The 115,343-nt window shown below is 28.9% G+C and carries 117 protein-coding genes, 6 tRNA genes and 1 pseudogene (2 of these 124 cut by a window edge); 29 read left to right on the forward strand and 95 right to left on the reverse strand.

Going from position 1 to position 115,343, the window contains the following annotated elements:
* From phoB to ACTTBI_RS02870, 10 genes are all read right to left on the reverse strand, one after another.
* Positions 1 to 158, reverse strand: partial view of a phosphate regulon transcriptional regulator PhoB gene (gene phoB, locus ACTTBI_RS02825; RefSeq protein WP_440652465.1) — the start only. It extends 523 nt beyond the left edge of the window; only the first 158 of its 681 coding nucleotides appear in the window; its start codon is at positions 156 to 158; the stop codon falls past the left edge of the window.
* Between the two features lie 2 nt (positions 159 to 160).
* Positions 161 to 853: a phosphate signaling complex protein PhoU gene (gene phoU, locus ACTTBI_RS02830; RefSeq protein ID WP_262589241.1), complete on the reverse strand. Its 693-nt coding sequence runs from the start codon at positions 851 to 853 to the stop codon at positions 161 to 163.
* Positions 854 to 856: 3 nt separating this feature from the next.
* Entirely contained in the window at positions 857 to 1,618 is a 762-nt protein-coding gene (gene pstB / locus ACTTBI_RS02835) for a phosphate ABC transporter ATP-binding protein PstB (RefSeq protein WP_440614405.1), read from the reverse strand.
* The gene (pstA, locus tag ACTTBI_RS02840) at positions 1,618 to 2,880 is read right to left on the reverse strand and encodes a phosphate ABC transporter permease PstA (RefSeq protein ID WP_440652466.1); all 1,263 of its coding nucleotides are present in this window, start codon (positions 2,878 to 2,880) and stop codon (positions 1,618 to 1,620) included. Before pstA ends, pstB begins: the two co-directional genes overlap by 1 nt.
* Complete coding sequence (gene pstC / locus ACTTBI_RS02845; RefSeq protein WP_440652467.1) at positions 2,873 to 4,276, reverse strand: phosphate ABC transporter permease subunit PstC; 1,404 nt, start codon at positions 4,274 to 4,276, stop codon at positions 2,873 to 2,875. Before pstC ends, pstA begins: the two co-directional genes overlap by 8 nt.
* Before the next feature lie 110 nt (positions 4,277 to 4,386).
* Positions 4,387 to 5,406, reverse strand: coding sequence for a substrate-binding domain-containing protein (locus ACTTBI_RS02850; RefSeq protein ID WP_440652468.1), 1,020 nt, complete (start codon positions 5,404 to 5,406; stop codon positions 4,387 to 4,389).
* A gap of 106 nt (positions 5,407 to 5,512) precedes the next feature.
* Positions 5,513 to 6,670 carry an ATP-binding protein gene (locus tag ACTTBI_RS02855; RefSeq protein ID WP_440652469.1) on the reverse strand — a complete coding sequence of 386 codons (1,158 nt, stop codon included), beginning with the start codon at positions 6,668 to 6,670 and terminating at the stop codon, positions 5,513 to 5,515.
* On the reverse strand, positions 6,670 to 7,875 hold the full coding sequence (locus tag ACTTBI_RS02860) for a sugar phosphate nucleotidyltransferase (protein WP_440652470.1): 1,206 nt from the start codon (positions 7,873 to 7,875) through the stop codon (positions 6,670 to 6,672). The genes ACTTBI_RS02855 and ACTTBI_RS02860 overlap by 1 nt, the downstream gene beginning before the upstream one ends.
* Positions 7,875 to 9,593: a dihydroxy-acid dehydratase gene (ilvD, locus tag ACTTBI_RS02865; protein ID WP_440618459.1), complete on the reverse strand. Its 1,719-nt coding sequence runs from the start codon at positions 9,591 to 9,593 to the stop codon at positions 7,875 to 7,877. Before ilvD ends, ACTTBI_RS02860 begins: the two co-directional genes overlap by 1 nt.
* Complete coding sequence (locus ACTTBI_RS02870) at positions 9,593 to 12,220, reverse strand: valine--tRNA ligase (RefSeq protein ID WP_440652471.1); 2,628 nt, start codon at positions 12,218 to 12,220, stop codon at positions 9,593 to 9,595. The genes ilvD and ACTTBI_RS02870 overlap by 1 nt, the downstream gene beginning before the upstream one ends.
* A 122-nt stretch (positions 12,221 to 12,342) precedes the next feature.
* Here ACTTBI_RS02870 and ACTTBI_RS02875 point away from each other — a divergent pair.
* Positions 12,343 to 12,416, forward strand: a tRNA-Cys gene (locus ACTTBI_RS02875).
* Positions 12,417 to 12,466: 50 nt separating this feature from the next.
* A tRNA-Asn gene (locus ACTTBI_RS02880) sits at positions 12,467 to 12,542 on the forward strand.
* A 65-nt stretch (positions 12,543 to 12,607) separates the two neighbouring features.
* Here ACTTBI_RS02880 and ACTTBI_RS02885 read toward each other — a convergent pair.
* The 10 genes and pseudogenes from ACTTBI_RS02885 to ACTTBI_RS02930 all read right to left on the reverse strand — a co-directional run bounded on the left by ACTTBI_RS02885 (position 12,608) and on the right by ACTTBI_RS02930 (position 23,733).
* A complete protein-coding gene (locus ACTTBI_RS02885) occupies positions 12,608 to 12,979 on the reverse strand; it encodes a helix-turn-helix domain-containing protein (protein WP_262589252.1) in 372 nt (123 codons plus the stop codon).
* A 150-nt stretch (positions 12,980 to 13,129) separates the two neighbouring features.
* A pseudogene (locus ACTTBI_RS02890) lies at positions 13,130 to 13,863 on the reverse strand (amino acid ABC transporter ATP-binding protein).
* Positions 13,864 to 13,865: 2 nt separating this feature from the next.
* A complete protein-coding gene (locus ACTTBI_RS02895; RefSeq protein WP_440652472.1) occupies positions 13,866 to 15,308 on the reverse strand; it encodes an amino acid ABC transporter permease in 1,443 nt (480 codons plus the stop codon).
* Positions 15,309 to 16,460: an amino acid ABC transporter permease gene (locus tag ACTTBI_RS02900; RefSeq protein WP_440652473.1), complete on the reverse strand. Its 1,152-nt coding sequence runs from the start codon at positions 16,458 to 16,460 to the stop codon at positions 15,309 to 15,311.
* 63 nt (positions 16,461 to 16,523) lie between these two features.
* Complete coding sequence (locus ACTTBI_RS02905) at positions 16,524 to 17,564, reverse strand: amino acid ABC transporter substrate-binding protein (protein ID WP_440618463.1); 1,041 nt, start codon at positions 17,562 to 17,564, stop codon at positions 16,524 to 16,526.
* Between the two features lie 124 nt (positions 17,565 to 17,688).
* A tRNA-Arg gene (locus ACTTBI_RS02910) sits at positions 17,689 to 17,765 on the reverse strand.
* Between the two features lie 29 nt (positions 17,766 to 17,794).
* Positions 17,795 to 18,964 carry a TrkH family potassium uptake protein gene (locus ACTTBI_RS02915; RefSeq protein ID WP_440652474.1) on the reverse strand — a complete coding sequence of 390 codons (1,170 nt, stop codon included), beginning with the start codon at positions 18,962 to 18,964 and terminating at the stop codon, positions 17,795 to 17,797.
* A gap of 238 nt (positions 18,965 to 19,202) precedes the next feature.
* Positions 19,203 to 20,594: a Trk system potassium transporter TrkA gene (gene trkA / locus ACTTBI_RS02920; RefSeq protein ID WP_440652475.1), complete on the reverse strand. Its 1,392-nt coding sequence runs from the start codon at positions 20,592 to 20,594 to the stop codon at positions 19,203 to 19,205.
* Positions 20,595 to 21,950, reverse strand: coding sequence for a sigma-54-dependent transcriptional regulator (locus ACTTBI_RS02925; protein WP_440652476.1), 1,356 nt, complete (start codon positions 21,948 to 21,950; stop codon positions 20,595 to 20,597).
* A 1-nt stretch (position 21,951) separates the two neighbouring features.
* Entirely contained in the window at positions 21,952 to 23,733 is a 1,782-nt protein-coding gene (locus ACTTBI_RS02930; RefSeq protein WP_440652477.1) for an ATP-binding protein, read from the reverse strand.
* A 22-nt stretch (positions 23,734 to 23,755) separates the two neighbouring features.
* Between ACTTBI_RS02930 and ispF the strand changes: the two genes are divergently transcribed.
* Genes ispF through ACTTBI_RS02945 form a run of 3 tightly spaced genes read left to right on the forward strand, consistent with a single transcriptional unit; the run spans position 23,756 to position 25,811 of the window.
* Positions 23,756 to 24,856 carry a 2-C-methyl-D-erythritol 2,4-cyclodiphosphate synthase gene (ispF, locus tag ACTTBI_RS02935; RefSeq protein WP_440652478.1) on the forward strand — a complete coding sequence of 367 codons (1,101 nt, stop codon included), beginning with the start codon at positions 23,756 to 23,758 and terminating at the stop codon, positions 24,854 to 24,856.
* Complete coding sequence (locus ACTTBI_RS02940) at positions 24,853 to 25,344, forward strand: phosphatidylglycerophosphatase A family protein (RefSeq protein WP_440652479.1); 492 nt, start codon at positions 24,853 to 24,855, stop codon at positions 25,342 to 25,344. The genes ispF and ACTTBI_RS02940 overlap by 4 nt, the downstream gene beginning before the upstream one ends.
* A complete protein-coding gene (locus ACTTBI_RS02945) occupies positions 25,344 to 25,811 on the forward strand; it encodes a CinA family protein (protein WP_440652480.1) in 468 nt (155 codons plus the stop codon). The genes ACTTBI_RS02940 and ACTTBI_RS02945 overlap by 1 nt, the downstream gene beginning before the upstream one ends.
* On the opposite strand, the gene ACTTBI_RS02950 is transcribed toward ACTTBI_RS02945, so the two are convergent.
* From ACTTBI_RS02950 to tpiA, 8 genes are read right to left on the reverse strand one after another with little or no spacing between them, the layout of a single operon-like run.
* Positions 25,808 to 26,245, reverse strand: coding sequence for a type II toxin-antitoxin system RatA family toxin (locus tag ACTTBI_RS02950; RefSeq protein ID WP_440652481.1), 438 nt, complete (start codon positions 26,243 to 26,245; stop codon positions 25,808 to 25,810). The genes ACTTBI_RS02945 and ACTTBI_RS02950 overlap by 4 nt on opposite strands.
* Positions 26,245 to 27,165, reverse strand: a complete 921-nt coding sequence (gene lipA, locus ACTTBI_RS02955; protein WP_440652482.1) for a lipoyl synthase — start codon at positions 27,163 to 27,165, stop codon at positions 26,245 to 26,247. The genes ACTTBI_RS02950 and lipA overlap by 1 nt, the downstream gene beginning before the upstream one ends.
* Positions 27,155 to 27,457, reverse strand: a complete 303-nt coding sequence (locus ACTTBI_RS02960; protein WP_440652483.1) for an FtsB family cell division protein — start codon at positions 27,455 to 27,457, stop codon at positions 27,155 to 27,157. Before ACTTBI_RS02960 ends, lipA begins: the two co-directional genes overlap by 11 nt.
* Entirely contained in the window at positions 27,457 to 28,713 is a 1,257-nt protein-coding gene (gene eno / locus ACTTBI_RS02965) for a phosphopyruvate hydratase (RefSeq protein WP_440652484.1), read from the reverse strand. Before eno ends, ACTTBI_RS02960 begins: the two co-directional genes overlap by 1 nt.
* Entirely contained in the window at positions 28,710 to 29,531 is an 822-nt protein-coding gene (kdsA, locus tag ACTTBI_RS02970) for a 3-deoxy-8-phosphooctulonate synthase (RefSeq protein WP_440652485.1), read from the reverse strand. Before kdsA ends, eno begins: the two co-directional genes overlap by 4 nt.
* Positions 29,528 to 31,144, reverse strand: coding sequence for a CTP synthase (locus ACTTBI_RS02975; protein ID WP_440652486.1), 1,617 nt, complete (start codon positions 31,142 to 31,144; stop codon positions 29,528 to 29,530). Before ACTTBI_RS02975 ends, kdsA begins: the two co-directional genes overlap by 4 nt.
* A gap of 44 nt (positions 31,145 to 31,188) precedes the next feature.
* A complete protein-coding gene (gene secG / locus ACTTBI_RS02980; RefSeq protein ID WP_440652487.1) occupies positions 31,189 to 31,488 on the reverse strand; it encodes a preprotein translocase subunit SecG in 300 nt (99 codons plus the stop codon).
* A 6-nt stretch (positions 31,489 to 31,494) separates the two neighbouring features.
* The gene (tpiA, locus tag ACTTBI_RS02985; RefSeq protein ID WP_440652488.1) at positions 31,495 to 32,235 is read right to left on the reverse strand and encodes a triose-phosphate isomerase; all 741 of its coding nucleotides are present in this window, start codon (positions 32,233 to 32,235) and stop codon (positions 31,495 to 31,497) included.
* Positions 32,236 to 32,289: 54 nt separating this feature from the next.
* Here tpiA and ACTTBI_RS02990 point away from each other — a divergent pair, with 54 nt between their 5' ends.
* The 7 genes from ACTTBI_RS02990 to gltX all read left to right on the forward strand — a co-directional run bounded on the left by ACTTBI_RS02990 (position 32,290) and on the right by gltX (position 39,702).
* The gene (locus ACTTBI_RS02990) at positions 32,290 to 33,711 is read left to right on the forward strand and encodes a SurA N-terminal domain-containing protein (protein WP_440652489.1); all 1,422 of its coding nucleotides are present in this window, start codon (positions 32,290 to 32,292) and stop codon (positions 33,709 to 33,711) included.
* Positions 33,708 to 35,168 (forward strand): anthranilate synthase component I, encoded by a 1,461-nt coding sequence (gene trpE, locus ACTTBI_RS02995; RefSeq protein ID WP_440652490.1) that lies wholly within the window; start codon positions 33,708 to 33,710, stop codon positions 35,166 to 35,168. Before ACTTBI_RS02990 ends, trpE begins: the two co-directional genes overlap by 4 nt.
* A complete protein-coding gene (locus ACTTBI_RS03000; RefSeq protein WP_440652491.1) occupies positions 35,168 to 35,734 on the forward strand; it encodes an anthranilate synthase component II in 567 nt (188 codons plus the stop codon). Before trpE ends, ACTTBI_RS03000 begins: the two co-directional genes overlap by 1 nt.
* 4 nt (positions 35,735 to 35,738) lie before the next feature.
* Entirely contained in the window at positions 35,739 to 36,731 is a 993-nt protein-coding gene (gene trpD, locus ACTTBI_RS03005; protein WP_440652492.1) for an anthranilate phosphoribosyltransferase, read from the forward strand.
* Positions 36,724 to 37,515: an indole-3-glycerol phosphate synthase TrpC gene (locus ACTTBI_RS03010; protein ID WP_440652493.1), complete on the forward strand. Its 792-nt coding sequence runs from the start codon at positions 36,724 to 36,726 to the stop codon at positions 37,513 to 37,515. Before trpD ends, ACTTBI_RS03010 begins: the two co-directional genes overlap by 8 nt.
* Before the next feature lie 89 nt (positions 37,516 to 37,604).
* On the forward strand, positions 37,605 to 38,282 hold the full coding sequence (gene lexA / locus ACTTBI_RS03015; RefSeq protein ID WP_440652494.1) for a transcriptional repressor LexA: 678 nt from the start codon (positions 37,605 to 37,607) through the stop codon (positions 38,280 to 38,282).
* Positions 38,283 to 38,304: 22 nt separating this feature from the next.
* Positions 38,305 to 39,702 carry a glutamate--tRNA ligase gene (gltX, locus tag ACTTBI_RS03020; protein ID WP_440652495.1) on the forward strand — a complete coding sequence of 466 codons (1,398 nt, stop codon included), beginning with the start codon at positions 38,305 to 38,307 and terminating at the stop codon, positions 39,700 to 39,702.
* Here the strand turns inward: gltX and lpxB are convergent.
* The 38 genes from lpxB to ACTTBI_RS03210 form a co-directional block, all read right to left on the reverse strand.
* On the reverse strand, positions 39,682 to 40,815 hold the full coding sequence (lpxB, locus tag ACTTBI_RS03025) for a lipid-A-disaccharide synthase (RefSeq protein WP_440652496.1): 1,134 nt from the start codon (positions 40,813 to 40,815) through the stop codon (positions 39,682 to 39,684). The two genes, gltX and lpxB, sit on opposite strands and share 21 nt — an antisense overlap.
* Entirely contained in the window at positions 40,812 to 41,597 is a 786-nt protein-coding gene (locus ACTTBI_RS03030) for an LpxI family protein (protein ID WP_440652497.1), read from the reverse strand. Before ACTTBI_RS03030 ends, lpxB begins: the two co-directional genes overlap by 4 nt.
* 1 nt (position 41,598) lies before the next feature.
* Entirely contained in the window at positions 41,599 to 42,381 is a 783-nt protein-coding gene (gene lpxA, locus ACTTBI_RS03035; RefSeq protein WP_440652498.1) for an acyl-ACP--UDP-N-acetylglucosamine O-acyltransferase, read from the reverse strand.
* Positions 42,378 to 43,358 carry a UDP-3-O-(3-hydroxymyristoyl)glucosamine N-acyltransferase gene (lpxD, locus tag ACTTBI_RS03040; protein ID WP_440652499.1) on the reverse strand — a complete coding sequence of 327 codons (981 nt, stop codon included), beginning with the start codon at positions 43,356 to 43,358 and terminating at the stop codon, positions 42,378 to 42,380. Before lpxD ends, lpxA begins: the two co-directional genes overlap by 4 nt.
* A 51-nt stretch (positions 43,359 to 43,409) precedes the next feature.
* Positions 43,410 to 43,856: a 3-hydroxyacyl-ACP dehydratase FabZ gene (gene fabZ / locus ACTTBI_RS03045; protein WP_440652500.1), complete on the reverse strand. Its 447-nt coding sequence runs from the start codon at positions 43,854 to 43,856 to the stop codon at positions 43,410 to 43,412.
* A gap of 4 nt (positions 43,857 to 43,860) precedes the next feature.
* Positions 43,861 to 44,373, reverse strand: coding sequence for an OmpH family outer membrane protein (locus ACTTBI_RS03050; RefSeq protein WP_440652501.1), 513 nt, complete (start codon positions 44,371 to 44,373; stop codon positions 43,861 to 43,863).
* Complete coding sequence (gene bamA / locus ACTTBI_RS03055; protein ID WP_440652502.1) at positions 44,373 to 46,568, reverse strand: outer membrane protein assembly factor BamA; 2,196 nt, start codon at positions 46,566 to 46,568, stop codon at positions 44,373 to 44,375. The genes ACTTBI_RS03050 and bamA overlap by 1 nt, the downstream gene beginning before the upstream one ends.
* A gap of 60 nt (positions 46,569 to 46,628) precedes the next feature.
* Complete coding sequence (locus ACTTBI_RS03060; RefSeq protein WP_440652503.1) at positions 46,629 to 47,789, reverse strand: 1-deoxy-D-xylulose-5-phosphate reductoisomerase; 1,161 nt, start codon at positions 47,787 to 47,789, stop codon at positions 46,629 to 46,631.
* On the reverse strand, positions 47,789 to 48,433 hold the full coding sequence (locus ACTTBI_RS03065; protein ID WP_440652504.1) for a phosphatidate cytidylyltransferase: 645 nt from the start codon (positions 48,431 to 48,433) through the stop codon (positions 47,789 to 47,791). The genes ACTTBI_RS03060 and ACTTBI_RS03065 overlap by 1 nt, the downstream gene beginning before the upstream one ends.
* Complete coding sequence (uppS, locus tag ACTTBI_RS03070) at positions 48,433 to 49,107, reverse strand: polyprenyl diphosphate synthase (RefSeq protein WP_440652505.1); 675 nt, start codon at positions 49,105 to 49,107, stop codon at positions 48,433 to 48,435. The genes ACTTBI_RS03065 and uppS overlap by 1 nt, the downstream gene beginning before the upstream one ends.
* The gene (frr, locus tag ACTTBI_RS03075) at positions 49,104 to 49,655 is read right to left on the reverse strand and encodes a ribosome recycling factor (RefSeq protein WP_440652506.1); all 552 of its coding nucleotides are present in this window, start codon (positions 49,653 to 49,655) and stop codon (positions 49,104 to 49,106) included. Before frr ends, uppS begins: the two co-directional genes overlap by 4 nt.
* Complete coding sequence (tsf, locus tag ACTTBI_RS03080) at positions 49,656 to 50,507, reverse strand: translation elongation factor Ts (RefSeq protein WP_440652507.1); 852 nt, start codon at positions 50,505 to 50,507, stop codon at positions 49,656 to 49,658. It lies immediately after the preceding gene.
* Between the two features lies 1 nt (position 50,508).
* Positions 50,509 to 51,327 carry a 30S ribosomal protein S2 gene (rpsB, locus tag ACTTBI_RS03085; protein WP_440652508.1) on the reverse strand — a complete coding sequence of 273 codons (819 nt, stop codon included), beginning with the start codon at positions 51,325 to 51,327 and terminating at the stop codon, positions 50,509 to 50,511.
* 129 nt (positions 51,328 to 51,456) lie between these two features.
* The gene (dnaE, locus tag ACTTBI_RS03090; RefSeq protein WP_440652509.1) at positions 51,457 to 54,873 is read right to left on the reverse strand and encodes a DNA polymerase III subunit alpha; all 3,417 of its coding nucleotides are present in this window, start codon (positions 54,871 to 54,873) and stop codon (positions 51,457 to 51,459) included.
* Entirely contained in the window at positions 54,866 to 55,543 is a 678-nt protein-coding gene (locus ACTTBI_RS03095) for an ABC transporter ATP-binding protein (RefSeq protein WP_440652510.1), read from the reverse strand. Before ACTTBI_RS03095 ends, dnaE begins: the two co-directional genes overlap by 8 nt.
* Positions 55,536 to 56,765: a lipoprotein-releasing ABC transporter permease subunit gene (locus ACTTBI_RS03100; RefSeq protein WP_440652511.1), complete on the reverse strand. Its 1,230-nt coding sequence runs from the start codon at positions 56,763 to 56,765 to the stop codon at positions 55,536 to 55,538. The genes ACTTBI_RS03095 and ACTTBI_RS03100 overlap by 8 nt, the downstream gene beginning before the upstream one ends.
* The gene (gene proS, locus ACTTBI_RS03105) at positions 56,762 to 58,096 is read right to left on the reverse strand and encodes a proline--tRNA ligase (protein ID WP_440652512.1); all 1,335 of its coding nucleotides are present in this window, start codon (positions 58,094 to 58,096) and stop codon (positions 56,762 to 56,764) included. Before proS ends, ACTTBI_RS03100 begins: the two co-directional genes overlap by 4 nt.
* 1 nt (position 58,097) lies before the next feature.
* Positions 58,098 to 58,343, reverse strand: coding sequence for a DUF1467 family protein (locus tag ACTTBI_RS03110; RefSeq protein ID WP_440652513.1), 246 nt, complete (start codon positions 58,341 to 58,343; stop codon positions 58,098 to 58,100).
* The gene (locus ACTTBI_RS03115) at positions 58,343 to 60,001 is read right to left on the reverse strand and encodes a ribonuclease J (RefSeq protein WP_440652514.1); all 1,659 of its coding nucleotides are present in this window, start codon (positions 59,999 to 60,001) and stop codon (positions 58,343 to 58,345) included. The genes ACTTBI_RS03110 and ACTTBI_RS03115 overlap by 1 nt, the downstream gene beginning before the upstream one ends.
* A gap of 1 nt (position 60,002) precedes the next feature.
* Positions 60,003 to 60,749: a type III pantothenate kinase gene (locus ACTTBI_RS03120; protein WP_440652515.1), complete on the reverse strand. Its 747-nt coding sequence runs from the start codon at positions 60,747 to 60,749 to the stop codon at positions 60,003 to 60,005.
* A gap of 5 nt (positions 60,750 to 60,754) precedes the next feature.
* Positions 60,755 to 61,291 carry a biotin--[acetyl-CoA-carboxylase] ligase gene (locus ACTTBI_RS03125; protein ID WP_440652516.1) on the reverse strand — a complete coding sequence of 179 codons (537 nt, stop codon included), beginning with the start codon at positions 61,289 to 61,291 and terminating at the stop codon, positions 60,755 to 60,757.
* Positions 61,291 to 62,709, reverse strand: coding sequence for an NADH-quinone oxidoreductase subunit NuoN (gene nuoN / locus ACTTBI_RS03130; RefSeq protein WP_440652517.1), 1,419 nt, complete (start codon positions 62,707 to 62,709; stop codon positions 61,291 to 61,293). Before nuoN ends, ACTTBI_RS03125 begins: the two co-directional genes overlap by 1 nt.
* Before the next feature lies 1 nt (position 62,710).
* A complete protein-coding gene (locus ACTTBI_RS03135) occupies positions 62,711 to 64,192 on the reverse strand; it encodes an NADH-quinone oxidoreductase subunit M (protein WP_440652518.1) in 1,482 nt (493 codons plus the stop codon).
* A complete protein-coding gene (gene nuoL / locus ACTTBI_RS03140; protein ID WP_440652519.1) occupies positions 64,192 to 66,105 on the reverse strand; it encodes an NADH-quinone oxidoreductase subunit L in 1,914 nt (637 codons plus the stop codon). The genes ACTTBI_RS03135 and nuoL overlap by 1 nt, the downstream gene beginning before the upstream one ends.
* A 2-nt stretch (positions 66,106 to 66,107) precedes the next feature.
* Positions 66,108 to 66,419: an NADH-quinone oxidoreductase subunit NuoK gene (gene nuoK, locus ACTTBI_RS03145; RefSeq protein ID WP_075506644.1), complete on the reverse strand. Its 312-nt coding sequence runs from the start codon at positions 66,417 to 66,419 to the stop codon at positions 66,108 to 66,110.
* A complete protein-coding gene (locus ACTTBI_RS03150) occupies positions 66,412 to 67,044 on the reverse strand; it encodes an NADH-quinone oxidoreductase subunit J (protein ID WP_440618509.1) in 633 nt (210 codons plus the stop codon). Before ACTTBI_RS03150 ends, nuoK begins: the two co-directional genes overlap by 8 nt.
* Complete coding sequence (gene nuoI / locus ACTTBI_RS03155) at positions 67,045 to 67,530, reverse strand: NADH-quinone oxidoreductase subunit NuoI (RefSeq protein ID WP_440652520.1); 486 nt, start codon at positions 67,528 to 67,530, stop codon at positions 67,045 to 67,047.
* A gap of 2 nt (positions 67,531 to 67,532) precedes the next feature.
* A complete protein-coding gene (gene nuoH, locus ACTTBI_RS03160; protein ID WP_262589304.1) occupies positions 67,533 to 68,531 on the reverse strand; it encodes an NADH-quinone oxidoreductase subunit NuoH in 999 nt (332 codons plus the stop codon).
* A 1-nt stretch (position 68,532) separates the two neighbouring features.
* A complete protein-coding gene (gene nuoG, locus ACTTBI_RS03165) occupies positions 68,533 to 70,563 on the reverse strand; it encodes an NADH-quinone oxidoreductase subunit NuoG (protein ID WP_440652521.1) in 2,031 nt (676 codons plus the stop codon).
* Positions 70,556 to 71,887 (reverse strand): NADH-quinone oxidoreductase subunit NuoF, encoded by a 1,332-nt coding sequence (gene nuoF / locus ACTTBI_RS03170; protein WP_440652522.1) that lies wholly within the window; start codon positions 71,885 to 71,887, stop codon positions 70,556 to 70,558. Before nuoF ends, nuoG begins: the two co-directional genes overlap by 8 nt.
* A complete protein-coding gene (gene nuoE / locus ACTTBI_RS03175) occupies positions 71,880 to 72,488 on the reverse strand; it encodes an NADH-quinone oxidoreductase subunit NuoE (protein ID WP_440652523.1) in 609 nt (202 codons plus the stop codon). Before nuoE ends, nuoF begins: the two co-directional genes overlap by 8 nt.
* Entirely contained in the window at positions 72,485 to 73,660 is a 1,176-nt protein-coding gene (locus tag ACTTBI_RS03180; RefSeq protein WP_218836792.1) for an NADH-quinone oxidoreductase subunit D, read from the reverse strand. Before ACTTBI_RS03180 ends, nuoE begins: the two co-directional genes overlap by 4 nt.
* Entirely contained in the window at positions 73,644 to 74,249 is a 606-nt protein-coding gene (locus ACTTBI_RS03185) for an NADH-quinone oxidoreductase subunit C (protein WP_075506636.1), read from the reverse strand. Before ACTTBI_RS03185 ends, ACTTBI_RS03180 begins: the two co-directional genes overlap by 17 nt.
* Before the next feature lie 2 nt (positions 74,250 to 74,251).
* Positions 74,252 to 74,767, reverse strand: coding sequence for a NuoB/complex I 20 kDa subunit family protein (locus ACTTBI_RS03190; protein ID WP_425321967.1), 516 nt, complete (start codon positions 74,765 to 74,767; stop codon positions 74,252 to 74,254).
* 10 nt (positions 74,768 to 74,777) lie between these two features.
* Entirely contained in the window at positions 74,778 to 75,146 is a 369-nt protein-coding gene (locus ACTTBI_RS03195) for an NADH-quinone oxidoreductase subunit A (RefSeq protein WP_075506634.1), read from the reverse strand.
* A gap of 88 nt (positions 75,147 to 75,234) precedes the next feature.
* Positions 75,235 to 75,311, reverse strand: a tRNA-Asp gene (locus ACTTBI_RS03200).
* 11 nt (positions 75,312 to 75,322) lie between these two features.
* Positions 75,323 to 75,398 (reverse strand) — tRNA-Val (locus ACTTBI_RS03205).
* A gap of 107 nt (positions 75,399 to 75,505) precedes the next feature.
* Positions 75,506 to 76,564 carry an NAD-dependent epimerase/dehydratase family protein gene (locus ACTTBI_RS03210; RefSeq protein WP_440652524.1) on the reverse strand — a complete coding sequence of 353 codons (1,059 nt, stop codon included), beginning with the start codon at positions 76,562 to 76,564 and terminating at the stop codon, positions 75,506 to 75,508.
* Positions 76,565 to 76,742: 178 nt separating this feature from the next.
* Between ACTTBI_RS03210 and ACTTBI_RS03215 the strand changes: the two genes are divergently transcribed.
* Entirely contained in the window at positions 76,743 to 77,450 is a 708-nt protein-coding gene (locus ACTTBI_RS03215) for a glycosyltransferase family 2 protein (protein ID WP_440652525.1), read from the forward strand.
* Between the two features lie 51 nt (positions 77,451 to 77,501).
* Here the strand turns inward: ACTTBI_RS03215 and ACTTBI_RS03220 are convergent, their stop codons facing one another.
* The 7 genes from ACTTBI_RS03220 to ACTTBI_RS03250 all read right to left on the reverse strand — a co-directional run bounded on the left by ACTTBI_RS03220 (position 77,502) and on the right by ACTTBI_RS03250 (position 86,174).
* On the reverse strand, positions 77,502 to 78,533 hold the full coding sequence (locus ACTTBI_RS03220) for an NAD-dependent epimerase/dehydratase family protein (RefSeq protein WP_440652526.1): 1,032 nt from the start codon (positions 78,531 to 78,533) through the stop codon (positions 77,502 to 77,504).
* A gap of 47 nt (positions 78,534 to 78,580) precedes the next feature.
* Positions 78,581 to 80,176, reverse strand: a complete 1,596-nt coding sequence (locus ACTTBI_RS03225; RefSeq protein WP_440652527.1) for a hypothetical protein — start codon at positions 80,174 to 80,176, stop codon at positions 78,581 to 78,583.
* Between the two features lie 10 nt (positions 80,177 to 80,186).
* Positions 80,187 to 82,565: an endopeptidase La gene (lon, locus tag ACTTBI_RS03230; RefSeq protein WP_440652528.1), complete on the reverse strand. Its 2,379-nt coding sequence runs from the start codon at positions 82,563 to 82,565 to the stop codon at positions 80,187 to 80,189.
* Between the two features lie 60 nt (positions 82,566 to 82,625).
* A complete protein-coding gene (gene clpX / locus ACTTBI_RS03235) occupies positions 82,626 to 83,894 on the reverse strand; it encodes an ATP-dependent Clp protease ATP-binding subunit ClpX (protein ID WP_075506632.1) in 1,269 nt (422 codons plus the stop codon).
* A gap of 89 nt (positions 83,895 to 83,983) precedes the next feature.
* Positions 83,984 to 84,595 carry an ATP-dependent Clp endopeptidase proteolytic subunit ClpP gene (gene clpP, locus ACTTBI_RS03240; protein WP_440652529.1) on the reverse strand — a complete coding sequence of 204 codons (612 nt, stop codon included), beginning with the start codon at positions 84,593 to 84,595 and terminating at the stop codon, positions 83,984 to 83,986.
* A 32-nt stretch (positions 84,596 to 84,627) separates the two neighbouring features.
* Positions 84,628 to 86,079 (reverse strand): trigger factor, encoded by a 1,452-nt coding sequence (gene tig, locus ACTTBI_RS03245; RefSeq protein ID WP_440652530.1) that lies wholly within the window; start codon positions 86,077 to 86,079, stop codon positions 84,628 to 84,630.
* Between the two features lie 10 nt (positions 86,080 to 86,089).
* A tRNA-Leu gene (locus ACTTBI_RS03250) sits at positions 86,090 to 86,174 on the reverse strand.
* 84 nt (positions 86,175 to 86,258) lie between these two features.
* Between ACTTBI_RS03250 and ACTTBI_RS03255 the strand changes: the two genes are divergently transcribed.
* Genes ACTTBI_RS03255 through ACTTBI_RS03265 form a run of 3 tightly spaced genes read left to right on the forward strand, consistent with a single transcriptional unit; the run spans position 86,259 to position 87,088 of the window.
* Positions 86,259 to 86,510, forward strand: a complete 252-nt coding sequence (locus ACTTBI_RS03255; RefSeq protein WP_075506630.1) for a DUF1289 domain-containing protein — start codon at positions 86,259 to 86,261, stop codon at positions 86,508 to 86,510.
* Positions 86,503 to 86,673: a hypothetical protein gene (locus tag ACTTBI_RS03260; protein ID WP_179850442.1), complete on the forward strand. Its 171-nt coding sequence runs from the start codon at positions 86,503 to 86,505 to the stop codon at positions 86,671 to 86,673. The genes ACTTBI_RS03255 and ACTTBI_RS03260 overlap by 8 nt, the downstream gene beginning before the upstream one ends.
* Complete coding sequence (locus ACTTBI_RS03265; protein WP_440652531.1) at positions 86,660 to 87,088, forward strand: hypothetical protein; 429 nt, start codon at positions 86,660 to 86,662, stop codon at positions 87,086 to 87,088. The genes ACTTBI_RS03260 and ACTTBI_RS03265 overlap by 14 nt, the downstream gene beginning before the upstream one ends.
* Here the strand turns inward: ACTTBI_RS03265 and ACTTBI_RS03270 are convergent.
* Entirely contained in the window at positions 87,085 to 87,222 is a 138-nt protein-coding gene (locus ACTTBI_RS03270; protein ID WP_179850441.1) for a hypothetical protein, read from the reverse strand. The genes ACTTBI_RS03265 and ACTTBI_RS03270 overlap by 4 nt on opposite strands.
* Positions 87,223 to 87,232: 10 nt before the next feature.
* Positions 87,233 to 87,790, reverse strand: a complete 558-nt coding sequence (locus tag ACTTBI_RS03275; RefSeq protein WP_440652532.1) for a histidine phosphatase family protein — start codon at positions 87,788 to 87,790, stop codon at positions 87,233 to 87,235.
* A 2-nt stretch (positions 87,791 to 87,792) separates the two neighbouring features.
* Here ACTTBI_RS03275 and ACTTBI_RS03280 point away from each other — a divergent pair, with 2 nt between their 5' ends.
* Entirely contained in the window at positions 87,793 to 88,473 is a 681-nt protein-coding gene (locus tag ACTTBI_RS03280) for a uracil-DNA glycosylase (RefSeq protein ID WP_440652533.1), read from the forward strand.
* Here ACTTBI_RS03280 and ACTTBI_RS03285 read toward each other — a convergent pair.
* Positions 88,466 to 88,882 carry a YbgC/FadM family acyl-CoA thioesterase gene (locus ACTTBI_RS03285; protein WP_440652534.1) on the reverse strand — a complete coding sequence of 139 codons (417 nt, stop codon included), beginning with the start codon at positions 88,880 to 88,882 and terminating at the stop codon, positions 88,466 to 88,468. The genes ACTTBI_RS03280 and ACTTBI_RS03285 overlap by 8 nt on opposite strands.
* A gap of 58 nt (positions 88,883 to 88,940) precedes the next feature.
* On the opposite strand from ACTTBI_RS03285, the gene ACTTBI_RS03290 reads away from it, so the two are divergent.
* Positions 88,941 to 89,081: a hypothetical protein gene (locus tag ACTTBI_RS03290; RefSeq protein WP_440648707.1), complete on the forward strand. Its 141-nt coding sequence runs from the start codon at positions 88,941 to 88,943 to the stop codon at positions 89,079 to 89,081.
* Here the strand turns inward: ACTTBI_RS03290 and ACTTBI_RS03295 are convergent, their stop codons facing one another.
* Complete coding sequence (locus ACTTBI_RS03295) at positions 89,082 to 89,732, reverse strand: DUF3047 domain-containing protein (protein ID WP_440652535.1); 651 nt, start codon at positions 89,730 to 89,732, stop codon at positions 89,082 to 89,084. It abuts the gene before it with no gap.
* Between the two features lie 75 nt (positions 89,733 to 89,807).
* Between ACTTBI_RS03295 and ACTTBI_RS03300 the strand changes: the two genes are divergently transcribed.
* Complete coding sequence (locus ACTTBI_RS03300; RefSeq protein ID WP_440634053.1) at positions 89,808 to 89,942, forward strand: hypothetical protein; 135 nt, start codon at positions 89,808 to 89,810, stop codon at positions 89,940 to 89,942.
* Here ACTTBI_RS03300 and ACTTBI_RS03305 read toward each other — a convergent pair.
* The 5 genes from ACTTBI_RS03305 to ACTTBI_RS03325 all read right to left on the reverse strand — a co-directional run bounded on the left by ACTTBI_RS03305 (position 89,926) and on the right by ACTTBI_RS03325 (position 95,530).
* The gene (locus tag ACTTBI_RS03305; protein WP_440652536.1) at positions 89,926 to 90,930 is read right to left on the reverse strand and encodes an alcohol dehydrogenase catalytic domain-containing protein; all 1,005 of its coding nucleotides are present in this window, start codon (positions 90,928 to 90,930) and stop codon (positions 89,926 to 89,928) included. The two genes, ACTTBI_RS03300 and ACTTBI_RS03305, sit on opposite strands and share 17 nt — an antisense overlap.
* 1 nt (position 90,931) lies before the next feature.
* On the reverse strand, positions 90,932 to 92,389 hold the full coding sequence (locus ACTTBI_RS03310; protein ID WP_440652537.1) for a cytosine permease: 1,458 nt from the start codon (positions 92,387 to 92,389) through the stop codon (positions 90,932 to 90,934).
* A gap of 25 nt (positions 92,390 to 92,414) precedes the next feature.
* Positions 92,415 to 93,749, reverse strand: a complete 1,335-nt coding sequence (locus ACTTBI_RS03315) for a TRAP transporter large permease (protein ID WP_440634050.1) — start codon at positions 93,747 to 93,749, stop codon at positions 92,415 to 92,417.
* Positions 93,749 to 94,363 carry a TRAP transporter small permease subunit gene (locus ACTTBI_RS03320; RefSeq protein ID WP_075506706.1) on the reverse strand — a complete coding sequence of 205 codons (615 nt, stop codon included), beginning with the start codon at positions 94,361 to 94,363 and terminating at the stop codon, positions 93,749 to 93,751. The genes ACTTBI_RS03315 and ACTTBI_RS03320 overlap by 1 nt, the downstream gene beginning before the upstream one ends.
* A gap of 72 nt (positions 94,364 to 94,435) precedes the next feature.
* Positions 94,436 to 95,530, reverse strand: a complete 1,095-nt coding sequence (locus ACTTBI_RS03325; protein ID WP_262589327.1) for a TRAP transporter substrate-binding protein — start codon at positions 95,528 to 95,530, stop codon at positions 94,436 to 94,438.
* 140 nt (positions 95,531 to 95,670) lie between these two features.
* Between ACTTBI_RS03325 and ACTTBI_RS03330 the strand changes: the two genes are divergently transcribed.
* Genes ACTTBI_RS03330 through ACTTBI_RS03345 form a run of 4 tightly spaced genes read left to right on the forward strand, consistent with a single transcriptional unit; the run spans position 95,671 to position 99,405 of the window.
* The gene (locus ACTTBI_RS03330; RefSeq protein ID WP_440652538.1) at positions 95,671 to 97,266 is read left to right on the forward strand and encodes a GMC family oxidoreductase; all 1,596 of its coding nucleotides are present in this window, start codon (positions 95,671 to 95,673) and stop codon (positions 97,264 to 97,266) included.
* The gene (locus tag ACTTBI_RS03335) at positions 97,266 to 97,859 is read left to right on the forward strand and encodes a TerC family protein (RefSeq protein WP_075506621.1); all 594 of its coding nucleotides are present in this window, start codon (positions 97,266 to 97,268) and stop codon (positions 97,857 to 97,859) included. The genes ACTTBI_RS03330 and ACTTBI_RS03335 overlap by 1 nt, the downstream gene beginning before the upstream one ends.
* The gene (locus ACTTBI_RS03340; RefSeq protein ID WP_440652539.1) at positions 97,859 to 98,617 is read left to right on the forward strand and encodes an SDR family NAD(P)-dependent oxidoreductase; all 759 of its coding nucleotides are present in this window, start codon (positions 97,859 to 97,861) and stop codon (positions 98,615 to 98,617) included. Before ACTTBI_RS03335 ends, ACTTBI_RS03340 begins: the two co-directional genes overlap by 1 nt.
* Complete coding sequence (locus ACTTBI_RS03345; RefSeq protein ID WP_440652540.1) at positions 98,602 to 99,405, forward strand: M23 family metallopeptidase; 804 nt, start codon at positions 98,602 to 98,604, stop codon at positions 99,403 to 99,405. Before ACTTBI_RS03340 ends, ACTTBI_RS03345 begins: the two co-directional genes overlap by 16 nt.
* Here the strand turns inward: ACTTBI_RS03345 and ACTTBI_RS03350 are convergent.
* Complete coding sequence (locus ACTTBI_RS03350) at positions 99,402 to 100,001, reverse strand: LysE family translocator (protein ID WP_440652541.1); 600 nt, start codon at positions 99,999 to 100,001, stop codon at positions 99,402 to 99,404. The genes ACTTBI_RS03345 and ACTTBI_RS03350 overlap by 4 nt on opposite strands.
* Positions 100,002 to 100,052: 51 nt before the next feature.
* Between ACTTBI_RS03350 and ACTTBI_RS03355 the strand changes: the two genes are divergently transcribed.
* The 3 genes from ACTTBI_RS03355 to ACTTBI_RS03365 are packed head-to-tail and all read left to right on the forward strand — an operon-like array spanning position 100,053 to position 102,643.
* On the forward strand, positions 100,053 to 100,913 hold the full coding sequence (locus tag ACTTBI_RS03355) for a DMT family transporter (RefSeq protein WP_440652542.1): 861 nt from the start codon (positions 100,053 to 100,055) through the stop codon (positions 100,911 to 100,913).
* A 13-nt stretch (positions 100,914 to 100,926) separates the two neighbouring features.
* Positions 100,927 to 101,703: a fumarylacetoacetate hydrolase gene (locus tag ACTTBI_RS03360; protein WP_440652543.1), complete on the forward strand. Its 777-nt coding sequence runs from the start codon at positions 100,927 to 100,929 to the stop codon at positions 101,701 to 101,703.
* Positions 101,704 to 101,761: 58 nt separating this feature from the next.
* Positions 101,762 to 102,643, forward strand: a complete 882-nt coding sequence (locus tag ACTTBI_RS03365; protein WP_440652544.1) for a DMT family transporter — start codon at positions 101,762 to 101,764, stop codon at positions 102,641 to 102,643.
* On the opposite strand, the gene ACTTBI_RS03370 is transcribed toward ACTTBI_RS03365, so the two are convergent.
* The gene (locus ACTTBI_RS03370; protein ID WP_440652545.1) at positions 102,640 to 103,944 is read right to left on the reverse strand and encodes an NAD(P)/FAD-dependent oxidoreductase; all 1,305 of its coding nucleotides are present in this window, start codon (positions 103,942 to 103,944) and stop codon (positions 102,640 to 102,642) included. The genes ACTTBI_RS03365 and ACTTBI_RS03370 overlap by 4 nt on opposite strands.
* Before the next feature lie 39 nt (positions 103,945 to 103,983).
* Complete coding sequence (xsc, locus tag ACTTBI_RS03375; protein WP_440652546.1) at positions 103,984 to 105,768, reverse strand: sulfoacetaldehyde acetyltransferase; 1,785 nt, start codon at positions 105,766 to 105,768, stop codon at positions 103,984 to 103,986.
* A gap of 116 nt (positions 105,769 to 105,884) precedes the next feature.
* On the opposite strand from xsc, the gene ACTTBI_RS03380 reads away from it, so the two are divergent.
* From ACTTBI_RS03380 to ACTTBI_RS03390, 3 genes are read left to right on the forward strand one after another with little or no spacing between them, the layout of a single operon-like run.
* On the forward strand, positions 105,885 to 106,169 hold the full coding sequence (locus ACTTBI_RS03380) for a UxaA family hydrolase (RefSeq protein ID WP_075506614.1): 285 nt from the start codon (positions 105,885 to 105,887) through the stop codon (positions 106,167 to 106,169).
* Between the two features lie 4 nt (positions 106,170 to 106,173).
* Entirely contained in the window at positions 106,174 to 107,340 is a 1,167-nt protein-coding gene (locus tag ACTTBI_RS03385; protein ID WP_440652547.1) for a UxaA family hydrolase, read from the forward strand.
* A gap of 16 nt (positions 107,341 to 107,356) precedes the next feature.
* On the forward strand, positions 107,357 to 108,430 hold the full coding sequence (locus tag ACTTBI_RS03390) for a YeiH family protein (RefSeq protein ID WP_440652548.1): 1,074 nt from the start codon (positions 107,357 to 107,359) through the stop codon (positions 108,428 to 108,430).
* Here the strand turns inward: ACTTBI_RS03390 and ACTTBI_RS03395 are convergent.
* The 10 genes from ACTTBI_RS03395 to ACTTBI_RS03440 all read right to left on the reverse strand — a co-directional run.
* Positions 108,427 to 109,506 carry a TSUP family transporter gene (locus ACTTBI_RS03395; RefSeq protein ID WP_440652549.1) on the reverse strand — a complete coding sequence of 360 codons (1,080 nt, stop codon included), beginning with the start codon at positions 109,504 to 109,506 and terminating at the stop codon, positions 108,427 to 108,429. The genes ACTTBI_RS03390 and ACTTBI_RS03395 overlap by 4 nt on opposite strands.
* Positions 109,507 to 109,534: 28 nt before the next feature.
* On the reverse strand, positions 109,535 to 109,669 hold the full coding sequence (locus ACTTBI_RS03400) for a hypothetical protein (protein WP_440652550.1): 135 nt from the start codon (positions 109,667 to 109,669) through the stop codon (positions 109,535 to 109,537).
* Positions 109,670 to 109,736: 67 nt separating this feature from the next.
* Positions 109,737 to 110,087, reverse strand: coding sequence for a hypothetical protein (locus ACTTBI_RS03405; protein ID WP_075506610.1), 351 nt, complete (start codon positions 110,085 to 110,087; stop codon positions 109,737 to 109,739).
* A 27-nt stretch (positions 110,088 to 110,114) separates the two neighbouring features.
* On the reverse strand, positions 110,115 to 111,974 hold the full coding sequence (gene aprA / locus ACTTBI_RS03410) for an adenylyl-sulfate reductase subunit alpha (RefSeq protein WP_262589350.1): 1,860 nt from the start codon (positions 111,972 to 111,974) through the stop codon (positions 110,115 to 110,117).
* Positions 111,974 to 112,444 (reverse strand): adenylyl-sulfate reductase subunit beta, encoded by a 471-nt coding sequence (gene aprB / locus ACTTBI_RS03415; protein WP_075506608.1) that lies wholly within the window; start codon positions 112,442 to 112,444, stop codon positions 111,974 to 111,976. Before aprB ends, aprA begins: the two co-directional genes overlap by 1 nt.
* A gap of 33 nt (positions 112,445 to 112,477) precedes the next feature.
* Positions 112,478 to 113,272 (reverse strand): adenylyl-sulfate reductase, encoded by a 795-nt coding sequence (locus tag ACTTBI_RS03420; RefSeq protein WP_440652551.1) that lies wholly within the window; start codon positions 113,270 to 113,272, stop codon positions 112,478 to 112,480.
* A gap of 98 nt (positions 113,273 to 113,370) precedes the next feature.
* Positions 113,371 to 113,769, reverse strand: coding sequence for an HIT family protein (locus tag ACTTBI_RS03425; RefSeq protein ID WP_440652552.1), 399 nt, complete (start codon positions 113,767 to 113,769; stop codon positions 113,371 to 113,373).
* Positions 113,770 to 113,771: 2 nt separating this feature from the next.
* Complete coding sequence (locus ACTTBI_RS03430) at positions 113,772 to 114,515, reverse strand: aminotransferase class IV (protein ID WP_440652553.1); 744 nt, start codon at positions 114,513 to 114,515, stop codon at positions 113,772 to 113,774.
* Complete coding sequence (locus tag ACTTBI_RS03435) at positions 114,475 to 115,035, reverse strand: aminodeoxychorismate/anthranilate synthase component II (protein ID WP_440652554.1); 561 nt, start codon at positions 115,033 to 115,035, stop codon at positions 114,475 to 114,477. Before ACTTBI_RS03435 ends, ACTTBI_RS03430 begins: the two co-directional genes overlap by 41 nt.
* On the reverse strand, positions 115,032 to 115,343 hold the 3' end of the coding sequence (locus tag ACTTBI_RS03440) for a chorismate-binding protein (protein ID WP_440652555.1). The gene runs 903 nt beyond the window's last position; 312 of the gene's 1,215 nt are visible here — the last part of the coding sequence; its start codon lies beyond the right edge, outside the window; its stop codon occupies positions 115,032 to 115,034. The genes ACTTBI_RS03435 and ACTTBI_RS03440 overlap by 4 nt, the downstream gene beginning before the upstream one ends.

Raw genomic sequence — 115,343 nt, forward strand, 5'->3', positions numbered from 1 at the left:
TCTAATAATAGTAGATCAGGTTGAAATTTTTTTAATTCTTTTAAACCATCATTACCATTTAATGAGGATGATACTATAAAACCGTTTTTTTCTAGATTATGTTGAACTAATTGAATTATTGAAGGTTCGTCTTCAATAATAAATATCCTACCATTCATTTTTATTGTTGAATAACTTTTCCTTTAGGTCTGCTACCTTTTAAGTATTCACCTTTAATTAAAAAACAAATTGTTTCAGCAATATTAGTTATATGATCTCCCGCTCTTTCAAGATTTTTTGTTGCAAAAATCAAATGGGTTGAGAAATCTAAATTTTTTTTATCTTTTGAAAGAAAATCAATGACACTTTCCATGGCTATATAAGTCAAATCATCAACTTGTTCATCTTTTTCCCATACCTCTTTAGCTTTGTCATAATTTTTATTTACATAACTATCTAGAACATCATTTAATTGTTTAATTACTAAGTCTCCTAATCTCTTTAAATTTCCTAATAACTCCTCAGGCAAATCTAATGGCAATGGTTTGACTTTTTTTGCATTACTTTTAGATAGATCACCTATTCTTTCCAAGTCCTGAGATATTTTTAAAGAACTAATTGTTTCTCTTAAATCAATAGCCATAGGTGCTCTTTTGACTAGTAGAGTCATAATCTGAGTATCAATTTTAGATCTAAATTTATTTATTTCTTCATCACTTTTAATAATTTTATCAATAGAGTCTTTATCAACTTTAATTACTGCATCCATAGAATCTACCATTTGAGACTCTGTCAAACTTCCCATTTTGATAACTGAGTCAATTAAGTATCTTAATTCTTCTTCATAAGATTTTACTGTATGCTCATTGCTCATAATTTATCCAAATCTACCTGTAATATAGTCTTGTGTCATTTTATTATCAGGATTTTTAAAAATTTTCTCTGTTTTACCTACTTCAATTAACTTACCTAGATGGAAAAAGCCTGTTTTTTGTGAAACTCTAACTGCTTGAGCCATTGAGTGTGTCACAATCACAATTGTATATGTTTTTTTAAGTTCATCGATTAATTCTTCAATTTTTGCTGTTGCTATAGGATCTAATGCTGAACAAGGTTCGTCCATCAATATAACTTCAGGATTTACAGAAATTGCTCTAGCGATACAAAGCCGTTGTTGTTGACCACCAGAAAGTCCTGTACCTGGCTCGTCAAGTCTATCCTTCACTTCTTCCCATAGAGCAGCTTTTCTTAGACTGCTCTCAACAATTTCATCTAACTCACTTTTGGTTTCACCCTTGCCATGAATTTTTGGACCGTATGAAATGTTATCATAAATACTTTTTGGAAATGGATTGGGTTTTTGAAAAACCATTCCCACTCTCTCCCTTAAAGATACAACATCTAAATTTTTGTCATTAATTTCAATACCATCAATTTCAATATTTCCAGTAACTTTACAGATATCAATTACATCGTTCATTCTATTCAGACATCGAATAAAAGTAGATTTTCCACAACCAGATGGACCAATTAAAGCTGTAACCTCTTTTTCATTTAAATCTAAATTAACATCAAACAACGCTTGCTTCTCACCGTAGTACACATTTAAATTCGTTGATTTAATTTTTACTTCGTTCATTAGTTCCATCTTTTCTCGAATTTCTGTCTTAAATATACCGCTAAGAAATTCATTACAATTAAAAAACTTAATAACATCATGATAGTAGCAGATGTTTTCTCTACAAATCCCCTTTCAGCAGACTCAGACCACAAATAAACTTGGACAGGCAGAGAGGCTGAAGGATCTATTGGTGTAGAGGGGATATCAACTACAAATGCAACCATACCAATTAAAATTAATGGAGCTGTTTCTCCTAAAGCTTGAGCTAATCCTATAATTGTTCCTGACAAAGTTCCAGGCAACGCTAAAGGAACAACATGATGAAATACAGATTGAAATTTAGAAGCGCCTACGGCTAAAGCACCCTCTCTAATAGATGGTGGAACAGCTTTTAAGGATGCTCTGCATGGAATAATAATTCTAGGCAGTGTCATTAAAGCTAGAGTTATTCCAGCAACTAATGGTGTAGATCTTGGTAATTGGATTGTTGCTAATAATATTTGTAAGGCTAATAAACCATAAACTATTGAAGGAACAGCTGCTAAATTATTGATATTAATTTCTATAAAATCAGTAATCTTATTTTTTGGAGCAAATTCCTCTAAATAAATTGAAGCCAACACTGCAACAGGAAAAGCTAACAATAAACAGATAATTATACTGTAAAAAGATCCAACTAAAGCACCACCAATACCAGCAAGTTCAGGATCACGAGAATCTCCATTTTTAAAAAAATAATTATTAAAATTCTTAATAATTTTTTTATTTTCAACCAATGTATCGTAAATAACTAATTGGAAATCAGATATTCTTCTTCTGTCTTCTGGTAAATCTCTTGGATAATTTCCTTTATGCAATTGATCAATATCATCTGATGCTGTTATCTCTATATTTAATGATTTTCCAATTAAATTGTTATTTTCTAAAAAAGCTCTTTTAATTTCAATCTCTGCATCTGTAGTGAATAAATCAATTAATTGATTTTCTTGATCTAAATCTTTAGCAGGGTAAACTTTTAATAAGCTCTCAATAGTAACATCATAGAAATCAGCATCTAAAATCTCATTCTCTGTATCTCCATTTTGTATTTCTAAAAGCTCTTGATCATAAAAAACTTCAACATTTATAGCTGTTTTCATGAATGCAGAACTACCTTTTGAAAAAATATTGTGAACCAAAATAATGACAAACAACAATGCTACAAAAATTGATGCTAGACCATAAAATCTAAATCTTTTTTCAGCATTATGTCTTTTTTTTAATCTTTGATCTTTAGTCATATTTCTCTCGGTATTTTTTAACTGCTCTTTGAGCAATATAGTTAAGAACAAGGGTTGCTATAAACAAAGTTAAACCCAAAGCAAAAGCAGATTGAGTTTTTGGACTATCAAACTCTTGGTCACCAACTAAAATCATTACAATCTGGGTGGTTATAGTTGTTGTGGACTCTAATGGGTTAATAGTTAAATTTGCTGCAAGACCAGCTGCCATAACAACAATCATTGTTTCACCAATTGCTCTTGATACGGCAAGTAAAACTGAGCCTATGATACCTGGCAATGCAGCAGGTATAACTACTTTTTTTATTGTTTCAGACTTTGTTGCACCTATTGCATAAGAACCATCTCTTAAAGATTGTGGTACAGAATTAATAACATCATCAGATAATGATGACACATAAGGGATGATCATAATACCCATAATCAATCCTGCTGCGAGAGCACTTTCTGAAGATACGGTTAATCCTAAACTTTCACCAATTTGTCTAAAAAAAGGACCAACTGTTAGTGCTGCAAAAAACCCATAAACAACTGTTGGAATACCAGCTAAGATTTCAATTATTGGTTTTGATATTCTTCTTATTTTTATTGAAGCGTATTCAGCCATATATATTCCAGAAAATAATCCAATTGGAACTGCGACTAACATAGCAATTAAAGCAATAAATGAAGTGCCTGCGATCAATGGAATAAATCCAAATGCATCTTTAAGTTCTTCATATTCAGCTGCTGTTATTGCAGATGCATCACTAACAAAAGCTCTCTGAGGACTCCAATTAGTCCCAAATAAATAATCAAAAATATTTATCACTGAGAAAAACTTTATACTTTCAAATAAAAGTGAAAAAATTATTCCTAAAGTGGTTAAAATTGCAATTAGAGATGAAGCAAACAATAATCCTTTTAAAATTTTTTCAACATCATCTCTTGCTTTGTTGTTATTTTTGATTTTTTTTAACGAATAAATTACTGAAGCAATGACAATAGTAAAAATTAATACTATTTTTGAATTAGTAAAAATATTAATAAATTTTGCATATGAAATTGCACTTTCTTTTAAAATAATATTTATATCTCCAAAAAAAGTACCTGCATAAATAGCTTTAATTTTTTCATAAACTAAATTTGCTTCATTCTTATCATTAAAAATAGCCCCCTTATTTGCAGCAGTTTCAATAATTATTGATTTAATAATTACTGGTTCGAACAATGTCCAGATAACCAGGAACACTAAAGAAGGTATCGAACACCATAATACCAGGTAGTATCCATAAAATTTTGGAAGTGCGTTTAATTTAATATTTTTGTTTATTGAGATACTTTTAGTTTTTGATTTACCGTAAAAAAATAAAGATAATGAAAATATTGATATTAAGAATATTAAGACGAAGTTCATTCGAAATGATGTCTATCTTCTAAATGTTACAGTTTTGTTACAAATTAAATTCTAGATTGAATAAAAAAAAGGCCAGATAAACTGGCCTTTTTTTGAAAATAAGATTTTAATTAATTAATACTTATTATGTTTAAATCTAATGCTGCAGTTCGAGTAACTTTGTACTTGTCAGATGCTAAAGGAACTAATCCAATTTTTCCCAAGTATCCTCTGTTACCCATAGCTTTTTTTGAAGTAAACTCTTTTAAGTATTCTTCAATACCTGGGACAACACCAATATGTGCTTTTTTAACGTAAAAGAATAATGGTCTAGCAATTGGGTATGAGTAATCTTGAATACCTTCTAGAGATGGTTGTACACCTTCAATAGAAGCTGCTTTTACCTTATCTTTATTTGCCACAAGGTAACTGTAACCAAAGAAACCATAAGCATCAGGGTTTGATGTTAATTTTTGTACAATGAGAGTGTCATTTTCACCAGCCTCAACTGCATAACCATCTTCTCTCATTTTTGCACATTCTTTTTTAGCTTTGTCACCAAATAAAGATTTTGCTGTTTTAGAGCAACCTTTACCCATCACTAATGAATTCCAAGCATCTCTCGTTCCTGACGTTGGGGGTGCAATTAAAATTTCAATTTTTTTGTTTGGAAGACTTGCATCAATATCACTCCATTTTTTATATGGATTTTCAACAAGTTTACCATCAACATCAACTTTAGCTGCTAAAGCTCTCCATAATTGCTCTTTTGTAAAGTTAGAGTCTGGAGCACTAACTGCATGTGCAAAAGAAATACCATCATTACCTACTACAATTTCAATAATTTCAGATACACCATTTTTTTCACATAATGCTTTTTCTTTTGGTTTAATCGCTCTTGATGCATTAGTTACATCTGGGTGGTTAACACCTACACCAGCGCAAAACAATTTCATTCCACCACCAGTACCTGTACTCTCAATAACTGGAGTCTTAAACTTCCCACTTTTGCCAAATTTTTCTGCAACCACTGTTGCGTAAGGATATACAGTCGAAGATCCTACAATTTTGATTTGATCTCTTGAGTAACTAGTTGTTGTAAAACTAAGTACTAAAAGAAATCCAAATATTACACTTATTACTTTTTTCATAATTCTCCTTTTTAGATTCATAATGCGAACTAAATAGATTTGATTCTTAAATATTTTATTAAAGGAAGGTTAAACTTTTGTTACAACCACTAACTTTTTAGTTGTATTATAGTGAGTTAAATTTGATATCTATAGTTGTCCCTTGATTTTCTACACTATTAATATCCATTTCAGCTCTATGTTGTGAAACTAAATGTTTAACAATTGCTAAACCAAGCCCAGTTCCTCCAACACTACGACTTTTGCTAGGATCTACTGTAAAAAATCTCTCTGTGATTCTATGCAAAGATTCTTTTGGTATACCTATTCCCTGATCTGCAATTGAAACAATATTAAGTTCACCGTCTTTTTTTGTGGAAATTGTAATTTCTTTGTCTTTGTCGCTATATTTAATTGAGTTATCGATAAGGTTTGTAAAAATTTCAATTAATTTATCTCTGTCACCAATTATTTTAAAATTTTCTATTTTATTAAATTTAATTTTAATATTATTTTTACTAATTATTTTTTCGTATGTTTTAATTACATAATCTAACAATTCTATTAAATCTATTTCATGAGTTGGTCTTATATGTTCTTGAAGCTCAATTTTTGATAACGATAATAAATCTCTAATTAAATTTTCCATTCTTTCTGATTGAGACATCATCACAGGTAATAAATTGGTCATTTCAGAATTATTTTTTAATTCTGAGTTATTATCAAAGGTCTCAAGGCCCATTTTAATTGACTGTAATGGTGTTCTAAGTTCATGTGAAACATTGGCTACAAAATCTGATTTTAGCTGCTGGAATTTATGGAATTCAGTTAAATCTCTAATTAATAAAACACATGTTTGTTCATCAAAAAAAATGTTATTGTGATCTAAATAAGCAGTTATATTTAATCTTTGAGTTGCTTGATTTCTAATTTCAATTTCCAAATCTGTAACATTTGTACCTTGAAAAGCTTTATCAATAGAATTTAAAAGATCTGGATTTCGTAAAAATCCACTTATATTTTCATTTAATTTTATTTGAAAAAGTTTATTCGAGGAATTATTGCTAAAAATTATTTTTTTACTTTTATCTAATATGATTACTGCTTCTGGAATATAATTTAGTAAATCATACAAATTGTTTCTGTAATCTTTGCTTTCAACAATTTTAACTGTTTGTTTTTCAGAGTTTTCTTCAACACTAATTCCAAACACTCTTTCTTTTTTTAAGAGAAAGAAAGTTAATAATCCAATTATTATTAATAAAATTATTGTTAACAAGTCCACTACTTTACTCTGCCATAAATATCTTGGTACCTAACTATATCCGTTTCTTTCAATATTGATCCAACTTGAGCTTCCATAATTTTAACTGGTTTTTGTCCAGGATTTTGCACTCTGTGAATGGCTTCTAATGGAATAAATATATGCTCTCCAGGTTTTTTAATAATCGTCTCTTTGTTTAGAGTTATTTTGGCATTACCTTGCGTGACTAACCAATGCTCAGCTCTATGATGATGTTTTTGCAAACTTAAAATGCCTTTTGGTTTTACATAAAGTTCTTTAATTAAAAATTCTTTACCCTCAAACAGGTTTGCGTATCTACCCCATGGCCTAAAATAAACATTTTTCTTCTTAATGTATTTGTTTTTATTTTTGTTATACATTTTTAAAATTTCTTTCCAGCTTCCAAGATCTGACCAAGGTAAATCTAGTTTGATTGCATTAATTTCTTTAGTTTTTTCAAGGATTGCGTAATCAAACGATTTAGCGGTTGCTTTTATAAATGAAGCTTTATTTAAATGATAAGTGTTTGATTTATATTTTGCCTTATTAACAGCTGTTACACAATTTCTGTATATTGTTGGGTTGTATTTTTTAAAGTTATTGATGATTGAATCTTTTCGAAGATAAAACATTCCTGAATTCCAATATCCATTTTTTCGAATGATTTCTTTTGCTTTTGCTTCTTTAGGTTTTTCAATAAATCTAGTTACTTTATTAATGTTACCTTTAATTTTTTTAGTTAAGAAATAACCGTAATCACTTGTTGGAGATTTTGGTTTAATACCAAATACAAAAATATTATTTTCATTAAGATTGGACTTATTTTTATTGATAGCTTTGTTAAAAATGCTCATTTTCTCAATCAAATGATCTGCTGTAAAAAACATTAGTGGCTGATTATCAGGAATATCTTTTATTAAAGCTGTACTTAAAATAGCAGGAGCTGTATTTCTTTTAGCTGGCTCAACAACAATTTTATATTTATTGATTTTGTATTTTCTTAGATGTTGTTTAACTTTGCTTAGATATTTTTTGTTTGTGCTTATAATGGGTGCATCATAAATTGATGCTTTTGTTCTCTCTAAGGTTTTTCCAAGTAAAGTCCAATCACCAAAATCAATAAATTGTTTTGCTTGATGATTTTTAGAATCTGGCCAAAGACGAGTACCAGCACCACCACATAAAATAACTGGTCTTATTTTCATTAAATCTCTGAGTAGTCTTTAACTTCCTTTTTCTTACCTGGATGTGTTGGCGCTCCTAGATACGCTGGTCCAACTGTTTGGGCATATTTCCACAAAGTTCCCGATCCAAAGTCAGATTTTTTAGCTTTCCATTTTCTTCTTCTTGATGCTAATTCTTTTTTAGAAAGTCTTACATTGATAGTTCCTTTTTTGGCATCAATATCAATGATATCTCCGTTCTTTAAAAGGCCTATAGGACCCCCTAGAGCGGCCTCAGGGCCTACGTGACCCACACAAAAGCCTCTTGTAGCACCAGAGAACCTTCCATCAGTTATAAGGGCTACTTTCTCCCCTTTTCCCTGACCGTAAATTGCACCAGTTGTCGATAACATTTCTCTCATACCGGGACCTCCAACTGGTCCTTCGTATCTAATAATAATTACATCCCCATCATTATACTTTCTGCTTTGAACGGCTTTCATAGCACTTTCTTCATTATCAAAGCATCTTGCTTTTCCAGTAAATTGTAATTTTTTAAGTCCTGCAACTTTAACAATTGCACCTTCTGGGGCTAAGTTTCCTTTTAACCCAACAACACCACCTGTTGGTGACAATGGATCTTTATAAGATCTCATTACTTTTTGTTTAGGATTAAATTTAATATTTTTTAAATTTTCTTTCATGGTTTTACCTGTAACAGTCATACAATCACCATGAATATATCCACCTTCGTATAAAGTTTTTAACAACATTGGTACACCACCTGCTAACCACATATCTTTAGCAACATATTTTCCACCAGGTTTTAAATCTGCAAGATAAGGTGTTCGTTTAAATATTTTTGCAACATCCATTAAATCAAATTTAATTCCTGCCTCATTAGCAATAGCTGGTAAATGAAGTCCTGCATTTGTAGATCCACCTGTTGCAGCAACAATGGTTGCAGCATTTTCTAAAGCTTTTCTAGTAACAATATCTCTCGGCTTAATTTTTTTCTGTAAAAGGTTCATAACCATTTTACCACTTTCTTTTGCGTACTTATCTCTTTCCTCGTAAGGAGCAGGCGTTCCTGCTGAATAAGGTAATGCTAAACCAATTGCTTCTGATACACATGCCATTGTATTGGCTGTGAACTGACCACCACAAGCGCCTGCACTTGGACAGGCAACTAATTCTAATTTTCTAAGTTCTGCTGCAGACATTTGGCCTGATGAATGTTTACCAACTGCTTCAAATACATCTACTACAGTTACATCTTTTCCTTTGTAAGTACCTGGAAGAATTGATCCTCCATAAATAAATACACTTGGTACATTAAGTCTAACCATTGACATCATTAAACCTGGCAAAGATTTATCACATCCTGCAATACCAACTAATGCATCATAACAATGTCCTCTAACAGTAAGTTCAGCAGAGTCTGCGATAACCTCTCTTGAGATTAATGAGGATTTCATTCCTTCATGACCCATTGCAATTCCATCTGTAACGGTAATTGTACAAAATTCTCTTGGTGTTCCACCATTTGCTCTGACGCCTTTTTTTACAGATTGTGCTTGTCTCATTAAAGCAATGTTACAAGGTGCTGCTTCATTCCAAGTTGAAACTACTCCAACAAAGGGCTTTGCTACATCTTTTTCAGTTTCACCCATTGCATAGTAAAAAGATCTATGTGGTGCTCTATCTGGTCCTAATGATGTATGTCTACTTGGAAGTTTCTTTTTATTAAATTTTGCCATTATATACCCTTTATAGTTACTGATATTTTCTCAATATCATTCTTTAAATTATTATAATTAGTTTTTTCTTGTTCAACAATCTCTTTTGGAGCACGGTCTACAAAACTTTTATTCTCTAATCTTTGAGATATTTTATTCATTTCCTGTTCTAATCTACTTTGTTTAGTTGTTAAGTTTTCTTTGATTAATTTTAAATCTACATCTTTATCAAAATAAATTTTGAATAAGTCACCTGAAACAACCATTGTTGCAGCAGGTTTTTCTAAATCATCATCAAGGATGTTATTTATTCTACCAAGTTTTTTTAGGATAACTTCATTCTTATTAATAAATTCTTTTTGATTGTCATTAATACCATTAACTGAAACATCAATAAATGATCCTGGGCTAACATTAAGCTCATTTTTAAAGGATCTAAGTTCTGAAATAATATTGATGATATTTTCTACCTGCTCAGTGTTATTATCTTTATTAACTACTCCTGTTACCCAATTTTTATGCATTAAAAAATCTCTACCATTCTTATCAAATTGGTCTTTTAGCCATATTTTCTCTGTTACAAACGGAATGAATGGGTGAAGTAAGATTAATATTTGTTTGAATACGTAAGATGATACTTTTTTAACCTCTGCTTTTGCATCATTATCATCTGAAAATAAGATAGTTTTAGATAACTCTAGATACCAATCACAATATGAGTGCCAAGCAAACTGATAAGCGTTTTTTGCAGCTTCATCAAATCTATAATCCTCAAGATTTTTTTGAATTTTATTCTTTGCTTCTATTAACTCTGAATATATCCACTTATTAATATTTACCTTTAAATTGGGTAAATCATCAATATCTTTAAAATCACATTCATTTGTTATTAAAAAGTTATTAGCGTTCCATAACTTATTTAAAAAATTTCTATAACCTTTAACTCTATCTTCCGATAATTTAACATCAGTTCCAGGTGAAGCCATTGAAAGTAAAGTAAATCTCAATGCATCAGCACTATATTTTTCAATTAAATCTAAAGGATCAATTACGTTTCCTTTTGATTTAGACATTTTCTGACCTTTCTCATCTCTTACAAGTGCGTGAACATAGATGTCTTTAAACGGTTCTTTATTTAAAAATTCTGTTCCAAACATAATCATTCTTGCAACCCAGAAAAAGATAATATCAAAACCAGTTACCAATACTGAAGTTGGATAAAATTTCTTTAAATAATCATCATCTTCTGGCCAGCCTAAAGTAGCAAAAGGCCATAAACCAGATGAAAACCAAGTATCCAAAACATCAGGATCTCTAATTAATTCTACTTCTTTTTTGTAAAATTCTTTTGCTTGTGATTTTGCTTCTTCTTCATTTATAGCTACAAAAATTTTATTATCAGGTCCGTACCATGCTGGTATTTGATGCCCCCACCACAATTGCCTTGAAATGCACCAAGGTTCAATATTGTTCATCCATTGAAAATATGTCTTTGACCAATTTTCAGGAAAGAAATTTGTTTTTTTTGAATTCACAACTTCTTTTGCTTTTACAGATAATTTGCCAGCATCAGCAAACCATTGCTCTGTAAGAAAAGGTTCAATTATAGAATTAGATCTATCTCCATATGGAACTTTATTTTTAATATTTTCTTCTTTTACAAAAAATTCTTTTTCTTTAAGTTCTTTTAAAATTCTTTTTCTAGCTTCAAATCTATCAAGACCTATATAACTCTCAGGAGCATTTTCATTTATCTTACCTTCTTCAGTAAAAATATTTATGATTTCAAGATTATTTCTTTGGCCAACATCATAATCATTAAAGTCATGTGCAGGAGTTATTTTTAATGCACCTGTACCCTGTTCAGGATCAGCATAATCATCTTCTATAATTTTAATTTTTCTACCAACAATTGGAATAGTTACTGTTTTACCAACGAATGATTTAAACCTTTCATCTTTTGGATTAACAGCTATAGCAGTATCACCTAACATTGTTTCAGGTCTTGTGGTTGCTATAGTTATAAATTCACTAGTTCCATCTATAGGATACTTAATATAGTAAATTTTTGAATTTACCTCTCTTTGATCTACCTCTAAATCTGAAATAGCTGTTTTAAGTACCGTGTCCCAGTTTACTAATTTCTTATCTTTGTAAATTAAATCTTTATTGTAAAGTTCTACAAAAACTTTAATAACTGATTTAGATAAGTTTTCATCCATTGTGAAAGCATTTCTTGACCAGTCACAAGAACAACCAAGTTTTTTTAATTGATTAATTATTATGTCGCCATATTGCTCTTTCCATTCCCAAACCTTTTCAATAAACTTGTCTCTACCAATCTCATTCTTATCTATCTTTTCAGAAGTGAGTTTTTTCTCTACTAAGGCTTGCGTTGCAATACCAGCGTGGTCAGTTCCTGGTTGCCATAAAGTTTCATAATTATTCATCCGATGATAACGAACTAATAAATCTTGAATAGAATTATTTAATGCGTGCCCCATATGAAGACTACCAGTTACATTTGGTGGAGGAATTACTATTGAAAATTTTTTAGAATTTTCTTTTGGTTTAAATAATTCGTTTTTTTCCCAATATGAATAAATCTTATTTTCAACTTCAGAATGGATATATTTATCGTTACTCATTGATTTTAAAGTTTATAATTTAATAATCTTATTTAACAATAATCAATTTGGATCGTTATTTAATAGACTAATATAAAAAATTTAATATAAAAAGGCCTGAAGCTATTCGTCTAAAACAAGAAGGCAACGTGGCGGAATGGTTACGCAGAGGATTGCAAATCCTTGTATCCCGGTTCGATTCCGGGCGTTGCCTCCAAAAAAAATCTTGTTTTAGTTTTAAAAAAAAGTAAGTTGTGATTTTTACATTCCTCGGTAGCTCAGTTGGTAGAGCAGTTGACTGTTAATCAATTGGTCGCAGGTTCGAGTCCTGCCCGAGGAGCCAAAAAAAATTAATCTTAAATATTTAAGAATAAACAAACAACCAAAGGGGTCTCATTTTGGTTATGATTAAACTGCTTTAGAAATGTTAGATCCTGAAATTTGTAGTGTTTTGTTAAATTTTAATTTTTGATCAGCATTAAGTTCTGAATAAACTTTTGCTAAAAAATTATAATTAACATTCATATGTCCTTCTTGCGATTTTTCTAAGTTAACTAAATATTCTGAAAAATCTTCAAAGAAATAATTTATTGGTACTTTTAAATAATTTGAAAGCTGAAGTAATCTTATTGAACTTACTCCATTAGTCCCTTTTTCATATTTTTGAATTTGTTGAAATGTTACGTTTATCGCTTTTGCTACTTTTGTTTGGGTTAAACCTAAAGCCAATCTTCTTAACTTAAGCTTGTTCCCTAAGTGTTTGTTGAAATTATCTTCCATTAAGACCCCTCTTAATTAAATTTTAAAAGTCTATTGAACAAATTTATTTCAACTACTGCAATAGAAAAATTTATTTATTTTTTTAAAAAAACCTTAAAAACTAAAAACCTGTCAAGCAATTGTTAAGATCAAAATGTATATATATATATTTTACAAGATTTGGCTTAGGAAAAGCTTAGTACGATCACTCTTTGGATTAGCAAAAAACTCTTTTGTATCAGCTTTCTCTACTATCATACCCTCATCCATAAAAATCATTTTATCTGCTACTTCTTTAGCAAAGCCCATCTCGTGTGTAACAACAATCATCGTCATACCTTGATTGGCTAAATCAACCATTACATCAAGAACTTCTTTAATCATTTCAGGATCAAGTGCAGATGTTGGCTCATCAAATAACATTATCTTTGGTTCCATGCATAGTGCTCTCGCAATTGCGACCCTTTGTTGCTGACCACCAGACAATTGACCTGGAAATTTCTGAGCCTGATCAAGAATTTGAACTCTTTCTAAATGTTTTAGTGCTAATTCCTCAGCTTCTTTTTTTGGCATTTTTTTACCCAAATAGGAGCAAGTGTGCAGTTATCTACAATAGATAAATGCGGGAATAAGTTAAATTGCTGAAATACCATTCCAACTTCAGCTCTAATTTGCTCAATATTTTTTGTATCTTCAGTTAAAGTATTACCATCAACAATGATATCTCCTTGTTGATGTTCTTCTAATCTGTTTATGCATCTAATTAATGTAGATTTACCAGATCCAGATGGACCACAAACTACAATTTTTTCTTTTGGTTTAACTTCTAAATTTATGTCTTTTAATACTTGGAAATCTCCAAACCATTTATTTACATTTTTAATTTGAATAATACTGTCAGACATAATTATCGCTCTGTTTTATATTTTTGTTCTAGATTATAGCTATACTTACTCATTGCATAACAAATAATCCAGAAAATTATTGCTGCAAACACATAGCCTTCCATTGCAAATCCTAACCATTCTGGATTAGTTTTTGCTAAATTTAACATTCCAACTATCTCTAATAATCCAACAACAAATATTAAAGGTGTATCTTTAACCAATGCTAGGAAAGTATTAGCAATACCTGGAATTACTAATTTAAGTGCTTGAGGTAAAATTACAAATATATGCATCTTCCAATATCCCATACCTAATGATTTTGCTGCCTCATACTGACCTCTAGGTAAAGCTTGTAAGCCTCCTCTTATAACTTCTGCAACATATGCGGCTTCAAATAAAGAAATTGCTATAATTGCTCTTACTAATTTATCTATGAAAAAATCTTCTGGTAAAAACATTGGAAACATTACAGCAGACATAAATAGAACTGTAATTAGTGGTACACCTCTCCAGAACTCAATAAATCCTACAGATATATATCTAATCAAAGGTAACTCAGATCTTCTACCAAGAGCGAAAGCCATCCCTATAGGAAAACAGAAAATTAAACAAAAGAATGAGATTATAAATGTTAGAGATAATCCTCCCCAAGCTCCGGTTTCAACCCAATTTAAACCATCAAGTTTACCAAGTTCGATTAGTTCTTCATAAAAAACAAAGTGCTTAAGAACTATATAGATTGTTAATGGTACAATTAAAAAATAATAAAATTTAAATCTACTAGGAATAAAAAATCCGAGAATAATTGAAATAACTGCAGCAATTATACCATAAGAAAAATCAAAAAATATTGGACCACCTGATATAAAAAAGAAAATAAATAAGAAAGCAATAAAAGGATAAATTACTACGTAGTATAAAGTTAAATACTTTTTAAATTTCTCTGTAGCAAAATATCCAACTGATCCAAGTAACGCTAAAGAAATAAAAGATAAATTTATTCTCCATTGTTCAGCATTTGGATACATTCCATACATAAATCTATTGAACCAAACTTTTATATAAGTCCAACAAGCACCTGTTCCTGAACAAACATCTTTACTATCTCCTGCAAAACTAGCATCAACAAAAAACCAACTTAGAATTGGTGGTGTTGCTTTAATTGTTACAAAAATAATTAATAATGAAAGAACGGCATTAAAACTATTAGTATTAATATTTTTGTTTAGACTATCTAAAAATTTGTACCCACTATGCTCAATTCTAATAAAGTGAAGACCTATAAATCCAATCACTAAAGGGATCACAAAACTTAACAAAGTTGGTAGGAAACTAGTGATGTTAACATTAAAAAATGAATTCAAAAAAACATCTAAAACACTAATAAAAAATAACAAAGAACCTAAATACAAAAATGTATTTAAATTTTCTTTTTCAGGTCTTAAAAAATTAATTTTTGACATTTATTTTTCCTTAATAGCAATTTTTTTATTATACCAATTCATCAGTATAGAAATTGATATGCTCAAACTTAAGTAAGTAAGCATAGTAATAGAAACGATCTCAATAGCCTTTCCTGTTTGCATTAATGCAGTGCCTGCAAACACTAAAACTAAATCTGGATAAGCAATTGCAGCTGCTAATGATGAATTTTTTGTTAAGTTCAAATATTGGTTAGTAGTTGGCGGTATAATAATTCTTAAAGCTTGAGGCATTACTACTAATTTTAACACTTGATTTGGATTTAAACCAATTGATGCAGCAGCTTCTTTTTGACCTTTTCCAACACCTTGAATTCCGGCTCTTACACATTCTGCAATAAAAGTTGCTGTATATAACGCTAAAGATAAAGTTAGTGCAATTAATTCAGGAGGTAAGCTTACGCCACCTTCATAAATGAATGATGTGGTTGCAAGCTGTTTTAATTTTGGAATTTCAAAAGATAAACTTACTCCACCTATAACAAAACTTAACAAAGGTAATATTAAAATTAATCCTAAAGATATCCTTAAAACTGGTAACTGTTTACCTTGAGTTTCTTGAACTTTTATTGCATGAATTCTGATTACAACTATCGCAATTATTGCTGCAACTATTGAATAAAAGAAAACATTAAAGTTTTCCCAAACAAAAGCTGGAACATAAAGGCCTTTAATGGTTAAAAAGAAGACACCAAACATTGCATCAGCATCTTGAGGTAACGGCAATGCTCTTAATGCAGCAAAATACCAAAAAAATATCTGTAAAAGTAATGGAATATTTCTAAAAAATTCTACATAGAATGCAGCAAATTTATTAATCAAATAATTTGGTGAAAGTCTTGCAACACCAACTATTACTCCAAGTATGGTTGCAAATATAATTCCAATAACAGAGACTAAGATAGTGTTTAATAATCCAACTAAATAAGCTCTGAAATAAGAATGAGATCCATCATATTCGATTAAAGAAAATTGAACATCAAATGAAGATTCTTGAGATAAAAAACCATATCCAAAATCAATACCTCTATTTTCCATATTGACTTGAGCGTTATAACTAAAAAAACCAAAAACTAATATGACTGCTAAAACTGTAACTAACTGAGGAACTATTTTTTGTAATTTGAAGTTCATTTAAGAGCTTATAAAAAAAAGGGCTAGAAAAATCTAGCCCTTTTTAATTAGTTAAATATGCAATTATCTTGCAGGTGGTACGTAAAGAATTCCACCTTTAGTCCATAATTCATTTGGACCTCTGTCTGGTAAAATTCCAGTGTCAGCTATATTTCTTTTGTAGCTTTCACCATAGTTACCAACTTGCTTGATAATTCTTAAGCTCCACTCATTGTCTAGACCAAAAGCAGCACCTAATTCACCTTCAGCACCAACTAATCTTTTAACAGCTGGATTGTCTGAAGATTTCATCATATCTGCATTAGCTGAAGTAATTCCATACTCCTCAGCTTCGATCATAGCATTTAAAGACCATCTAACGATATCTTCCCATACTGAGTCACCTTGTCTAACAACTGGTCCTAAAGGCTCTTTAGAAACAGTTTCAGGTAATACAATGTGATCATCTGGGTTAGTCATTTTAGTTCTTTGTGCAGCAAGACCAGATTTATCAGTAGTGTAAGTATCACATCTACCTGCATCATAAGCAGCTACGACTTCGTCAGCTTTTTCGAAAGCAACTGGCTCATAAGAAATTCCTTTAGAGTTAAAGAAGTCTCTCATGTTTAACTCAGTTGTTGTACCAATGTTTGTACAAGCTGAGATACCATTTTTGAATTGGCTTGTTGAAGTAATACCAGAACTTTTTCTAACCATGAAGCCTTGACCATCGTAGAAGTTTACTCCAACGAAAGTTAGTCCGATATCAGCATCTCTAGAAAGAGTCCAAGTTGTGTTTCTTGATAAGATATCAATCTCACCAGAAGTTAAAGCTGTAAATCTTTCTTTAGCACTTAATGGTGTAAACTTAACTTTGTTTGCATCACCTAATACTGCAGCAGCTACCGCTCTACATACATCAACGTCGATACCAGTCCAATTTCCTGCTGCATCAGCATTAGAAAATCCTGGAAGACCTTGAGATACTCCACATCTTACAAAACCCTTCTTTTGAGTGTTTTTAAGTGTTTTAGATTTTTTAGCAGCCATAGTTTCTGTTGTAAAAGTGAACAACACTGCAACCATTGCTACTAAAGAAGTTAATTGTTTTAAGTATTTAAACATTATTCTTCCTTTTGGTTATTATTATTTGTTAACAAATAATTCAAAACTTAGTTTTGAATTCGCAGAATTAAAACATTTTAAAAAAACTACTTCAAGAGAAAATTATGGTCAAAAGACCAAGAAATGGCGCGCCCTGAAGGATTCGAACCTACGACCCTCGGTTTAGAAAACCGATGCTCTATCCAGCTGAGCTAAGGGCGCAATATTTGAAATACATATATATTACAAATTTAATATTTAAACAGAAATTTTTTAGCTATCAATAATAAAGATAACAATTCAATTCTTCCAATAATCATAAAGAAAATAAGAAAAAATTTAGTAATAAAATGTAAATTTTGAAAATCAAAATCACCCATTCCATAGGCTGAAGAATTAACAGTATTCATTAATGTTAATACTGCCAGTTTAAATGAATATTCAAAATTGATTTCACTCAAAGATAAAAAAATGGTTAATGAAAAAAGTGAGATTATAAAAATAATAATTGTAAGAAAATATTTATTTATATCTTGAGTTGCAAAGTTAATTTTAGAAAATACTAGCTTATTCATCAATACATTTTTTGGTCTGCTAAATGAAAGTATTTGATTTAAAGAATATTTTGTTAAAGAGTAAATTTTTAAAAATCTTAATCCTGAACTTGTAGAAATAAATGAACCTCCAATTATAACCAAAAGTAAATACAAAAATTGAAGATTAGTTTGTTCAATATTCAATGAAATTCCTATATTTGAAATACTACTTACTAAAGATAAAAAACTATTAGAAAAAGTACTATCGTAACTAAAAAATATAAAAAATATCCCAACTGTTATTACAAAATATAAAAATAGATGTATATCCTCATGAAAAAAATTAATATTTTTTCTTAAAAAGATTAAATTGTATAGAAAGAAAATACTGAAGAAAGAAACTAGCATTAATAATGAAAAAATTATTATCTGTGAATTTTGAGTTAGTATTGTTGAGAGATCATTTACTGGTAAAAAACCACCTGATGAAATAATAGTCATTGATAAATTTAATGAATTAAAAGATCTAATTCCAAATAAATTAAGAATTATAAAAATAGATAATGTTAAGCTTGAATATAAAATAAATATTTTAATTGTTTGTTTTAAAATTTCGGTTGTATTAAATGATAAAAAATTTGTAAGAGATTTTTTTAAGTTTTCATCATAAATATCAATTAAAAAAATTATAGAAAATAAAAAATACAATCCACCTATCCACTGAATAGATGATCTCCATATTATTAAACCCTGATCAATATGCTTTATATTTTCAAATATTGTAAAACCGGTTGATGTAAAGCCAGACACTGCTTCAAATAAAGCGTTTAAAAAAGTTAAATTATAAATACTAAAATAAAATGGAATAGATAATACTATTGGCATAATAAAATATCCCAAAAGTACTGTTAATATTTTTTCAAATGTTGTGGGTTTTTTTTCTGAGGTGTCTATTTTATAGAACAAAAAACTAATTAAACCAGAGATTACTAAACTAAAGTAATATGTATTTAAGTTTAAGTATAAATTGAAATAATAAGAGTAAATAATATTTAAAAATGAAAAAACTGAAATCAATAGAAAGAAAAAACTTAAATATTTTACCCGAAGTATTGGCATTTAATTAAATTGAGCTAATTCTAAAAATGTTTTCAACAACTGAGATTGAGTCTTTTTTAGCTAAAAAAACTACTTTATCTTCTTTTTGAAACACGAAGTCAGATCTAGGTATAATTACTTTATTGTCTCTAAGTACGGCACCTATTCGAATTTCTTCTGGAAGATTTGAATTTTTTAATTCTTTATTAATTAATTCAGATGTCTCTATTATCTCTGCTTCTATCACCTCATATTCACCATTCATAATTGTATAAGCTGTTTCAATTGTTCCTTTGTGTATATGCTTTAAAATACTAGAAACAGTATTCATTCTAGGATCAATCAAATCATCAATTTTAAGTGAATTCTGTAATAATGAATAATTTGGCTTATTAATTAATGCCATTGTTCTCTTGTCATCAATTTCTTTTTCATCTTTTGCAAATTTTTCAACTAGTACACTTACCATTAAGTTATCCTCATCATCATTTGTAAGAGCTAGAACAGTCTCTGCCTCTTCTAAATTTGCTTCAGCTAAAACTTCCTCATCTAACGCATCTCCATTGATAACTATTGTATTGTTTAGCTCACTTGCAAGAAATTCAGCTCTATCTTTATTTTTTTCAATAATTTTTACTCTTGCAGCATCTAAATTTTCTTCAATATTTTTGGCTAAATTAAAACCAATATTACCTCCACCAACTATAAGAATTTTTTTTGAAATTTTTTCGGTATGACCAAATGCTTCCAAAGTCTCAGACATTTGGGTTGAATTTATAATCACATAAATCTTATCATTAGTTTTTATTTCATCAGTTTTTTTTGGAATAAAAAACTTATCCTCTCTTATTACACCTATTGCATTTGCTTTGAGATTAGGGTATTTTTTTGTAAGATCACTTAATTTAATATTGATCAAATTACAATTTTCATTAATTAATATTTCTAATAACCTGATTTTATTTTCTGCAAAGGGTACACTGTCTAAGGCGCCAGGTGCCTCAAGTTTTCTTTGAATTGATTTTGCAATTTCAATTTCTGGTGAAATAATAACATCAATTGGTAAGTTTTCTTTATTGTAAACTGTTGTAAACTTAGGATTTAAATAATCTTGTGATCTTATCCTTGCAATTTTTTTTGGAATTTTAAATATTGAAAATGCAATTTGACATATAACCATATTAATTTCATCGTTTCGAGTAACTGCTATAATCATATCGGCCTCTTGTGCATTAGCCTTTTCAAGAATTGACGGGTAACTTCCTTTTCCAACTATGGCTTTAACATCAAGTGCATCATCAATTTTTTGAATATCTTCGCTAGAAGGATCTATTACGGTAATAGAATGACCTTGTTCACTGAGCTGCTTAGCAATAGTAAAGCCTACTCTACCTGCTCCACAAATGATAATGTTCATTTAATTAAATTCTTTAATTCCCAAGCCCTTTAATTTTCTATGTAAGGCAGTTCTTTCCATTCCAACAAAATTAGCTGTTTTTGATATATTTCCATTAAATTTCTTCAATTGAATAGTTAAATACTCTTTTTCAAACTTTTCTCTAGCCTCTTTTAATGGCACAGAAAGGCTGTTTTCAGCCAATTGTTCATCAAAATTAATATTTTTTAAGGATTCTTTTATTATATTTGATATTTTTTCCTTTGTGTTTGGTTGTAAAATTGCAATTCGTTCAATTAAGTTTCTTAATTCTCTAACGTTGCCGTGCCAATCATGATTTAGGATGTAAGTATTATCTTCATCTATTTCTAATTCATTAATATTGTAGTTCTCAGATATTTTTTTTGAAAAATATTTAATCAAAAGTGGTATGTCTGAAATACGTTGACTCAATGGTTCAACATTTATTTCAAAAACATTAAGTCTATGAAACAAATCTTCTCTAAAATTTCCTATTTCAATTTCTTTTTTCAAATCCTTACTTGAGGAGCAAATTAATCTAACATTTACACTTATATCATTTGAACCATTAACTCTTTTAAATTTTTGATCTGTTAAAACTCTCAAAATTTTTGACTGTATATCCAAAGGTATCTCTGAAACTTGATCTATCAATAAGGTTCCTTTGTTAGCTTTTTCTAACGCTCCATAAGATATAGAGCCATTATCTTTTTCTTCTCCAAATAATTCCAATTCATATTTATTTGAATCTAATAAGGCGCCATTCAAAACTACAAATGGATTTTTATTTCTTTTTGATAATTTATGAATTTTTCTTGCTATTAGTTCTTTTCCAGATCCTGAAGGACCATTAATAAATACCCTACTTTCTGTAATTGAAATTTTTTTAATTTGATCATTTATATTTAAAATATTTTTACTATTTCCAATTAATTCATAGGATGAAAACAACTTTGTTTCATATTCTTTATTTTGTCTTTTAAGATCGTAGTTCTCAACCGCTCTTCTAACAAAATTAAGCAATCTCTCTTGATCAAAGGGTTTTTCAATAAATTCAAAGGCTCCTTCGTGAAGAGATTTCACAGCCATTTCAATGTTAGCGTGACCTGAAATTATAATAACAGGAACATCTTTATCTTTTGATTTAATGTGTGATAACAGCTCTATTCCATCATTATCACCCTTGTCTAATTTAACATCAAGAATTGCAACATCAGGAAGTTTTTTATCTATTTCAGATAATGCTTGATTATAATTTGCAGCAAGTCTTGTTTTATACCCAGCGTCTAAAATTAGCTCATTAATGATATTCCTTATATCAGCATTATCATCTACAATTAAAATTTCAGAACTCATTCTATTTAATAAAATCTATTTTAATTTTTGCACCTTTCTCTAAGGGTATAAATTCAATTTTTCCATTATGGTCGTTTATAATTTTACTTACTATTGAAAGACCCAATCCAGTTCCATTTTTTTTAGTAGTAAAGTATGGATTTAAAATATCTTTAATATTTGCAGCAAATATTCCAAAACCAATACCATTATCTATTAAATTGATTATTATGTGGTTATTTCCCTCATTAACTTCAATGGTGATTTTTTTCTCTAAATTGCTGTCATTTTCTGCTTTTTGTTGAATACTTTCGATAGAATTTTTGATTAAATTAAAGAAAACTCTTGCAAGTTGTTCTTTATCACTATTTAAAAAAACCTCTTTTGAATTGGTGTTAACAGAAATATTAATCGAATTATCTAACTCATTTAATAATTTGATATTCTCCTGAATAATTTGAATTAAATTATTTTCTTTTAAAATTGGTTTTGGCATACGAGCAAAATCAGAAAACTCGTTAACTAGATTTCCTATTTGTTTTATTTGGTTGTTTATAATCTTTAAATTTTCATCAAAATTTTCTTTTTCATTTTCATTAACCTGATTAGAGTATTTTGTTTTCATTCTATCTATTATTAATTGTATTGGAGTTAATGGATTTTTAATTTCATGCGCTAGCTTTCTTGCTAAATTACTCCATGCTTCATGTCTTTCATTAATAATTAATTTTTCTTGTTGATTTCTTAATCTATCAATCATCAAATTAAAATTTTTATTCAAAATTTCTAAATCTTTATCAGTTTTTACCTCTGGAACTTTTGTGTCAAATTTTCCCTCGCCAATAGATACAGAAGCATTAATTAAATTATTAATGGATCTGAAAAATCTAGAAGAAAATCTTATAGCAATTGATATAGAGACAAATAATAATACACTTACAACTATAACATAAATAATTGCAAAAGATATCTTGATGCCAGTGCTTTTTTCCTCAACTGTATAATAAAAATTTATAGCTTCCTCAGACTCAGTTAAGTATCTTGAAATATTTTTATCCAGATATTTAATTACATATAAAAATCTATTATCAAAATTTTGCAATCTCATAATTGCAGCTGATATATTTTCTGGAGCATTAATTATTTTCAATGGCCTATCGTCATCAAGTACTAATGCTAAAGCTTTATCAACGGGTGGTATGTATGACTGATTATCTTTAAGAGATGTAAATAATAGTTTTTTATCAATATTTATAATATGTATTTCATCAACACCTCTGATTAACTTTTGTGTATCTAAAAATCTTTTATACTCTTTAGGGTTATCATTTAGAAAATTTTTACTTTTATTAGTATCAAAGGCAATTAGCACAATATCTGATTGAATTTTATCTCTAATTTCTTGAACATAGTTTTTAGCAAGTTCATAAGAATTATTAACAACAGTGGTAACTTTTTTGTCGAAATATTTTTCTAAAGCGAAAGAAAATAAAAATAATGAAAAAACAGAAATTAAAACTGATGGTATTAAAGTAAAAAGAGCAAAAACAGTAATATATTTTTTGTTAGATTTTAAACCATCTTTATCTACATCAGTTTTTATTGCTCTATTAATTTCAAAGAAAATAAAAACAAAAAGAGCGACCAGCAATAAAATATTTAGTACCAGTAGATACTGTAAGTTTTTATCTGTTAATTTTATAAAACCTTTATCAATAAAAGTTAAAAAAGTTAAAAAACCTATCGATAATGTGATAATAAATAATATTATTAAATAAATATTTTTCTTAATAAAATCTGTCATTTAGGTATAAAATTTCTATAATATGAGTAACTATTTTATAATACTAGCTTCGGGACAAAGCAAAAGATTTAATTCAAAAAAACCTAAACAATATAATATTTATGATGGCAAACCTTTATTTAAACACTCTCTTGATAAAGCTTTAAAGTCAAAACTTTTTAAAAAAGTAATAATTGTAGTTAACAAAAAAAATGAAGTTAAGGAAAAATTTCCAAAAAATGTTTCAATTATCATTGGTGGGAAAGAAAGATCCGACTCTTCGTTGATTGCTTTAAAATTTATTAAGAAATACAAACCTACCAATGTACTTATCCATGATGCAGCAAGACCAAATTTTACAATAAATCTATTAAAAAAATTAATAACTTCACTAAAAAAATATAAAGGAGTAATACCTGCAATCAAATCTAAAGACTCAATCAAATATAAAATTAAAAATCAAATATTTAATTTAAATAGAAACAATTCTATTCTAACACAAACCCCTCAAGCTTTTAAATTTCAAGATTTGTATAATTTGTCAATTAAACAAAAAAAAGCAATTACAGATGAGGCAACTTTATTTATTGAAAAAAACCTAAATGTAAAATTTATCCAAGGTGAAAATTTAAACAATAAAATCACTTTCAAAGAAGATATTAAGGAAAAGTTAACTTACTTTGGTATTGGATTTGATATCCATAGATTAATCAAAGGTAAAAAACTTTATTTAGGAGGTATTAAAATACCTTATCACTCAGGATTAAAAGGACACTCAGATGGTGATGTGATTATTCATTCGATAATTGACGCGATATTAGGAGCTATGAGAAAAAAGGATATTGGAACTTTTTTTCCAGACAACAGTAACAAGTTTAAAAATATTAGATCTCTTAAAATGCTAAAACCAATAATAAAGTTATTAAATTCAAATAATTACTATATCAATAATTTAGACATTAATCTGATTTGTGAAAAACCAAAAATATCAAAATATAGAAATAAAATAATTAATTCGCTTTCAAACCTGTTAAATTTAAATAAAGATTTAATTAATTTAAAAGGTAAAACTACAGAAAAACTTGGATTAATAGGAAAAGAAAAAGCAATTGCCTGTGAAGTGATTTGCTCGATATCAAAATGAAAAAAATTAATGTTTTAATTTCAACTTTCTTTGGTTACGGATACTTAACAAAAATGCCTGGAACTGTTGCATCGGTTGTCACAACAGTCTTTATTTATGTAGCTTATGAAATTCTTGATTATACAAGTTTAAAATTCTCAATTGTTTTTTTTGTTATTTTGTTTTTTTACTCTTTTTATGCTGTCAAAGACTCAGAGAGTGAATTTGAAAATAAAGATCCTAGACAAATTGTAATTGATGAAGTTTTGGGTCAATCAATGCCATTGATACTTTTGCTATATTTAAATCAAACCAATAAAATCATTATTTCTGTTGAATTTTATTATATCATTTCTTTATTATCATTTAGATTTTTTGATATTTTAAAACCATTTCCGGTAAGCTATTTTGATAAAAATCATAAAAATTATTTTGGTATAATTATGGATGATATAATGGCTGGTCTTTATTCAATGGTTGTTGTTTATTTAGTTAGTTTCATATTTTGATGAATTTAAAAAAACTACATAAAAAGTTGATAGATAAAAAATTAACAATTTCTGTAGCTGAATCATGCACAGGTGGTTTGTTGGCTAGCAATCTTACTAAACTAGCAAATTCATCCAGATACTTTCAAATGGGTTTAATTACTTACTCTAATGATGCAAAAATCAAAACCTTAAAAGTAAATAGTAATATCATTAAAAAATATGGTGCTGTAAGCAAAGAATGCTGTGAAGCAATGGTAAAGAATTTATCGAAAATTTCGAAGAGCAAAATCAATATATCAATTACAGGTATAGCTGGACCTGGTGGTGGAACTAAAGATAAACCAATAGGTCTTGTCTATATTGGGATTAAAACAGGAAAATATTTATTAATTTTAGAAAATAAATTTAAATCTAGGGACAGATCAAGTATACAAAAAAAAACGGTAAGAGAAGTATTAAATAAAATTACAAAAATTATTTCTTAAAGATTTTCAGCTCTTTTTTGAAAAGCATCAGCTATTTTGTTTAAACCGAATTGAAATGATTTTTCCATTATTAAATTCAAAAACTTATTTTTAATTTCAAAATCAACATCAAATTGAACTTCAGTTAAATTATCTTTTTCTACAAATTTCCAATTATTTTCAAGATGTTTTAAGGGACCATCAATATTGGTTACATGAATAGTGTCATTTTTTTTATCATATCTTACATCACTTTTATAAGTATCTATAAAGGGTCTTTTGCCAATGGTCAGATCAGCAATTATTTTTTTTATATTTCCCTCATCATTTGTTTCATAAACTTTTGAGTCTATACAAAATGGAATGAATTCAGGATACTTTTTAATATCTAAAACAAAATCAATTAATGTTTGTTTATCACGTGCTATATGACGTGTGACTGATGCTTTAGGCATTAATTACTTTTTATTCTGTTTTGTTGTAACTTAGCAAAATCCTCATCGGCATGATAAGAAGATCTTGTTAAAGGTGATGAGGAAACTAATAAAAATCCCTTAGCTTTTGCTACAGTTCCTAAATCATCAAATTCTTTTGGGGTATAATATCTATCTAATGGAAAATGTTTTGTTGATGGCTGCAAGTACTGGCCGATGGTTATAAAATCTACATCAGCTGCTCTCAAATCATCCATAACTTGGAATATTTCATCTCTTGTTTCTCCTAACCCAACCATAATTCCAGATTTAGTAAAAATATTTTTATCAATTTTCTTTGCATTTTTTAAAAGCTCTAAGGATGCAAAATATCTAGATCCTGGTCTTACTTTTAAATAAAGACTGGGTACAGTTTCAATATTATGATTAAAAACATCTGGTTTAGCTTTAATAACTTTTTTATAAGCCTCCCCTTTTCTTAAAAAATCTGGTGTTAAAACTTCTATAGTTGTATTTGGATTTGATTTTCTTGTTTGATTAATCACATTATAAAAATGTTCAGAACCTCCATCGTCTAAATCATCTCTGTCAACTGAAGTTATTACAACATGTTTTAAATTTAACTTTTTTACAGCTTCTGCAATTTTGACTGGTTCTAATGAATCTAAATTACCTGGAACGCCAGTTTTAACATCACAGAAAGCACATGCTCTTGTACAAGTATCACCCATTATCATAAAAGTTGCGTGTCTCTTACTCCAACATTCAGTAATGTTTGGACAGTTTGCTTCCTGACAAACAGTTACTAAATTATTACTATTAACTAATGTTTTCGTTAAAAAAAATTCTTTGCTATTTGTAAGCTTTGATCTAATCCAATCTGGTTTTTTTTTAATTGGATTTATCGGCTTATTTTCTTTTTCAGGATGTCTACTTTTCATCTCTTTCAATTAAATAAATCGTTTCACCTTTTTTACCAAATAAAAATCTTTCTCTAATTAATATTTCCACATAATCTAAATCTAGATTTGTACTTAATAGAGAATTTTTATGATCTATATCCTCAATTTTCTTAATTAATAATGTCTCTTCTTTTTTCAAGTCAGACAAAAGTTCTTTTTTTTCAAAATATGAAAAAAGCCCTCTTTCTCCAGAAACTAAATTAAAAATAAAATAAAATATTAAAAAAATTGATGTTAATAAAAAATAATTTCTTTTTATTAATCTCAACATTAATTGATTTTATTCATTCTTGCATTATTTCCAAGTTCTTCTTCAATACGAATTAATTGATTATATTTAGCAACTCTTTCTGAACGTGCTAAAGATCCTGTTTTAATTTGATTAGAATTTGTTCCAACTGCTAAATCAGCAATGAATGTGTCCTCGCTATCTCCAGATCTATGAGAAATTATTGTTTTATAACCGATAGTTTGAGCAAATTTAATTACATCTAGAGTTTCAGAAACAGTACCTATCTGATTAAGTTTAATTAATATCGAATTAGATGAAATATTTAAAAATCCTTTTTTTAATCTCTCAAGATTTGTAACATAAAGATCATCTCCCACAATCTGAACATTTTTGACAGAACGCATTAATTTATTCCAAGCTATCCAATCATTTTCTGCAAAAGGATCTTCTATAGATTTAATTTTATATTTCTTAATAATTTTTTGGTATTCTTTTATTGATTTTTCAACAGAAACAAAATTTTTTGAATGGATTGAATATTTGTTTTTTTTCAATAGTTCATTTGCAGCTACATCCAAACAAATTGAAACATCTTTACCATTAACAAATCCAGATTTCTTAATTGCAGAGACAATCAAATCTAGAGCCTGGTTATTGTTACTAATCATTGGTGCAAAACCACCTTCATCACCAACTGAAGTAGAATAACCTTTGTTTTTTATTAAATTACTTAGGTTTTTAATTACAACAAAACAAATCCTCATTGCTTCTGAAAAACTTTTTGCTCTATCTGGTCTTATCATAAATTCTTGAATTCTAAGACCATTGTTGGCATGAGCTCCGCCATTAATAATATTCATTAATGGATAAGGTAATTGAAAATTATTTTTTAAAAAAAAAGTTTTATATAAAGGTAGTTTTTTTACTTTTGCAGAAAGTTTTTTTACAGCCATTGATACTGCAAGTATAGCATTTGCACCTAGATTAGTTTTTTGTCTGGTACCGTCTAAATTAATTAATAAGGCATCAATTCTCTCTTGATTATGAGCGCTTTGACCTTTTAATTTTTTTGAAATTTTTGAATTTACTAATTCAACAGCTTTTAAAACACTTTTACCTAGATACTTCTTATTATTTTTATCTCGTTTTTCAAAAGCTTCATAAGTTCCAGTTGATGCACCTGATGGGCATATGGCAGATGCACTCAAATTATTTGTATAAACCTCTGCCTCTACAGTTGGATTTCCCCGACTATCAAAAACTTGCCGTGCTTTTACTTTTGTTATTTTACTCACTTAATAAGGTTATCAATTTCGGTTAATTGTTTTACTAAATTTTCTAGTTTATCTATAGGAACCATGTTAGGTCCATCAGATGGAGCATTATCAGGATCTTGATGAGTTTCTATAAATACACCAGCAACCCCAACAGCAACAGCTGCTCTTGCAAGATACTCAACAAATTCTCTTTGACCACCAGAAGACTCTCCTTGTCCTCCAGGTTGCTGAACTGAATGCGTTGCATCAAAAATAACTGGATAACCATTCTTAGCCATAATAGGCAAAGATCTCATGTCAGAAACCAAAGTGTTGTATCCAAAACTAGCACCTCTTTCAGTAACAAGAATATTTGAGTTTCCTGAGTCTGATATTTTTTTTGTAACATTCACCATGTCCCAAGGTGCTAAAAATTGACCTTTTTTAACATTTATAATTTTGCTTGTTTTTGCAGCAGCAATTAAAAGATCAGTTTGTCTACAAAGAAAAGCTGGAATTTGTAAAACATCAACATGATTAGCAACGACTGAACATTGCTCTGAATTATGAATATCAGTTAAAATTGGAACATTTAATTCTTTTTTTATTTTGTCAAATACAGGTAATGAAGCTTCCAAACCAGCGCCTCTCTTACCTTTTAAACTTGTTCGGTTAGCTTTATCAAAAGAAGTTTTATAAATAAAACCTAAACCATATTTCGAAGTTATTTCTTTTATTTTTCCAGCCATGTCCATTGCATGCTGTTCTGTTTCAAGCTGACATGGACCAGCAATAATACAAATTTTTTTATCGTTTGAAATTTCTATGTTCCCACAATTGACTGTAATGCTACTCATTTATGATTTTTTGCTGCTTTGATAAATGAAGAGAATAAAGGATGAGGAGATAAAGGTCTAGATTTAAATTCAGGATGGAACTGAACTCCAATAAACCAAGGATGATTTTTAAGTTCAATTATCTCAGGAAGTTTATTATCTGGTGATAAACCAGAAAATATTAGTCCATTTTTCTCAAATTTTTCCTTGAATGAAATATCCACTTCATATCTATGTCTGTGTCTTTCTTTGATTAATCTTGATTTATAGATATCTCTAATTTTAGACTTATCTTTTAAAATAGCATCATAAGAACCAAGTCTCATTGTTCCACCTAAATTTTTATCTGTACCTTTAACTTTTTTTCCACTTTTTTCCCACTCATTCATTAAACCAATTATATGAACACCACCTTTATCAAACTCAGAAGAAGTTGCTTTTTTAATTTTTAATTTATTTCTAGCAAATTCTATTATTGCCATTTGCATACCGTAACAAATACCTAAAAATGGTATTTTGTTAATTCTGGCATATTTAATTGCTTCGATTTTTCCCTCAGTTCCTCTTTTTCCAAAACCTCCTGGTATCAGAATACCTGAAACATTTTTAAGTTTAATTTTAATTTCAGAAACTTTTAATTTTTCTGAATCAATTCTAACTAAATTTACCTTCAGGTTGTTTGTAATTCCTCCATGAGTTAAGGCTTCATCTAATGATTTATATGCATCTTTTAATTCTACATATTTACCTATTATCGCAATATTAACTTGTTTTTTTGTATTAAGTGTAATTTTAGTAATTTTCTTCCAAGGATCTAGGTTATTTGATTTTTTAGATTTTATTTTAAAATAATCTAAAACTTGAACATCCAACTTTTCTTTAGCAAAACTAATTGGTGCTTCATAAATTGTTTTTACATCAACCGTTTCAATTACATTTTTAATATCAACATTGCAAAATAGAGATATTTTTTTTCTATGCTCTAAAGGTATTGGTCTTTCTGATCTACAAATAATTATATCAGGTTGAATACCAATACTTCTCAATTCTTTTACGGAGTGTTGTGTTGGTTTAGTTTTTATTTCATCTGATGCTTTTAAATATGGAACTAAAGTTAAATGAATAAATAAAGCATTTTTTTTCCCAATATCATTTGAAAATTGTCTTATAGCCTCAACAAATGGTAAACTTTCAATATCTCCTACAATTCCACCTATTTCGCAAATTACAAAATCTTCCTTTGACGTGTCGTATTTAATAAATTCTTTAATTCTGTCGGTTATATGTGGAATAACTTGAACTGTCTTTCCAAGATATTCTCCTTTTCTTTCTTTCCTCAGAACATCACTGTAAATTTTTCCTGTAGTGATATTATCTGTTTTCTTTGCGGTAACTCCTGAAAATCTCTCGTAATGACCTAAGTCTAAATCTGTTTCAGCACCATCATCTGTTACAAAAACTTCACCATGTTGGAATGGACTCATTGTTCCAGGATCTACATTTAGGTAAGGATCTAATTTTCTAAGCCTAACTTTATAACCACGTGACTGTAATAGATAAGCTAGAGATGCTGATGATAGACCTTTACCTAGGGAAGAAACCACGCCGCCAGTGACAAATATATATCGCGCCATGGAATTATCTTATAGCTAATAAAAAAAGAAATAGAAAGTATTAATTAATTATTTTCAGGAATTGTTGGAGTATCTTCGGTTTTTTCTTCGACTGTGTCCAAAACTGATCCTGTAGGAGTTAATTCTGCTCTAGAAATTATTGTAAGCGCTAAGCTACAAATAATAAATAAAGTTGCAACTATAGCTGTTGCTTTAGTAATAAAACTACCAGCAGACCTTGATAGCATAAAATTTTCTTGTGAAACACCAATACCTAAAGCACCACCCTCTGATTTTTGAAGTAGCACAAGCACAACCAAAATAAACGCAAGTATGATATTGACTACAAGTAATAATGTTTCCATGTGGGTCTAATTAATGGTTTTTTTAATTATATCAATAAATTTCTTTGGATTTTGTGATGCTCCACCTATTAAAAAACCATCTATGTCAGGAATTATTTTTAATTGATCAACATTTTTACTGTTAACAGAGCCTCCATATAAAACTTTTGGAGATTTTTTTCCAAATTTACTTTTTATAAATTTAATTGATTTAGACAGTTCCTCTGATGAAGGAATTAAACCAGTTCCAATTGACCATACTGGTTCGTATGCAATAATTATATCATTATTTTTTTTGATAGATTTTAGTCCTTTCTTTAATTGACTATTTAAAACTTGATTAGTCTTTTTATCTCTTTTTTGTTTTAGTGTTTCACCAATACAAAAAATAATTTTTAAACCTGATTTAATTGAATTTTTTATTTTAAGATTAATTAGTTTGTCATTTTCTCCTGCCATTCTGTTTTCGGAATGACCCAAAATCACAAATTTTGCTCCAACACTTTTAAGCATTGTTGCATTAACCTGACCTGTAAAAGCTCCATAGTCTAAACTTTGATGAGAATTTTGCGCACCAACTTCAATATTTGTTTTACTAAGTCTTTTTGAAATTGGACGTATTAGAGTATTTGGAGGACAATAAATTAGTTTGAACTTATTTTTTTTATGACTTTTTGTGAATTTAATAACTTTATCTAATGAATTTATAGTTTTTAAATCTCCAAACATTTTCCAATTAGCTATAAAATACATATATTTATTTGTCATAATTGACATTTTAATCTATAGATTTGTTTTTTATATTCAATAAATTTTAACACTATGTTTAACACTATTAAAAATTTAGGTTGGAAAAAATCAGGAGGATTTTTGGTGATGGCTTTTGTTGCTTTCGCTTTTATCTTTGGAGGTTTTGGGGGTGGCTTTAGCACTAACAATCAAAATAATATTGCTAAAATAAATAAAACTAATGTTACCACTAAAGATTTTATGGACTATGTTAATCAAAGTGGAATTTCACAAGAAGCAATAAGAAATAATTTAGACAACAACATTATAGAAGAATTACTATCAGGACTTATTTCATCAACTTTAATTAATCTAGAGATTGAAGATTTTAAACTTTCTATAAACGAAAAGACAATTTTAAAATATTTAAAAGACAATAAAAACTTTAAAGACGAGAATGGTGCTTTTGAAAGAATTAAATACGAAAAATTTTTACTTTCAAATAATATGTCTGCTCCTTTGTTTGAGTTGAAATTAAAAAATCAAGGTTTACAGAAACACTTATTTGATTTTATCGGTGCAGGTACTGTTACCCCTGAATTTCTAATAGAAAGTAAATTCGAAGAAAACAATAAATCATTATCTATTGAATACTTCAATATGGAAAATTTATATAAGATTAAAGATGATTATACATCAGATGAAATCATCACATTTATTGAAGAAAATAAAGATCAATTAAAAAGAGAATATATTGACTTCAAATATGTGGTTTTAAATCCCAAAAATTTAATTGGAATTGATGAATTTAATCAAGATTTTTTTAACGAAATTGATGCAATAGAAAATAAAATTTCTCAAAATGAAAGTTTTAGTTTGATAATTGAAAACATAAATGTGGATGTTAATAATATTAATGAATTTGCTCCAGATGAAAACACTGGTGCGAACGAAAAGTTAATTTACGCTAAGAAATCAAACAAATTAGATATATTTGAAAGTGGCGATAATTATATTCTTTATAATATAGAGAATGAATATGATCGTTCACCAGATTTAAATGATGAGATAGTAAAAAGTAAAATTGTCGAGCTTATTTATCAAAAAGGTAAATTTGATTACAATAGAAAAATAATTGAAGAAATACAGAGTGATGGATTTAATGAAAGTAAATTTATAGAGTTAAGTTCAGGTAAAATCCAAACTGGATCAATTAATTCAATTAGTGATGATGGGCTGTTTGAGGTAAATTCAATTAAAATGCTCTACTCATTACCTCAAAATTCTTTTGCTTTAGTAAACAATACTAATAATCAAATATTTTTAGTCAAAATAAAAGATATAAATAAAAATACTATAAATAAACAAGGTGAGGAATATAAAGGATTTGTAAATTCACAAAATACAAACAACAGAAAAAGTATTTTACAATCTTACGATACCCTGTTGAATAATAAATATCAGGTTCAATTGAATCAAAAAACTATTGATAGAATTAAAAACTATTTCAAATGATAATTAATCGAAGCTTCAAAGATTTTAAGTTTCGACATAGAAGCAAAAAAAATCAGATTATATACACTTCTAAAAAAGTAAATTCTGATAATGAAGTAATAAATTTAATCGATAATTTTTTAGAGGAAAAAAATAGTTTTATATTTGAGTCTGTTGAAAAAGGAAAAATTAAAGGTAGATACACAATTTTTGGTAAAAATCCTGATAAGATCTGGGAGTTCAACAACCAAAAATCATATTTAATCACTGAAAATAAAAAAATCATTCTTAAAGATAAACCAGAAGAGTTAATAGAAAAAATTATTGAAAATTTTAAATTTGATACACCTAAGAATTTACCTAAGATTTGTTCGCTAATTTCAGGTTATTTTTCATACGACTCTATTAGGTACATAGAAAAAATTCCTAACTCTTGTAAAAATGATCTTAATTTACCTGATGTAAGATTGATGAGACCAAGAACCTTAGTTATTCATGATAATTTAAAAAAAGAAATATTTTATATAAGTAATGTTTTTAATGATGAAAAAATTAAAAATTATCAAAAAAAGTATGACTCTATAAAAACTGATCTATTTAAACTATTAATTCAATCATCGATCAAAAATATTGATTCAAAAAGAGTATTAAAAGAAAAAAAAATTAAGGTTAAATCAAACACCTCTAAAAATAAATTTCTTGCAATGGTAAATAAAGCTAAGAACTACATTAAACTTGGTGATATTTTTCAAGTTGTTTTAAGTCAAAGATTTGAGGCAAAATTAACAAAAAAACCTTTGGAAATTTATAAAAAACTTAGAGTAACTAACCCCTCTCCTTTTATGTTTTACTTCAACTTTAATGACTTCCAAATTATTGGGGCAAGTCCAGAAATTTTAGTAAGACTAAGAGATAATAAAATTACAGTTAGACCAATAGCAGGTACTAGACCAAGAGGAAAAAATAAAAAGGAAGATCTTTTATATGAAAAAGACCTTCTTAAAGACAAAAAAGAACTTTCTGAACATTTAATGCTTTTAGATCTAGGAAGAAATGATGCTGGTAAAGTATCAAAAATAAATACTGTAAAGGTAACCGAGAGTTTCATAATTGAGAGGTACTCTCATGTAATGCATATAGTTTCTAATGTAGTTGGAGAGTATAATAAAAAGTTCTCAAAATTTAAATCACTGTTGGCAGGATTTCCTGCTGGTACTGTATCTGGTGCTCCTAAAATAAGAGCAATGGAAATTATTGATGAATTAGAAACATCAAAAAGGAAAGTTTACGCAGGTGGAATTGGATACTTTTCTGCTAATGGTGAATTTGATACCTGTATTGCATTAAGAACAGCTGTAGCAAAAAATAAAAAATTCTATGTACAAGCTGGAGCAGGTATTGTGGCTGATAGTAAGCCTACAAACGAATATGATGAAACAGTGAACAAGGCGAAAGCTTTGATAAATGCTTTAAGATAATGAAAATATTATTAATAGATAATTATGATAGTTTTACATTTAATCTTTATCATTACATTTCTTCATTAGATGTAAAAGTTGATGTCATAAGAAATGATAAAATTAACTCTAAAGAAATATTAAGAAAAAAATATGATAAAATTGTTATTTCACCTGGACCTGGAAATCCAAATCAATCTGGAAATTGCATAAGCATTTTAAAATCGTTACATAAAAAATTACCCTTTTTAGGTGTTTGTCTTGGACATCAAATTATAGGTCAAGTCTTTGGATCTAAAATTATTCAAGCAAAAAAATTAATGCACGGAAAAACTAGCAAAATTAAATCACAAAAAATTGGGATTTTAAAAAATCTACCTCGTACCTTTGAAGCTACAAGATATCATAGCTTAATTATTGATAAACAAACCCTTTCGAAAGATTTAGAGATTACAGCTGAAACCGATGATGGGGCAATTATGGCTATCCAACATAAACAATTTAATATTCATGGTGTACAATTCCATCCAGAAAGTATTAAAACCAAGATAGGAATAAAAATTTTAAAAAATTTTATAAATTATTAATTTTATGGAAAAGATTTTAGAAAAACTTAAAAATAAAGAAAATTTAACCTTTGAAGAAAGTAAGTCAGCATTTGAAATTTTAATGACTGGTAAAGCTGATGAGGATCAAATCTATAAATTTTTAACACTTCTGTCTGAAAAAGGAGAAGTTGCAGATGAAATTGCTGGGGGTGTTTATGTGCTTAGAGAAAAATCTAAAAGAGTAAACGTTCAAGATTGCATAGATACATGTGGTACAGGTGGTGACGGCATGAACACTGTTAATATATCAACTGCATCAGCCTTACTTTTAGCTAGTATGGGTATAAAAGTTGCAAAGCACGGCAATAAAGCGGTATCTTCAAAATGTGGCTCAGGAGACGTTTTGGAAGCTCTTAATATTAAAATTGATTTAGAGCCGAGAGAAATAGAACAAAAAATAAGCAATAACAATTTTGGTTTTATGTTCGCTCCAAATTATCATAGTGCCATGAGATTTGTAGGTCCTGTAAGAAAGAAAATTGGTAAAAGAACTATTTTCAACATGATTGGTCCTTTAAGCAATCCTGCTCTAGTAGAAAGACAGGTTGTTGGAGTATTTGATAAAAAATTATTAAGAATTTTTGCAGAGGGATTAAAAAATTTAAATATAAAATTTGCATGGATAGTAAATAGCGAAGATGGATTGGATGAAATATCTCCTTATGCGAAAACAAATATAATACAATTAAAGAATGGAGAAATATCTGAAATCTTCGTTGATCCTAATTCAATTGGTGTGAATGCAGAAAAATTTGAGAATTTAATTGGTAATGATGCAAAATTTAATGCAGATAAAATGATTGAAATATTTAAAGGTAAAGATAATGATTTTTCAAAAGCAGTTTGTTTAAATGCTGCAGCTGGTTTAATTGTTGCAGAAAAGTTTGTTGATTTTAAAGAGGCCTATAATCACGCAAGACAATTCATTCTTTCTGGTAAAACTTTTTCACATTTGGAACAAATACAAAATGTCTGAAAACGTTTTAGAAAATATAATTAAAAAGAAAATCGAAAAAATTGATAATCTAAAAAAATCAATCGATCTTAAAAAATTAGATGAATTAATACAAAAAAATAAATCATACATAAATTTTAAAGATAAAATTCAAAACAATTTAAAAGAAAATAAAACTTCAATTATTGCTGAAATAAAAAAAGCAAGTCCTTCTGCAGGTGTTATAATTGAAGACTACAATCCAGTAGAAATTGCTAATATTTATTTAAAAAACAATGCTACTTGTTTATCAGTTTTAACTGAAGAAGATTATTTTTTGGGAAATTTAATCCATATAAGTAAAATAAAAGATAAGGTTAGTTTACCAATATTATGTAAAGATTTTTTTATTGATACTTTTCAAGTACCACTTGCTAAAAGTTATGGTGCAGATGCAATTCTGATTATTTTAGCTGGTGTATCTGATGATCTTGCAAACAATTTATATCAAGAAGCATTGAAATTAGATATGTCAGTAATAGTAGAAGTACATACTGTTGAAGAGGCTCAAAAAGCATTAAATTTTAAAGATGCACTAATTGGTATTAACAACAGAAACTTAAAAACACTTAAAACAGATATAAATACAACCTATGATATTTATAATGTTGTTAAAAACCATAAAGGACCTCTAATCTCTGAGAGTGGTATTAAATCTAAAGAAGAATTATTAGAATTAAACAGCAAGACTTCAATTAATACTTTTTTAATTGGTGAATCACTTTTAAAAAAATTGGATGAAAATTCAATTTTTTCAGTTTTGTAGTCAATTTAAGCCCTATTTTACTGACTTTTTTTAGTATTGTTAAATCAAAAGAACTTTTATAGAACATTGTTTGTACGATATTTGTTCTTATGCTAACAAAAAAACAAAAAAACCTGCTTTTATTTATCAACAAGAAGTTGAGAAGTTCAGGCGTGTCTCCTTCTTACGAAGAGATGAAACAATCTTTAAACCTAAAATCAAAGTCAGGTATTCATAGATTGATTAGCGCCTTAGAAGAAAGAGGATTTATCAAAAGATTGGCTCATAAAGCAAGAGCTTTAGAGGTAGTAAAATTACCCGAAACGGCTTCAGCAAATGATATTTACAATAGTTTTTCACCAAGCGTTATCAAAGGTGGTTTGGATGAAGAAGTTAACAATGCAGATGAAATAGAAGTACCAGTATTAGGAAAAATTGCAGCAGGTACTCCTGTAGAAGCAATTCAAAATGAAGTTTCAAGAATACCATTGCCAAATAATTTAGAAAAAAATGGAGATTATTTCGGATTGAAAGTTCAAGGAGATTCAATGATTGAAGCTGGAATTCACGAAGGAGACACAGTTATTATTAAAAGAACAGATACAGCAGATAATGGAAAAATTGTAGTCGCATTAATTGACGAACACGAAGCAATGTTAAAAAGAATTCGAAAAAAAGGTAAAGTTGTTGCATTGGAAAGTGCAAATAGAAACTATGAAACTAAAATATTTGGCCCCGATAGGGTAAAAGTTCAGGGTGTTTTGGTATCTTTATATAGAAACTTCTAAAAAAATAGTCTAAACATCTCTGATGTCAAAAGTAGCAACTCGTTTTGCTCCCTCTCCAACTGGGGCTCTTCATATTGGTGGTGTTAGAACTGCCTTGTTTAATTGGTTATATTCAAAAAATCAAAAAGGCACTTTTCATTTAAGAATTGAAGATACTGACAAAGAAAGATCGAAAGAAGAACACAAAATACAAATAATTAATTCCTTAAATTGGTTAGGGATAAAACATGATGATGAAGAATACATTCAGTCAACAAAAATTGATGATCATGTAAAAATTGTACACGAATTATTAAAAAATGGATTTGCTTATAAATGTTACTGTTCACCTGAAGAGATAGAAGAGCAAAAAAAAAGAGCTAGACAAAAGAAAATACCTTATATTTATAACAGAAAATGGAGGGATGCAGACGAAAAAGATGCTCCTAAAGAAATTAAACCTGTAATTAGATTTAAAAGTAAAATTGAAGGAAGTTCAATTCTTAAAGATTTAGTTCAGGGCGATGTTGAAATTGAAAACAGCACAATAGAAGATTTTGTAATATTAAGAAATGATGGAACTCCAACTTATAATTTGTCAGCAACTGTAGATGATCATGAAATGGGAATGACGCATATAATTAGGGGTGATGACCATAAAATAAATACCTTTAAACAAATACAAATTTATGAAGCAATGAAATGGGATGTGCCACTATTTGCCCATATTCCTTTAATTCACACAATAGAGGGTAAAAAATTATCCAAGAGAGATAATGCTTCAACCTTGGATGACTATTCAAAAATTGGAATTATGCCTGATGCTTTAAGAAATTATTTACTAAGACTAGGATGGTCATATCAAGACAAAGAAATATTTACTTTAGAAGAAAGTATAAAATTTTTTAACTTAGAAGGTATTGGAAAATCACCGTCAAAATTAGATATGAGCCGGATTTTGTCAATGAATGAGCATTATATCAAAAATATTGATGAAAATGATCTGTATGATCATCTTTTGAGATATTGTGAAGAATATAAAGATAAAATTGATACAGAAAAAGCATCAAAAATAAAATCATCTTTAGTATTTTTAAAAAATAAAGCAAAAACACTGGAAGAAATATTTAATAATGCAAAATATATCATTAGTGATGAAGTTAATTTTAATGAAAATGATTTAAAACTAATTGACGATAAGTCGAAAAAAATAATTAATGAATTTCAAGATGAAATTAAAAACTTAGAAAGTTTAACTAGAGATAATTTAGAGCCAATAGTCAACAACTTGATAAAAAAACATGAAACAAATTTCAAAGGTATAGGTCAACCGTTAAGAGTAGCCCTTACAGGATCTAAGTTTGGACCAGGGCTATATGATATTGTTATATCTTTAGGTAAAGCAGATGTTGAGAAAAGATTAAGAAAGATACTTAATTAAAATAGAACTTGCCTCACCTGCAGATGAAGTTTTAGACCTGATGCCCTCTAAAGTTTTGGAGCACTCACTTACTTGTTTTTTCATCAACTCGGGATTTTTAAGAAAATAAATAACAGACCTATATATTTCATCTCCATTACATTCTTTTTGAAGCAACTCAGGAATTACCTCACGATTATTAATTATATTTATAATATTTGCAAATTTTACGTTAACTAACATTTTAAAAATCATAAAATTAATAAAACTAAGTTTATAAATAATAATTGATGGAACATTAAAATTACAAATTTGTAATGAAACAGTACCAGATTTTGAAACAGCAAAAATAGATTTAGACAGAATTTCAGATTTAATATTTTCATCAGACACTATATCTATATTTTCAAAGTTATATTTTTTTACATGTTCTAAAATTAAACTTTCATTTTCTTCTGTTCCATGAATATAAAAAAAATATTCATTATGCTTTTTGTTCATTAATTTAATAAAATCTAATAATATAGGTAGCAAAACATTAGTTTCAGAATTTCTGCTACCAGGAAATAAAGATATAATTTTTTTATTTTTAGGTAAAATATTGTCAATAATAGTCTTGTTGTTTTCATTTCTTTCTATCAGAGGATGACCAACAAAAGTATTATTAATATTTTCTTCATCAAAGTATTTTTTTTCAAATTCAAACAACAAAAGAATATGATCAATAAATTTTTTAATTTTTTTAACTCTGTTCTTTCGCCATACCCATACTTGAGGTGCTACATAATGAATTGTTTTAATGTTGCTGTTTATTTTTTTAACTTTTTCAGCTACACGCAAAGTAAAATCAGGACTATCTACACTTAGCAATATATCAGGTTTAAATTTTACTATTTCTTCTACAGTTTTATTTATTTTTGATTTAATTCTAAAAATATTAAGCAATACACTTGTAAATCCCAAGTAAGTAATTTCCTTCAAATCATATATAGAATTAATTCCTAGTTTCTTTAAGTGAGTGCCACCAACGGATAAATACTCAATTTCAGAATTTTCTTGTTTTAATCTTGAAATTAAAGTCGATGCAAGTTTATCTCCTGATGGTTCACCAGTTAACACAAAAATTTTTTTCATATAACTTTAATAAAAATTTTATTTTTATTTGCAAAATTTATTACTTCTTTTTTATCGAGAAAAATATTTTTTTTAGATTTTAAGACTAGACCCTTTAATCCATATTTTTTTATATCTTTTAAAGTTTGCAAACCAACAGTTGGTAAATCCATTCTTAAATCTTGTTTATTTTTAGGTAATTTTATTAATATACCTTTTGAGTTTTTCTTGACTTTTGAAAGCATTTTTTTTGTTCCTTGCCTTCCCTCTTTTGCAATTATTTTTTGATCTTTGACAACTAAAGCCTGTATATGATCCAAATTGTTAATTTTATTGAAATAATTTTTAGCTTTTTCAATTGAGTTGTTATCATTCTTATTAGGCTTAGCTTTTGTATAGTTTCCTTTTTTAAGAGATAGTTCTGGGTTAAAATATATTGAGCTAATAACTTTAATATCTTCATCTGCAAGGATCTTAATTATAGATTTTATAATTGCAGCATCACCAATTTTAGAAGCTCTAATAACACTTGGCATATAGTATATACCTTTAAAATCTAATCTAAGAGAAGTAAAATTAGGCTTAGCTATTTTACCTGCAAATAAAACTTTTTTACAATTTTTTTTTTTAATTAAATTTATTATTTTTCCAAATTTTCCAATACTTATCCTATGAGAGTTTTTATCTTTATGAAATTTATTATTTTTTGAAAAATCTATAATAAAATATTCTTTTTTTAATTTTTTAATTTTATTTAAAACTATTTCAGGAAAATCTGTATCACCTAAAAATAAACCAATCATTTTATTTTGAAAAAGGATTGCAAATTGGTCTTTTTTTATCTTTTGTTATAAAATTAACTACCTCTGAAACTAATTCATTTTTTCTTAATTCATTTGGTAAATTACTTAAATTCTCTGTTAAATTCTCATTCTTAAATAATATTTTATAAGCTTCTGTTAGAGATAATATTTCTTTATTTGGAATATTTTTTCTTCTTAAACCAATAAGATTTAATCCTTGCAATATACTTCTGTTTCCATGTGCTATACCATATGGTATCACATCTCTAACTACTCCACACATACCACCTATCATTGCAAATTTACCAACCCTAGTAAATTGCTGTACAGCTGAATTACCACCAATTATGGCATTATCATCTACATGCGCATGACCACCCAATGGAACATTGTTTGCTAAAATAACATTATCACCAACAATGCAGTCATGGGCAATATGAGAAGACACCATAAAGAGACAATTATTACCAACTTGAGTTTTACCTCCACCACCTTCGGTGCCTGGATTAATGGTTACGTACTCTCTTATTTTATTGTTATCACCTATCTCTAATGATGTTTTTTCACCTCTAAATTTTAAATCTTGTGGATCATTTCCTATAGATGCAAATGGATAAATTTTATTATTTCTACCTATAATAGTATTACCTGTTATATTAACATGAGATTGGACAACTGTACCCTCTCCAATTTCCACATCGGGACCAATTACGGAATAAGGTCCTATTTTTGTATTTACTGAGATTTTGGCATTTGAATCAACAATTGCAGTTTTGTGTATCATTTGTTATCTCTTAAAAACTTTCTGATATTTTTTGCTGGATAACCCATTACTTTTTCATTATCAGGAATGTTTTTTATTACACCTGAGCCACCTCCAATTTCCACATTATTACCAACATTAATATGCCCTGAAATACCAGCTTGGCCACCTATTCTTACATTAGAACCAATAATTGAGCTGCCAGCAATTCCTACCTGTCCAGCTATGATAGAGTTTTCTCCTATTTTAACATTATGAGCTACATGTATTTGATTGTCTAAAAATGTATTTTTCCCAATAACAGTATTCGACATCGAACCTCTATCAATAGTAGACCCACATCCTATTTCACAATTTTCCTCAATAATTACAATTCCAATATGTGGATATCTTAAATTTTTATTTTTATTTGGAAAAAAACCAAAACCATGTTTTCCAACAACGCAATTATCTAAAACTTTAACGTTATTACTTATTAGTGAGTTTCTAATTATTGTATTTGAACCTATTGAACAATTGTCTCCAATAGAAACATTTTTTTCAATTATTGTATTGTGACCTATCTTGCAATTTGTACCTAATGATACATTTTCTCCAATTAAAACATTTTTGCCATAGATTACATTATCTTTAAAATTCGTTTCATCAATATAAGTTGCACTATTATCAAAATCATCATCAACAGCATCAGGATAAAACTTGGAAGTTATCTTTGATACTGAAACCAATACATTTTCAACAATTATGGGTACACAATTAGTTGGAAGTTCATTTTTTAAAGACTCTGTTGTGATACAAAAAGATGCTTTTGTTTTTTGAGCTAAATCTTTGTATTTTTTTGAATGAAAAAATGTAATCTCAGAATTGTTAGAGCTACTTAAATCTTTTATATCTTTTACTTTAGTAGTTGTTGTAAATGCCGTTGATTTACTATCAAGAGAGTTTAAAATATCTAGAATTGAGAACGGACCTTTATTTTTGAAAAAAGGATTTGACATAGTTGCTTTTAACAGAGCAATTAAAAGGAAGTTATCAATATTTATTGCTATTTATTTCTTATCAACAATCGTAGCTGACCAAATAGCGTCTGCCATCAATTTATTTTCAACGAATGCTTGCCCTTTGTACTTCCAAACTTTTCCATGTGATCTGATTGCTTCAATGTTTAATAATAATTTACAATTAGGTACCACTGGGTTTCTAAATCGAGCTTTTTCCACTCCCATCAAAAATACCAACTTATTTTTATAAACTGATTGATCTAAACCATGTGCAGTAAGCGCTGCAGCTGTTTGTCCAAAAGCTTCTACTATAAGAACTCCTGGCATTACAGGTTGATCGGGAAAATGACCTTGGACAAAAAAACTATCTTTCTTAACATTAACTAATCCAGTTGCTGAGGTTAATTTTTTAATATCATAAAGTTCATCAATTAATAACATTGGCTCACGATGTGGTAATAAATTTTGAATATCTTTTTTATTTAATATTGTCATTTATTTAGTTAAACCTTAAATTAATTTCTATTAATAACTTATCAGTTATATCTGAAGTACTTTTTCCAATAAACACATTTTTTTGATCTAATAATATATCTATAGAATTTTTTTGCATATAATCTTGAATAATGGGGTTAATTTTAGAAAAAAAAATTTCTATTTCTGAGTCCCTTTTTTGTTGAATATTTTTAACCATTTCATTTTTTTTATTTCTAAACTTATTAATTTTTTCTCGTAAGGAATTTAATTTTATTTCATATTCATCTTTTGAAATAATATTTTTAATTTTATTAAGTTGCTCTTCATCATTTTTTAATTCTAGTTCTTTTTTTTTTAATTCATTTATATTTTTATTATTTTGGATTTTAATTTCATCTAAAAAGGATTTTCCTAAATTAGTTTCTTGAATTAAAATATCTAAATTAATAAATGCTATATTATCTCTTGCATTTGAATGTTGTGTATTAAAGAATAAAACAAAAATTACTATAATTAAATTTTTATATCTAATCATCAAAAAGTAGTTCCAATATTAAATCTAAAAGTTTCAGTAACATCAGTGTCAGCCTTTGAGATGGTTTCAGCTAACGTAAAATTTAAAGGTCCAACTGGAGTTAACCAATCAAGTCCAATACCTGTAGAACTTCTAATTTTGCTATTATTATCTATTGAAGAGTCGTAATCTACACCCCAAACATTACCAGCATCAATAAAAAATAAAAAATCAATACTTTCAGAATTTTCAAATAAATATGGTATTGTTGATGCAAAATTGACTGACGTAGCATAATTTCCACCTATGTAATCTCCACCATCTTTTGGGCCAACTTTGCCTTTTTCAAAACCTTTTAATCTTCTTGCTGGTAGAAAAATTCGTTCAGAAAGTTTAACATCATCACCACTGATAGATTCAACAGATTTTAAAAAAAGTGTAAAATTAGATCTATTGTTTTCGAATAGTTCTGTGTAGTATTGATAAGTATAACTATTACTCAATGTATTAGTATCACTTATCAGAGGCAAATCTAAAAAATATCTACTTCTGAAACCATCTGTTGTTTGAAACTTTTGGTCTCGTTTATCATAATCGAAATTTAAATTAACAAAACTATCCCAATAATCACCTGCTTGTTTTTTTTGTCTTGCGGAAGCAGTACTATTTGTAGAAATTTTTTCATAATAATTTGATGTACCTAGGCCAAATCTTGTGTCATCAAAAATTTCAAACGCAGTCCCAAAATTAAAACCATATTTATTTGTTTTGTAACCAAAATCTTTTAACCGATCTGTTTCTGATGCATCAATACCTGCATAAGCAGAATTATTAGTATCATAAATATTTGGGTTATTAATTGAAAGGGAGCCTTTTATACTTTCACCACTTAGATTAAGTGTATTTGATACTTTAATACCTTTTCCAAGATAATTATTTTCACTCACAGAAAACAAAAAACTTGCTCCATCTGTACCAAAGCCAGCTCCAGCACCTATTTCGCCAGTAGGTTTTTCTTCAACAGATATGTTAATTATTTTACTGTTTTCAGAACTTCCATTTTTTATCTCTGATTTAACAGTTTTGAAGAAACCAAGACTTTTAAGATTATTTTCTGTTTTTTTATTTAGTATTTCGTTAAACGGATCACCTTCATCAATTTCAAATTGATTTCTAATTACATTTTCTCTGGTTACGTTATTTCCAAAAATATTAATTTTTTCAACAGTTAATCTTTGAGATTTTTGAATTTTAAAATCTAAATTTATTTTATTTTGTACAATTTTTTCTTCAACATCTGCTGAAATATTTTCAAATTCTTCATTTAGAGTAATTTGATCTATTTCATCAAGAATTTGTTCAATTTTATTTATAGAATATACTTGATTTTTTAAATTAGAAAATAATTCTGTAATTTTCTTGAAGTTATCTACATTAAAATCTCTTGGAAGATTAATTGTTAGGTTATCAAAATAAAATTTATTATTAGCGTTAATATTAAATATTAACTCAAAAGATTCTTCGTCAATTAAGGTAGCATAGGATGAATTTACCTCAACGTTATAGTATCCTTTATTTAAATAAAAATTAGTCAATAATTTTCTATCAAATTCGATCAAATTTTTATTAAGGAATTTTTTTCCAGAAATAAATTTCCAAAATTTGTATTCTTCACTTGTAATTATATTTTTAAGAATTTTATCTTTGAATTTTTTATCTCCAACAAATTTAATTTTTTTAATTTTTGCTTTTTTGCCTAAATTAATTTTATAAATAATATTAACTTTATTGTCCTCGAGTTCTTCTAATAAAGCACTTACATCAGAAAAATAGTAACCCAAATTTTGAAGACTAAATTTAATATTTTTTATGTCATTATTTAAAAAAATCTTATTGTAAGAAGATCTTTGTTTTAGTGTTAATCCTTGAGAAATTGCTTTTTTAATTTTTTTTGCCTTAATTCCTTCGAATGAAATTTCTTGGATAATAGGTAGCTCAACAACATTGATGGAAAGCGTATTATTTAAAAAATTAATATTGACGTTTTCAAAAAAATTGCTGTTATAAATATTTTTCAAAATAATATTTAAATCATCTAGTTCAATTACGTCTCCTTTTTTATAATCTGAAAACATTATTATAGTTTCGTCGGATACTCTTTCATTGCCTGAAATATTGAAATTTTTTATAGATTCAGAAATTGATTGGGACTTCATCAAAAAAAACATCAAGAAAATAGAAAAAAACAATTTTAAATATTTAAAAAACATGTCAATTTATACACTTTCTGATTTTATTTTTAAACGAACATCTCTATCTAAATTTAAAACATCTGAAATTTTTGAGGGTAGTTTTTTTTTGTACTTAACAAAATCATTAGATTTAATTAATAAAATTAATTTTTTTACAATATCATTGTAATTTATTTCGTTATTTAAATACATACGAACAAGCTCGTCGTTTGCAGATACTAGCACAGTTTCAAACAGAGATATTTTTTTTGGTAATAAATTAAGTATTTTAATTGAAGGAAATTGTTTTTTATTTACTATTGAAAAATCTAAATTATTAAGTTTTTGTAAATTAATAACTGTTTTTTTAAAATGCTTTTCATTATTAGAATAAATTGAATTAAATATTGGTATTTCCATTGTAGTATCATGAGCAACAATTTTAATCATACCATCTTTATGTTTAATAATTGCATGAACATAGGAATTTGGATGTATTAAAATATCTAAATTTTTAATATTTATTTTAAAAAAATTTCTTGCTTCTATAATCTCAAAAATTTTATTCATCAAATTTGATGAATCAATTGAAATTTTTTGCCCCATTTTCCAATTTGGGTGCTTTAGAACATCTTCTAATTTAATATTTTGAATTTGCTTTTCAGTTTTTTTTAATAGTGGACCACCAGATGCTGTTAAAATAAGCTTATCTATGTTTTTAATATCTTTATTTAATGAATACCATATTGAAAAATGTTCTGAGTCAACTGGGATTATTTTGGTTTTATATTTGAATAACTCTTTTTCAATTAAATTCCAGGCGCATATAATGGACTCCTTATTTGCTATGGCTATTGATTTTGTATATTTAATTATTTCTAAAGTTGGAAAAAGGCCTTCTAGCCCTACAATTGAACTCATTGAGTAATCTATTTTGTTTTGAAAAATTTTTTTTAAATTATAAAAATCTTTAAAAATCTTAATTCTTTTATTTTTATTTAATTTTTTAAATTTTTCATACGCAACTTTATTATTGATAATTACATTTTCTACATCAAATTTTTTAGTTTGTTTTAATAATTCCTTATAATTAGTATTTGCTGTTAAAAGTTTTATCCTAAATTTTGTTGGATTATTTTTAACAATTTTTAAAACAGTCTTACCTATTGAACCAGTTGAACCAATAATTGCAATTTTCTTTTTCATTATATTTTATCGAAAAAATTATTAATCATTATTAAGTATGCAAATGGAAATGCAAATATCATTCCATCAATTCTATCTAATAACCCTCCATGGCCTGGAATTATTTTTCCTGTATCTTTAATATTTGATCTTCTCTTGAAGTAAGAAATAACTATATCTCCAAATTGACTAACTGTAGAAATTAAAATTATATAAATTAGAAAGAATGAAACATCATTATAATTAATAATATTAAAATAAAGTAAAAAAGGTATTAAACTAATTGATAATAAGTAACTACCTAACATACCTGAAATGGTTTTATTCGGACTATATGAAGTTAGTTTGGGACCTTTAAAAAACTTACCAAACACATAACCACCGATATCAGTAAAAATACAAATTAACAAAATAAACAACAACTGATCATATGAATTGTGTTCAACTCTGATTTGAAACATGGAAAAAAAAGAAAAAATTAAAAATAAAAAACCTAAATAGTAAAAAGATCTTTGTTTTGATAAAAGGTGCCATTCGTAAGATGCTATAAAAAAACTAGTAATCAATAATAAATAAAAAAAATAAGATCCTTTTATTATTAAAAAAAACACAAAAGGAACAAGAATAAGAGAGCTGAATATTCTTTTTTTAAATTCATTACTCATTAAACTTCTCCAAAATTTCTTTTTATATTTCTATATTTTTTGATTATATCTGTATAATTCCTTTCATTAAAATCTGGCCATAGTTTATTTGAGAAAAAAATTTCTGTATACGAAAGTTGCCACAGTAAAAAATTACTTAATCTTCTAGTCTTACCAGTTCTTATCAAGATATCTGGATCAGGTATATTTTTTGTATATAAATTTTTATTTATATTATCCTCAGTTACACTTAATTTTTTTTTATTTATTTTTTTAATTGAATTTATTATTTCAATCCTTGAACCATAATTTAAAGCTATGTTTAGCTGTAATCCTGTATTTCTATTGGTAACTTTTTCACTATTACTAAGTAATTTATTTAATTTTTTAGAAAATTTTCTTTGTCCTATAATCTTTAATTTTATATTGTTTTTGTGAAATTGATTTAATTTAATTTTTAAAAAGTTTTCTAATAAATCAAATAAATAATTTATTTCTGATTTTGGTCTTTTCCAGTTTTCTGTAGAAAATGCAAAAAGTGTCAGAAACTTTATATTGTGATCAATACTAGTTCTAACAATTTTTTCTATTGTATCTAAACCTGCTCGATGGCCTCTGTTTCGCGAATTATATCTTTTTAATCCCCATCTTCCATTACCATCCATGATAATGGCTACATGATTTAATGGGTTCATATTGTCATTATTTCTTTTTCTTTTGAAGAAACTTTTTCATCTACTGATATAATATGATCATCAGTAATTGTTTGGATGATTTTTTCTTTTGATTTCTCATCATCTTCACTAATTTCCTTTGATTTTAACATTTTTTTTAAATCTTCATTAGCTTCTCTTCTTATGTTTCTTATTGAAACCTTACATTTTTCACCAATTGATTTGATTAATTTTTTTAATTCAGATCTTCTTTCTTCATTAAGTTCTGGGACAGGAAGTCTTATTAATTGTCCGTCAATTTGAGGATTTAGACCTAAGTCTGATTTTTTTATTGCAGCATCTAACAAAGGCACGTTGTTAGCATCCCACACTTGAATATTTATCATTCTAGGTTCGGGAGTTGTTATACTTCCAATTTGATTGATTGGCATTTGTTGACCGTAAACATCAACTTTAACAAGATCAAGCATTGCTGCATTAGCTCTACCTGTTCTTAAAGATGATAATTCTTTAGAAAATACATCTATGGCTTTATCCATTTTTACACCATATGCTTTTTCATCAAACATTTATTCTCCTATTTTTATTCTAAAGAATTCCTTTATTTTCAAATCAGCTACAGAGAGTTCTTTAACTATGTCTTGAACTTTTTTCTTTGGCTCCATTACCCAAGCTTGAGTTAAAAGTGCATTTTCTTCTTTAAACTTATTCATTTTTCCTAAACTAATTTTTTTTGCTATTTCTTCTGGTTTACCTGAATTCTTCAATTCCTCAGCAACAAGTTCTTGTTCTTTGTCAATTACTGTTTGGTCAATTAAATTTGACTCAAGTGCTAAAGGATTTGAAGCTGCAATATGCATAGATAATTGTTTACCAAAAGATTTTACTGTATCTGATTTATCATTCGTATCAAGAGATACTAATACAGCTAATTTTGCTACATTATCTTTTACAACTGTGTGAAGGTAATGGTTGTTTACTCCACTTTTATTTTCAATAGTTTTTGATTTTCCAATCGTAATTTTTTCACCAATTTTTGCAATTAGCGCTACCAAATTATCATCTACACTTTGTCCGTTTTTCATTGCAGCTTTTTTTAATTCAGCTTGATTAGAGCTGTGATGGTTGTTTAATTCACTTAATTCTTTAGCAAAGCTTATAAAGTCATCATTTTTTGCAACAAAGTCGGTTTCACAATTTACTTCTATTACAGAAGTTTTATTTTCATCACCTGATACTACAACAACTCCTTCTTTAGCATCTCTAGACATTTTTTTTGAGGCTTTTGATATTCCTTTAACTCTCAGAATTTCAATTGCTTTATCTAAATCACCACCAGACTCTTTGATTGCTAAATTACAATCTTTAAATCCAGCACCTGTTGCTTCTCTTAATTTTTTTACTTTTTCTATATCACTCATTTTAATTTAACTTTCCTTTATCTTCTTTAGAGAATTTTTTTTCTAACTTTTCTCTATCAATTTCTTGAATAGTTTTATTTTTATCATCACCATTATTAACTTTTGCTGTTTCTTGCTTAGGTTCAGACGATTGAATTGAACTTTTTGCATTATTGATCGTTTCTTTAATTAGGTTGCAGTATAGATCTATAGCTCTTCTTGCATCATCATTACCTGGAATTGGATAATCAATATGATCAGGATTAGAATTACTATCTAGAATAGCAATTATAGGAATACCTAATTTAGATGACTCGGCGATAGCTAGTGACTCATAATTAGTATCAATTACAAAAACTAATTCAGGAACTTTTTTCATTTCAGCAATTCCACCTAAAGATCTTTGTAATTTATCCTTTTTTACACTCATCTTAAGAAGTTCTTTTTTAGTGAAACCTCTGTTTTCAGCAGCTAAATCAATTTCTAATTTTTTTAATTTTTTAATTGAATTAGATATTGTTCCCCAATTAGTTAACATTCCACCTAACCATCTATAGTTTACAAAGTATTGATCTGTTTCTTTTGCAACTTCTGCAATAGCTTCTGATGCTTGTTTTTTAGTTGAAACAAATAAAATTTTTCCATTATTTGCTATTGTATTATAGACCTTTTCCAAAGCTACATTAGTTAGTTCAAGTGTTTGTGTTAAATCTATAATGTGAATAGAGTCTCTTTTTCCAAAAATGTATTTTTTCATTTTTGGATTCCATCTCAAAGTTTTGTGTCCAAGATGAACACCTGCTTCTAATAATTGTTGAATTGTAACGTTAGGTATTTTCATATTTATTCCCGGTTAAGCCACCACAGTAATTTCCAATTAAGGACCGGAGGTATAAAACCAACAACTGTGTGCGTGTTAATTTAATTTAATGGTTATTTACAAATATTTGTTAAAATTGACAAGTTTTATTTAACTAATTTCTGCTTGAATTTGCTGTTTTCTTAAAAGATTTAAGGATTTTCTATCAAGATTCATTGGTTTTTTTAATTGAAAATTTAAAATTTGATCTTTTGTTGAAAGATTGAATTTTACTTGGGTTTTGCCGACTTGATTTAAAAATTTTGATATCATTTGAATTTGCTCCATTGTCTTAACATTAAATGATATTTCATTAATTGGGCTGTTAAATAAATCTTTTAAAGAAGCTATTTTTTGAACATTAATTCTTTTAAAACGATTTTCATCGTTAGAAATATTCTTCACCAAGGTTAAAATCAACGAGTTACCTTCTTTTAAGATTTCTCTATTTAACTCCAGCAAATCTGAAAAAATAAATATTTCAAATACACTATTTAAATCTGTTAACTTTAAAACTGCATATGCATTTCCTTTAGCAGTTTTTCTCTCTTGAACCTTAAGCAATGTGGCGGCTACATTAACATTTTCTGAATTATCATCTGAAATAAAATTTGCATATTCATTAATTTTATAGTCTTCAAAAATTTCTGTAAATTGATTTAATGGGTGATCAGATATAAAAAATCCTACTGCTTCAAATTCTTTTGACAATCTCTCTTCAAATTTCCAATCTTCTAATATGGCTATAATGTCTTCCTGTGCTTCATTATTATCAGAAAACAAATCTATTTGATTGGCTAGTTTATTTTCAGAAATATTTTTATTTTTTAAAATTAAATTAGGTATTGAATTAAAGATTGCTTGTCTATTTGAGTTTAAATTATCAAAAGCTCCTGCTTTTACCAATCCTTCTAATTGTAATTTATTTATATCTTTTGGATTAACTCTATTAATGAAGTCATTTATTGATTCAAATTTTCCATTTAACTCTCTCTCTTTAACAATATTAGAAATTGCCTCATAACCTACAGCTTTAATTCCACCTAGTGCATAATAAAATTTTCCATCAATAGTTCTGAAATCAGCAAAACATTCATTGATATCAGGTCTAATTGTTTCAACATTAAGTCTTTTTAATTCCTCATAAAATTCACTCAATTTATTTTGATTTGAAATATCCATCGTCATTGATGCAGCAATAAACTCTTTAGGATAATAAGTTTTTAAATATGCAGTTTGATAAGAAATTATTGCATAAGCTGCTGCATGACTTTTGTTAAATCCATATTCTGCAAAGGGTTCAATTTTTAAAAATATTCCAGCTGCAACATCTTTAGCAATACCGTTTTTTACAGCTCCAGTAATAAAGCCTTGTTTTTGTTTTTCTAGCTCTGCTCTCTTCTTTTTACCCATTGCTCGTCTTAAAAGATCGGCTTGACCCGCAGTAAATCCTGAGAGTTTTTGAGCAATCTGCATTACTTGCTCTTGATAAATAATTACCCCATATGTGGGTTTTAAAATATCTTCCAATAATGGGTGTAAGTAATCAGGTTTTTGCTTTCCATGTTTACAGTCGTTATAGGTAGGTATGTTGCTCATTGGGCCTGGTCTATATAATGCTACTAGTGCAATAATATCTTCAATATGATTTGGCTTCATGTGAAGCAAAGCTTCTCTCATTCCAGCACTTTCAATCTGAAATAATCCTACGGTTTTACCTGATGATAAAAGATCAAAAACTTTTTGATCATCAAAATCTATTTCTTCAATATTAAATTTTTTATCTTTTTTTCTAACTAATTTTTGAGTGTTATTTATTACTGTTAGTGTCTTTAGCCCTAAAAAATCAAATTTTATTAAACCAGCATTTTCAGCTGAATACATATCAAATTGTGTTGAGGGTAAAAGTAAATCTGCAGAAGTATCTTTATATAAAGGTACTACTTCCGTTAATTTTTTATCTGCAATCACAACTCCTGCTGCATGAGTAGCAACGTTTCTATTAAGACCTTCTAATTTTAATGATAACTCTGTTAATTTTTTTACTCTGGTATCCTCATTAATGAGCTTTTGTAATCTTGGCTCTCCAGCTATACATTGAGTTAGATTTTGAGGTCTAGAAGGATCAAAAGGTATCATTTTTGATATACTGTCAATAAACCCATAAGGTAATCCCATAACTCTACCAACGTCTCTGATCACCATACGTGCTTTGAGTTTACCAAATGTAATTATGTGAGCTACACTATCTTTGTATTTTTTTGTTAAGTATTCAAAAACAAGGTCTCTTTTATCTTCACAAAAATCTATATCAAAATCAGGCATAGAAATTCGGTCTGGATTTAAAAATCTCTCAAAAATTAAATTAAACTTAATTGGATCAACATCAGTAATTGATATACACCAAGCAACCAATGACCCAGCACCTGAGCCTCTACCAGGTCCAACTGGTATATCATTTTCTTTAGCCCATTTTATATAATCAGATACAATTAAAAAATAACTCGAATATTTCATTTTAATAATTATTGAAAGTTCATGATCTAGTCTTTCTTTATAAAGAAGAAAATTTTTATCATTTTCAAGTTCACTGTCTTTAACATTAAAAACTCTTAAAAATTTATCTCGCAGTCCTTCTAAAGAATATTTGGTTAAAAGATCATCTGCATTACCATCTTTATCAGTACTAATGTTTGGCAATATAGGATTAGAGAATAATGGTCTAAAATTACATCTTAAAGGAAAGTTGTAATTGTTTTCTAATGCCTCTGGTATATCAGCAAATAACTCTGTCATTTCAGAGTTAGTTTTTAAATAATGTTGATCGCTTAATTTTAATCTATTTTTTTCATTAATATAGGTTTTGTTACCAATACAAATCAAAGCATCATGTGCTTCATGCATATCTTTTGATAAATAAAAAACTTCATTAGTAGCAATTATTGGAATTTCTAGTTCTGCAGACTTTTTTAGATTAAATTTTTCAAACCCATTTTCATTAGTGTCGTTGTGTCGTTGAATTTCTAAATAAAATCTATCTCCAAAAACTTCTTTAATTTTTAAATAAATTTCGTTTATTTCTGTAAATTTTCCTTTATCAAATAATTTTCCAAAAAGACCTAAAATAGTACCTGAAAAAACTGAAACACCATTAGAACTTTTTAATAATTCATCAAAATTTACATGAGGATCACTTAATTCATCATTTTCTAAATATGAATTTGAGGATAATTCAATAATGTTTTTATAACCTGTTTCATTCAAAGCAAATAAAGGTAACAAACCAGTTGTATCATTTAGTTTAAAATTAATTTGAGTACCAATAATTGGCTGTGTTCCTGATTTAGAAATTTTTTCTGCAAATTCTAAAGCTCCACATAAATTAGAAGTGTCACTGATTCCTAAAGATTTAATTTTGTTTGATTTGCAATATTCTTGTAAATCATCAATCTTGGCCGCACCTTCACATATAGAATATTGTGTATGGACTTTTAGATGATTAAAGTTTTGATTTAATGACTCAGACATTGGATGATTTTATAATACCATCTCTCATCTCCAATAGGCAATCTGCCTTATTAGCAAAAAATCTATTGTGAGTTGCAAATATTATTAATCTATCTGATTTTTTTTGATTATATAAAAGTTTAAAAACTTCTTTTGCAGTATTCATATCCAAACTACCTGTTGGCTCATCCGCTAAGATTATTTCAGGATCATTTACAATAGCTCTTGCTATAGCTACTCTTTGAGCCTCACCGCCTGAAAGTTGAGAAGGAAAATGATTTGATCTATTTGAAAGACCAATTTTTTTTAATAATTTTTTAGCCTTTGTACTTGCTAATTCTTTGTCATTATTGTTAGCAATTGATGCTAAATAAATATTTTCTAAAGCAGTAAAGTCAGAAAGAAGATTATTTTGTTGATAAACAATACCAATTTTTTTTGATCTAAAAATATCATTTTCTTCTGTATCATTAAAATTAATTTGATTTTGATTAAAAATAATTTGACCTGATGAAGGTCTGTCTATTAAAGAAATTAAATTTAACAAAGTTGATTTTCCTGAACCAGATGGGCCCATGAGCGAATAAATTTTACCTTTTTCAAAACTTTGCGACAAACCTTTTAAAACTTTAATTTTTTTCTCAGTTTCAAAACTTTTAGATATACTTTTTAATTCTAAATACTTACTCATATTTTAAGGATTTAATTGGATCTAACTTAGCTGCTTTAAATGCTGGAAAAATTGATACTAAAATAGTTATAATTATTGAGCAGACTGAAATTAGAATAATTGATGTTGGATTGATTTCAGAAGGCATTTTGCTTAAAAAATATATTTCTTCAGGAAATAAACTTATATTGAAAACTGAGCTTAATAATTGTCTAAAATTTTCAATGTAAATAGAAAAAGTTACACCTAAAAAAATACCAAAAATTGTTGCGGAAGTACCTATTATCACTCCAACTAGAAAAAATATTTTAATTATTGATTTATTTAATACTCCAATTGATTTTAAGATGGCAATATCCCTTGTTTTGTTTTTCACTAAAATAGTTAATCCTGAAATAATATTAAATGCAGCAACAATTATTATTAATGACAAAATAATAAACATAACATTCCTTTCAACTTTTAGAGCTGAAAATAATGAACTATTCATATCTGCCCAACTAAAAACAAACTCATCATCAAAAACTTGTTTTACCTTTAATTTTTGGGATTCAATATTATTTGGATTATTCAGATAAATTTCTAAATTTCTTTCGTTGGGATCATATCCAAAGAACTCTTCTAAAATATTAAGTTCAATAAATGCAATATTGTTATCAAACTCTGCTAAACCACTGTTAAAAATTGAATTAACTATAAAATTTTTTTGTTTTGGCATACTGCCAATTATTGTTTGAACACCAGACGGTGACATTAAAGTCAATTCATCTCCTATTTCAAGATCTAGAGAAAAACTCAGTTCACTTCCAATTGATATGAAATTTTTATCAAATTGATTTAATTCACCTTTAAATTTTTCATTTGTTAATACCTCTAAATTTAAAAGATCATTGTATTTATAGCCTCGTAACACTATTCCTTTAGTATTATTGTTTTTTAGAATAATTGCCTCTCCTGAATTACTAAAAATAATATTCTTAGAGATTAACTTTAGTTTATTATTTATTTTATCTTCATCTATTGAATTTAAATAAGGTTTAACAGTAATATGTGAATTAAATCCTACAATTTTATTGATTAATTCTGTTCTAAAGCCGTTCATTACTGACATAACAATAATAAGAACAGCAACACCTAGACTTATTCCAATGAAAGAAAATATTGAAATAACATTTAAAAAGCCATCCTTTTTTCTAGCTTTTAAAAATCTTAAAGTAATTTCTTTTTCTAAAGTAGAAATCAAATTGAATTTTTTTGTTTATTTATAATTTCTATAATTTTGCTTAAAGGTAAGTTTTGAGTTTCACCACCTGTTTCTTTGAACTCTAATAAATCACCTTCACTCTTCTTTCCAATGATAATTTGATACGGAGCCCCAATTAAATTCATTTTTTTAATTTTGGATGAAAAATTTTCATCTGTGTCATCAATAAGAGCATCAATATTATTTTTTATTAACTCACTGTTAACATTATTGGCTTTAACAAGTGCTGAATTATCGTTTTTATTTATCATCGGTATCAAAGCAATATCATATGGAGCAACAGACAATGGCCATTTCATGATTTCATTTTTTTCATCATATTTTGCCTCTATTATTGCCCCAACTAGCCTTGATACACCAATTCCATAAGAACCCATTTTAACAAAATCTTTTTTTCCACCTGGTAAATCTACTGATGCATTCATAGGTTTTGAATATTTGTCGCCAAAATAAAATATGTGGCCTACCTCAATACCTTTTGTGATTAATTGATTTTCTGTAGAAACTATTTTTTCAAATTCATCTTTGTTAAACTTTTCATCTGTCACAGCATAAAATTGCTCATATTTTTTTCTCATTTCTTCTAAAGAAGATTTTTCCAATTGAGTATCATCACTGTTTAAGTCAAAAATTCTTTTATCAGTAAAAATTTTACTTTCTCCTGTATCTGCTAGGATAATAAATTCATGAGATAAATTTCCTCCAATTGGACCTGTGTCAGCAGCCATAGGTATTGCAGTTAGATCTAATCTTTTAAAAGTTTTTAAATATGAAAGAAAAAATTTATTATAAGAAAAAAAAGCTTCTTCGTCTGATACATCGAATGAGTAGGCATCTTTCATATAAAACTCTCTCCCCCTCATTATTCCAAATCTAGGTCTTATTTCGTCTCTAAATTTCCATTGTATGTGGTACATTAGTTGAGGTAATGATTTATAAGATTTAATTGAAGATCTAAAAATTTCTGTAACTTGCTCTTCATTGGTAGGTCCATAAAGCATTTCTCTATTTTGACGATCATTTATTCTAAGCATTTCCTCACCATAATCATCATATCGACCACTTTCTTTCCATATCTCACTAGATTGAATTGTTGGCATTAATATTTCTTGAGCTCCAATCTTATTTTGCTCTTCTCTAACAATTTGTTCTATTTTTTTCATTACCTTAAAGCCTAAAGGTAACCATGAGTATATTCCTGCAGAAGCTTGCTTGATCATACCAACTCTCAACATTAATTGATGAGATTTAATTTTTGCTTCAGAAGGATTATTTTTTAATATCGGAATAAATGAATTTGATAAAAGCATCTTAACTAATCATATTTCTTAAATTTAAATATTCAAATTTTATTAGTAAATAAATAATGATAAAAATTACAGATGTTATACCAGTGCAATACAAGAATTTTTTCAACATTTTTGGGTTTTCAGGTGATCCTGGATCTTCACCATCAATTTTTACTGTTTTTGCTCTGTTTACATCAATAGGAAGTATAGCAAAGAAAACTATCCACCATATAATTACATAGATAATTGCTAAACCAGTTACACTCATTAAATTCTGACTAAGTTAATATTAGTGAAAGGTTTTTTCCCAGTTCTTTCCTTGGAAAATTTCCTACAGGCAATTTTCAATGCATCAATTAAATTATGCTCGTGTCGCTTGCTTCCAATTTTAAAAGTTCTAGAAGTTTTTTCTATTTCTTCTTCTAACCCATAAACAAATTCTTCTCTATCATCTACTGGCAATCCACGAAAAGAAAGCACAGGATTGTTGTGAATATTTCCATTAGGTGTTATCATTAGAGTTACTTCAAGATATCCATTAGCGCTCAAATTTTTTCTATCTTTTATTGACTGTGAATCTGGATCAACACTTACATTGCCATCTAAATATAATCGACCACTTGGAGCTTTGTCGTAAACTTCAGGTTGATTACTAGGATATAACTTAACTATATCACCATTTTCTACTTGTACAGGATATGGAACTTGCATTTCTTTTGCAAAATTTATGTGTTCTATCATGTGCCTATGTTCACCATGTACAGGTATTACGCATTTAGGTTTAACCCATTGATACATTTCTTTTAAATCTTCTCTATTTGGATGACCAGAAACATGAACAAATTCAGTTTCTTCAGATATCACTTCTATACCATCTTTAACAAGTTGGTTGTGCAATTTATAAAGTTTTTTTTCATTTCCAGGTATAATTTTTGATGAAAATATTACAGCATCACCTTTTTCAATAAAAACATCAGGGTGTACATAACTAGAAATTCTCATCATCGCTCCCATTGGTTCACCTTGGCTACCTGTACAAAGATAAACTATTTTTTCTCTTGAGAAACTTTTAGCTTCACGAGGGTCAATTGGTTCAATTGTATTTTTTAAATATCCACATTGACGTGCAGCTTTATAAATACGATGCATCGATCTTCCAACTAGTGAAATTTGTCTTCCTGTTTGCTCAGCACAATAAAATGCTGTCTCCATTCTTGCTACATTAGATGCAAATGAAGTGATGATAATTCTCTTTTTCAATCTCGACATTACATTTAACATATTTTTTCTAACATCAAGTTCAGATCCAGACTTGCCGGCACTAAAAACATTAGTAGAGTCACAGATCATTGCCAATACTCCTTCATCACCAATTTCTTTTAATCTCTTTTCATTTATATTGTCACCAATAAGTGGATTGGGATCTACTTTCCAATCTCCTGTGTGTAAAATTACACCCGCAGGAGTTTTTATTCTCAAGCCATTAGGTTCTAAAATTGAATGAGTTAAAGTTATATATTCAATTTCAAATGGATCTAATGAAACAGTTCCATTCAATTCAACAATTTGTAAATCACTGGTAATATCTATTTGTTTTTCTCGAAACTTCTCTCTAATCAAAACTGCTGTAAATGGAGTAGCAAATATTTTACATCTCAATTTTGGCCATAAATGTGCGATTGCTCCAATGTGATCCTCATGTGCATGAGTTAAAACTATACCCAACAAGTTATCTTTTCTTTCAACAATAAATCCAGGATCAGGATAAATTAAATCAACACCTGGTATAGTGTCATCAGCAAAAGTTACACCAATGTCTACCATTATCCATTTATGATCGCTTGGTTGGCCGTAACCAAACAAATTCATGTTCATACCAATCTCACCAGATCCACCTAGTGGACAAAATAACAATTCATCTTTCATATTATTTTATTTGCTCAGAAATCTTTATTAGACCTTTAATTGTAATATCTTGGTTATGTTTAACTTTCGATTTTATTGAACTTGTAAATAAATAAGAAAATCCACCTGTCAATACAACTTTAAAGGATTTTCTTGTCTCTTTCTTAATTAAATTAATCATATTGTCAATTAAACCAGCATAACCCCAAAAAAAACCTGATCTAACAGCAGAAAGTGTGTTGTTGCCTATTACTTTTTTCATACGTTTAAGCTCAATTTTTGGGATTAAAGTAGCTCTGTCTGATAAAGTATTAAGAGACAACTTAATTCCAGGAGCTATTATTCCTCCTATATACGTATTTTTAATTAAAACATCAAATGTTGTAGCAGTACCAAAATCTAAAATTATATAATTATTTTTATTATCCAATAAGCTTATGGCATTTGTAATTCTATCAGAGCCTATCTGCTTGTAATCAACTTTAATTTTAATCATTGATTTTAAATTCAAATTTTTTACTTCGTTGCATTTAACTTTAGTGATTTTAGAAAAGTAGTTTTTTATAATTTTAAAAGTGTTTGGGACAACACTACAAAACAATATTTTTTCAATTTTATTTATTTGAATTTTATTTTTTTTAAATAAGATTTTTAATTGGTTATTACTTATTTTTTTTGAAATAAAAGTAATTCTTTTTAAAATTTTATTTCTTTTAGAAACTAAAAAAATTTTAGTGTCAGTATTTCCTATATCACCTAAAATATACATATTAATTAATTTATTTTATACATTTTTGATATTCTATTTTCAAAAACTAGTTTCAAATTTTTTTCTAAATCAGATTTATTAATTTTTTTTCCTGTTATTCTATATAAATTTGTAGCTGGATAATTTTTAATATTTGGATTTTTTATTACATTAATTCCTATTCCTGTAATTAAAAATTTTTTATCTGATTTTGTTATAATTTCTTGTAAAATCCCACTAATCTTTTTTTTATTAATCAATAAATCGTTTGGTTTTTTAAAGTTAATTTTATTTTTTATATATTTAGAGAGTGTTTGTTTAACTAAATTACAATTTAATTTTGTAACTCTTTCTATTGAGAATTTATTTTCATCAAATGGATGAAAAAAAGAAGCAAATAAATTTCCTTTATATGAAATCCATTTTCTTCCATACTGACCTCGACCACTAAATTGTTTTTCAGCAACAACCATACCAAATTTATAGTTAGTTTTTTTTATTATTCTTGCAGCTGTATCGTTAGTACTTTTTATTATTTTAAAATTAAATTTCTTAAATTTCATTAAATAATATTAATTCTTGATACTACCTCAATTAATTGGCTTGGGAATATGAAGTATAAAAGAATTAATATTGTAGAAAAAGTTAATGAAAATTTTAACCATAAACTATGATCCGTATCATATTCATCTTTTTCTTTATCAAAGTACATAATCTTAATTATTCTTAAGTAATAGAAAGCTGCAACAACAGTAGATAACAATCCAACAATAGCTAAAAAATACATTGATTGCTCTAAAACAGCTTTGAAAACATAAAACTTAGCAAAAAATCCTGCTAATGGTGGTATCCCAGCCAATGAAAATAATATTACAAGTAAAGAAAGTGATAATAATGGATGATTTTTCGATAAACCAGATAAGTCATCAATGTCTTCGTAATATTGATTATTTCTTCTAAGCATTAACAAGCAAGAAAAAAGGGCCAAATTCATTACAACATAAATTGAAATATAAATTATTGAACTTTGAATTCCTTCATTAGAAGCAGTTGCAAGACCAGCCAATGTATAGCCTATGTGTCCAATAGAGCTATAAGCAACTAGTCTTTTGATGTTTGTTTGTCCAATTGCTGCAATTGCTCCAAAAAGCATTGAGGCAATAGATAAAAATACAATTATCATTTGCCATTGATCGATCAGATTTAAAAATGGAACATATAAAAATCTAATAAATATAGTTAACGCAGCAATTTTTGGTACCATTGTAAAAAATAAAGTTACTGTAGTTGGAGATCCTTCGTATACGTCTGGTGCCCACATATGGAATGGCACTGCTGAAATTTTGAATGCTAAACCTACTAAAATAAAAACTATCCCAAAAGTCAGTACATACTCATTTGAATTAAGTTGTGTGGAAATCACATCAAAGTTTGTAGATCCTGAAAAACCATAAATTAGTGAACATCCATAAAGTAATAATCCTGATGATAAAGCACTTAATACAAAATATTTTAAACCTGCTTCAGATGATTTTAGTTGATCTCTGTTATAAGTTGCTAAAACATATAATGCTAATGATTGTAACTCTAGACCCATATAAAATACAATTAGATCGTTAGAACTAATCATGACCATCATTCCCAGTACAGAACTCAAAATTAAAACTGGATATTCAATATTAAAAATTTTAAAAATTTTTAAATAACTAGAAGAAATAACTAATACTAGAAAACCACCCAACAATGTAATTATCTTCATAAATGAAGACATCTTATCTATTACAACACTTCCATTAAACAAAGTTTCTCTATTCACAGAGAAAGTTTCGTTAATAGCTATTATAGCAGCAATCAAAAATACAAATAAAGACAAGTTAAAAGTAATGCCTGAACTATTTTTTTTAAACACTCCCAATACAAGTAAAAACATTATTGATAATGAGATAAAAATTTCGGGTAAAATTAAATTTAAATTTTCCATATTATTTGCTTGCTAAATTAATATTATGCATATTTATTAAATCTGAAACTGAAACCTCAATTGTATTAATCAAAGGATCTGGATAAAAACCAAAAAATAAAGTTGGAATAGCTAAACAAGTTAATATTAAATATTCTGATTTATTTAAATCCAACATTTTCTTTAAATCCTCATTAACTAATTTTCCAAATACAACTCTTTTATATAGCCAAAGCATGTAAGCGGCCCCTAAAATAACTCCTAGGCTTGCTAATACAGCTACTAAAAAATTATCCTTAAAGGCACCCATTAAAATTAAAAATTCACCAATAAAACCACTTGTTCCAGGTAACCCTAAGGCAGCTAATGTAAATAACATAAATAAAATCGAATACTTTGGTATTATGGCAACTATACCCCCATAAGAATTTATCATCCTTGAATGCATACGGTCATAAACAACACCGACACACAAGAATAGAGCTGCAGATACTAATCCATGACTAATCATCTGAATTATACTTCCTTCTATACCTTGCTGTTGAAGAGTAAAAATACCTAAAGTTACAAAACCCATATGTGCAACAGATGAATATGCAATTAGCTTTTTCATGTCTTCCTGCATTAAAGCGATAAAAGAAGTAAAAATTATTGCTATAACACTTAAAATATAAATAAGAGGTGTGAATACTTCAGAAGCCACAGGAAATAATCCTAGTGAAAACCTAATAAAACCATATCCTGCCATTTTTAATAGAATAGCAGCTAATAAAACTGAACCAGCAGTAGGAGCTTCAACATGGGCATCTGGCAACCAAGTGTGAACAGGCCACATAGGTGTTTTTACTGCAAAAGAACTAAAGAAAGCTAACCATAATAAATTTTGGTATTTAGCGTCAATTCCAATTTCATAAAGTTTAACTACATCAGTTGTACCTGATATCCAGTATATTGAAATGATTGCAACCAGCATTAAGACCGATCCAAGCAAAGTATATAGAAAAAATTTAAATGCTGAATAAACACGTTTTGGACCACCCCAAATCCCAATAATTAAAAACATTGGAATTAATCCGGCCTCAAAAAATAAATAAAAAACAACTAAATCAAGTGCACAAAACACACCAATCATAAAACTTTCCATGATTAAAATTGCAATTAAAAAATCTCGTAATCTATTTTTTACTGAATTGTTAACTGAAATGATGCAAAGTGGAGTTATAAAGGTTGTTAAGATTATAAATAATATCGAAATTCCATCGACACCAACTTTATAATTAATAAACCCTTCAATCCATGTTCTATCCTCAACAAATTGAAAATCAGATACGCTTTGGTCAAAAGATGCCCATAAATATATAGAAATTAAAAAATTAACTATACTTGTGAATAAGGCTACATATTTAGCTGTTGAATTATTTCCATCTTTATCTTTTGTAAAAAATAAAAAAAGAGCTCCTATAGTTGGTAACAAGATTAAAGATGATAAAATTGGAAAGCTCATTATTTAACTATCAAAAAGGTTAATAAAGCAGAAAAACCTAACAACATTACAAAAGCATATTGGAAAATAAAACCACTTTGAAATTTTTTTGCTTTAATCGAACATTTTTTTATAAAAGAAGAAATTCCATCAGGACCAAATCCATCTATTATAGTTCCATCACAGACTTTCCATAAAAATGTCCCAAGTTTTTTCGATGATTTAATAAAGATAACCTCATACAACTCATCGAAGTACCATTTATTAACAAGGAAATTGTATAAAGGTTTATTCATTGACGCTATTTCATTTGGCAATTCTTTGTTCTTAACAAATAAATAATAAGCAATAGGTATTGATAGGATAACTAAACTAGGTGTTAAAAGTAAAAACCATGTTGGTGGATGATCTGTGCTTAAAGGTTCTAAAAATTTGATCGATTCTGACCAAAAGTAATTTTCACCACCATGTCCAATGAACAAATCTTTAAATAACACGCCTGCAAAAATTGCACCAATAGAAAGCACAAATAACGGAACAAGCATTACCAAAGGTGACTCGTGCGTTTCTTCAATTTTAATCTCTTTATTATTATATTCGCCATGAAATGTTTTAAATATTAGTCTCCAAGAATAGACTGACGTTAAAAATGCAGTAACTATACCAATACCAGCTGCATAATAACCTGTTGTATTTCCTTTCAAATATGCAAATTCAATAATTGCATCTTTTGAGTAAAAGCCTGATAAGAAGGGAAAACCTGTCAAAGCAAGAGTTCCTATAATCATTAAAGCATAAGTGTAAGGTAATTTTCTCCATACACCTCCCATGTTATTAATATTTTGCTCATCTTTAAAAGCATGAATTACTGACCCTGATCCTAAAAATAATAAAGCTTTAAAAAATGCATGCGTAAATAAATGAAACATAGCTACATTGTAAGCGCCTACACCAGCTGCAAAAAACATATAACCAAGTTGGCTACATGTTGAGTAAGCAATTATTTTTTTAATATCTGTTTGAACTAAAGCTACAGTTGCAGCAAAAAAAGCTGTTGTCATTCCAACTACAGTAATCAAATTTAAAATTACTGGAGAAAATTCATAAATAGGTGAGCATCTAACAACTAAAAATACGCCTGCAGTAACCATTGTTGCAGCATGAATTAGAGCAGAAACTGGTGTTGGTCCTTCCATTGCATCCGGCAACCAAGTATGAAGTAAAATTTGAGCTGATTTACCCATAGCTCCGATAAATAACAATAAACAAACCAAATCTATCGCTTTAACTTCAAAACCTAAGAAGGATAAATTTTTATCTACCACAGTTGGAATTTGCTGGAAAACTTCATCATAATTGACAGTCCCAAACAAATAAAAGACTAAAAAAATACCTAATGCAAAACCAAAGTCACCTACTCTATTAACAACAAAAGCTTTGATTGCAGCTGCATTAGCACTCTCTTTTTTAAACCAAAAACCAATTAAAAAATATGAGCAAAGTCCAACTCCCTCCCAACCAAAAAATAGTTGAATAAAATTATCTGACGTTACAAGCATTAACATTGCAAATGTAAATAATGATAGGTAAGCCATAAATCTTGGTTTATGTGGATCGTGGGACATGTAACCAATTGAATAAATATGCACTAAAGCAGATACAGAAGTTACAACTACTAACATTACCGCTGATAGAGGATCAATTAACATTGACCAATTAACATCAAGTGAACCTGAATTAATCCAAGTTGCTATAACAATATTTTCTTCATATTGATTAATGATTACCTGATATAAAACAATTATTGATAAAATTGCAGATATAGAAACTAATGCACTAGTTACTATTTCAGAATTTCTATCACCAATGTAACGTCCAAAAAAGCCTGAAATAATTGATGCTATTAATGGAAGAAATAAAATTGAAAGTTCCATTATTATCCTTTCAACTCATCAATTTCTTCAACTCTGATAGTTCCAGAGTTTCTATAGTAAACAACGATTATAGCTAAACCAATCGCAGCTTCTGCAGCTGCTACAGTTAAAATAAATAAGGTAAATACTTGACCAGCTAAATCTCCAAGAAAAATTGAAAAAGCAACTAAGTTGATGTTTACAGCTAATAAAATCAACTCAATACTCATCAATATAACAATAATATTTTTTCTGTTAAGAAAAATTCCAATAACTCCAATTGAAAAAATCACAGCACCTAAAGTTAAATAGTGCCCTAAACCTATCTCAGTCATCTATTTTAACTCCTTTGTTAGAAGCAACTTCTACAACACTTACTCCTTCAGCTCTTTCACGAGAAATTTGTTTTATATAACTTTGTCTTTTGACGTTTGACCTTTGTCTAAAAGTCAGAACGATTGCTCCAACCATCGCAACTAACAAAATCATACCGCTAATTTGAAATACATGTATGTAATCAGTGTATAATATTTGACCTAATGAGTGTGTGTTACTTAAGTCTGAAACTTTTGATGAATTGTTAATATCAAAAATCTCTGGTTTGTATTTCCATCCACCAATTACAATAATTAGTTCAAAGAAAATGATTGTGCTAATAATTAATCCAACAGGAATATGTTTTGAGCTAGCAGCAGAGGCAAACCATTGATTTTTTTGTTGAGCAACATTTAGCATCATTACAACAAAAAGAAATAAAACTGCTACTGCTCCAACGTAAACAATCAACATTATCATACCCAAAAACTCGGCACCAATCATAATAAATAGACAAGAAATGCTGATAAAATCTAATATTAAAAAGAAAACTGAATGGACAGTATTTTTTGATACTGTAACCATTATTGCAGACACAACCGCAATTATAGAAAAAGTGTAGAAGAAAATAGCGTGAGCAATCATTTATCTATGTGAACTATCCGCTTTAATATTAGCGTCTAGAATATTCTCCCATCTGTCACCGTTATCTAATAATTTCTCTTTTGTGTAATATAATTCTTCTCTTGTCTCAGTCGAAAATTCAAAATTTGGACCTTGGACTATAGCATCAACAGGACAAGCTTCTTCACATAGACCACAATAAATGCATTTCATCATATCAATGTCATAACGAGTAGTTTTTCTACTGCCATCTTCTCTTTGAGCAGATTCAATTGTAATTGCCTGGGCTGGACAAACAGCTTCACAAAGTTTACATGCAATACATCTTTCTTCTCCATTTGGATATCTTCTTAAAGCGTGCTCACCTCTAAATCTTGGGCTAATTTTTCCTTTTTCAAAAGGATAATTGATTGTTTTTTTTGGTTTAAACAATTCTTTTATTGCAATGAACAAACCGCCTACAAAATCAACCATGAAAATAATTTTAAAAAATCTGGATAAATTCATAATTAGTTTGTTGGTAAAAGGTTAAAGTAAAATAAATAACTTGCAGTTAAAACAACCCAAGTTAATGACAAAGGAAGAAATACTTTCCAACCTAATCTCATTAATTGGTCATATCTATATCTTGGTACAATTGCTTTTACTAAAGCAAATAAGAAAAATAAAAGTAAAATTTTTAAAATTAACCAAATTGCACCTGGAACTAAAGTAAATGGATAAATATCTATTGGAGATAACCAACCACCTAAGAATAATATAGCTCCCATAGCACACATCAATAAGATGTTTGCATACTCACCTAACCAAAACATTGCATACATCATTCCTGAATATTCTGTTTGGTATCCAGCAACTAATTCTGCTTCAGCTTCAGGTAAATCAAAAGGTGGTCTATTAGTTTCAGCTAAAGCAGAGATAAAAAATATTACAAACATTGGAAATAACGGAATTACAAACCATAGATTTTGTTGAGCAATTACGATGTCATTTAAATTCAATGAGCCTACGCACAACAATACATTGATAATAATAACCCCAATTGAAACTTCATATGATACCATTTGAGCCGCAGATCTAATTGCACCTAAAAAAGGATATTTAGAGTTTGAAGCCCATCCTCCCATAATTATTCCATAAACACCTAGGGATGAAACAGCAAATAGATAAAGTATACCGACATTAATATCCGCTAAAACCTGGGTTGCACTAAATGGTATAACAGCCCACGCAATCAAAGCTAATGTCATAGTAACAATAGGTGCTAATATAAAGATTACTTTGTTAGAGCTTGATGGAATGATTATTTCTTTAAAAATATATTTCAAAGCATCAGCCAATGATTGAAGTAATCCAAATGGTCCCACTACATTTGGTCCTTGTCTTTTTTGAACAAAAGCCCAAACTCTTCTATCTAGCCAAACAATCATAGCTACAGAAACCAAAACTGGAACTAACAAAAATAGAATTTTGTATACCTCTTGAAAAACTATATTCAAATATTCCATCTTAACCTTCTGTGCCTGTTGATTTTAAATTCGTTTTTGCATTATTACACTCAATCATTGTTTTTGATGATTTAGCAACAACATTAGAAAAATAATAATCTTTAATTTCAATTTTTAAATTTTCATTATTAAAATCATAATTCGAGTTGTTATTATTTTGTTCAGTTTGTTTTTCACTTTGTAATTTCAAATAATTTAACATGCTGCTATCTAGCTCTTCTTTATCGTTAAACAATTTTCTATTATTCATGAATTCAGCTAGTTCATTTATTATCTGCCAATCTTCTTTTGCATCTCCAGGAGGATAAGAGGCCTTAAATGCTTTTTGAATTTTTCCCTCTAAATTTGTATAATAACCGTCTTGCTCTGTGTAAGCTGAGCCAGGCAAAATTATATCTGCACACTCTGCCCCTTTGTCACCATGGCTTCCTTGATAAATAACAAATTCATTTTTTTTAGCAAAATTTAAATTATCCTGACCTATTAAAAACACTATTTCAAATTTATTTGATTTTAAATCTTCTATTAAATTTGTTTTATTGTTTAAAACTCCTAAATCAAAATTTCCTACAGTTGCTGCATCACATGATAAAACATTCAAAGGATTCCAATCTTCTGAGAACTTGTTTTTTTTATTCAAAAAATCTTTTAAATTATTAAACAGATATTGTGCATTTTCTAATCTTAGTAAAGACTCACCAATTATGATCATTGGTTTTTTTGCACTTTCTATTTCTTTTGAAAGTTTATGTGTGTCATCTATAATTTCTTTAATTGTTTTAGTTTGCCCATCTAAACTTTCATAAGGATAAGTTAGATCTCCACAATCATTTAATGATACAATTCTTGTATTATTATTTAGATAAGATTTTCTAATTCTTGCATTTAAAATTGTAGCTTCGTATCTAGGATTGGCTCCCAATAATAAAATTAAATCAGCATCTTCAATTCCATTAATTGAGGAATTAAACAAATAATTTTCTCTTTTTGAAATATTAATATATCTATTATCTGATCTTGACTCATAATTATCAGTTTCAACTGTTCGCTCAAAAAATTCTTTAAAAATGTAAGCAGTTTCCATGTTTGTTAAATCTCCAACAAAACCAGATACTTTTTCTTTAGATGTATTTTCTAATTTAGATTTTATTATTTTATAAACTTCTTGCCATGAAGCTTTCTCAAATTTACCGTTGTATTTAATATATGGAGTATCTAATCTTTGATGAAGTAAACCATCACACGCATATCTAGTTTTATCTGAAATCCATTCTTCATTAATATCTTCATTTATTATTGGGAGAACTCTTTTTACTTCCCAATCGTATGTGTCAACTCTAATATTTGAACCGATTGCATCCATAACATCAATTGTTTCAGTCTTTTTTAATTCCCATGGTCTCGCTTCAAAAACATAAGGTTTTGATGTCAAGGCTCCTACAGGACATAAATCAACTACATTGGCAGATAATTCTGATTTCATTGATTGCTCAAGATATGTTGTAATTTGCATATCTTCACCTCTGCCTATAGCACCAAGTTCTGGAACTCCTGCAACTTCATTAGCAAATCGCACACATCTTGTACAATGTATACATCTTGTCATTTGAGTTTTGATTAATGGTCCCATATTTTTTTCAGGAACTGCTCTTTTATTTTCTTTGAATCTTGATTTGTCTACCCCATAAAACATTGATTGATCTTGCAGATCACACTCACCACCTTGGTCACATACAGGACAATCTAAAGGGTGATTTGCTAGTAAAAATTCCATTACACCTTTTCTAGCCTTTTCAACTAAACTTGTGTTTGTTTTAATGTTCATTCCTTCGGCAGCAGGCATTGCGCATGATGCAATAGGTTTCGGTGATTTCTCCATTTCCACCAAACACATTCTACAATTTCCAGCTATAGATAATTTTTCATGATAACAAAATCTAGGTATCTCAACTCCTGCTTTTTCACAGGCTTGAAGAACTGTTAGTCCTTCTTCAACTTCTACATCAATGTCATTTACTTTTAATTTAAGCATTTTTTTTATCTAATAAATGTTGATCAACCAAATAAGGTATATTATTTTTTTTCTGAACAATTGGGTCTAAATTGTTTCTTTCTTGAATTTCTTTTTTAAAATGTCTTAACAAACCTTGAACTGGCCATGAAGAACCTTCTCCAAACGCACAAATTGTATGACCTGCGATTTGGGTTGTTACATCTCCTAACATGTCAACTTCATCTTTAGTTGCATCGCCTTTTGCCATACGCTCAAGCATTCGCCACATCCATCCAGAACCTTCTCTGCAAGGTGTACATTGTCCACAACTTTCATGTTTGTAAAATCTAGCAATTCTCGCCATACATTTAATAATGTCTTGATCTTTATTGATAACCACTATTCCTGCTGTTCCTAATCCACTTTTTTCTTCGACACACGCATCAAAATCCATCTTTAATGTTTCGCATCTATCTTTTGGAATTAGAGGCATAGAAGATCCACCAGGTATTACAGCTTGTAAATTATCCCATCCACCAATCACTCCACCAGCGTGAACTTCTATTAATTCTTTTAGGGGAATGCTCATTTCCTCTTCTACATTACACGGATTATTAACATTTCCAGAAATACAGAATATTTTAGTACCTGTATTTTTTTCTCTTCCTAAAGAAGCAAACCATTTCGCTCCTCTTCTTAGAATAGTTGGCACCACAGCAATCGTTTCAACATTATTAATTATAGTTGGGCATCCATATAAACCAATCAAAGCTGGGAAAGGTGGTTTTAATCTTGGTTGACCTTTTTTACCCTCTAAACTTTCAAGTAATGCTGTTTCTTCACCACAAATATACGCTCCTGCTCCATAATGGATATAAATATCTAAATCCCACCCAGTTCCAGCTGCATTTTTTCCTAATAGTTTTTTCTCATAAGCCTCATCAATTGCAGCTTGGAGTTTTTGACCATCAATAAAATATTCTCCTCTAATATATATGTAGCAGATGTGTGCTTGAACTGCGTATGATGCGATTAGACAACCCTCTATTAATTTATGAGGTTCAAATCTTAAAATATCTCTATCTTTACAAGTACCTGGTTCAGATTCATCACCATTAATAACTAAATAGTGTGGTCTTGATCCAACTTCTTTTGGTGCAAATGACCACTTTAAACCTGTAGGAAATCCTGCGCCACCTCGACCTCTAAGCTGAGACTCTTTAATTTCATTAATAATCCAATCTCTTCCTTTTTCAGTAATTTCTTTAGTGTTTACCCAATCACCTCTTGATTGTGACGCTGCTACATCAGAGCCTTTATCGTTATATAAATTTTGAAAAATTCTATCTTGATCTTTAAGCATTTTTTAAATCCGTTAGTGTTTTTCTATTGTTCTCTGGCTCATTATTAATTCTTCCTCTGTATGAACCTGGTTTTGGAGTTTCTCCATTTAAAATTTTATCCAAAATCTCAGATGTTTTTTCTTTATCAAGATCTTCGTAATAATCATCATTTATTTGCATCATAGGAGCAGTCACGCATGCACCAAGACACTCAACTTCCATCCATGAACAACTCTTGTCGCTTGATAATTCACATTCGTTTTCAGAAATTTTTTCCTTACAAGCTTCAACCAATTTATTTGCACCTCTAATCATACATGGTGTTGTGGTACATACCTGAACAAAATATTTTCCAACAGGTGATAGATTGTACATTGTGTAGAAAGTAGCCACCTCATAAACTTTTATATAAGGCATGTCTAAAAACTTAGCGATATACTTCATTGCAGCTAATGGTATCCAATTATTATTTTGTCTTTGAGCAATATAAAGTAAGGCCATCACAGCGCTTTGTTGTTTTCCTTTTGGATATTTTGCAACAATATTATTTGCAGCATCTAAAGAGGAAGCATTAAATTCAAAACTTTCTGGTTGATCTTTTGCTGGTTTTCTTAAGCTCATCTATCAACCTCACCAAAAACAATATCTAATGAACCTAGAACAGCTGGTACATCTGCTAACATGTGTCCTTTAATTAAATAATCCATTGATTGCAAATGTGAAAATCCTGGTGCTCTAATCTTGCATTTATAAGGTTTGCTCGAACCATCAGAAATTAAATAAACTCCAAATTCTCCCTTTGGTGCTTCAACAGCTGTATAAATTTCGTCCTTAGGTACTCTATAACCCTCTGTAAATAATTTAAAATGATGAATTAACGCTTCCATTGATTGTTTAATATCTTTTTTTGATGGTGGACTAATTTTACCATCTAATGATTTAATTGGACCTTTTTCCATTTTAGATAAACATTGTTTAATAATAGAAACGCTCTCTTTCATTTCTTCAATTCTGCATAAATATCTATCGTAGCAATCACCATTTTTTCCAACTGGTATTTTAAAATCTAAATCCTCATAACAATCATAAGGTTGTGACTTTCTTAAATCCCAAGGCACTCCTGATCCTCTAATCATAACTCCTGAAAACGAATAATCTAAAGCATCCTCTTTACTTACAATTCCAATATCAACGTTTCTTTGTTTAAAAATTCTATTATCAGTTAACAAACTTTCTAAATCATTAATCACTTTTGGAAATGTGTCACAAAAGTTTGAGATATCTTCCTCTAAACCTTTGGGTAAGTCTTGATGAACACCACCTGCTCTGAAGTAGTTAGCGTGTAATCTTGATCCAGAGGCTCTTTCATAAAAAGTCATTAATGTTTCTCGCTCTTCAAATCCCCAAAGTGATGGAGTTAAAGCGCCAACATCAAGCGCTTGAGTAGTAACGTTAAGAATATGACTTAATATTCTTCCAATTTCACAAAAAATAACTCTTATATACTGAGCTCTAATCGGCACATCTATTTTAAGAATTTTTTCTACAGCAAGGGCAAAGGCATGTTCTTGATTCATTGGAGCTACATAATCCAAACGATCAAAATACGGAACGGCTTGCATGTAAGTTTTGTTTTCAATTAATTTTTCCGTACCTCTGTGAAGCAAGCCTATATGTGGGTCTGCTTTTTCAACAACCTCACCGTCTAATTCTAATATTAATCTTAATACACCGTGAGCTGCTGGATGTTGAGGACCAAAGTTTAGATTTAAATTTTTAATTTTTTTTGTCATTATTTTCAATTTCTTCTTTAATATATTTTGTTCCTTCCCAAGGACTCTCGTAATCAAAATTTCTATAGTTTTGCTCTAGTTTAACTGGTTCGCTGATTACTTTTTTTTGATCTTCACTATATCTAACTTCCGAATGACCAGTTAAAGGAAAATCTTTTCTTAAAGGATGTCCTTCGAAACCATAATCTGTAAGTATTCTTCTTAAGTCGGGATGATCTTTGAAATTTACACCATACATATCAAAAACTTCTCTTTCCATCCAATTTGCTGCAGGAAAGACACTTGTTAAAGAAGGTATAACTTCATTTTCAGAAATAGAGTATTTTAGAACTAGTCTTTGATTAAATTCATGACTTAAAAATAAGTAAACTACTTGAAACCTTTGATTATTTTCTGGATAATCTACAACTGTAATATCTATTAGCTGTCGAAATTTTGTATCTAAATTAGTTTTTAAGAATAAAATTACATCTAAAAAATCATCTTTATCTGTTTCTAGATAAATTTGATTATGTTTTATTTCTGAATTGTTAATTTTAGTGGTTAACTCAGAATTAATTTTTTTTTCTAGATCCTCTAAACTATTCATGACTATCTTATAAAAGATCCTTTTTTTCTAATTTTTTTTTGTAATTGCAAAATTCCGTATAATAATGCCTCTGCAGAAGGAGGGCATCCTGGAACATATACATCAACTGGAACTATACGATCACACCCTCTTACAACTGAATAAGAATAATGATAATAACCTCCACCATTAGCACAGCTACCCATAGAAATTACATATCTAGGTTCTGGCATTTGATCGTAAACTTTTCTTAAAGCTGGCGCCATTTTATTTGTTAAAGTTCCTGCAACTATCATAACATCTGATTGTCTAGGGGAACCCCTTGGAGCTGCTCCAAATCTTTCTAAATCATATCTCGGCATTGCTGTTTGCATCATTTCGACTGCACAGCACGCAAGACCAAAAGTCATCCAATGCAAAGAGCCAGATCTAGACCAATTAATTAAATTATCTAGCGATGTAGTTATAAAACCATTTTTACTAAAATCTTTAGCAAGTTGTTTAAACTCTTCAGGAACTTGTTCTATTTTATCGTTCATTAAATTAATTTTATTCCCAATCTAAAGCACCTTTTTTCCATTCATAAATAAAACCAACTGTAAGTATGAATAGAAAAATCATCATTGATGAAAAACCTAATAGACCAATATTTCCTAATGATATTGCCCATGGAAATAGAAAGGCAATTTCGAGATCAAATATGATAAATAGAATTGCAACTAAATAAAATCTTACATCAAACTCCATTCTGGAATCTTGAAACGGTTCGAAACCACATTCATATGCAGATAATTTTTCTGGATCAGGTTTTTTTGGAGAAAGTAAAAAATTTAACACTACAAAAGCAACGCTTAAACCAAGAGCGATAACTAAAAATAGAATAATTGGAAGGTAATCTTTTAAAAATTCAGATAACATGAAAATCTATATATCAGTTTTTATCTGATGTTGAAGGGATGATAAGTCACATTTTATTAATATTAACAGACAGTTTATTGGGAAAAAGTGGCGGGAGTGAAGGGACTCGAACCCTCGACCTATCGCGTGACAGGCGATCGCTCTAACCAACTGAGCTACACCCCCACTTTAAGTTTTGGTGGGCAGTAAAGGACTCGAACCTTTGACCCCCTCGGTGTAAACGAGATGCTCTACCAACTGAGCTAACCGCCCAAAACCAATAATAAGGGTTGTAAATACAATAATAATTTTAATAAAGCAATAAATGATTAAGGATATAAAACATAGCAAATTTGCTTAAGGATCAAAACAAAAAAAAATTATCTTAATTGACAATAATTATCATAGAGCTCAAATATAATTTTTTCTGTATTATATTTTTGTTTCCATTTTGGATAATGTTTTCTAAATTTATCACAATTACTTATATACCATTTATGATCCCCTCTTCTAGGAGTGTTAAAGTATTCAATTTTAATTTTTTTATTAATTTTTTTTTGTACTAAGCTTATAGCTTCGAGAATTGAACAATTTGAAAATCTACCTCCACCAATATTATATACTTCTCCAATAGTTGGTTTTTTATAATATTCCCAAAAACAACTTACTAAATCATGTGCATGAATATTGTCTCTAACTTGCTTTCCATGGTATCCTATAATTTGATATTTTTTTTTTTGTATCAAATTTTTAACCAAAAAAGATAAAAAACCATGAAGCTTTGCAGAGGAATGTGATGGACCCGTAATACAACCAGCCCTGAATGTAACTGTTTTGATACCAAAGTTATTACCAAACTCTTGTACCAGTAGATCTGAATAAGTTTTTGAAACCCCAAAGAGACTATGGGTGCTTCTGTCTAAAGAAAAAGTTTCATCTATACCTTTAAAAAGTTTATTTTTTTTATTTAAATCAATTCGATTTTTTTTTTCAATGAAAGAAAGTTTATTAGGATTGTCTCCATATACCTTATTAGTCGACATATGTATAAATTTTGACGAGGGGGAATATTTTTTAAACAATTCCAATAAATTTAATGTTGATAAAGCATTTATTTCAAAATCTAACCTAGGATTTTTGTAAGCCCAATCATGTGAAGGTTGTGCAGCACAATGTAAAATTAAACTAATATTTTTTCTAAAAAATTTAAAAATTTTTTCTATTTTTTTTTTATTTCTTATATCTGTATGAAAATGTTTATAGTTTTTGAAATTTGTCTTAAGTTTTTTTTTTACCCAATTTGTATCACCATCTTTTCCGAATAAAATTTTTCTAGTGTTATTGTCTATCCCAACAACTTCAAAACCTTTGTTACAAAAAAAATTCACAGCTTCTGATCCTACAAGACCACACGAACCCGTTATTATAATAACGCTCATTTTTAAATTTTAAGCATCTTTCTTAATAATCAAAATACAAATGAAATAGATACCATTTAAGTTTATTTTTCAATAGATAAAAATATTGAGATAATATTAAATCAAATAAATTTCGTTGAATAAATCTCAGGTATGTTTAAATTAATCCTTTAAATCATATCAATTGAGAATCTAAAATATGTTATCAATTATTTTTCCTATAAGAAATGAAGAAAGAAACTTACAGAATATTATAGATATATTTGAAAATTCTATAATTAATTTCAATTATGAAATACTGTTTATTAACGATTTTAGTCAGGATAATTCTCTAGACACAATGAGAAGAATATCAAACAATAATGATAAGGTTAAATTTTTTGATAATAAAAAAATAGGAATAGGAGGTGCTATCAACCTAGGAATTGAAAAATCGTCTGGTGAATATTGCTGTATAATGATGGCTGATCTATCAGACGACCTAAAAGATTTAATAAACTATTATGAAATAATTTCTCAGGAAAAATTAGATGCTATTTTTGGTTCAAGATTTATTAAAGGATCAAAGTGTGTTGATTATCCAACAAAAAAATTTATTTTAAATAGGATTTTTAATTTTTTTGTCAGTGTTTTATATCTTAATAAATACAATGATTTTACAAACGCATTTAAAATATATAGAAAAGAAAGCTTAATTAAAACCCTTCCATTAATTTCAGAAAGCTTCAATATATTTTTAGAAATACCTTTGAAGATTATTTCTAGAAATTTAAAATATAAAATTATACCTATTAGCTGGAAGAATAGAAAAAGTGGAGTATCTAAGTTCAAAATTGAAGAATTAAGATCTAAATATCTCTTTACTTTAATTTATTGCTTTATTGAAAAAATCTTATTAAAAAAATAATTTATTCTAATTCCTCAATTAGAAAAAATTAGCTAATTTTAATTTTAAAATTTATTGATATATTTTTTTTAATAATTTTTTATTATCTATAATCCAAACATAAATATCTTTAACAATATTATTTAAGTTTTTAGTTGGCTTCCAATTGTACGTTTTTATTAGTTTCGAATTATCCATAATAAAATAAGGAATATCAAACATTGATGTTTTCTTAATTTTTTTAAATTTAATTTTATTTCCAGTAATTTTTTGACATAATTTAGTTAAATCAATTAAAGATATAAAGCTTTTTAAACCACCACCAATATTAAATGTTTTATTAAAGATCTTATTTATATTCTTAAGTTGCACCAAAATTATTTCACACGCATCTTCAATATGAATAACATCTCTCGATTGTTTCCCTGATCCATTAAATCCAATATATTTTAATTTTTTTTTAAAAAAATGATTTATAACCCATAAAGAAACAAATCCTTGATCCTCATAACCAAATTGCCATGGTCCAGATATAACTCCAAATCTGTTAATTAAATATTTAATTTTATGGGAATAATTATACTCTCTGATTAAATCTTCAGAAGCTAATTTTGTAAACCCATATAAAGATTTTGGACTTTTAGTACTAAATTTTTCATTAATCTTACACGATGAGAAATCTTTTACTTTTAAATAATTTAGATTAAATTTTTTTCTTAATGCATCTATTGAATATACACGACTAGATGATAAAAAAATAATCTTAGAATCATCCTTAACACATTTGTTTAATATATTTAAGGTGCCTAGCAAATTCGTTTTAAAAACTTTATTTGGTATATATACTGAGTCATTTACAGCAGCCTCTGCACAACAATCAATAATAACATCATAATTAGGAAGTTTTAAAACTTTTTTTGAATCAGTAATGTCTATTTTAAAATTCTTAATTTTTTTTTTTTTTAACCTTTTTAAATTAATGTTTGATCCATTTCTTGATAAATTATCTAATGTAAATACCTGACATTTACTCAAATTTTTTTTTAAATATATTGCGAGATTAGATCCAACAAATCCACAACCACCTGTTATAAGAATTTTCATACTAACAGTATAAACAAAATTTTTTTAGTCCAAAGTTATAATTTAAATTACATTATTTTTTTATAAAGAAAATATGATGCATGATTTCCTAATTTATAAAATTTTTCTAAACTGCCTGAATATTTTTCAACATATTCGTGATAGTTATATTTCTTTACCAGCTTATAATTGTTTTTAAACCATTCAAGTTCGATCTTTGTAAATGAATATTCTCCGTCATGTGAATATCCTCCAAACAAGCTACTTCTATCTAAAATAAATGTCGGTTTCTTTAACTCAATAAAGTCTAGCCACCATCTTGAATTATTATCTTTATCTCTAAACTCCCTAATTAATTGTGATGAAAGCCCTACAGTATCGTAAGTTTTTATCTTAGCATAATAAGGAATATATCCAGCTGGTTCTAAAAAAAGAGTATCTTTTTCATGGTTCTCTGACATTTGAAAAATATCTTTACCTATTACTGATCTGTAAGAATTCTCCTGAAAGCCAATATTTTTTAAAACAGCAAATTGTACTAATGAGACAAAGATCAATAAAACAATTGAAATTTTTTTTATTAAATAATTACTTTTTAAATTAACTAAAAAGAATGACAAAATTAAATAACTTAAAAAAGCATAAGGATAAAGATACCAATCCCAAACATGACCCCCTATTACATATGATAATGGTAAAAATATAATTGATGCAGATATAATTATTAAATATATTTTTTTATTAGTGTTGATATCCTTGTATTTATTTATTAATAAAAACCTAAGATAATATATTGCCACTGAAATAATGAATAATGCAAATATGGTATAAATTATATTTGGTATAAATTTCGAATAAACACCTAGAAAAAAACTTCGAGATCCAAAGAACCAAAAATGTAAATCATTTAAAATTCTTAAAAATGTGAATGATCCTTCATTACTTAAAGTGCTCCATTTAGAAACGGCTGGTCCAGGAAAAAAAGATCCATCATAAATTTTATTTAGCAAGCCATTTAAGTATGCTCCACAAAAACCAAATATAAAGACAACTAAAAAACTTCTTATTTTTAAAAATATTAAAAAACAAAATGATACAATTAAGATAAATCCTACCATTTCTATTCTTATGAAAGGAACAAACAGTGAAAAAATAAGTAAAAATTTACTATCTCTTGAAACTCCCAATAAGACTAGAGAAATAAAAAAAACCATTATTGAAAATTCTAATCCTACAATTCCAATAATAGCTATACTAGGGTTTAGAAATATGAATGTGAATAAAAAATAAAAACTTAACCTGTCTTCAAATATTTCTTTTGTGAGAATATTTTTAAGACTTAAAAATATTATTAAGCTGGAAAGAACACTAACTATAGAATTAAAGAATATAATCGATAAAATTGCATATTCATTAAACAAATATCTTAACGAAGCACAAATTAAACCAAATATTTTACTAGTTGTAGCTGAATTTATTTCATCTAAATTATAACTAAACTTTCCATAATCCGCTAAATTAAATGCTGACCTAAAGACAATGAATGAGTCTTCTAAAATAAAACCTGAAAAGAAAAATAATAATTTAAAAATTAATATTGATAATAAAATTATAAAAACATTTGAAAAATTTAAATTTACTCTTGAAACCTCACTAGCTATCATTTGCCATTATTTATTGAATACTGGCTTGTGATTTATCATCTTTTTTAGATATATCAACTTCGACCCACTCTGTTGGTTTAAGATCTTTTGTTAAAGCTATTTTAATAACTTGATCTGCGTATTCAACTGGTGTGATCTTAATATCGTCTATAATTTTCTTAGGCATATCTACTAGATCTTTTTCGTTTTCTTTAGGAATTAAAACTTCTTTTATTCCAGCTCTATGTGCAGCTAACAATTTTTCTTTCAAACCACCAATTGGTAATACTTGACCTGTTAAAGTAACTTCACCAGTCATTGCAACATCTCTTCTTACAGGAATGTTTGTTATTGATGAAACTATTGAAGTTACCATACCAATACCAGCTGATGGTCCATCTTTTGGTGTTGCTCCCTCAGGAACATGAATGTGAAAATCTTTCTTTTCAAAAATAGGGGGTATTATTCCATACTCTAAACATTTTGACCTTACAAAAGATTTTGCAGCTTTAACTGACTCTTGCATAACATCACCTAATTTACCAGTAATTTGCATTCTTCCTTTTCCTGGCATTGTAACAGTCTCAATTTTTAAAATTTCTCCACCATACTCAGTCCAAGCAAGTCCTGTTACTATACCAACTCTATTTTCGGTTTCTAACTCTCCAAACTTAAACTTTGGAACGCCTAAAAAATCAGATAAATTTTTATTATTTATTCCAACCTCTTTTTCTTCACCAGCTACAATTTTTTTTACAACTTTTCTTGCAAGTTTAGAAATTTCTCTTTCAAGATTTCTTACACCAGACTCTTTTGTGTATCCTCTAATAACTTCTTTTATAATATCATCATCCAGCTTCATTTCTTTTTCTTTAACGCCGTTATCTTTAATTTGTTTTGGTAACAAATACTTATTTGCGATGCTTATTTTTTCATCCTCAGTGTAACCTGCTAATCTAATTACTTCCATTCTGTCCAATAATGGAGGCAATATATTTAAAGTATTTGCCGTTGTTACAAACATTACATCAGATAAATCATAATCAACTTCTAAATAGTGATCGTTAAAAGTTGTATTTTGTTCTGGGTCTAGCGCTTCTAATAATGCTGAGGACGGATCACCTCTATAATCATTTCCAATTTTATCTATCTCATCTAATAAAATTAGAGGATTTTTTGTTCCAGCTTTTTTCATCATTTGAATTATTTTACCTGGTAATGATCCGATATAAGTTCTTCTATGTCCTCTTATTTCCGCTTCATCTCTCATCCCACCAACAGACATTCTAACAAATTCTCTATTAGTTGCTTTTGCAATAGATTTACCTAAAGATGTTTTGCCAACACCAGGGGGGCCAACTAAGCATAATATTGGGCCTTTAATTTTTTCCATTCTTTTTTGAACAGCTAAAAATTCTATTATTCTTTCTTTAATTTTCTCTAGTCCAAAATGATCTTTATCAAGAATATTTAATGCCTTTGTTAAATCGATATCAACTTCACTTTTCTTGTGCCAAGGTAGTTCCGTCATCCAATCAAGGTAGTTTCTAACCACAGTAGCTTCAGCTGACATTGGGCTCATGTTCTTCAATTTTTTAAGCTCTTGTAGACATTTCTTTTCAACTTCTTTTGGCATTTTTGCTTTTGTGATAGCTTTATTTAGACTTGTAGTTTCGTCTTTGCCGTCTTCAATCTCACCAAGTTCTTTCTGAATAGCTTTCAGCTGTTCATTTAAATAGTATTCTCTCTGGGTTTTCTCCATTTGAGTTTTAACTCTTCCTCGTATTCTTTTTTCTACACCAATTATACTTGTTTCATTTTCCATAATTTTAATTATGGCGTTTAATCTCTTTTTTACATCTACAGTTTCAAAAATTTGTTGTTTTTCTGAAATTGTAGCTGTGATATGTGAAGCAATATTGTCAGCTATTTGAGAAGGATCTTTTAACTGCTTAATTGTATTTATTGTTTCGTTAGAAATTTTCTTATTTATTGAAGTTAACTTTTCTAATCTTCTTAAAGCAGTAGCTGCTAAAGGAAATAAATCTTCGTCTTTGGGCAAAATATCATTGAAATATGTATAGTCACACGTAATAAATTTCTCGTTATCTTTAAAGTCTAAAATTTTAACTCTTTTAATACCTTCCACTAAAACTTTTACAGTTCCATCTGGTAACTTTAATAATTGTAGGATGCTTCCCTCACAACCATACATAAATACGTCTGTTTTCTTGGGATCATCAATTTCTGAGTTTTTTTGTGTTACAAGAATGATCTTCTTATCTTTTTTCATCACCTCATTAAGTGCAGAAATAGATTTATCTCTTCCTACAAACAGAGGTATTACCATGCTTGGGAAAACTACAATGTCTCTTAAAGGTAATAACGGCAATGATATTTTAACGTCCATAGGATTAATATGGATATTATATATTATATTGCAATAGGTTTTTGTTACTTATTAAGGGTATTAAGCCGCTGATGTTTTGCCAGACTTAGATTTATTTTCGCCTTTAGAATGAACTAAAATTGGTTGTGATTGACCTTTTGCCGCTCCTGCATCAACAATTACTTCCTCAATGTTGTCTTGACTTGGGAGATCATACATAGTTTTTAATAATATATTTTCTAATATTGATCTCAATCCTCTTGCACCTGTTTTTTTGCTAATTGCTTTTTGAGCTATTTCTTTAAGAGCATTTTCTTTAAATGTTAATTTCGCTCCATCTAACTTAAATAGTTCTTGATACTGTTTAGTTAAAGAATTTTTTGGTTCTTGTAAAATTTTTATCAATGATTTTTCATCTAAATCCTCAAGAGTTGCTATCATTGGTAATCTACCAATAAACTCTGGTATTAACCCAAATTTCAATAAATCCTCAGGCTCTAGTCCCTTCATCCACTCCCCTGTTTTTTTATCCTGAGTATTTTTTACATCCGCTCCAAAACCAATTGAAGTACCTTTGTCTCTTTGAGAGATAATCTTGTCTAATCCAGCAAATGCACCTCCACAAATAAAAAGAATATTTGTTGTGTCTACTTGTAAAAATTCTTGTTGAGGATGTTTTCTACCTCCTTGAGGCGGGACACTTGCGACAGTACCTTCCATTATTTTTAATAAAGCTTGCTGAACTCCTTCTCCAGATACATCTCTTGTAATGGATGGGTTCTCAGATTTTCTACTAATCTTATCAACTTCGTCGATATACACTATTCCACGTTGTGCTTTTTCAACATTATAATCTGAAGCTTGAAGTAATTTTAAAATAATATTTTCAACATCTTCACCAACATATCCTGCTTCAGTCAATGTTGTTGCATCTGCCATTGTAAATGGAACATCTAAAATTCTTGCAAGAGTTTGTGCTAATAAAGTTTTACCACAACCAGTAGGACCAACTAACAAAATATTTGATTTAGATAACTCTACATTCTTACTAGTTTTATTTTCATAATTAAGTCTTTTGTAATGATTGTGTACAGCTACTGACAGAACTTTCTTGGCATGTGCTTGACCAATTACATAATCATCTAATACTGTGCAGATTTCTTTTGGTGAAGGAAGACCGTCTTGGTGTTTAACAAAAGTATCTTTGCTTTCCTCTTTTATAATATCCATACAAAGCTCAACACATTCATCACAAATAAATACAGTTGGACCTGCAATTAATTTTCTAACTTCGTGTTGGCTCTTCCCGCAAAAAGAACAGTAAAGAATATTTTTATTATTTGTACTCATAATTTTTTAAACGAATCAATTTCATTACTTTATTATAGATGACTCATACTAATCAAGTTTGGATTAGTAAGTTATCAATATATTGTGTATTATGATCTTTTTTCTACTACTTCGTCAATAAGACCAAATGATTTTGCGATATCAGCGGTCATGAAATTATCTCTTTCTAAAGCAGATTTTATTTCATCAACAGTTTTGCCTGTATGTTTTGAATAAATTTCATTTAATCTTTTCTTTAATGACAGGACTTCATTAGCATGAATTTCTATATCCGTAGCTTGTCCTTGAAAACCTGCTGAAGGTTGGTGAACCATTATTCTTGAGTTGGGTAAAGAAAACCTCTTACCTTTAGTTCCTGCAGCCAACAAAAATGATCCCATTGATGCAGCTTGCCCAATACATAGAGTTGAAATATCGGGTTTTACATATTGCATCGTATCGTAAATCCCAAGACCAGCTGTAACCAATCCACCAGGACTATTGATATATAAATAAATTTCTTTTTTAGGATCTTCAGCTTCCAAAAATAATAACTGAGCTGTTACTAAAGATGCAATATTGTCATTTATCTGACCTGTTAAAAATATAATTCTTTCCTTTAGAAGTCTTGAATAAATATCATAAGCTCTTTCACCTTTGCTTGATTGCTCTACAACCATCGGCACTAGATTGCTCATATGTTCTGATAATTTTGTTGTCATAAGTTGATTCTTTCTACTTATACAACTTGTGATTACTTTTTGCTAACTTTTTTTGTTTTTTTAGCAGCTGGTTTTGCTTTTACTGTTTTTGTAGAAGGTTTTTTTTTCTCTGAAGCTTTTGCTGCAGGTTTCTTTTTAGTTTCTTTTTTTGGTTCGTGATCATGTGAATGATCATGGTCATGATCGTGATCGTGTTTATGAGCTTCTTTTAAGATTTTTTCCGCCTCATCTTTTGAAATTTCTTTTTTATTTGGTTTACCTTTTTCTTTTATAAGATTTAAAATTTTCTCTTCATAGACTGTCCCTCTTAGACTGGCTAAAGCAGATGGGTTTTTTTGATAAAAATCCATAACCATTTTCTCTTGGCCCGGCATCATTCTTAATTGTTTTTGAACTTCAGCTTGAATTTCTTGTTCACTAACTTTGATTTGATTTTTTTCACCAAATTCATTTAAGATTAACCCAGTTTTAATTCTTGTTTTTGCTTTTTCCTCGAAAGATTTTTTATTCTTTTTAGCCTCATCTTCAGACATACCTTGTGAAAGAATTTTAACTTCATCCTCGACTAAGTTTCCTGGAACTTCTTCAACTTTAATTTTTTCAATTTCTTTTAAAATTTGATTTTTTGAAAGTTGATCTAAAGAATTTTTATATTCATCATTAATTTGTTTTGAAATTAAAGCTTTAAGATCTTTCAAATCTTTAGCTCCTAAATTTTTTGCAAAATCATCATCTATTTTCACCTCTTGTGGTTGTTTAACTGATAAAATTTTACAATTAAATTTAGCTTTTTTATTAACTAATTCTTTTTCAGGATAATTCTCTGGGAGTGTTGCTTCAACAATTTTCTCATCATCTTTTTTAACACCAATTAGTTGCTTATCAAAACCTTTCAAAAATAAATCTTTGCCTAATGTAAGCTGTGTATTTTTTCCTTCACTTCCTTTAAATTCTTTTCCATCAATTGTTGCTTTGTAATCTAATGCAACTAAATCACCTTCTTTTGCTTTTGTATCTGCAGCACCTTCCTTGAAATTTGGTTGGTTCTTAGCAATTTCTTTTATTCTTTTTTCTGTCTCACTATCATCAATTTTAACAGTGTATTCATCAAATTTGATGTTTTCTAATGATTTAATCTCTACTTTAGGTAACTCTGTAACTGACAAGACATATTCCAATTCTTTATCTTCACCATATGTTTTTAGATCTAATTTTGGCTGACCCGCTGGTTTAATTTTGTTTTCTTCTAAAGCTTTTGTAGATGTATCTTTTAAAACTTTGTCTAATACTTCACCAAATACAGCTTTGCCGAATTGTCTTTTTAAAATTTCTTTTGGTACTTTTCCTGGTCGAAAACCTTTTAAATTTACTGTTCCTTTAATCTCTTCAAATTTTTCATCCATATAAGAGTTCATAGTCTCTTTATCGATAAAAATTTTTAGATCTTTATTTAAACCTTTTTTATTTTCTACAGTAACTTTCATAATTATTTAATGGTAGGGCGAAAAGGACTCGAACCTTCACCGATTGCTCGACTGGTTCCTAAGACCAGCGCGTCTACCAATTCCGCCATCGCCCCAGTTAAATTAGGTGCTTTATATATTATTGAACTCATTTGTCCAATCCGAATAATAGTGTAAAAGGATATAAAAATATAAATAATATGATTATTTCGCCTTGTATTAGTATTTGCAAAACAGATCCCTCAACCGGTTATTGTTATGGATGTGGAAGAAATAATGATGAAAAAAAACTGTGGAAACTAGAAGAAACTACAGATGAATGGAAACAAAATAATTTAGAAAGTATCAGAAAAAGATTAACTGGTTGGCAATTAGATAGTTTTAACGAGTCTTACGAGCATAAAATAAATAACGGAATATCTCTATTCAAAAAAAATCTTAAAAATGAGTAAATCAACAATTGTAGTTATAATTTATATTATAGGACTAATCTTTGGTGCTTTAGTTTTAGACATGTGGAGCGCTGAGACTAGCCCTAAAGCATTGCTGGGTATTGGGTGGACAGCACTTTTTTTAATTGGATTATTTTTTGCTGAAAAAAATGAAAAAAAATAAATTATTTTTTTTTTTTCTCATTTTATTTTCTTTCTCATTTATAAATCATTCATTTTCAGAAATTATAATTTTAAGTAAATGTGATCATAAAGAAGATAAATATTTAAAAAATGAATACATATTTAATCTTAATGAATTAATTATGACTAGAAATTATGTTTATGCAGAAAAAACTTATCAAAAATATAGAATTACTGATTTAAGTGTAAAAAAATCAAACTCTTATGTCAGAAATATTTACGAAGAGGATGGTAAAATTTTTACTTTAAAACATGGTTATCCTCAATTTTATACTCAAATATTAATTGAAAAGAACAAGCCTGAGATATTTATTAAAAGTGTTATGAACGATATCGAAGGGATTTCAAAAATTTCTACATGTAAAAAAATAGAAAAATTTGCAAACCAAAGTTAGGTTTTCTTTTTTTTATTTTCCTTAAGTTTATCTAAATTTTTTTTTTTAAAATCAAATCTACTATTTGAAATATTAGATCTATGTTTAGCAAATGCTTGTTTTTGTGCTTGTCGCATAGCTCTTTTTGAAGACATAAATTCTAATTTAATATTCTATCTCTAAAGTATCAATTACTTTTAAATTTTTATCTGAAATAACAATCTCACCTGATGATGGTGCGTAGTTTAAAAGCTCAGATATTACCACGTAATGTGTTACAAAAATTATATTTTGTTTTTGATCCCACGTATTTAAGAATTTATTAAAATCAATAACTTGTTGTTTTCTATTTTTAGCAAATTTTGCACTAAAAAATGAATTCAAAAAATTTTTTGTTTCATAATTTTTAAAGGCTATTTCTGCAGTTTCTTTGCATCTGCACCATTCACTAGAGTAAATTTTGTTTATTAAAATATCGTTTTGTTTAAAAAAATTTCCAATTTTTTTTGATTGTACTCTTCCCTTGTCATTTAAGTTTCTTTGGGTTTCACAATTATTGACATCAAAATTAGAAGGATCCCCTCCTCCCGGTGCATAAGCATGACGTATAAATATTAATTTACCACCTTTTTGAAGCTTACCAATCATAGCTTCATTTGAATCTGCTTTAATTGGAGAACTTAAAAATATAAATATAATTAAAAAAAATTTTAAAATTTTCATAGATGAATAATAAATTAAAGCAACTTAATAAGAAAATTATTAAATGTAGAAAATGTCCTAGATTAATTAATTTTATTAAAAAAATATCTACTGTAAAACGAAAACAAAATATTAACGAAACCTATTGGGGTAAACCGGTTCCTGGATTTGGTAAGATAAATTCGAAATTATTAATTTTAGGTTTGGCACCAGCTGCACATGGGGGAACCAGAACAGGAAGACCTTTCACTGGAGACAAATCAAGCGATTTCTTGTTTTCTTGTTTAAAAAAAGCAAATATTTCTAATCTACCTTATTCAGAAAATTTAAATGATGGATTGAAATTAAAATCAACTTTTATAACCAATATACTGAAATGTGTTCCTCCTGGTGACAAACCAACAAATGAAGAATTATCAAATTGCTCAAATCATTTTCAAAATGAGATTGAAACTTTAAGCAAAATAAAAACAATTGTTGCTTTAGGTAAAGTTGCTTTTGATAATTGTGTTAAATATTACAAAAGTAAAAATAAATTAAATGGAAAGTATACTTTTAAGCACGGGAAATATTATGATTTATCAAATAAAATCAGATTGTACGCTTGTTATCATCCAAGTCCTCGAAATGTAAATACAAAATTAATATCTGAAAAAATGATAGTTAATTTTTTTAAAAAAATAAAAAGAGTAACAGCTATTTAGATTTTAAAATATAAGGCTCAAAGCTATTTAAAACTATATCAGGAATTTTTGTGGGTTTTCCGATTGTATTTACAAATACTAAATGTATTTTTGCATCTACAATTAATAAATCATCTCTGTAAATTGACTGATCCATCACAAAAGAGGTTTTTGACAAAGAGGAAATAAAAGATTTTATTTTTAAATTATCTTCTAAGTACGCTGATTTTTTATATTCAATATTGCATGACTTAACGATTATTAAAGAATTAAACTCATCTTTAATTTTCAAATTACTTAAACCAATAGCTAATAATGCTTCTGTTCTAGCTCTTTCAAAGTATTTTAAATAATTTGCGTAATAAACTACTCCTCCAGAGTCGGTATCTTCATAGTAAATTTTAACATTATGACTAAAAGTTTTATGCATTGTTCATTAATATCAAATAATGAGAAATTTTTATACAAACTAAGATATAATAACTACAATGAAAGTTTATATAATTTGGTTGATTGGAGTAATTTTATGGAACTTTGGTGTTCCTAATGCCACTCCAACAGAGGACGTAATTGTAGCAATCATACTGTCATTCCTGAGTATGGGTCTAAAAAAATATACTAAACTTTAATTAATTTGCTGAAAAATAAATATTCTGGAAATAGGCTATAGATTTCATTTTAGAATTATCTGTATCAGCCATAACTGCCAAGCCATCTAATTCATCTAAATCTAAATCATGGAATTTCTTAAAATCTTCTTTTACATTTGATTTAACTGTTATCCATTCATTTAAATTAGTTTTGGTTGTGGCCATTACATTGTCTATAGATTTTTTTGTGTATGGACTTGGTGAACTAACACCAACATCTCTATTGCTTGAAAACACATAGTTAACTGCTCTGTTTGACAATGGTGTTGCACCTGTTTTTTTAACAGCAAAAACTCTCGCTGCAAAGTCATGGCCTTTCTTTGTATCTTCTTTAATTCCAGATAAATCTTGCTCAATTTTCCATGTAATATTTATAAAAGGAGTCTTGTTTAGATCAATTTTAACTTCTTTGCCAAGACCAGATGCTGCATTATCGGCAACAGCCTTAAGGAAATTTCCATTTTCATTTTTCCCAATAGTATATATTGTCTCGTTCTTTGCTCCCCTTACTTTTCTGACAGTTAATTCTGAAAGTTCTGCTTCTGTAAACTCAAAAACTACAACTTCATTTGCAACAACTGAGCTAATTGAAATTAATAAAATTGAGATGAGTTTAAAAAATATTTTCATAATTTAAGTTCTTAATACATTATTTAGACAAGATTTAAACATGCAAAAATCAGAATTAGTTTTTAAATAAATGATATGAAAACAATTTCAATTTTTTTACTTTTAATTTATTGGTCAATAATGATATCTGCACCAATTATGTCTAATGACCTCAAAATGGGTAGTTCTAGAGCTATAAAATTAAATTCTAATTCTAAGGTATCAGTATAATTTTAGGTGCAATACAGGTGCCATCATGAATTTGTTTAAAGGCATCACCACCATTTTTTAAATCCCTAAATTCAATCCAATCTAGAGAACCTATCTCTTTGTTAGCTAATATTGCTAAAGTTTGCTCAAAATCCTTATTGGTATAACAATAAGTCCCTATTACGGTCACCTCTTGAAGTGTCATTTTTCTAAAATTAAATGATCCAGCAGGCTGAGTTAAGCCTATGTGTATAATTGAACCGCCCGGCTTAACTACTTCAATAGCCTGTTGTCTTGAAATTTCCAACCCTACCGTATCAAATACAATATCAAATTTATTACTTTCTATTTCTTTATGTTCTGGTGCAACATATTTTGCATCTAAATATTTTGAGCACTCATTTAATCTCAATTTATTAGGATCAGAGAGAATTATATTTTCACTATTTTTAATTTTAGATAAAATTAAACCACATAATAATCCTATTGCACCACCACCTTGGATCAAAATTTTACATTCAGATAAAGGTTTTTTTAAAGATTGTTCACCAATTAATACTGCATGTAGAGAAACTGCAGTTGGCTCAGCTACAGGCGCTTCATTTTTATCTAATCCATCTGGGATTTCATAAATATTTGTGTCAGGTGTTGAGACAAATTCTGCAAAAACCCCTTGTCTTTCAATTGGTTTATTCATGCCTAAAATAATTCTATGAGGACAAAGATGTTCTCTTCCACTTGTGCAGTATTCACATTTACCACAAGTTATCAGAGGATTTAAAACAACGTCTTTACCTTTAAATTTACCATTTTGGACCTCACCACTAACTTCATGGCCTAATATTAACGGAGGAATTCTTCTCTCATCATGTCCATGATATGCGTGCATATCAGAACCACATATTCCTGAAGCATGGATTTTTAAAATACTTTCTCCCGAAACTTCAATTGGATTAGGTTCGTCTCTGTAAACTAATTCTTGTGTTCCAGTATATACTAAAGCTTTCATATTATTTTTTTGCCAACAAGTAATACGTTATCCAGGCTACAAATGCACCAATTAACCACGCATAAGACTGTAAAAACATTAAATTTGTGTTCCAAATTGTTGATGCTGAAAAAATAAAACCTAGAAATACTGAGTAAACACCTTTGATATGCCACCCTCTTGAATAATAGTAACTACTTTCTTTTTCTACTGAATACAAATCTTTGTTACTCAAGCTTTGTTTATTGATCAGATAATAGTCAGCAACTATTACTCCAAATAACGGTCCAAAAAATGCACCAAATGTATCTATAAAAGATAAAATGCCAATTTGACTCAAAATTGTAAGCCAAAAAATAGCTACCAACAAACCGAGGAAAGAAATTATATAACTTGCACTCCTTAAAGATAATTTATTTGGAACAAAATTTATTAGTGAATATTGAGATGGAATATAATTGGCTACTAAATTCGTGGATGCTGAAGCAATTACGACAAAAAATAGTACCAATGTAGTTATTTGAATATTGTCATATTTGCCAATTATATCAGTGGGATTTGTAAAAATTCTGTCTATGTCTGAAAATTTTTGATTTAAAAGTGCATCTGATCCGGCAACAATAAATATAGAGAAAAAAGAGAAAATAATTAAATTAATAAGCAAACTTAAATTCCCTTTACCCAACTCTTTAGTATTTTTAACATTCCTAGAAATGTCCCCAAAACTAACTATTAATATTGAAAAATAAGCAAAGACAGTTCCTGCTACAGTTAAAAGTGGTAATAAATTATTAATATCAAAAAAGTTTTTGGTATTAATAATATTTACAAATGCTTTTGATGTTAATTTGACATCACTTAAAAAAACAAGGAAGAAAAAAACAATAATTCCTACATAAACACTGATTGCTGAAAAATTTATTATTTTTTTATTATATTGAGCACCAATACTAAACAAAAATGTTTGAAAAATAATTACAATTAAAATCGATGACCAATCTATAATATTTAAACCAAAAAAATAAAAAATAAATATATCTTGGGCTAACAATGACTCATCAATAGTGAAAAGAAATATTCTAATAAGATAAGTTAAAATTTTTGATAAAAAATAAGTTTGAATTCCAAATAAGAAAATTCCAACCGAACTTCTAATTAATCCAAAAAATTTTGCTCCATTAAATCCTAAAGAAGACCTCAACAAAACTACAAATGGTAGTCCAAATTTTTGTGAAGGTTTTCCAATAAAATTAGCAAATAAATAAACAAAAAATGAACCTAATAAAGTTCCTATTAAAACCACAAATGTATTTAGATTGTACATTATATATAATGAGGCAATTAGAGAAAAACCAATTACACTTTGCACATTAACTCCCCAGTAACAAAAAAGGTCTTTCCAATTCCAAGTTTTATAATTTGGATTTACCGAAACTAAATCCCAATTTGATAGGGAGTATTTAACTTTAGGTTGATTCACTAAAATTATTTTAAACTAATAATTTCTACTGTCCATATAGGAGAGTTGGTAACCAAAGTGCAATTTTAGGAAATATTATAATTAAAACCAAACCAATTATTTGAAGCACCATAAATTGCATCATTCCATAATAAATATCTTTTAAATCCCATTCAGGCACAACCCCTTTTAAGAAATACGCAGACAATGCCACTGGAGGAGACAGCCAGGCGGTCTGGAGATTGACGGCAACTAATATTGCAAACCAAGTAAGATTAAAGCCAAGAGCTTCAATTAATGGTAAAATAATTGGAACAATAATCATTACAATTGGTACCCACTCTAAAGGCCAACCCAATAAAAATATTGCAACCATTACAATCGCTAATATTAAATATTTGTTCATGTCTAAACCTAACAAGAATTCAGTTAATAAAGTTGGAGTACCTAGTCTTGCAAAAACTGCACCAAAAAAGTTTGATGCAGCAACTAAAACCATAATTAAAGCTGTTATCTCTAAAGTTTTAACAAGAGCTTCTTGAAGTTTTGAAAAGGTTAATTTTTTGTATGCTAAAGAAAGTAATAAAGCTCCCATTGCACCACAACCAGCTGCTTCTGTTGGAGTTGCAAAACCAAAAAGTATACTTCCTAATGCTGCAAACACTAACGCTGCTGGAGGAACTAAACCTAAGAAGAATTCAATCCAAACTTCTTTCATACTAGCGGCTCTCATCTCTTCAGGAATTACAGGTCCCAATTTAGGATTTATCATACATCTTATTGTTGTGTATCCAGCGTATAAACTTGCTAAAAGAATTCCTGGAATTATAGCAGCCGCAAATAAATCAATAACTGGAATTTCCATAATTGGGCCCATAACAACAAGCATGATACTTGGAGGTATTAAAATTCCTAAAGTACCACCAGCTGTTATCGTACCTGCAGCAAGCCTGACGTCATAACCAGATCTATTCATTGATTTTGCAGCCATTATACCGAGTATGGTTACTGAAGCACCAACAATTCCTGTTGCTGCAGCAAAAATAACTGAAACAAAAAGAACAGCGTAATATAATGCACCTCTAACTCTTGCTAGCATCATTTGAAATGATGAGAATAATCTTTCCATTAAACCTGCCTGTTCCATCATAATACCCATAAAGACAAAGAGCGGGACGGCGGCGAGGGTTTGTTCGGTCATGACCATCGAAAACTGGAGTGTCATTAAATAAAAGACCAATTTTCCAAATCCTAAATATCCGAATACAAAACCTAAAAATATGAGTGTAAATGAAATAGGAAATCCTACGAAAATTGCAAAAAGCATTACTCCTACCAGAATAAAACCTAAATATGCTGGATCTATAAATTCAGCTAACATTATTCATCTTCTCCTGGCCATTTTCCTCTTGTTGCAGCCCAATAACTTTTTAATAATTCTGAAATACCCTGGATTAATAAAAATACGATACCAATCAATAAACAACTCTTAATTGGCCACATATAAGGCATCCATGTAGTATCCATTCCTCTTTCGCCTCTTTGAATAGACTCACCTACATAACCAATTGTCATATAAAGAAAGACTATTAGTCCTGGAAAATAAAATAAAATATATAACCAAAAATCAATCGTCCCTTGGTTTTTTGTTTTGAAATTTCTGTATAAAAAATCTGCTCTTATATGAACACCTTTTGAAAGTGCATAACCTGCACCTAACATGAATAGTGCGCCATACAAAAATCTACTTATGTCATAAGCCCAAATTGTAGGTGCATGAAAAAGTTTTCTCGCCAAAACTTCGTAAGTCATAGCAAAGATAAGTGGCATCAGTATCCAACAAACAACATTACCTATCCATTTGCTAAATTTATCAATATTTACAATAGAACTTGCCATCCATGATGGCATATCATTTGGCATCTTCCCTGAACCACCTCGCCTTTCGGCTATCATTTCATCTGATATATCTAGTTTAGTTGGTTCTTCAGCCATAAAAAATTTTGTTAGAAAAATTAGAGCGGACAATTAAGTCCGCTCTAATTGAATTATAGATTAATTATTGGATTACTTTAATGTTGCTGCGTGAGCCATTCCTAGCTTCGCATTAGACATTTGAGCACCACTCCAGAAAGGAACTGCTATATCAGCAAATTCTTTCATAGAGTCCCATACTTCTGCAAAGAATGCATTGTTTGCAGCGTTTGTTTCCAAACTTTTCTTAGCTGCAGCCATGTATTCTGTGAAGTAATCAGAAGGTGTGTCCTCTAATTTAACTCCATGAACTTCAGTAAGCTCTCTTAAAGCTTTACCATTTTCATAGATTCTGTAACTTAAAGATTTAGCTAATGATGCATTAGCTGCAACTTCAAGAGACTTCTTCTCATGATCGCTCATAGCGTTGTATGTTTTTCCAGTAATATAAAAGTCAGCATTTACGACTACTTGGTGTAAACCTTGTAGGTAGTAGTGCTTTAATACTTTTTGGAAACCAAACGTTAAGTCTGGTTTTGGACAACACCATTCAGCAGCATCAATAGTTCCTGCTTCTAAAGCTGGTAGAATATCTCCACCACCCATAGCAACAGACGCTATACCGATGTCTTTATAAGTTTGTCCTGGAATTCCTGGAGGAGTTCTGAATTTATATTTTCTAAAGTCAGCCATATCTTTAATTGGTTTTGGAAACCAGCCTAAAGCTTCAGGACCAACTGGTTGAATCATAAATCCTTTAATATCTCTTCCCATTTCTTTCCATAGTCTGTCGTATAGCTCTTTTCCTCCACCATACTGAAACCATGATAAGAATGCAATGTTGTCAATACCAACACCACCACCAGCTACTGGAGAACCGAATAGCATAGCTGCAGGATGGTCACCTGACCAATAGTGAGTCCATGCGAAACCACAATCGATTAGGCCTTTGTCAACTGCATCTAAAGTTTCTTTTACACCAACAACAGCTCCAGCTGGCATAATTTCAAACTTAAGAGATCCACCAGTTAACGCTGTTACTGTGTCAGTAAAATCCTTTAACATCTTAACTTCATCAGCTTTTGTGTTAAGAACTGTCTGACATTTTAGTGTTTTTGCAGCATTAGCATTTGAAATAAATCCAAACACCATTGCAACTGCAAATAACATTGAAATGATTTTTTTCATTTGTTTCCCTCTCTTTATTTTTAAAGTCGAAACTTTGTCAAAGAATGAAAACTAAAACAAGTGTTAATATTGGTATATTTTAAAATTTTTAACAGATTTATTAGAAATATAATTTTTTTAATTTATAAGAGTTCTAATTTATGAATAATTTTGATTTCATTATACTAGGAGCTGGATCTGCAGGCTGTGTTTTAGCAAATAGGCTATCAGAAAACTCTTCACACAAAGTTCTTTTGATTGAGGCTGGAGGTAAAGATAATTATCCATGGATCCATATTCCAGTTGGTTATTTTAAAACGATGCACAATCCTAATACTGACTGGTGCTACAGGACAGAACCAGATGAAAGCATGAATAATATTTCAATACGTTATCCCCGTGGAAAAACTTTAGGAGGAAGCTCTTCTATCAATGGACTTTTATATATACGAGGACAACACAGAGATTATGATATTTGGAGACAGCTTGGAAATACTGGCTGGGGTTGGGATGATGTTCTTCCCTATTTTATAAAAGCAGAGAATCAAGAAAGAGGCAAAAGTGAATATCATGGAGTTGGCGGACCTCTCTCTGTCTCAGATCAAAGAATACATCTTCCTCTATTAGATGAGTTTCAAAACGCTGCTGAGGAATTTGGTGTACCAAAATCGAAAGATTTTAATACAGGTGATAATCATGGTTGTGGTTATTTTCAGGTAACAGAAAAAGATGGATTTAGATGTAGTACTGCTGTTGGTTATCTAAATCCTGTTAAGCATAGAAAAAATTTAACAATTATTACTCACGCTCATGTTAAAAAAATAAACTTTGAAAATAAAAAGGCAAAATCAGTTGAGTATTGGCAAGATAATGAATTGAAAACAGCTGGAGCAAATAGAGAAATTATAGTTTCTTCAGGTGCAATTGGTTCTCCTCAAATATTGCAAGTATCGGGAATTGGAAATCCAGAAAAACTAAAAAAATTGGGAATTGATATGGTTCATAATTTAAATGGTGTTGGTGAAAATTTACACGATCACCTAATGTTAAGACCTATTTATAAAATTAATGGTTTAAAATCTCTTAACAAAAAAATTAATAGTTTGTTTGGAAATTTACTTATCGGATTAGAATATGTCTTTAAAAGAAGTGGTCCAATGACTATGGGAGCAAGTCAGCTTTGTATGTTTGCAAAAAGTGATCCTTCTTTAGAATTACCAGATTTACAATGGCACGTTCAACCAATGAGTATGGATACATTGGGAGCTACAAAAAATCACGATTTTCACGCATTCACTCCAACTGTTTCTAATATAAGACCCACAAGTAGAGGTCACGTAAGTATTATTGATAAAGATTCACGCGTTTACGCAAAAATAAAACAAAATTACCTGTCAACTGATCACGATAGAATGATAGCTGCCAAAGGATTAAAATTGACAAGAAAAATTATAATGGAATCTGAAACTTTTAAGAAATATACACCAGAGGAATATAGACCAGGTATTCATATTAATGATGACGAGGAATTAGTAAAAGAAGCATCAAATTTTGCACAAACAATTTTTCATCCTGTTGGTACATGCAAAATGGGTCAAGATGAGATGTCAGTAGTTGATGAAAAATTAAAAGTAAGAGGAATAGAAAATCTTCGAGTTATTGATGCATCGATAATGCCTAACATTACTTCTGGAAATACTAACGCACCTACGATTATGATTGCAGAAAAAGGTGCTGACATGATACTACAACAATAATGTTTGCAGAATTTTTTACTCCCGAACAAATTGCTATTTTAACACAAATTATTTTTATTGATTTAGTTCTAGCTGGTGACAATGCCATTATAATTGGAATGGTAGCTTCAAAATTTCCTGTTGAGCAAAGGAAGAAAGTTATATTTTGGGGAATTGGTGGTGCAGTAATATTACGTATAATATTAACGTTACTAACAGCTTATTTGTTACAAATTACTGGACTGAGACTTATTGGTGGAATTTTACTTCTTTATATTGTCTACAAACTTTATGTTGATGTAATCAAAGGATCAGATTCAGAGGAAGATATAAAAGTAGATAACTCAAGCTTTTTAAAAGCAATTTGGACGGTTTTACTTGCTGATTTCACAATGAGTTTAGATAATGTTTTGGGTGTTGCTGGTGCTGCAGGTGATCATTATGGATTACTTGTATTTGGACTGGTTCTATCGATTGTTTTAATGGCAACTGCTGCAACATTAATTTCTGGATGGATAAAAAAATACAAATGGATTGCATGGGTTGGGTTATTAGCAATATTAATAGTAGCTGTTGAGTTGATTTATACAGATATTAAAATAATATTCTTTTAATGTATCTTCAAAAAATTAATCTTAAAAATAAGTACGCATTAGTTACTGGTGCTGGTAAAGGACTTGGAAGAGCTTGTTCTATTGCACTCGCAGAAGCTGGTGCAACTGTAATAGCATTAAGCAGAACTCCATCTGATTTAAATAAATTAGAAAAAGATATTAAAAAAATTAAAGGTAAAGTAATCAAAGTTCCTTGTGATGTAATGAATTATGAAGATCTAAAAGCAAAATTAGAAAAAATCAAAATTATTGATGTGTTAGTAAACAATGCTGGAACTAATATTCCTGAACCTTTTGAAAAAATTAAACAAAAAAGCATGAATTACTTGGTAGATTTAAATCTAAAAGCTGCATTTAATGTTGCTCAACTAGTAGTTAAAAAAATGCTTAAAAATAAAAAGAGATCCGGCTCTATTATCAATATGTCTTCTCAATTAGGTCATGTTGGTATGGGTGGGAGAAATGTTTACAATATGACTAAATTTGGGATTGAAGGTTTGACAAAAGGTATGGGAGTAGAGTTAGCTAAAAGAAATATAAGAGTTAACACAGTAGCTCCTACGTTTGTTGAAACTCCAATGGTTAAAAATTTCTTTAAAAATAAAAAATTTAAAAAACTAGCACTTGGAAATATTCCAATGGGAAAAGCAGCAACTGAAAGTGATGTAGCGACAACAGTTTGTTTCTTAGCCTCACCTGCTTCCTCAATGATAACTGGAACATCAATTATAATAGATGGTGGATGGACAGCTCAGTAATAAATAGATTTTTTTTAATATTTTTCTTATTTTTTTCAACTGCAAACGCGATAGAATTTCAAGGTAAATTCTTACAAGGTCATTTTATCTTAGGAAAAACAAATCCTGGTGCTAAGATAATTGTTGGAAAAAAAGAAGTAAGAGTATCAAAGGATGGTTTTTTCGTTTTTGGTATTGATAGAGATCAAAAATATGATCTTACTTTTACAAAAATCTTTGACGGTAAGAAATCTACAATAACCAAAAAAGTTTTAAAAAGAAAATACAACATTCAAAGAATAGATGGCTTAGAAGAAAGCAAAGTAACCCCACCCGAGTCAGTCTATAAAAGAATTAAAAAAGAAAATAATGCAATTGGTGAAGCAAGAGCAATTAATTCTGAATTACAGTTTTTTAAGCAAAAATTTATAATGCCTGTAGAAGGAATAATTAGTGGTGTTTATGGGAGTCAAAGAATTTTAAACGGTAAACCTAGATGGCCACATTACGGAATTGATATAGCTGCGAAACAAGGAACAATGATTAAATCATCAGGCTCAGGTAAAGTTACAATGGCTGAAGATGATTTATATTATACCGGTGGTACAGTCATTATGGATCATGGTCATGGTATATCAACAATTTATTCACATTTAGAAAACGTTTTAGTTTCTGCTGGAGATTTAATTAATCAAGGAGATATTATTGGAACCGTCGGATCGACAGGTAGATCAACTGGACCTCATCTTGATTTTAGAATTAATTGGTTTCAAACTAGATTGGACCCAATGTCTGTTTTGGAAAATTAATAAAAAAACATCCAAATACCAACAAGAATTAATATAAATCCGCCAATTTTATTTAAAACTTTTAAATATTTTGATGCTATGAATTCTCTAAACTTGCCAAATACAAATGCATATGAGCTGTCAAATATTGTAGCTACAATTATAAAGATAATTCCAAAATAAATTATCTGATAACTAACAGGTTCATTTATATTAATAAATTGAGGAATAAATGCACCAAGGAACAAAAATATTTTTGGATTAGTTAAAATCACTATTAATCCTTGGAGAAAATATTTTTTTTCAAATTTAGTTACTTGAGTTTTGTTTAAATCAATATCTGACTTAATTGTAATTACTCCAAGTGAAATTAAATAAATTGAACCTAGAATTCTTACAAAGTTAATGATCACTTCTAGAAAAGGAGAAACTATCTCAAATCCAAGTGCTAATAAAAATAACAAAATTAAAACGCCAATTTGGGTACCAAAAACATTTAATAATCCTGCTTTTACACCAGATCTTAAAGAATTAGAAATTATAAGACTAACAGTGGGGCCAGGCACTATCACTATTAAAAAACTTGCTATAACAAAATATAGTAATACAAAATCCATGACAGTCTGAATTAATCAATAACAACTTGAAATAAAATTAAAACAAAAAAAATGAAATTTAAATCAAGAGAAACACTGGGAATTATTTTTGCAATAATTGCTTACTTTTCATTTTCAATACTTGATGCAATTCAAAAAACTGCAGTTATTCATTACTCTATATTTCAATTATTATTTATCAAATATACTTTTGTGCTTTCGTTAGGCTTGATAGAAGCAAAAAGAGCTAACAATAATAATTTTTATAGATCTAATAATTTAAAACTTCAAATTATAAGAAGTCTACTATCTATTTTAGAATCTGGTTTTTTTGTTTTATCTTTTAAACACCTGTCTTTAGCGAACGCTCATAGCATAGGTGCACTAGCACCTATAATTATAGTTGCATTATCTGTATTTATTTTAAATGAGAGGGTATCAATCAAAACTTGGATAGCAATCTTTATAGGTTTTATTGGAGTTTTGATAATTATTAGACCTGCATCTGATGTATTTAGTGTAAATTCTTTTATTCCGTTGCTAGCAGCTTTTTTTCTGGGTCTTTATCAAATCGCAACAAAAAAAATAACTGAATATGATGCTCCTGAAGTATCCTTGTTCTACTCTTCTTTAATTGGGATTGTTATAACTTCAATAATGGCGTTTAATTTTTGGCAACCTGTTAATTTTAATTCTTTATATTTCTTTGTGCCAATTGGTTTATTTTTTTCACTAGGTATATACTTCCAAATATTAGCACTTAAAAATGCAAGAGCTAGCATAATACAACCATTTCATTATACTTTAATTTTTTGGGCAATAATTTTTGGATTTTTCTTCTATGATGATGTTCCAGATTTATTTACTATTATAGGTGCAATAATAATTACAACTTCAGGAATATTTGTTATTAATCAAACATCAAAAAAATAAATTAAAAATTCTTATGACAAAAACACTTAAAGATAAAATTTCAGATAAATTAGTTAATGCTTTTCTTAATAATAAAATTATCTCTTCTATACCTAGTAGATTTACAAAAAAACTTACTGAAGCGGACAAATTTAGAAAATTATGTGAAAGCAAAATAAAAGATCCAACAATAGGTTTTAAAGCTGGTGGAACTGGAATTCAGTTAATGAAAAAATTAAAAGAAAAAGAGCCTTTTATTGCATCTGTTTTCAAAAAAAACTTAATAAAAAGTGGAAAGAAAGTAAAAATAAATAAATATGCTTTAGGGATCGAACTTGAAGTTTGTTATTTAATCAAAAAAACTTTTTTCACTTCAAAAGGTAAGCTCACAAATAGTAACGTAACTAAATATATTTCACACATGGCACCCTGTATCGAAGTAGTTGGATATAGGCAAAAAAGAAAAGGTATTACTTCTTTTGGAGATTTAAGTAGTGACTTTGGAGGTAATATTAAATTTTTAATTGGTCAAAAGAAAAAATTTAAAAAAATTAACATAGGTAATTTAAAAACAAATATTTCAAATAAAAAAGCTAAGCAAAGTGTAGATGGAAACACAAATGCTGTTTATGTAAATCCAATAAATTCATTAAGATTTGTTTTAAATAAAGTTAAAAAAGATAAAATTAATTTAGACAAAGATTTTTATGTTTTTACAGGATCCACAGTTGGGGTTGTGCCTATTATAAAAAAAGGAACATATACAGCAAAAATTGATAAACTTGGGTCTGTAAGAGCAGTTATTTCATAATATTATAATCAGAAGGATAATTTTATTCATAGAGTACGTGTGTAAAAATTAGCTAATCATGAATAATATTTTTCTTTTTATAATCACTCTTTTTTGTTGGTCACCCACCTGGTATCTAATTAAATTTCAATTAGGCTATGTTGATCCACTGGTATCTGTATTTTATAGATTTTTAATAGCTTCATTTATAATCTTTATTTTTTTAATAATTAAAAAAGAAAAATTACAATTTTCAATTAATCAGCATTTTTGGTTTTTGTTTTTTGGAATTTGCTTGTATTCGATGAATTATGTTTTCTTCTATTTGTCTAACACTTATTTAGTTAGTGCTTTTCCAGCAATTGTATTTTCAACTGTGGTAATAATGAATATAGTTGGTGAAACCTTCTATTTTAAAAAGAAGCCTTCTATAAAAACTTTAATTGGAGCATCAATTGGTATGGTGGGTATTTTGATAATTTTTAATGATGAAATTTTCAATTTTAGTTTTAGCGAAGGAACTCATATAGGATTGTTTCTAGCTTTGATTGGAACATTTAGTGCATCAACAGGTAATATGGTTCACCAAAGAAACTTAAATAATAATTTTCCTCCAATACAAACAATAGCATATGCTATGTTTTATGGCTCAATTTTTACACTGATAATTACAAAATTTAGAGGAGCTGAATTATTATTTGAAACTAGTTTTAGCTACATCTCTTCACTGCTTTATCTTTCAATTTTTGGTTCAATATTTGCTTTTGTATCTTATTTAAAGTTACTTGAAAAAGTTGGACCTGGAAGAGCTGGTTATGTTGGTGTTGTAATGCCCGTTTTAGCATTAATTATATCAACAATATTTGAAAATTTAGAATGGCAATATGATCTAATAATGGGTCTTCCAATTTTAATCATTGGTGCTGTTCTTGTGATAAATCAAAAAATTAGAATTAATTAGATTTCTGATTTAGCTCTCAAACGTTCATAAACTAATCTAGTTTTTATTCCTAAATTTAAAAATGGTTGCGGTGGTAACCAAGAAGGTTTATTCCTCGCTTCTATTGTTTTTATTTCACTAGTACTTTCATTAATCGCTTTAAGAGCAATTTGTTCACCAAATAAAGTTCCTACACCAATACCTGAACCGTTATAACAACCAGCGGCAAAAATATTACTATCAATTTTTTCAAATATTTGAGAACTATTCCTTGTTCTTGATACTATTCCAGACCAAGATGATTTGATTATATCATTGGGTAATTGTGGAAATCTTTTTTGTATTCCAAGTTTCTGTTTGAAAGATCTTTTTTTAAGAGTGGAATTTGACATACCAAATGGATTGTGGACTTCTGCTGTATTTCTTATCAAAATTCTTCTATCTTTTGTCATTCTAATTGTTGCGCCCATTGGCCTTACAGGTAGTACGCCCCATTCTTTTGGTTCACCAATGGATTTAAATTCTTCATCAGATAATCTTCTTGTCATGCTCGCAGTTAATGTAATAGGAAAATTATAATTTGATTTTATCCCTAGTGATTTTAAGAAACCATTCGTAGCAAAAATAATATTTTTTGATTTAATTTTTCCATTTTTGAAATTACAAAAAATGAAATCTTTATTTTTATTCCAATTTAATAAACAAGAATTTTCATACAAAAAAACATTACTAGGAAGAGCATCAACCATTGCTCTAACTAATTTTCCTGGATGTATTAGAATACCACCCTTTGTGTAAAGTCCGATATTATAAAAACTAGTACCTAATTTTTCATACAATTCTTTGTTTCCTAATAAGCTGTGTTCAAAGCCTAACTTAGATAATGTATTTGAAAAATTTTCTAAAATTTTTTTATCTTCAATTTTTGATGAAGCAAAATATTTACCACATTCATTCCAATCACAATCTACTTGATGTTCTTTAATAAATTTTTTTACTACATCTATTCCTAATGAATAAATATCAGCTTTCTTTTTGTAATTTTGCAGTTCTTTATTTGATGTAAAACCATCGTTCAAAGTTGTATCAACCAAATAACCAGAATTTCTTCCACTAGCACCCTCACCTGCTAGTTGGGCATCTGCTAGTATAATTTTTAAATTTGAATTTATTTGAGATAATTTTCTTGCAGCAGACAGACCTGTGTAACCAGCACCTATTATTAACCAATCACACTCATCGTTTGATAGAAGAGACTTGATGTTTGTTCTTGGATTAAGATCATTAATCCAACTACAGCTATTATCGTTAGTCACTTCCATGAAGTGACTTTACGATAATTGATAAATTTTTAAAAGATTTTAAGAGTTTAATGAAGGTTGTTTCTTCATATCTGCTTTGTTGATACCAGCAACTCTTACCGGTTTCTTCATCGCATCTCTTCTAAATGGTTCTCCAAGTTCTTGGTTTAGAATTACTTCTATAAATGTTGTAATTCCTTTCTTTTGATCATCACAAGATTGCTTGATTGCATTTGTTGTTTCTTCCATAGTTCTAACGGTTACACCTTTTAAACCACATGCATCAGCAACTTTAGCGTAACTTAATTCAGGGTCTAACTCTGTTCCAACAAAATTATTATCAAACCAAAGAGTAGTATTTCTTTTTTCTGCACCCCATTGATAATTTCTAAAAATTACCATTGTAATTGCAGGCCATTCTTCTCTTGCACATGAGCTCATTTCGTTCATGCTAATTCCAAAAGCGCCATCTCCCGCAAAACCAATTACTGGAGTATCAGGGCAACCAATTTTTGCACCTAGTATAGATGGAAATCCATAACCACAAGGTCCGAATAAACCTGGGGCTAAATATTTTCTTGGTTTTTCAAAAGTTGGGTAAGCATTACCAATGGCGCAGTTATTACCAATATCACTTGAAATAATTACATCATCAGGCATACCAGATTGAATTGCTCTCCAAGCTTGTCTTGGTGACATTCTGTCTGCATCTCTTTCTCTAGCCTCTTTATTCCAAACTGTTCCTTCATCATCATCTTCATGATCTAAACTTGAAAGTTTTTGCAACCATGCAGATTTTGTTTGGTGAATTAAATCTTTTCTAGCTTGTCTATCAGTATCTCCAGCGTTTGAAGATAGTTTTGCTAAAATTTGCTCAGCAACTAATTTTGCATCACCGCTAATTCCAACTGTTACTTTTTTAGTTAAACCAATTCTATCAGGATTAATATCTACCTGAATGATGTTTGCATTTTTTGGCCAATAATCAATTCCATATCCTGGTAAAGTTGAAAATGGATTTAATCTTGTACCTAGTGCTAAAACAACATCAGCTTTTGAAATTAATTCCATTGCAGCTTTAGAACCATTATAACCTAAAGGTCCTACTGCTAGTGGGTGACTTCCTGGAAAACTATCGTTATGTTGATAACCAGAACATACTGGTGCATCTAATTTTTCAGCAAGATTTTTAGTAGCATCAATAGCTCCACCAATAACAACACCAGCACCTGAAAGTATTACTGGAAATTTTGCATTAGATAATAAATCAGCAGCTTTAGAAACAGCGTCGTTACCTCCACCTTGTCTTTCTAATCTTACAATTGGTGGTAAATCAATATCAATAACCTGGCACCAATAATCTCTTGGAACGTTTATTTGTGCAGGGGCTGAGCCTCTTATAGCTTTTTCAATTACTCTGTTTAGAACTTCTGCCATTCTTGATGGGTCTCTAACTTCTTCTTGATAACAAACCATGTCTTTAAACAAGTTCATTTGTTCTACTTCTTGAAAACCACCTTGGCCCATAGTTTTATTTGCAGCTTGTGGTGTTACTAATAATAGAGGTGTGTGATTCCAATATGCAGTTTTAATTGGAGTTACTAATCCTGTTATTCCTGGTCCATTTTGTGCAATGACCATAGACATTTTACCTGTAGCTCTTGTGTAACCATCAGCAATTAAACCACCATTTGTTTCATGGGCTACATCCCAAAAAGTGATTCCTGCATCAGGAAAAATATCTGATATTGGCATGAAAGCAGAACCGATAATTCCAAAAGCGTGCTCAATGCCGTGCATTTGTAAAACTTTTACAAAAGCTTCTTCTGTTGTCATTTTTATCATAAGACTAGAACCCCTCTAAAGTGTAATTATTAAGAATTTATAAAATTCGTTTGTCAATTTTCGCGATTAATATATAAGATTTTCTAAATTTCAAACAAACAATTCGACACAACATTATGGCTACAGACATCATTATACACGACGAAAAAGACAACGTAGGAGTAGTTGTTATTGAAAAAATCACTCCAAAACAAGACTGCTCTTGCTGGATTATGGAAAATGACAAGACAGTTAACATTCAATCTGAAGATGAAATCCCTCTAGGACACAAAATTGCAATGAGTGATTTAAATGAAGGTGACACTATTATTAAATATGGTCATGATATTGGTAAAGTAGTCAAATCAATCAAAAAAGGTGAACACGTACATGTTCACAACGTTAAAACAAAGAAGTGGTAGTAATATGGAAATCCCAAAAAGTTTTTTAGGTTATAAAAGAGAAAATGGCAGAGCTGGAACAAGAAATCATGTAGTCATTTTGCCTGTTGATGATATTTCAAATGCTTGTGCAGAAGCTGTCGCAAACAATATTAAAGGTACAATTGCGTTACCTCACTCGTATGGAAGATTACAGTTTGGTGCTGATTTAGAGTTACATTTTAGAACAATGATAGGTACAGCAAAAAACCCAAATGTTGCTGCTGCTATAATTATTGGTATTGAGCCTAAATGGACTAAAAGAATTGTTGATGAAGTAGCAAAAACTGGAAAACCTGTTGAAGGTTTTAGTATTGAGGGTGCTGGTGACATTGAAACAATCATGAAGGCTTCAAAAAAAGCTCAAGAATTTTCAATGTGGGCTTCTGAAAAACAAAGAGAGGAATGTCCAATAAGTGATCTTTGGATTTCTGTAAAATGTGGAGAGTCTGATACTACTTCAGGTCTTGCATCTAATCCAACAGTTGGAAACTTAATGGACAAATTAGAGCCATTAGGAGTTCATTTATGTTTTGGTGAAACTTCAGAACTTACAGGTGCTGAAACTGTTTGTGAAAAAAGAGGTAAAACTCCAGAAACACAAGAGAAGTTTAAAAAAACTTGGAATGAATACAATGATTTCATTTTAAAAGAAGCAACAGATGATTTATCAGAAAGTCAACCTACTGCAGGAAATATTGCTGGAGGACTTACTACAATTGAAGAAAAAGCATTTGGTAATTTCCAAAAAATAGGATCAAGACAATTTGTAGATGTATTAACACCTGCTGAAGAGCCACAAAAAGGTCCAGGATTATATTTCATGGATACTTCTTCAGCTGCTGCAGAATGTGTTACGTTACAAGCTGCAGGTGGTTTTAATATTCACTTATTCCCAACAGGACAGGGAAATATTATTGGAAACCCAATTGAACCAGTTGTAAAATTAACAGCCAATCCATTAACAGCTGTAAGTATGAAAGAGCATATTGACTGCGATGTTTCTAAAATACTTTCTAGAGAAATGAATTTGGATCAAGCTGGTGATGAACTAATTAAAGCAACTATTAGAACAGCTAATGGAAGGTTAACTTGTGCTGAAGCTTTAGGTCATAGAGAATTTGTAATGACTAAGCTTTACAGAAGTGCTTAATAAATAACCCTAGTTTATGACTGAAAATAAGTACCTGGTACTTTTACCTGGTATTATACTTGCGTTTGTTCTTTACACACTATCGCAAGGTTTTAATAATATTATTGGTATCGAATTATTAGGATATGAAAAAAGTCCTATATCCACTGCAATGATAGCAATCCTTTTGGGAATGTTCTTTGGAAATGTTTTTAAAATAAGAGAAAGTTTCATAAGAGGTTTGGATTTTACTCAAAAAAATATTTTAAAACTTGGAATAATTTGCTTAGGTATTCAATTAAAACCTTTTGAGTTTCTTGAATTTGGTGCAATTGCAATTCCTTTAATTGTAATTTGTATTGTAAGTGTATTGGTAGTTATTAAACTTTTAATTAAGAGATTAAAAATCCCAACAAGAATGGCTTATTTAATATCAATTGGCAGTACAGTTTGTGGAACAACAGCAATCATGGCAACCGCTCCTGTTATTAGTGCCAAAAAAAATGAGATATCCTATGCAATTGCGAACATCACTTTGTTTGGAATTCTCTCAATGTTGATCTATCCATACTTTGCAAATTTTTATTTTAATGGTGAACCACTTCTAATCGGCTTGTTTTTAGGAACTTCTATACATGAAACAGCACAAGTAGCGGCTGCTGGATTGATCTATGATCAGCAATTCAATAGTCCAGAGACTTTAAATGTAGCAACAGTTACTAAACTAATTAGAAATACTTTTTTGATTATTATGATACCCCTGTTTGCGTATCTTTATAACAGAGGCCAATCTAAAGAAAAAAAATACTCAATAATTGATATTTTTCCCTATTTTGTACTTGGATTTGTTGCAATGATTATTGTTCGAAATGTTGGTGATCAAATTTTTATTACTAACAATAGTGAAATTTGGCTTAGCACTTTAGATGGAATTAAATCTTTATCAAAAATATTCCTAACAATGGCAATGGCAGCAATTGGTATGTCTACCAATTTGAGAGATATAAAAAATATGGGTTACAAACCTTTTGTGGTTGGATTTATTGGAATGGCTACTGTTGGAATTGTTTGTTTGGGAACTATTGAATTATATCTTTATTTATTTAATTAAGATTTCATTAACATTTGTTTTTTAAAATTTGAAAAAAATCTTCTTATAAAAGCTGCTGCTACACCTAAAAATATTGCAAACATAATTGAAAATAAGCCATAAAAGAATGGCATCTCATTAGAAAAATCTAAAATAAATTGTGAGAAAAAATTTAAATCAGGAATTACAGAAGTGGTTGTTGAATTTGTATCATGATCTGCAAAAAATGAATCATAGGCAATTGCAATACCAACTGCTAAAATCAAAATAGCCATCAATGCTCGTAATCCTGAGCTATCAATTTTTTCTCCTAGTTTTTGTCCAATTTGAACACCAATTATTGATCCAATAACAAGTAGAAATACTAAAAGTAAATCAATCGAGCCATAATTAAATGAATGTAGGAAAGTAACAATTACACTTACAAAAATAGTAACAAAAAGCGATGTTCCAGGAACAAGTTTAGTTGGCATCTTAATTATGTAAATCATTGCTGGCACTAATATAAATGCTCCACCTATTCCCATTATTGCAGCAATAAAACCAACTACTAAACCAATAACTATTGGGGTAAAAATACTTTCGTATAATTTGGATTTTGGAAATCTCATTCTTAAAGGGAGACCATGGATCCAATAATGAACATGTAATTTTTTTTTAACTAAAACGTTTCTTTTAGCTTTATCTATTTCACCAAGACTTTCGACTAACATTAAAGATCCAATGATTGCTAAAATATACATGTAAGCTAAAGAGATTACGGTATCAATTTTTCCAATACCTTTAAAATAAGAAAAGGTAAAAATTCCTAATGAGGTACCTATAGCCCCACCAATGACAATCATTAAACCCATTTTGTAATCTAAAGTGTTTTTTAGATAATGTGTTGTTGAACCAGAAACTGAGGTGGCTAAGATATTGTTTGCTTCATTTGCAACTGCGTATGCAGGAGGGATGCCTAAAAAAATTAAAAAAGGTGTCATTAAAAAACCTCCACCGACTCCAAATAATCCAGAAAGGACACCAACGATTGCGCTTAATATTAAAATTTCTATTGGATTAACAAAAACTTGAGCGATGGGTAAAAATACATCCATTTAAATAAATAAATTGTTCAAAAACAACTTAGTTAAAAGTAATAAAAGTTCCAACTATAATAACTCCCCAATAAGCAGCTAGACTTAAAAATATACCTGTTTTCATTAAAGAAACTTTTAAGCTAATTAGTTTATTGAAAATTTTTACGTTAGAAAATTGCATTAAGTGCGTCAATACACCCAGAGTACAAATTGTCAAATATTATTTTAATATTAGATAAGTTTTTTTTCTAATAGATCGTAGCGCCAAAAACTTTAACCATTTCATCCTCAACGCCTAAAACTAACCTTCCCAAAAATTCTCCTGGTATTTCTTTATTGGTCTGTTTTATCAGAACGGTTATATGCTCTCCTCTTCTAAGACAACCAAAAGGCTCGAACGTTTCATGAAGATTAGTGATGAGCTTATTGTTAGCCCATTGTTTTCCAAGCTCTACTTCATTGGCTCCAAAGAGCATCTGAGTTGAAAAATCTCTAGTAAATCCACCATAATCTTTAAGGTTTGATGATTTTACCAAGTTGAACCAAATAGGTTTAGCCAACTCATATATTTCATCATCTTTTTTTGATAAAATATCCATTACTTGTCTAATTCTAATTAAAGTATCTTAAGAAGCTTTTTTCTTCTCGTTCTCATCCACGATGTGGTAGACCGGAACCTTCTCCATACTAAATTTACCAGTTTTTGGATCTCTTCTAGAAACTGTCAGACAATGCCAATTATCATCATCAAGTTTCATATGATCTCCTCTATAATAGTATCCTGGCCATCTAGTTTCTTCTCTAAATAAAGTATGTTCAGTTACACACTGAGAAGTTAAAGCTCTATGTTTCAACTCCCAAGCTCTCATCAATTGGTGATAATCCTCAGCACCAACATGCTCAAGATCCTCTTGAAGCCATTCAAGTAATTCAAGGCCTCTTTTCAACATATTGCCATTAGTCATATAATTAGATGTAATTCCACCTACATATTCATCCATAATCTTCTGTAGTCTTTGTAGACCTTGGATTGGTGATATATAGCTAGGAGAAACAGTTCCACCAGTGATTTCGTTTTGTGCAACAGTGAAGTTTTCAAGTGGTTTGTAAACCATAGCTTTGAAATCCTCACATTGTTTGTCTGAAACCTTTACTCCTTCAGCTTTTTTATCTTCGATATACTTAACAGCAGCTTTAGCAGCTAATCGACCTTCTGTGAAAGATCCAGATGAAAACTTATGAGCACTTCCACCCACAGTGTCTCCAGCGCCAAATAATCCGTCAATTGTAAGCATTCTGTTATAACCCCAGAAATATTCTGGTGGAGATAAATCTTCAGGACCGCTTACCCAAGCTCCTGAACAAGTAGCGTGTGAACCCATTACATAAGGTTCTGAAGTTGTTAATTCAGGATTTGTGTATTTAGGATCAATGTTTTGAGACGCCCATACTACAGCTTGACCAACAGTCATACCCAAGAAATTCTCCCAACCAACTGTTTCTAAGTGTGGATCTTGGAAAGCTTCAGTTGTAACCATATGAATTGGTCCACCACCAGCAGCAACTTCTTGAATGAAAGCATGATTTCTTAAACAAGTAGGTGTTGGGTGATGATCAATATATTCGCCAACTAACTCTTTAGTTTGATCATACCATTTCTTCTCATAATTTTCCCCATTAGCATTCTGAGTATATGTTTTTAAGTGTAAGAAATAAGCTCCAACAGGCCCATAACCATCTTTAAATCTACATAACACAATTCTATTTTCCATTTGTGTCATTTTAGCTCCAGCAGCAATAGGAAGAGCATATGCTGAACCGTTACTCCAAGGGGCATACCAAGTTCTACCCATTCCTTCTCCAACTGCTCTTGGTTTGAAGATATGAGAAGCACCACCAGCTGCAACTATTACAGCTTTTGCTCTAAAAACATGAAAATCACCTGTTCTCATGTTAAAGCCAACAGCTCCACCAATTCTATTATCTTGAGACTCATCCATAAGTAAATGAGTGATCATTATTCTATTATAAATTTTGTCAGCAGATTTTTTTGCCGCCTCAGCAACAATAGGTTTGTAACTTTCACCATGGATCATGATCTGCCATTTACCTTCTCTTAAATATCTTCCAGTTTGTTCATTTTTCATCATTGGAAGACCCCATTCATCAAACATGTGAACAGTAGAGTCTACGTGTCTAGCCATGTCGTAACCTAAATCTTCTCTAACCATTCCCATTAAGTCATTTCTTGCATATCTTACATGGTCTTCAGGTTGATTTTCTCCCCATTGCATTCCCATGTAACAATTGATTGCATAAAGACCTTGAGCAACAGCTCCACTTCTATCTATGTTTGCTTTTTCTACACAAACAATTTTCATATCTCTTCCCCAGTGTCTAGCTTCGAACGTAGCACCTGTTCCAGCCATACCACCACCAACAACTAATATATCGCAATCCTCGTAATGTGTCTTATGTCTAGCCATTAGTAGTAAACTCCTTTTTTAAACGACTCTTTTGGAACTGATGGTAACTCACCATCAATATTTAAACCTTCTGGCTCAGTATAAAGTCTTTGTGAATTAATCTCACCTTGGTTTGGTTTATCACCTTCAGCAAGTTTTGGAATAAATTTACCCCATGGTTTTGTAGTAATTGGAGAAACAAAGTTTTTCTCTGTTCCATTTCTAAATTTGATCTTCCATGAGATTGTTCCTTTTTCTTCTTCTCTTCTAACTCTAACGCTATGACCCATAGGAGCAAAATCAGCATAGCCTCTTACATCAATTGCATGATTTGGGCATGCCTTTACACATGAATAACATTCCCAACAAAAGTTAGGTTCAATATTTTTTGCACGTCTGATATTTTCATCTATGTGCATAATATCTGATGGACAAATATCCACGCAGTGACCACAGCCATCACATCTTGTCATGTATACAAAAGTTGACATAATTATTTATTCTCCTTTTTTAATTTCATCATATTAATAGTGTTTAGGTTGTTCTCTTTTAATACCTAAACCAAACTGTTCAGGCGCGTCAGCAGGAGGAGGTAAGTTGTCTCGTGAACCATCTGCCTCTGCTAAATTTTTTTGGATTGCTGCACCAGGTTTATAAAACATGTGTGCAAATTTAGACCAATAAACTCCTCCAAATAAAACTAAATTTGAAAGAACAAATAAAGTCAAAAATAAATAAGATAAGCCTGCTTGACCATTAGATTGTGTGTAAGACCACAACAAACCAAAAGTAGAACAAGCTAATAAAGCTAAAACAAATAAATCAGCTTTAATTATTCTGTACCATGGGTGCGCTTCTGCAGATACATCTACTCTTAAGAAAAACCAGAACCAATAACCACCAATACATGTAAGTATTGCTCCTACATGCCAAATCATTGACCAAGTAGATGAAGTTGGTTTATCAGCTCCTGTATAACAGAATACTAAGACTGCTGATGCAACCCAAAATAATATTGTTCCATACATACCAAGAACATGTGCAAGTCTTCTTTTTCCAAATCCAAGTTCTGCAGTTGTTCCAATATCATAGACTGTTGTCTTTGCGATAATTGAAGCTTTTTCTCCTGAACTCAATTCCTTAACAGCATTAGCTTTAGCTTTTTTGGCATTATTAAAAAAATAAGTAACATTTTTGTGAACAATCATTTGTATAATTGTTCCTGCTGCAATTAAAATTACCATAGCAATTATGAAGCTTTGCATTGCAAAAGGTGAAACTGTTTCAGCTAAAATTGAAAAAGGATTTGTAGATAACATAATTTTTAATTATTTATAAAGTTAGTTTGAGATTTTCTAGTCTAGTTAAATAAAGAGTTCAACTAAAACTATTGGTCAATTTTGTCATTAATAACAACTTACAGTTTGCGTTTGTAATGTTGTTTATTAGGAATTACTGATCTTACTCCACCTTGGGGGTTATCAACGTCACCTTCTCTTCTTGGTATCAAGTGTATATGGCAATGCATTATAGATTGACCTGCAATTTTTCCAGCATTTGTACCAATATTAAATCCTTTAACATTAACATCTTTGCTTAGAATTTCTTTTTTAACTATTTGGATAAGATCATTGCAAGCAATCAATTCATCATTTGTAAAGTCAAAATAATCTTTAATATGACGCTTAGGAATTATTAAACAGTGGTGATCAGAAACAGGATAAGAGTCGTAACTTGCATAAGCAAGATCATTTTCATGAGCAATACCGCTTTTTTTTGAGTCACAGAATAAACAAGGATTGTTAGGATCTCTCATATTTAAATTAGAGTATTATATATTTTTCTAAGTTTATTAAAGGAAACATTATTTTGACTTTTCCATTTTAATTCATCAATTTTTGATACTGATGTAACTCCTTTTCCTGATCCAATAAGAATTATTTCTTCATAATCATTAATTTCTTTAATTGATATATCTTTAAAATTAATTTTAACTTTTTTACTTATAAACCTAAGTGTGTTTCCAAAATAACAATTCTTTTTTGGAGAAAATATTTTTCCATTTTTAACAAAAACTAAATTTGAAGTACCAGTTTCTAATATTTTATTGTTTGCAACTAAAGCAATATCAAATTTAGATGAGTCAACCTCACTAAGTTTTGCTAAAATTTTTTTGTAATAAAGATTTTTATAATTTGGCTCAACTCTTTTATATTTAAATAATAAAAGACTAAAATTTTTTTTAAGTTTTGGTCTTTTTCTTATAGATATAGATATTAGTTTTTTATTTAAAGCAATTCGAAATAAATTGTCAGGACCTTTGTAGAGTGTATTTTTCTTAATTAGATTTAAAATAATATTCTTTAAGTTTTTTTTTCTAATTCCATATTTTTTTGTAGATTTAATTAAGTTTTCAATATGTGGTTTTAACAATATTAACTTGGAAGGTTTTCCAACCATTCGCATTGTTGTAAATACACCTCTGGATCCCCAAAGATCTTTAAATGCTACTTCTTTAAGATTACTTAGCTGATAAGATTTTTTTAATAAGAGTGTTACCATTTTCTGTTAAAAAAGATTCTGGATGAAATTGAAATCCGTATATTTTGTTTTGATTATCCTCAAGGCCCATTGGTATTTTTGTTTTACTACATCTCATAGTTATTTTAATAGAATTTGATTTAAATGGCTCCATTAATTTTAATGAATGATATCTTCCCACTTTGAACTGTTGATTGTTTTTAAAAATTTTACTTTGATTATTTGTTTTTATTTTAGACTGAAAACCATGGTAAATTTTTTTTTGTTGTATTATTTTACCTCCCTCATTATGTAAAATCATTTGATATCCAAGACAAATACCAATAATTTTTTTCTTTCCTTTATATTTTTTATAGATTTTTGAGGTAGTGGGATAATCCTTTGGTGATCCAGGTCCTGGAGATAAAACAATCACATCACTTCTATCAAGCAATCTATCATTTACTTCATAATAGTTTGAGCAAATTACTTTATCAAATTTTGCAAATTGATGAACAACGTTCCATGTGAAAGAGTCTTGATGATCAATTATGTAAATCATTTAAATAACTCCAATAAAGATTTTGCTTTAATATAATTTTCGTTAAATTCTTTTTTTGGAGAGCTATCCAGCACTACTCCAGACGCAGCTGAAATCTCTGATTGATTTTTATAATTTAATATTGATCTGATTATAATATTAAACTTCATGTCTTGATTAAATTTAATAAATCCAAAACTCCCAGTAAAAATATTTCTACTTTCTTTTTCTTGATTATTTAAAAGTTCTAAAGTTCTAATTTTAGGACAACCAATTACAGATCCACCTGGCATCATTGCTTTAATAATATCAATCAATTTCGTATTTTT

The organism is Candidatus Pelagibacter sp. HIMB1542, assembly GCF_052047835.1.
GTDB lineage: Bacteria > Pseudomonadota > Alphaproteobacteria > Pelagibacterales > Pelagibacteraceae > Pelagibacter.

Excerpts from the sequence above, each read along its gene's own strand:
- ACTTBI_RS02950 (WP_440652481.1), bottom strand. The coding sequence starts at position 26,245 with ATGCCTAAAGCATCAGTCACACGTCATATAGCACGTGATAAACAAACA.
- aprA (WP_262589350.1), bottom strand. The coding sequence starts at position 111,974 with ATGGCTAGACATAAGACACATTACGAGGATTGCGATATATTAGTTGTT.
- ACTTBI_RS03335 (WP_075506621.1), top strand. The coding sequence starts at position 97,266 with ATGTTTGCAGAATTTTTTACTCCCGAACAAATTGCTATTTTAACACAA.
- ACTTBI_RS03110 (WP_440652513.1), bottom strand. The coding sequence starts at position 58,343 with ATGAGTGTAACTGGTTTAGCAATTATCTATGTAATTATATGGTGGATA.
- ACTTBI_RS02930 (WP_440652477.1), bottom strand. The coding sequence starts at position 23,733 with ATGACAGATTTTATTAAGAAAAATATTTATTTAATAATATTATTTATT.
- lon (WP_440652528.1), bottom strand. The coding sequence starts at position 82,565 with ATGGACGTTAAAATATCATTGCCGTTATTACCTTTAAGAGACATTGTA.
- ACTTBI_RS03430 (WP_440652553.1), bottom strand. The coding sequence starts at position 114,515 with ATGGTAACACTCTTATTAAAAAAATCTTATCAGCTAAGTAATCTTAAA.
- ACTTBI_RS02905 (WP_440618463.1), bottom strand. The coding sequence starts at position 17,564 with ATGTTTAAATACTTAAAACAATTAACTTCTTTAGTAGCAATGGTTGCA.
- clpX (WP_075506632.1), bottom strand. The coding sequence starts at position 83,894 with ATGAGTACAAATAATAAAAATATTCTTTACTGTTCTTTTTGCGGGAAG.
- ACTTBI_RS03435 (WP_440652554.1), bottom strand. The coding sequence starts at position 115,035 with ATGATTTACATAATTGATCATCAAGACTCTTTCACATGGAACGTTGTT.
- ACTTBI_RS03325 (WP_262589327.1), bottom strand. The coding sequence starts at position 95,530 with ATGAAAAAAATCATTTCAATGTTATTTGCAGTTGCAATGGTGTTTGGA.
- ACTTBI_RS03180 (WP_218836792.1), bottom strand. The coding sequence starts at position 73,660 with ATGACAAAAAAAATTAAAAATTTAAATCTAAACTTTGGTCCTCAACAT.
- ACTTBI_RS03315 (WP_440634050.1), bottom strand. The coding sequence starts at position 93,749 with ATGTTAGCTGAATTTATAGATCCAGCATATTTAGGTTTTATTCTGGTA.
- ACTTBI_RS03275 (WP_440652532.1), bottom strand. The coding sequence starts at position 87,790 with ATGAAAATTTTAAAATTTTTTTTAATTATATTTATATTTTTAAGTTCT.
- pstB (WP_440614405.1), bottom strand. The coding sequence starts at position 1,618 with ATGAACGAAGTAAAAATTAAATCAACGAATTTAAATGTGTACTACGGT.
- phoU (WP_262589241.1), bottom strand. The coding sequence starts at position 853 with ATGAGCAATGAGCATACAGTAAAATCTTATGAAGAAGAATTAAGATAC.
- ACTTBI_RS03065 (WP_440652504.1), bottom strand. The coding sequence starts at position 48,433 with ATGAGTAATGAATTTAAAAAAAGAATATTCAGCTCTCTTATTCTTGTT.
- rpsB (WP_440652508.1), bottom strand. The coding sequence starts at position 51,327 with ATGAAAATACCTAACGTTACAATTCAACAATTATTAGAAGCAGGTGTT.
- ACTTBI_RS03125 (WP_440652516.1), bottom strand. The coding sequence starts at position 61,291 with ATGAAATTTAAGAAATTTAATTTTAAAATAATAAAAAGTACTAACGAT.
- ACTTBI_RS02940 (WP_440652479.1), top strand. The coding sequence starts at position 24,853 with ATGAAAAAAATTAATGTTTTAATTTCAACTTTCTTTGGTTACGGATAC.
- ACTTBI_RS03355 (WP_440652542.1), top strand. The coding sequence starts at position 100,053 with ATGAAATTTAAATCAAGAGAAACACTGGGAATTATTTTTGCAATAATT.
- ACTTBI_RS03195 (WP_075506634.1), bottom strand. The coding sequence starts at position 75,146 with ATGTTATCTGAATTTTTAAAAGATTACCTTCCAATTATTCTATTTTTA.
- ACTTBI_RS03220 (WP_440652526.1), bottom strand. The coding sequence starts at position 78,533 with ATGAAAATTCTTATAACAGGTGGTTGTGGATTTGTTGGATCTAATCTC.
- tpiA (WP_440652488.1), bottom strand. The coding sequence starts at position 32,235 with ATGACAAATAAATATATGTATTTTATAGCTAATTGGAAAATGTTTGGA.
- ACTTBI_RS02895 (WP_440652472.1), bottom strand. The coding sequence starts at position 15,308 with ATGTCAAAAATTAATTTTTTAAGACCTGAAAAAGAAAATTTAAATACA.
- ACTTBI_RS03150 (WP_440618509.1), bottom strand. The coding sequence starts at position 67,044 with ATGATTGCTCACGCTATTTTCTTCTACACTTTTTCTATAATTGCGGTT.
- frr (WP_440652506.1), bottom strand. The coding sequence starts at position 49,655 with ATGTTTGATGAAAAAGCATATGGTGTAAAAATGGATAAAGCCATAGAT.
- ACTTBI_RS03225 (WP_440652527.1), bottom strand. The coding sequence starts at position 80,176 with ATGATAGCTAGTGAGGTTTCAAGAGTAAATTTAAATTTTTCAAATGTT.
- ACTTBI_RS03385 (WP_440652547.1), top strand. The coding sequence starts at position 106,174 with ATGGAAATCCCAAAAAGTTTTTTAGGTTATAAAAGAGAAAATGGCAGA.
- ACTTBI_RS03390 (WP_440652548.1), top strand. The coding sequence starts at position 107,357 with ATGACTGAAAATAAGTACCTGGTACTTTTACCTGGTATTATACTTGCG.
- trpE (WP_440652490.1), top strand. The coding sequence starts at position 33,708 with ATGATAATTAATCGAAGCTTCAAAGATTTTAAGTTTCGACATAGAAGC.
- ACTTBI_RS03270 (WP_179850441.1), bottom strand. The coding sequence starts at position 87,222 with ATGTCTTCAAAAAGAGCTATGCGACAAGCACAAAAACAAGCATTTGCT.
- tsf (WP_440652507.1), bottom strand. The coding sequence starts at position 50,507 with ATGAGTGATATAGAAAAAGTAAAAAAATTAAGAGAAGCAACAGGTGCT.
- clpP (WP_440652529.1), bottom strand. The coding sequence starts at position 84,595 with ATGACAACAAAATTATCAGAACATATGAGCAATCTAGTGCCGATGGTT.
- ACTTBI_RS03320 (WP_075506706.1), bottom strand. The coding sequence starts at position 94,363 with ATGGCTGAAGAACCAACTAAACTAGATATATCAGATGAAATGATAGCC.
- ACTTBI_RS03115 (WP_440652514.1), bottom strand. The coding sequence starts at position 60,001 with ATGAAAGATGAATTGTTATTTTGTCCACTAGGTGGATCTGGTGAGATT.
- ACTTBI_RS03420 (WP_440652551.1), bottom strand. The coding sequence starts at position 113,272 with ATGTTATCTACAAATCCTTTTTCAATTTTAGCTGAAACAGTTTCACCT.
- nuoI (WP_440652520.1), bottom strand. The coding sequence starts at position 67,530 with ATGAATTTATCCAGATTTTTTAAAATTATTTTCATGGTTGATTTTGTA.
- fabZ (WP_440652500.1), bottom strand. The coding sequence starts at position 43,856 with ATGACAATATTAAATAAAAAAGATATTCAAAATTTATTACCACATCGT.
- ACTTBI_RS03030 (WP_440652497.1), bottom strand. The coding sequence starts at position 41,597 with ATGATTGGTTTATTTTTAGGTGATACAGATTTTCCTGAAATAGTTTTA.
- trpD (WP_440652492.1), top strand. The coding sequence starts at position 35,739 with ATGGAAAAGATTTTAGAAAAACTTAAAAATAAAGAAAATTTAACCTTT.
- ACTTBI_RS02960 (WP_440652483.1), bottom strand. The coding sequence starts at position 27,457 with ATGTTGAGATTAATAAAAAGAAATTATTTTTTATTAACATCAATTTTT.
- ACTTBI_RS03135 (WP_440652518.1), bottom strand. The coding sequence starts at position 64,192 with ATGAGCTTTCCAATTTTATCATCTTTAATCTTGTTACCAACTATAGGA.
- nuoF (WP_440652522.1), bottom strand. The coding sequence starts at position 71,887 with ATGCTTAAAGATCAAGATAGAATTTTTCAAAATTTATATAACGATAAA.
- ACTTBI_RS03400 (WP_440652550.1), bottom strand. The coding sequence starts at position 109,669 with ATGCAATTTTCTAACGTAAAAATTTTCAATAAACTAATTAGCTTAAAA.
- lpxD (WP_440652499.1), bottom strand. The coding sequence starts at position 43,358 with ATGTCAAATCCTTTTTTCAAAAATAAAGGTCCGTTCTCAATTCTAGAT.
- ACTTBI_RS03265 (WP_440652531.1), top strand. The coding sequence starts at position 86,660 with ATGAAAAAAAATAAATTATTTTTTTTTTTTCTCATTTTATTTTCTTTC.
- lexA (WP_440652494.1), top strand. The coding sequence starts at position 37,605 with ATGCTAACAAAAAAACAAAAAAACCTGCTTTTATTTATCAACAAGAAG.
- uppS (WP_440652505.1), bottom strand. The coding sequence starts at position 49,107 with ATGAACCCATTAAATCATGTAGCCATTATCATGGATGGTAATGGAAGA.
- ACTTBI_RS03290 (WP_440648707.1), top strand. The coding sequence starts at position 88,941 with ATGAAAGTTTATATAATTTGGTTGATTGGAGTAATTTTATGGAACTTT.
- ACTTBI_RS03370 (WP_440652545.1), bottom strand. The coding sequence starts at position 103,944 with ATGGAAGTGACTAACGATAATAGCTGTAGTTGGATTAATGATCTTAAT.
- ACTTBI_RS02885 (WP_262589252.1), bottom strand. The coding sequence starts at position 12,979 with ATGGAAGATAATTTCAACAAACACTTAGGGAACAAGCTTAAGTTAAGA.
- ACTTBI_RS03350 (WP_440652541.1), bottom strand. The coding sequence starts at position 100,001 with ATGGATTTTGTATTACTATATTTTGTTATAGCAAGTTTTTTAATAGTG.
- ACTTBI_RS03360 (WP_440652543.1), top strand. The coding sequence starts at position 100,927 with ATGACAAAAACACTTAAAGATAAAATTTCAGATAAATTAGTTAATGCT.
- aprB (WP_075506608.1), bottom strand. The coding sequence starts at position 112,444 with ATGTCAACTTTTGTATACATGACAAGATGTGATGGCTGTGGTCACTGC.
- ACTTBI_RS02850 (WP_440652468.1), bottom strand. The coding sequence starts at position 5,406 with ATGAAAAAAGTAATAAGTGTAATATTTGGATTTCTTTTAGTACTTAGT.
- ACTTBI_RS03215 (WP_440652525.1), top strand. The coding sequence starts at position 76,743 with ATGTTATCAATTATTTTTCCTATAAGAAATGAAGAAAGAAACTTACAG.
- ACTTBI_RS03405 (WP_075506610.1), bottom strand. The coding sequence starts at position 110,087 with ATGGATATTTTATCAAAAAAAGATGATGAAATATATGAGTTGGCTAAA.
- pstC (WP_440652467.1), bottom strand. The coding sequence starts at position 4,276 with ATGAACTTCGTCTTAATATTCTTAATATCAATATTTTCATTATCTTTA.
- ACTTBI_RS03380 (WP_075506614.1), top strand. The coding sequence starts at position 105,885 with ATGGCTACAGACATCATTATACACGACGAAAAAGACAACGTAGGAGTA.
- ACTTBI_RS02870 (WP_440652471.1), bottom strand. The coding sequence starts at position 12,220 with ATGAGTAACGATAAATATATCCATTCTGAAGTTGAAAATAAGATTTAT.
- ACTTBI_RS02860 (WP_440652470.1), bottom strand. The coding sequence starts at position 7,875 with ATGAAAATAAGACCAGTTATTTTATGTGGTGGTGCTGGTACTCGTCTT.
- bamA (WP_440652502.1), bottom strand. The coding sequence starts at position 46,568 with ATGAAGTCCCAATCAATTTCTGAATCTATAAAAAATTTCAATATTTCA.
- ACTTBI_RS03300 (WP_440634053.1), top strand. The coding sequence starts at position 89,808 with ATGAAAACAATTTCAATTTTTTTACTTTTAATTTATTGGTCAATAATG.
- ACTTBI_RS03190 (WP_425321967.1), bottom strand. The coding sequence starts at position 74,767 with ATGAACGATAAAATAGAACAAGTTCCTGAAGAGTTTAAACAACTTGCT.
- nuoN (WP_440652517.1), bottom strand. The coding sequence starts at position 62,709 with ATGGAAAATTTAAATTTAATTTTACCCGAAATTTTTATCTCATTATCA.
- trkA (WP_440652475.1), bottom strand. The coding sequence starts at position 20,594 with ATGAACATTATCATTTGTGGAGCAGGTAGAGTAGGCTTTACTATTGCT.
- dnaE (WP_440652509.1), bottom strand. The coding sequence starts at position 54,873 with ATGTCTGAGTCATTAAATCAAAACTTTAATCATCTAAAAGTCCATACA.
- gltX (WP_440652495.1), top strand. The coding sequence starts at position 38,305 with ATGTCAAAAGTAGCAACTCGTTTTGCTCCCTCTCCAACTGGGGCTCTT.
- tig (WP_440652530.1), bottom strand. The coding sequence starts at position 86,079 with ATGAAAGTTACTGTAGAAAATAAAAAAGGTTTAAATAAAGATCTAAAA.
- nuoH (WP_262589304.1), bottom strand. The coding sequence starts at position 68,531 with ATGGAATATTTGAATATAGTTTTTCAAGAGGTATACAAAATTCTATTT.
- ACTTBI_RS03330 (WP_440652538.1), top strand. The coding sequence starts at position 95,671 with ATGAATAATTTTGATTTCATTATACTAGGAGCTGGATCTGCAGGCTGT.
- ACTTBI_RS03095 (WP_440652510.1), bottom strand. The coding sequence starts at position 55,543 with ATGAGTAAGTATTTAGAATTAAAAAGTATATCTAAAAGTTTTGAAACT.
- ACTTBI_RS03210 (WP_440652524.1), bottom strand. The coding sequence starts at position 76,564 with ATGAGCGTTATTATAATAACGGGTTCGTGTGGTCTTGTAGGATCAGAA.
- ACTTBI_RS03050 (WP_440652501.1), bottom strand. The coding sequence starts at position 44,373 with ATGATTAGATATAAAAATTTAATTATAGTAATTTTTGTTTTATTCTTT.
- ACTTBI_RS02900 (WP_440652473.1), bottom strand. The coding sequence starts at position 16,460 with ATGAACTTCAAATTACAAAAAATAGTTCCTCAGTTAGTTACAGTTTTA.
- pstA (WP_440652466.1), bottom strand. The coding sequence starts at position 2,880 with ATGACTAAAGATCAAAGATTAAAAAAAAGACATAATGCTGAAAAAAGA.
- lipA (WP_440652482.1), bottom strand. The coding sequence starts at position 27,165 with ATGAAAAGTAGACATCCTGAAAAAGAAAATAAGCCGATAAATCCAATT.
- kdsA (WP_440652485.1), bottom strand. The coding sequence starts at position 29,531 with ATGAGTAGCATTACAGTCAATTGTGGGAACATAGAAATTTCAAACGAT.
- ACTTBI_RS03285 (WP_440652534.1), bottom strand. The coding sequence starts at position 88,882 with ATGCATAAAACTTTTAGTCATAATGTTAAAATTTACTATGAAGATACC.
- ACTTBI_RS02925 (WP_440652476.1), bottom strand. The coding sequence starts at position 21,950 with ATGAGTTCTGAAATTTTAATTGTAGATGATAATGCTGATATAAGGAAT.
- proS (WP_440652512.1), bottom strand. The coding sequence starts at position 58,096 with ATGCTTTTATCAAATTCATTTATTCCGATATTAAAAAATAATCCTTCT.
- ACTTBI_RS03000 (WP_440652491.1), top strand. The coding sequence starts at position 35,168 with ATGAAAATATTATTAATAGATAATTATGATAGTTTTACATTTAATCTT.
- ACTTBI_RS03305 (WP_440652536.1), bottom strand. The coding sequence starts at position 90,930 with ATGAAAGCTTTAGTATATACTGGAACACAAGAATTAGTTTACAGAGAC.
- ACTTBI_RS02915 (WP_440652474.1), bottom strand. The coding sequence starts at position 18,964 with ATGCCAATAGTATTATCTATTCCATTTTATTTTAGTATTTATAATTTA.
- ACTTBI_RS03260 (WP_179850442.1), top strand. The coding sequence starts at position 86,503 with ATGAGTAAATCAACAATTGTAGTTATAATTTATATTATAGGACTAATC.
- ilvD (WP_440618459.1), bottom strand. The coding sequence starts at position 9,593 with ATGGCAAAATTTAATAAAAAGAAACTTCCAAGTAGACATACATCATTA.
- ACTTBI_RS03295 (WP_440652535.1), bottom strand. The coding sequence starts at position 89,732 with ATGAAAATATTTTTTAAACTCATCTCAATTTTATTAATTTCAATTAGC.
- ACTTBI_RS03345 (WP_440652540.1), top strand. The coding sequence starts at position 98,602 with ATGGACAGCTCAGTAATAAATAGATTTTTTTTAATATTTTTCTTATTT.
- ACTTBI_RS02975 (WP_440652486.1), bottom strand. The coding sequence starts at position 31,144 with ATGGCGCGATATATATTTGTCACTGGCGGCGTGGTTTCTTCCCTAGGT.
- ACTTBI_RS03255 (WP_075506630.1), top strand. The coding sequence starts at position 86,259 with ATGATTATTTCGCCTTGTATTAGTATTTGCAAAACAGATCCCTCAACC.
- ACTTBI_RS03280 (WP_440652533.1), top strand. The coding sequence starts at position 87,793 with ATGAATAATAAATTAAAGCAACTTAATAAGAAAATTATTAAATGTAGA.
- ACTTBI_RS03010 (WP_440652493.1), top strand. The coding sequence starts at position 36,724 with ATGTCTGAAAACGTTTTAGAAAATATAATTAAAAAGAAAATCGAAAAA.
- ACTTBI_RS03395 (WP_440652549.1), bottom strand. The coding sequence starts at position 109,506 with ATGGATGTATTTTTACCCATCGCTCAAGTTTTTGTTAATCCAATAGAA.
- secG (WP_440652487.1), bottom strand. The coding sequence starts at position 31,488 with ATGGAAACATTATTACTTGTAGTCAATATCATACTTGCGTTTATTTTG.
- nuoL (WP_440652519.1), bottom strand. The coding sequence starts at position 66,105 with ATGGAACTTTCAATTTTATTTCTTCCATTAATAGCATCAATTATTTCA.
- nuoE (WP_440652523.1), bottom strand. The coding sequence starts at position 72,488 with ATGAGCTTAAGAAAACCAGCAAAAGATCAACCAGAAAGTTTTGAATTT.
- ACTTBI_RS03425 (WP_440652552.1), bottom strand. The coding sequence starts at position 113,769 with ATGAGAGATCCTAACAATCCTTGTTTATTCTGTGACTCAAAAAAAAGC.
- ACTTBI_RS02990 (WP_440652489.1), top strand. The coding sequence starts at position 32,290 with ATGTTTAACACTATTAAAAATTTAGGTTGGAAAAAATCAGGAGGATTT.
- ACTTBI_RS03340 (WP_440652539.1), top strand. The coding sequence starts at position 97,859 with ATGTATCTTCAAAAAATTAATCTTAAAAATAAGTACGCATTAGTTACT.
- lpxA (WP_440652498.1), bottom strand. The coding sequence starts at position 42,381 with ATGATACACAAAACTGCAATTGTTGATTCAAATGCCAAAATCTCAGTA.
- ACTTBI_RS03060 (WP_440652503.1), bottom strand. The coding sequence starts at position 47,789 with ATGAAAAAGAAAATTGCAATTATTGGTTCAACTGGTTCAATAGGTAAG.
- ACTTBI_RS03185 (WP_075506636.1), bottom strand. The coding sequence starts at position 74,249 with ATGAATAGTTTAGAGGATCTAGAAAAAAAAATTAATTCTGAGTTAACC.
- nuoG (WP_440652521.1), bottom strand. The coding sequence starts at position 70,563 with ATGCTTAAATTAAAAGTAAATGACATTGATGTAGAAGTTGAAGAAGGA.
- xsc (WP_440652546.1), bottom strand. The coding sequence starts at position 105,768 with ATGATAAAAATGACAACAGAAGAAGCTTTTGTAAAAGTTTTACAAATG.
- ACTTBI_RS03120 (WP_440652515.1), bottom strand. The coding sequence starts at position 60,749 with ATGTATATTTTAGGTGATATAGGAAATACTGACACTAAAATTTTTTTA.
- ispF (WP_440652478.1), top strand. The coding sequence starts at position 23,756 with ATGAGTAACTATTTTATAATACTAGCTTCGGGACAAAGCAAAAGATTT.
- nuoK (WP_075506644.1), bottom strand. The coding sequence starts at position 66,419 with ATGACTGAGATAGGTTTAGGGCACTATTTAACTTTAGGTGCTGTGATT.
- lpxB (WP_440652496.1), bottom strand. The coding sequence starts at position 40,815 with ATGAAAAAAATTTTTGTGTTAACTGGTGAACCATCAGGAGATAAACTT.
- ACTTBI_RS03365 (WP_440652544.1), top strand. The coding sequence starts at position 101,762 with ATGAATAATATTTTTCTTTTTATAATCACTCTTTTTTGTTGGTCACCC.
- ACTTBI_RS02945 (WP_440652480.1), top strand. The coding sequence starts at position 25,344 with ATGAATTTAAAAAAACTACATAAAAAGTTGATAGATAAAAAATTAACA.